This is a genomic window from Streptomyces sp. NPDC088766 (assembly GCF_044750845.1).
Taxonomy (GTDB): Bacteria; Actinomycetota; Actinomycetes; order Streptomycetales; family Streptomycetaceae; genus Streptomyces.
The window spans coordinates 1-115343 of sequence record NZ_JBIVKQ010000006.1; the positions used below are offsets into that span (position 1 = coordinate 1).

A 115343-nucleotide genomic window follows, 5' to 3' on the forward strand; every position below is an offset into this window, starting at 1 on the left:
GCCACCCGCTACGACAAGACCGCCGAGTCCTACCAAGCAGCCGTCACCCTCGCATCGCTCCTGATGTGGGCGTGACATTTGAAGACACCGCCTAGTGAGCTTCCAGGAAGCGAACGTCGATGCGTAGATCATGCTGCCGACGAGCTGACGGATGTGGCCGGATGGGTCGCGGGGGTCGGTACCGAACGGGTCTCGATGCAGGTGTGGTGTAAAGAGGAGTTTCTTGTCGCTGGTGGCGACGACCTGGGACCGCTCTACCAACCCGGCACTGACAGCGAAGTCGATCCACCGTTGTTCGGTGCTCTTGACGTGCTCCTCCGGAATACCGGGCGAGGCCATGACCTCCTCAATCAGCGCACCGACCTCTCGCTGCACGCGCGCGTCCTCAGTGCGCAGCGCGGCCGTCACCATGTCGGCGTCACCGACCCAGATGTTCGGATTGAAGACCACCGCGCGGCCGTCCTCACTCTGCACCTCGCGCACAAGGTTGACGGTGATCAAGCAGCTCAACGCCCGCTCGGCAGACTCATCCCTGTGCCCAGACCCTGCCTGCAGAGCCGCATAGCGCTCCAGCGGCTGGATTGAGGTCGCCCGCATGATCTCCAGCGCGGCACGCTGCGTCGGCGTGGCAAGGAGCACGCCCAGCAGCCGATCCGTCGCACCCAACAGCTCGTCATTCGGCGGAATGAAGGCCGCCACGCTGACCAGCCCCCCGTCGGGTCGTCGGTCGCACTGAACCCAGCCCAGCTGTTCCATCGTAGGCAGCACATACCGGTCAAGATCCAACGGTCCGATCTTGGCTTCGATGCCGATGGCCCGTACTCACTCGACCGAGGAAACTTGAGCGTTACGCAACCGCCAGGCCATCTCGTAGACCTGCCCGGCGAACCGCAACGTCTCCAGTTCAGCGTGTACGGGCGACACCGAGTAAGCAGTCAGGTGCCGAGAAAAACCCAGGATGAGCTGAGCGTCGCTGATCAAGAATCCCCCTGGACATGATCCGTGAAGGCTAGACCGACGAGCGTACCGGAGCAGGTCATCCTCACTGACCGGATCGCCCTCCTGAACGAGTGGGCGTACCCGTCTGCGCCGCTCCCCTGCCCAGCGGGCCGGGTCGCCGGGGCGCGGGTCGTACAGTGCCCGGCCCCCGGGTCCGAACTGCCCGAGCTCCGTGAGGAGGGACGATCTCCTCCGGCCTCCAGCCGGTGATGTCGAGCAGCAGTCCGTCCAGCGGCCCGCCGACCAGTTCGACGTAGATCCGTCCCGGCTTCGGGCCAGGATGGTCGTGGTCGGTGCCATAGATCCGGCCGCGCAGCAGCTGCTCATCGTCGCTGTCCATGTCGTCCAGCCTCGCAGCCGCCACCGACAACGAGGGCTTGCCCAGGGGCGGCTGGGCACGCCCTCGCGCTGCCGGGAGGTCTGGCCCGGGTCAGCTGCGCCAGCGTCCGAGCCAGCCGCCGGCCTTCGAGGCCTGCGCCTCCTCTTCCTCCTGGCGCTCCTGCTCCTGGCGCTCGCGTTCGGCCTGTTCCGCCTGCCGCTCCGCTTGGAGAGCACGGGTCTTGCAGTCGTCGCACAGGTGCGGGTGACTGTCCCCGCGGCCCCAGTCGACCGCGACGCTGGCCTTCCACCGGTCGTCGGTGAACTTCTGTCCGCAGTCCTTAATGGCTGAGTCAAGAGGCTCCGCCGGCCGTCGGCGCTGTCAGAGATCGGTGCTGGCGGCCTCTTCGAGCAGGTCTATGGCGTGGTTGTGGAAGCGGCGTTCGGCGTCGCGGCACGGGGCGTTGAAGAAGGCTCGTTGAGCTTCGGCAAGATCGCAGTTCAGCAGGCCCATGGTCACGAACACGGCTTCCACCCCGTGACACCCGTTGTCCTTGAGGAACTGCTGGAGTGCGTCCGTGTCGCCGGTTGCCTCCCAGACGGGCCGGGCGGTTTCCCGCATGGCAGCGATGCTCGCCAAGCGTTCTGCGTCGAAGCCCACTGGACCCGCCTTTCTGCTGTGGCCCGCAGGCTATCGCCAGGTCGGCGGGGCGCACTGCCCTGTTTAAGCAGCCCGGGTGACGGGGTGGGTGGAAGGTGATGGGGCTGTTGTCGCGCAGGAGGGCCCACAGGACGTCGACACGTCGGTGAGGAGGACATGTGGCTGTCCGACCCGAAAGCGTTCCAGGACGGAGCACCCCCACGTCGGCGGGGAGAACGGGCGAGTACTCCGGGCTGGTCTCCGAGCTGGCGTCCTCCCCGCCGACGCGGGGGTGCTTCGTCCCGCCTGGTGACGGCGTTCGACACGGCCCGGTCCTCCCTGCCGACGCGGGGATGCTTCGTGCCTGTGTATGACGCCGACCTGACAAGTCTGCTGGAGGCGTGCCGAGAGCTCCGCCGATGGGCTGTGCTGATGGCCGCCGGAGTCCCGGGCAGCGTCGTCACGACCATGCTGTTCCGGCCTCTCTGGCCGTTCCCTGACCTGAGCCCGTGGGTACGAGCGGCCGTACGTGCGGGGATCCGGCGGATCAGCGCCTCCCTCCCCGGGATACGCTCGCGCCCTTGCCTGATCAACTTCTCGTTCCAGGCTTCCTGTTCCGACCTTCTTCCGGGGGAAATCATGGGGATATCCGTACGCCGGTCCGTGTCGCGGAGAGTGGCGAGTGCAGCCCTCGGGTGCGTGCTGCTCGGCGGAGGAGCCGGGGCCTGTGGGACGGGTGGCGAGAGTAGTTCCGGCAAGTCCGCGCAGACGTCGGCGCCGGTCCTGACGCCCGCCGAGGCCGTGGCGAAGGCCGCGGAGGACTCCGCCGACATCACGTCCCTCCGTTACCGGATCACCGGATCCGTGCCGGATCGGGGCCGGTTGACCGTCGACGCGGCCATGAGCACGGCGCCGCTGTCCATGACCATGGAACTGACCATGTCGGACCAGCGCGCGAAGGGCCCGCTGAGCATCCGGTTCGCTGGTAAGGCGATGTACGTCGGCGGTGGCGCGCTCGACATCCGGAAGTTGGGGAGATCGGCGGAGCTGGACCCCGACAAGTTGAACGGCAAGAGCTGGCTCCGGATCGAGCCGGCGGCCTGGGGGCTCATCTCCGTGGACAACCGGTCCTACGGCATACTGCCCCACCAGGTCGAGGGCAGCCCGATCGTCCAGTCCACGCTGCTGACCGGCGCCAAGAACGTGAAGAAGATCGGGGCCGAGACGATTCTCGGCGCCCGCACCACGCACTACCGCGGAACCGTCACCTTCGACGGCTTGCGGGCCGCACAGGATGCTGCCACCGACAAGGCCAGCCGGGAACGCCAGACCAGCAGCCTCGACCAGTTCATCGCGCTGGAGCTCGACAAGAACCTCATCATGGATCTGTGGATCGACGACGACGGGCGCACCAGGCAGTTCCGCATGCGGGGCGCCACCTACAAGATGCCCGTCAACGCCGGCGAAGAACCGACCGTCGGCGATCCCGTCGACATGACCGTCGCCTTCCTCCAGATCAATGAGCCGGTCACCGTCACAACCCCGTCCGCCGAGGACACCACGGACCTGGGTGCCCTGCTGGACGCACAGACCGGCTGAGCTTGTCCTGCCTTCCAGGCGTGGGTCATGGGTGGCTGTTTTCCGGGGACTCGGCCCGCGCCGTTTTCGAGCCGCCGTACGACGGGCCTGGTCTCGGGTACGGGCATGGTGGTCCCGGTCGTCGTACAAGTGGCAACCCTGGCACCGCCTCACGCCGATAGGCTTCCGGGCCGGGTAACCCCTTGGTGGCACTGCTGACCGTCAGTGCCGAGACGATCAGTCGCGTTGAGCCTCGCGGCGCGGCGTACTCAGGCGGCGCGGGACCAGGTGTTGAGCCGTTTCCAGGGGCCGGTGTAGGCGGCGCCGCATCCGGTGCAACGGGCGAGGTAGAGAGCGGATGCGGGGGTGTGGGCGGGCGCGGGCACGACCGGGTGGGCGGTGCCCTCGATGACGGTGGTCAGGGCGGGCCAGGCGGGCAGACAGGCGCAGGCCGACGGAGGGGGTCCGGGATGGTCGGTCATGAGGGCTTAGGCGGGGCCGGGGGGCGGGCGCGGCGGCTGTCGGGTGCGCGGCCGATCCGGTGGGCGACGGCGTCGATCTCGCTGCTGGTGTAGGCGGTGCGGATGCCGGAGGGAGTCATGCCGCCAGCCCGGGCGAGGGGTTCGAGCTTGTAGGGGCGGTCGCCGTGGAACTCCCGTCCGTAGGCGAGGAGGTGGCGGATCTCGCGGTCGGCGGCCTCGCGGGCGGCGCGGGCATTGCCGAGAGCGATCAGCAGAGGGTCCTCGCGCAGGTCGTCGCGCTGCGCTTCCAGAGCGAACGCGTAGTCAGCGCGGGCCTGTTCGGCCTCCTCGCGGGCGTCGGGGTAGCAGTCCTCGGGCGTGACGTCACCGGGCTGCGGTACAGGGATACGGATGGCTGCAAGGTCACCGATCAAATCCATGATTACGATCATCGCAAAAAATTACGTCGGACACAATACCTTCCGGGGGTAGGGCGTTGAGCGTGCGGGAGGTCGTGCGGGCCGGGTCCGGTGTCCGGTAAGGCCCGCACACACACCGCGCGTCTGGCTACCGTGTCCAGCACCTGCCCGCTGCGTCGGCTGCTGCGGAGCGGTGTCACGGATGGCGGCCGGTGCCCGTCGGGGTAAGGCCTCCGGGGGGAGTGGAACGTGAACAGACAAGACCGCGCGGACGCGGTGGACCGGGAGATGGCCGTATCTCTGCTGCCCGATGCCGCCGTGCAGGCACTGGGCCGGTGGTGGAGCGAGAACGCGTCGGCTCATGCGGACGGGACGCCCGGCGCGCACACGGTGCGCTACGCCCCCAGCCGGTGGGTGCAGATCACCCCGTGGCCTTCGGCGCTGGCCCTCACCTCCTGCGGCGGTGACGCCGGGGTCAGCCGGGCGGAGGTGGCCTCGGCCGTTGCCGACGCCCTGCGGCGCGAGGCCTTCCGGGAGGCCCTGGTCGCGACCTACGTGTGGGGCAAGGGCAAGCGCGGCACGCCCGGCGGCAGCGGTCCGGCCGCCCTGCGCAAGATCCTGGCCGCCGAGGGGTTGGACGCGGCGCTGGGGAGCGCCGTCAGCGCGCTGCGTGAGCACGGTTCACGACAGGCCTACGCGGTACTCCACCGGCGCGTTCCTGGGCTGGGGCCTTCCTTCTTCACCAAGTTCCTGTACTTCGTCGGCAAGACGGTTTCATCGGCAACCGGCCCCCAGCCGCTCGTCCTCGACCGTGTCCTGGCCAAACGCCTGCGGCAGATGGCCACTGCAGTGGGCCGGGCCAGCGGGTACGACCTGGACGGCTGCGTCGCCACCTGGGTCTGGGCGGACGGGAACTGGTCGCCCCACCGCTACGAGGTCTACCTCTCCTTCATGCACGCCGCCGCCTGGCCGCTGGCGACAGCTGGCCGTCATGCGCATCACCCGACCTGCTCGAATACGCCCTGTTCACCACCACATGGCAGGCCTCCGGCTGACGGCACAGCCCGGGAAAAGAGGTGTGCGCTCCTTTTCCCGGGCGGCGTCTGGGTGGGGACCGCGCGGTGGCGCCTTCATCGGTCCAGTCGGTGTCGAACGAGGCGGCGACCGGGTGCTGGTGCTGTCAGGACGCCGGGGCGGAGGCAGCAGGCTGCCGGTCGGTCTCGGCCGCCATCGCCGCAATGATGGCCTCCAGACGCTGAACCGACCGGGGAAGGAGCCTGGGGCCGCGCTGCCAGCTCCGGGAGCCGAAGACCGCCCACACCGGGTCGGTGAGCTCGATCAGCAGCTCGGCCTTCCGGTCGTCGCCGCGCTCGGAGATCGCCACCGCGCGGGCATGTGTCACGTACGTTCCGATCATCTCGCGCAGGACCGCCGCGGGCCAGGTCGGCGCGTAGGTCTCGATGTTGTCGACCATCCATTCGGTCGCCTCGTCGAGCTGCTTCATCCACCGGGCCCGCTCCGCACGGACGCGGGCACGCATCTCCTGCGTCCACCCCGGGTCATCGGCGGCCGGCTCCTGCACCGCCCGCAGCCGGGCCCCCGCCGAGACGATCCTGAGCATCGACGCCAGAAACTTGTCCCGGGCCTGGTGGAGCTCCCCGATCCTGAGCTTGCGGGCCTCCAGCCGCGGCACCACGAGCCACCCGGTCCCCACCGTCGTGACCAGCGCGGTCACCAGCGCGACCCCTACCGTCTCCCACATCCCCGGCTCCACCGCCATGCCCCCACCTCTCCTCGCCCCGGGCACCCGGGGGTGATGCATGCTCCCACCCCGCCATCCCTCTGGGGACGGCAATCCCCTCGTCCGGCTTGGTGTGGACGACCCAGGGTGGGTCTCCGGCAAAGCCCGTCAAGGGCGCCCTATGGCCTGCTCGAGGACGGCCGGGACGGCGTCCTCGGCTGTCCAGCCTTCTTCGAAGAGCGCGGCGACCAGATGTGCGTGTGCTTCGGGAAGCCGGCCGAAGCAGTGCCTGCTGCGGCTTTGGTGAACCAGGCGCCGATCTTGACGGTGTCGCCGTCGATGCGAATCGCCTCCCAGGCTGCAGGAAGACGGCCTTCGCGGTGCAGGAACAGCTCAGCAGCTGCACGGTCTGCTCGAAGGCGCACCTGGTAGGGCGGGCGGGTTGCTGGCGGGGGGTGTGAGGTGGAGTGCGGTCATCAGATGCTGCTGGCCCGGGTCGAGGGTGTGCCAGGTGGCCAGTTGGCGGGCGAGGTGGGGTTGTCCGGTTTCGGAGGAGGTATCAGGGCCGGGTGCGGCAGAGGGGGCGGTGGTGGGCGGCCCGCGCCGGGCGGGCGCGCACGGTCGTGCCGTACCTGCGGTGAGGGGCGATGCCGGGTCGTGGCACAGTCCTCGCATGTCCAACGACGTCGCCTATCCCGTCTTTTGCACTCCCGACCCCGCACTGGCCGTGAGCACCGCGCGTCGTCTGGTGGAGTTCGGCCGCACCGAGTTCTGCAAGGTCTCCGTGTACGCCGAGCTCCCTTCCGTCGCCGCGGTGCGGCGGGTGGCGAAGGCCCTGCCCCAGGCGTGGTTCAGGGGCCGGGAGAAGCCCGAAGAGTTCGACGTGGCGCGGTCGGACGCCCGGCCGGCGCTGATTTTCGGTGTCCAGGGATTCGCTCTGCCGGCTGACTCTGCCGTGTACGAAGGGCGGCTGCCGGTGGCGTGCGAGCTGGATGACCTGCCGGTCGGCAGCATCGAGGACGCCTTCGTCACGCTGATCGGCCCGAACGCCGGCGAGCTCAACTGGGACAGTCTGTCCTGGCCGGACGCTCCGGAGCTGGACTTCTTCGGCGAGTCCAAGCACGCGGAGGTGACGCTCCTGCTGAACACCCGCACCCGCGAGCTCGACGAGCCTGTCGCCGACCACACCGTCCTCGTCCACGTCCGCAGCATCAGCGTCGACGGCCATCAGCTGCGGGAGCCGTACGCGCACTGGCTCGCCCAGCAGGTCGGGCTCACCGTCACAGGTCCTGGGCAGCGGTGATGAAGCCGGCCGAGCGGTCCCGAGGGCCGGGCACGCGAGCGTGAGGGAGTCCGGCCCCGCCAGGTCCGGGCTCACCGGTCGGCCATCTGTCCTGGCTGCGGTCCGCCTCGGCGAGCGTGGCCGCGTCTTCGGCGCCTGCTCGCGCAGGCTGACACGCGGGCAGGGGAGCGGCTCGTAGGGCTGCACCGTCGTGCTGTCGGGGCCGATCAGCAGCGGGTGCACTGAGCGGGCCGCGCCGCTCGGGGCACGGGCTGGTTCGGTGAATACGGCCGGGTTGCGCTCGGGTACGGCACGGGCCGCCTGGTCGAGCAGGTCGAGGGGCACGGGAGTCTCCGGGTGTTTGGCAGGGATCTTCTTCTTTCGGCGGCCGGAACACCGCGGGGGGTGGTGCCGGGTTTTGACGGCGCCGTGGCGCCTACTCGCTGTCGGAGTCCAGGGGCTGGTGCGCGTCGTGCTCCAGCTGCTTCCTCAGGTGCAGCTGGCGGTGGCGGTAGACCTCGTTCCTCGTGATCACGGCGGTCATGTGCAGCGCGAGGGAGCGCACGTGGAGCCGGAGCAAGCCCGTGAAGCGCCGTAGGCGGGGTGTCAGGTACAACAGGCTGAGCACGCTGATCGTGCCGAACAGTCCCGCCGGCGGCGGGAAGTGCAGCAGTGCGCTCTGCATGCAGAGCCACACCAGGAACGTGCCGATGTGCAGGCCGCCGCGGCTGAAGGCCTTGGCCCTGGCGGAGGCTGCCGCCTTGCGCGCGTGCGCGGCGGCGGTACGGGCGCGGCCCGCGCCGGGCGGGCCGTTTCGGCCGGGGCCTCGGCCGCTTCCCGAGGGGATTCCGCTGGGCCCCTGTCCCCCGCCGGGGCCGGGATCACCGGGTTGGGGGTCGCCGGGGTGGTCGGGGTCATCGGGGCGGGGCGGCTTGTCCTTGGGCTCCGGTGTCTTGCCGGCCTCGCGCGCGGCGTCGGCGTACAGGTCGTACCAGTCGTCGCGGGCGGGGAAGGGCCGGACGTCATTGGCCTGCTGGTACAGGCGCATGGCGTCGGTGAGCGGCTCCAGAACGGCCCAGGAGGGCCGGATCTCACCGCTGACGATCCGGGAGACGGTGGCGTGGTTGCAGTGCGCCTCAGCGCCGAGCTGGGTGAAGGTGATGGGGCGCGGGGGGAGGTACTCCTGGATCGTCAGCGCGAGCTGGGCGCGGGCCGGTCCCGCCTTGTCGGAGATCTTCAGCGCGCGCGGGCGGCCGGGGCCGGGCGTCGCGTACTGCGGGGCCGCGGTCACAGCGCCTCCAGGGCCGTGTAGATGCCCAGCCCGATCAGCACGGCCAGGAGCTGGAGGGTGAAGAAAACGACCGGACTGTTCAGGTCGAGCGCTTTGATGCGCGGGATCACGAGGGCCGGGATACGGCGCATCGTCTGCATGATCTTGAGGAGCCGCTCGACGAGGAACGCGGAGAGCAGTCCGCAGAAGAGGTGCCAGTACAGCTCGGCACCCGTCGGCACCGCTTCGAACAGTTGATTCATCGTGACTCTCCGCAGTCGCACTTCCATACGCTGATGCCGATCGTTTGCACGAGCGCGTGCATTCCGATAGGGGAAGTGACAGACTGCTGGTGCGGGCGGGGGGTTGCCTGCGCATGGCCGTCCCGTCTTCCCAAACGTTGGCCTTACGCAGGTCCCCCGCCGACCTACCTTCATGGGTGGTTCAGCGTTCTGACCGGACCGTATCAACACCGGCAGGCGAAACACTCATCGAGAAGCCGTTCACCGCAATGGCGCACAAATGCCCGGCCCCGAGACCGGGCATTCCCTTTGCCTATAAGGCACTTGAACTGCCGGTTTACCAGTAACTCAGGTAATAGGAATAGTTGGATGCGCGGAAGTTTTGCTGAGCGGGTCTCCGGCGTGGTCGTGGGCGTCCGATTCATGATCAGTTGAGATGAAGAGAGGGAGAGCGGGCGGTTCCTGCCCACGTCCGTTGCGCCCCGGAGCCCTTGCCTCTCCCCCGCACCGTCGGGTGGAGCGAGCCGGCTGCGTCAGGAGATGATCCCGTGCGTGGCGGAAGAGGCAGGCAGGGATGCGGACGACGCTGGTGCGTGGGCGGAGCGGCTGGGGTGGGCGTTCGGGCTCATAGCGCAGGATCCGGCTGTGCGGGGTGCAGCGCTCAGACATCTGGCGCAGGCTCAGCGGAAGGTCACGGACGCGCTCGCCCGGTCCGATGAGATGTGGCTGCTGACGCGGCCCCTGGGAGCGGACGGGCAGTACCGGGAGCCGGCCTTTGCGCAGGCGCGCCGCAGGCATCGGCAAGCCCAGCGGTGTTCGCTGCCTGACGGACTGTGGGGTGGGCCTGTGGGCGGGGATCTGGCGGGGTGGCCGGGGCTTCCTTATGTGCTGCTGTTCCTGGAGTGGGAGGCGAGGTATCCGCGGGAGTGGACGCAGCACGCGAAGGCGTGGGGTACGAAGCAGAGCCTGATCCGCAAGGTGGCCCGCGTCGGTCAGGAGGAGGCGGTCAAGGTGAAGCTCACCGAGCTGGTCGAGATCGTCGTCCGCCGGGCGTATCGCTGCAAGGACCGCGAGTACGTGCGGGTGGCCCGGGCTGTCGACAGCGCTGACCTGCGCGGCAGGCTCGGTCGGGCAGCCGGTTCGGACCGTGCGTGGGCCCGGTGCCATGCCGGGTACGTGCTCTGGCTCCTCGACCGCCCCGACCTGCCGAACACCCGTCGCGTCTGGCAGACCTGGCTGGCAGGCGAGGCCGCGGCGTTGCGGTGACCCGGGGAACGATGCGGGGAAGGTTCCCGTGGTCATGGAGTTTTCTACGCCCCTCACCCGCCGGGAAGACGGTGCCCGCCGACGCATCGTCCCTGTTTCCGCCTGCCCTTGACCGGCTCCGCGAGCAGCCGACGCCGGGCCCGGGCAGGTGCCCGGCCTGTCGGAGCGGCCGGCTCAGGTACCGGATCCGCGCGGCGTGCGCCATGCCCTGGCCGTCGTGCGCACGCTGCCCGCGTGCGCGACGGCGACCCGGCGCAGCCTCGGCGCCGGCGCTCTGCGGCTGAGCGGCGTCAGGACATCGCCGCCGCCCTCCGTTGGCCGGCTGACCACAGTCGCCCATACGGTGACGGGGACGAGAGAAGATGCACCATGGATGCCCGCATACCCCGCCTGCGCCGCAAGCTGGCCGCGGTCCCGTTCCAGCCACTGCGCAGCCACTCCTTCGGAGAAGAGCAACACACGTTCCGCCTCGGCCCCAGGCTGGCCGAGGCACGTGTCACTGCGTTCGAGGCCGAGCACGGCATCGTCCTGCCCGACGCCTATCGGCAGTTCCTCACCCACATCGGTGGCTCAGGCGCGGCGCCGTTCTACGGCCTCCTGCCGCTGGAGCGGTGTTCGCTATTGGTCATGAATCCGCGCGGGGAACCAGGGGTGCCCCGCGGCTTCGACGATGCAGGACCGGGGGCACACGAATGCGACCTCTTTCTCCACGTCATCGAAATGGGCTGCACCGACGTCTGCGTCATCGCGGTGACCGGTCCCCTCACCGGCCGCGTCCTCACCGGGAACAGCGACGGGTTCTGGGGCCCCAACGTCTCCTCCGCCACCGACTTCCTCGACTGGTACGAACGCTGGCTCGACCACATGAGCGCCGGACGCGACAACCGGGCCCTGGAACTCACCTCACCTCGGCTTCGCGCCCACCCCAACCGCCATCGCATGGCTCCGAAAATCTGACTCTCCGTAACAGCGACACGGAACGAGAGCCAGAACCCCTGGAAGTGAACAAAGCCAGCCAGCCGATGACGGCGGCCGCAGTACAGACAATGCGCACATCGGGAGCGCGAGCATGTGCGTCGGCGCGCCCGGCCGTGGAGGTGGCCGGGCGCGCCGGTGTTTCATGGGTACGTGCGGGTGGGGCGGTCAGCCGTCACCGGCGTCGTGGTGGGGGTGGTCAGTGGCGGCCGCCGCGGTAGCCCCAGGACTCGCGGTCGATGAGGCGGTCGCGGTCGTTGCGCAGGGTGGCGGTGTCGCGGTCGTTGTTCCACACGTAGTGGCGGCGGTCCTGGTAGAGGTCGGTGCGGGTGTCGCGGCCGAGGCCGGTGTGGATGCGGACGGTGGCGCGGCCGGCCAGGCGGTAGTGGTCGAAGGTGTAGGTGTGGCCGGAGGCGTCGGCGAGGGTCCAGCCGTCGAGGTTGACGCTGTGGCGGGTGGTGTTGGTCAGTTCCACCCACTCCCGGTTGAGCGAGCGGTTGGAGCGGTCGTCACGTCCCGGGGAGTCGTACTGGACGGCGGAGATCTCCACCTTCGCGTGGGCGCTGCGGTCGTGGTCGGCGGCCGAGGCCGGCAGCGCGGCCGCCCCGATCACGGCGCTGGCCGCGAGCACGGTCGCGAGCATGCGGCGGGAGGTGGCGGATGAGGTGGCAGTCATGGGATCCCCCTGCAGGTGCGGGCACCCTCCCGGCGGCGGCGGGCTTCCTGGCCGCCGCCCCCGGGACTCGGTGCGGTGTGCGGGGCGGCCGGTGCGGCCGCTGACCACACTCTGTCCACCCTGTGCAGAAGGTGGAAGTGAAATGCGGACTGCGTTACCTCTTGCCCATATTTCCGTGACTGTCGGCTGCAACGTTCATTTACGTGCCGAATGCACGACGTTGACGCCCCACAGGACGGCCCGCCGTTGCGGGAGCGGGATCATGCCGCCGGATCGCCACAGCACGCCACCCCACCCGGCTTGGGACCGTCACCCGAAAGTGAGTAACAGGCGCGCCGGATTCACGCACCCGGACACCTCGCATCGCCGCCACACCGCCTTCGCCAGCAGCGCCGCCGCTGCCGCTGCTGGCGGCGGCAGTGTCAGTTCTTCGAGGGGATGCGGGCGGCGATCTCCCGCGCGAATCGTTCCGCCCGCGGCGAGAGCGGCCCGTCGGTCTGAGCGATGGTCAGCAGCAGGTCGAGCAGATCGTGCGCCTCGGCCAGAGTCAGGAGCGCCAGCCGCTCGACGGCGTGGTCCACGGGGGCGAAGTCGATCTCGTCCAGGTCGAGGTGTGCGTAGTCATCCATGCCGGGCCAACGCCACCGGCCGTACGCCGGTCACGCGCCGCCCGCCAACAGCCCTGACGAGGAAGAGGACCTCTCGGATCGCACGCCTTCACGATTCATGCACGCCGCACACACGTGGTGATCGCATTCGATATGCTCCGAGCGCTCCATTCGCACCACTGAGGGGGGAATCCTCATGCGCATGCGTCACGCGCTGGCCGCCGTCGCCGCGGCGGTATCGCTCGCCGCCGTCACCGCCGGACCGGCCCAGGCCGCCGAGTACTCGTCCGCGCTCAAGGTCAAGGGCGTCCAGTACGACGCCCCCGGCTCCGACTCGAATCGCTGCACGGGCGGGAACACCAGGGACGAGTACCTGACGATCAAGAACTACTCGAGGTCCTCGAAGGTCAACCTCAAGGGCTACGTCGTCAAGGACGCCGCTGGCAACAAGTTCACCTTCCCCGCCAACCACACCCTCGAGCCCGGCGACTACGTCAAGCTCCGCGGCGGCCGCGGCACCGACTCCGACGCCGGCAACGTCGTCTACCGCCAGAACTGCAACTTCATCTGGAACAACGACAAGGACACCATCTACCTGATCAAGCCCACCGGCGCGCGCGCCGACGCCCACTCCTACACCAAGCGCGCCAACGACGCCGACGGCAACGGCTACATCAACTACCACGGCTGACCGCCAGCCTCCCGGCGCACGCCTGTGCCCTCTTCCCTGACCGCCGGGGAGGGGGGTTCACGTTTTCGTCCGGGCCCCTGGGCTTGGCGTTTGGCCGTGCAGGCCATCCAGCCTGGGGAGGCCGAGCGCCGAGTTCAGGCGGCCGGTGTGGTCGCGGACCGCAGGAAGACGGGCGCGGCCAGAGCAGCAGGCACGACGCTGCTCAGCAGAACCAGCGGCCACGCCGCCAGGCCCACGAAGAGCGCGGCGGGGATGCTGGCGCACACGGAGGCCACGGCGACCGCGACGGCGCGCGTGGTCCCTGAGGACGGATCGGTGCTCATCGCCTTGGCCCAGAGCAGCACGACCACGGTGATCCCCAGCTCGACGGCTGCTGCGGGAACGGCGCCCTGGAGTGCGCCCGCCCACCGGGCCCCGCTCTGCGGACTCCCTCCCGCCTGGGCCTCGGCCACGGTCAAGAAGAGGTAGGAGAAAACCGCCAAGGGCGCGACCGCCGACACCACGACGCATCCGAGCCGGACCAGGAGCCGAAAACTCTTCACACGCCGCCTTCGCCTCTGTCCGGATCTACCGGAATGGTATCGAGCGGCCGGTCCGCCCTGCCGTATGCCGCGGGACACCTGCGTATGCCGGCACGGCTCTTCCAGACCCGCAGGCCGGCCCAGATCCTCTCTCCTCCCCACCGGGCCCGGCCGCCCCTCGCCCACACGGCGGCCGGTGTCAGCGCGGTGCTGGTGGGGCCGCACGATCTGCTGCTCGGCCCCACCGACGAGGAACTCTCGAGCTGCCTGGCGGCACGGTGGAGCCGGGCGAGTCGCTCCAGGAAACAGTTATGCGGGAATTGGCCGAGGAGAACGGTATCCAAGGCCGCCGACAGCGACCTGAACAAGCCGCCCCACTGTATCGCTGACGGCGGCGCGAAGAGACGATGAGCGACTCGGGTGAACGCGGTCACCCTCGTGGATGATTCGCAGGCCGAACCCGGCCCACACTCCCCATGCAGGCCGCTATCCACGCTCCGTGGTCACGATCCTCACGCGCGCTCTCGCCGTCTCCGTCCTCGCCCTGACGTCACTCACCACCAGCCCCGCGCACGCCGCGGCCGCCGAGCCCTTCGTCCTGCCGCTCACCGACGCCGTCACCGCCCCCACCGTCGGCGCCCGCTGCGCCCTGAGCGGCGGCAGCTGGTTCTCCTACTACGACACCACCATCACCGACGCCTCCGGTCTCGACATCGACCACATGGTGCCCCTCGCCGAGGCCTGGGACTCCGGCGCCTCCGCCTGGACCGCCGCCCGGCGCGAGGCCTACGCCAACGACCTCGGCCAGCAGAGCAGTCTCGTCGCCGTCACCGCCCGCTCCAACCGTTCCAAGCCCGACCAGGACCCCGCCCAGTGGCTGCCCCCGGCCCCGGACGCGGTGTGCCGGTACGTGGCCGAATGAACCGCGACGAAACTGCGCTGGAACCTCACCACCGACCAGAGCGAACGCGACCGTCTCACCGACCTCGCCGCCGACTGCGACGACACCACCGTCACCTACACCCCCGCCGAGTAGGGCGCCGGCTCACCTGGGGCACTCGGCGGTTGGGGATGTGGGGCCGGCTTGTGGATGCCTGCCGTCGCACCGCGAGAACCGCCTTGCCGGGCATCGCTGTCGCTCTCCTGGCCGGGCCGCCACCCCGCCTCTCGCCGGTGGCGTACCCGGCTCGTCCAGGGCGGTGGACGGCATCAGGCCCGGCAGGCCGGGGACGACGCGAAGAGCCGGTGATGTCCGGGCTGGCTTTGTTCACGAGAATGGGCTCTGGCTCAACTTCTGTGACGTGCCCCCGTGAGCCGGATTGTCATGAACGTTCGGGGATATGCGAGAAGGGAACCAGTCGAAGGGGACGGGAGGACCTCATGCAAGGTGGCATGACGCCTCTGAGGAATCGCTACCTCGCTGCGTGCTTCATCGTCGCCATGTACCTGCTGGTTGGCGCCCTGTTGGCCGGCTTGCTCGCTGCAGCGCTCTCGCCCAGCGGCGTGTGGGCAGGAGCGGCAGCTCTCATAGGCGGGGCCCTTGGGGCCGGCTTCGGTGTGTGGCGTCTCCGACGGACGCCCGAGGATGAGCGCGCCGACGACCACATCTACTAGGCACAGGGTCGTCGTTGAACGTGCGCCCGCGTCACACAAGTCGTGCCAGAACCCGATCCCGTATACAAAGCCACCTCCACTTCGAGCTGTAGGCGCCCACGGACGCCGGACCGGAGCGGACCACGTGTGACTGAGCGTTTCACTTGGCGGGTGAAGGACTTGAGCTGGCGGCTATGGGGGAGACGGCGGGGCAGGAGGCTGCGGAACGGCGCCCGCGAGGATTGCCCGGCGGGTGCTGAGAGCGGTGGCCAGAAGGCTTTCGTCCAGTCTCATCTCGGCGTCGCGGGTGGAGTCGTTGACGGGGATGCGGGTACGCCTGTCGATCAGCGCCGTCACGGCCGGCAGCGCAGGGCGCGCGTGGCTGCCCATCCGGGCGAGACCCGTGAGGTAGTACTCGCCGACCGCGTAGTCGGCCAGATGCGGTGTCATGAGGGCGAGCAGCCGGGACAGTGCGGAAGGACCGGCGTGCCGCAGCCACAGCGGGGCGCACTCCGCCTGTGAACGGCCAGGGCGACGGAAGGTCAGGTTGTACAGCTGGGCCGCCTGCCGCAAGGTCAGCGGGCCGGTGTCCAGCAAGGCCTCGAAGATCTCGGGGGCGTGAGCGAGGCGGGCGATGCCCACAGGCTTGGCGGCAAGGAGCGCGGCGGCGGATGCACTGTCGTACACCGTCGCGGTGGACGGGATCCGGCGGGTCCTCGGGGACGGCGTGAAGGGGACTTCGGCGAGGAGAAGTCCATGCGTCCGTATCGCCGCCTCGGAGATCGAGGCTGTCGTGAGGGCCGCACCAAGAGCCGGGGTGACCCTCTGGCCGCGGTGCTGGACGAGCAGCGGCAGAAGCCTGACCGGGGCCACCCGCCAGTCGTGGCACGCCTCGCGGGCCAGGTCGGCGCCGATGTCCCGGGCGCCGGGGTCGGCGAGGAGGCGGGCCACGAGGGTGTACGTGTCGTGCTCGCGCCTCAGTCCGTACAGGGCCCGGCCCCAGATGTGCCCGATGTCCTCCAGGTGGTGCGCGGCATCCCGGACGTCGTCGAAGAGTGCGGCGTCCAGGGACCTCCATCGCGTGGGTGGCGCTGCCCGCAGCGTCTCCAGGTGGGCGAGGAAGCGGACCGACGCGAGGTCATCATCCGTCAGGTGGGCGGCTGCCGGGCCAAGCGCCCTGGCCAGGATGGTGCGCACGACAGGATCGGCGAGTTCGCCGAGGGCTGCGAGAACCAGGCCGGGCTGCCCGCGGTAGCCGAAGAGGCACGCGGCTCGGCGCCGCACTTCCTCGTCGGGGTCACCGAGCCGGGCCACTGCAGCGTTGACGGCCTCTGGCCAGGGCCGTTCGCGGGCCAGGCTATGGAGGAGGTCCAAGGCCTCCCGGCGCACGAAGGGGGTGTCGGCGTGGACGAGCCGGAGCAGCCGAGTGGCGACGGGGCCGGTGCGGTCGGCGCGTATCGCCTCGAAGAGCGCGATACGGGAAGGGTGGGCGGGCGTCGTGGCGGTGCCGTCGGCCACGGCCTCGTCCGGCCACGTCATCGGGCGGGGCGGAGGCCGCCCTTGCGTGCTGGAGCTTCGATCATGCGGCCGATCATCCCACACGACACAACATTGGGTGACTTTGTGCACGAGATCGGACAGCAGATGTCGACCACTTTGGGAGGCACGAGAGTCTGGTGCTGTTCGATTGCCGGACGGCTAGAAGAGGCCGGCCGAGGTGCTCTGCGTGAGGTTCTCGAGGATCGTGCGCAGCCACGGGCTGCGCACGGCTGGTAGTCGGACCAAGGTGTGTTGGAACGTTCCCCGGTCGGCCCGGAACAGGTGGTTGGGGAGCAGCGGAAGCGGGTCGTCGCGGAGGACGTCTTGGGCTATGCGGCCCGACGCGGGAACCGGCAAGTTCGGTTCGGGAGAGGCCAGCCACAGCCACACCCCCAGCGGCAGGGGCACCAGATATGCCGGTGTGGTCGGGCCGGCAGGGATCCAGGTCCGGCCCGTCTGGGGATGGACGGGGGCGAGGATGATGTCGACGCCCACGTCCGGGGAGGGCTGTCCCGGTCCGGCCAGGACGGCGCGCCGCTTCAGGGGGCCTGTCGGCAGCAAGGCGTCGAGCGCGCGTTGAAACACGTCCGCGGTAAGGCCATCCGGGACCTTCACCGGCTGCCCCTCGGAAGCGATCAGCAGGTGGGCGAGCGCGTGGCCGGCTGCCGCCTCCCACCGCGGACTCCAGGACCAGTAGTGGTTCGGCCCCAGCCGTCCTCCCCACGTGGCGATCGGCTCGAACGGGGGCGTTTTCTCCCCCTTGTCTGCCAGCTCCGCCCAGGACAGGAGCGCGGCGTGGATACCGTCGACGGGGACGCGGTGCACGACGTCCGAGCCGAGTCGCACCATCTGCCAGAGCGAGCAGTCGTCGACCCTGGTCGCCACGGGGAGGCCGCATGCCTCGCAGGCCATGTTGGGCCCGTCTGCCCCGTCGAGGCCACAGCAGGCACCACCACGCTTCTCAGGAATCAGCCGGGTTCCACGGACATCACCGGGCGCAATGACACTTGCCCCGGGCGTGCTGTCGGACAAGGCGTGGACTGGCGCGTAGATGCCGCGCGCCTCAGCCTCGCCCGGACCAATCTCGTCCCACAGCCGCCACGGCCCTCCCCAGGGATCCGGGTCCACGGCAAACGTCCCCGGCTCCATGAGCACCGGAAGCTGGGCTCCGTTCCCGTACTGCTGGCGGGCGTGGACCGGCAGTGAGACCTGGGACAGCGGGATGGTCAGCTCAGCGCCGCATCCCGCACACACGAAAACGAACAAACTTCCTCCGGCTGGGAAACAGACGCATCCTCGCAGCTCACCGGCGGACGGCCAACATGTTTCCTCATCTGCTGCGGGAACGGCACCTGCCACCGTCGCGGAGTATCAACGCAACGCGAGCAGATGTCAGCCGCCGCCTCGGACCACGGCAAGCGACTCACTCAGTGTTCGAATTCCCGGTGCGCTGAGGTGCCTCCCGAAGTGGTGAACACCTGCTGCCCATTCTCGTGAACAAAGCCAATTGGGCAGGGCGTTGCCACGTCCCGGGAGAACCGCGGCGCGGGCGGCGAGTGAGGGGAGGTCGAGCGGATCCGGCGGTGTGCGCTGCACTCGATCACCGAGGGCCTCATAGCGCGCGTGCACGACCCGCTCGGCCTCGTGCAGACCCACCCCCAGCGGACGCGGCGCCTCCCAGACGGATCTGACCGCCGGCAGTCGGCGATCGCGCAGCACGTCGGCATCGGCCTCTCGGCGGTCCGTTCCTCCAGTTAGGTCCACCAGCCGCTCACTGGGCCACCGGCCGGGATTTCAGGGCACACCTCATAGGCCCGAACCTATGGCAGGGCATGGCGTACGACCCAGATGCTTTGGTGCTGTTGTCGCATCTCGAGCTCTGGCGCAACTTCTGTGGATCCGTGGCAGCGGTTGCCAGCGACCGGATAAAGATTCGTCCGCGGAGAATGGTGTCTCTACGCTCAGTCAGAGCGGGAGTGCGCGCATTTCCGCAGGTTGCGGTGCCGTGGCAGAGCGGTCCATTGCGATCGCCGTGGGCGAGGTCCCTCCCACGGCGACTGACGGAGACGGGACGGACCTGCTCCCATCTGTCTCGCGGGTTCAAATCCCGTCGGCACCGCAGCCGCCCAGGACGTAATACGGCGCACGGACCTGCCGCCTCGCGCCAGGTCCACAGAAGGTGTGCCAGAGCTGAGACGCGTGAGCGGAGCAACGGGGTGGCTGGGTAGGTCGTCGGTGCGGATCGTCTAGACGCCATCTCCGTGGGTGGCTGATGCTGTGGATAGTTGCTGGCGGGCGTGGTGTACGGGCGGTTGAATGTCGTGGTGAGCGACTACTGGACACCCGCGCATCAAGCGGTTGAGCAGGAGGATGCCGAGGCCCTGGCCCGGTTGTTGGCCGCTGGGTCCGATCCCGATGAGGTCTTCGGCGACATGACGCTGCTGACGCACGCGATCGACGCTGAGGGTGATGGCTGCCTGAGCGGGCGGCCATTGACTGTGCAGACCATGGCAGTGTTGCTGGCGTTCGGGGCTGATCCGGAGCTCGCGGATCCAGACGGCCGCACCCCCATGGACATCGCCGATCACTACGGCCACGACCTGGCCGTGAAACTGCTGCAGGGTCACATCAGCAGACGAGCCACCGATAGCAGATGCGGGCGCAGGCGGTGCTCGTAAAGGCGAGGAAGTGATCGGCGTTCGGGGCCGGAAGTGCAGCAGGTCGGTGCTATCGGCAGAGCGTGCCCGGGTTAGAGGCCGTTGCGCAGCAGTGGGTAGAGGGAGTCGGGTGCTTCCAGGACGCCCCAGTTAGAGGGCTCGCGTGGCCGTAGGTTCGGGGGCAGGACGATTCCCAGATATGTGCTGCAGCCGGGTTCGGGCCAGGTCGGGTCGATCACGTGGCCGTCCGCGTCCGTGCACCAGGCGTGGGCCGTTGGCACGGGGCTGTCGGCCGCGACGGCGAATCCCTCCGTGTAGGCCAGGTGCGGGTGCTCCCGTTCGGTCGCCGCCGCGTTGGCGAAGCACTGCCGCTCCGGCAGCGGCCGGACCTGTGCCGGAAGGGCGGCGGGGGTGAACCAGCGGCCGTGCGCGGCCACGAGCTCGTATGCCGACCTGTGCTTCCACCCTGCAACACCGTCGTGGTCCAGGAGGCTCTGCAACGCGATGTGCGCCTCCAGCCAGTCCAGGAGCACGCGTTCGGAGGGAGATGCCGGACGGCCCGGAGCAAGGGCACCGACGAGGTCATGAACTGCGGTTGTGTTGGCTGGGGTGCCCTCGTCGTCTGCAGAATGCGGCATGGCCTCCCCTTCCCACTGGCCTGAACATTCTCCCAGGGTTCTCGGTCCGCTTTCCTGCCGGCGCCAGGGTGCGCACGTCCAACAACGGGGACAGCCGAAGGTGGCGGACGGCGGGCACCGCCGCACCGCCGCGGTCACCTCTGGCCGCGAGCCGGGCACGGTGGGTCGTCTGTGTCGGCAAGGGCGTTCAGCGGGAGGAAGTCCTCGTCGTCGGCCGGTGCCGGGTGCGGGTACAGGGCGGGGTCGACGCCGTTGGCGACGGCCATCTCCGCGTAACTGCCGTACATCGCCATGCCGTCGGGAAGGTCGGGCATGGGCAAGGTGCCGGAGCGCAGCAGCTCCAGGACGTCCGGGTTGCCGTCGGCTCCGGCCAGGAGCCAGCCCGCACACAGCAGGGGGCGGGGGTGCTGGAGTGGCAGCCGAACCGGCCTGCTTCTCCGCCGGTGCGGTTGCCAGGGGCGGAGTGGACGAAGGCCTGTGCGGGGAACTGGCCGGGAGGTGCGTCGCGGCGCCAGGGGCAGGGTTCCTCGCCTGTGCAGGGGCGGCGGGGCGCGGCCGGCGGCCCGTCGTAGGCCACACCGGTCACGGCCCAGGTGTCGTCCGCGGGCCGTTGGGCCACCACCTGTGCCCCGGCGCCGCGCGGGGTGGGCTCCGGGTGCGGTGGGGCCGGTGGTTCGGGGACGGGGGTGCGTCCGGCGGCCAGGTCGGTGTTGAGCTGCTGGAGGACCTCCTCGAGCGTGCAGCCGCGCAGAGCCGCCAGCTCGGTCAGGCATGCGTGTACGCGCCGGTCGTGTGCGCTGTCGGTGTCGTAGCCGGGCAGCGAAGCGGCAGGCGGCACCGTGGGAGTAGCCGATGGAGCGGCCGCCCCGGCCGGGAGGGGGTCGCTGTCGGGCAGGGGCGGCTGTCCGGCGGCTTGCCGGCGCTGCACGGCCGCATCGTGCGCGCGGGCCGCGGCCGCGGCCAGGTCGGCTTCCTCGGCCAAGACGCGGGCGCAGGATGTGCAGGGGGTGCCGGACAGTGGCCGCTCGAAGTCGTCCGCGTGCACGGGCAGCGCGCGGCAGGCCATCTGCCAGCGTCCCGGTGGTGTCTGGCGGGTGTGGTGGTCGACGCGGCCGCCGTGCACGCGTACGCGCAGTGGCCAGGCCTGTCCTGCGGTCGCGGATGTCATGGGTTCTTCCCGGGGCGGACGTGGAGCAGGCGGTCCTCGGTGACGGTTCCGGTCAGGGGGTGCACGGCGAGGCGGTAGCCGTCGTGGCAGGTGATGGGAGGCTGCAGGTGGAGGCGGACGTCCTGGCCGGGCCGGGCGAGGGTGTAGCCGCGGTGGCGCCACCAGCGCAGCACCGGGAAATCCTGGGCGGCGACCTTGGCGAGCAGGACGCGGACGTGGTCGTCAGCGGCCAGGGCGTGCGCGGCCTCCAGCAGGGCGCTGCCCACGCCCGTGCGGCGGGCGGGGGCGGCAACGGCGACGAGTTCGATCTCGCACAGGCCTGCGGCCAGCCGGGCCTGGGCGGCAGATCCGAGGTCTCGGTGGGCGGTGATGAGGCGCACGGGTGGCAGCAGGTAGAGCAGTCCTACGGGCACCGGGCTGTCGGGCAGTCCGGAGACCAGTACCCGGCCGGTGCCGTGGGGGACGCGGATGCGGCCGCCGTCCGCGCAGGCGGCGGCCGCGAACTGTGAAGCGTCGTATTCCTCTTCCCCGGCGGCCAGCGCCATCGGGGCCAGCTCAGCGATCATGTCCCGGTCCGCTGCGCGGGGGGGCACGCACCCAGGGCCGGCCGACGACACCGCTGGCGTGGGCGGTGGGTGTGCCGTCCGCGCGAGCGGCGGTTGCGGTGGGCGTGCCCACAGCGGGGCCGGTGCGGGCGCTCACGCCGTCTGCCGCACGGCGTCACGGCAGGCGGTGCACCACCGCTGGCCGCTCTCGGCGAGGTCGGCAGGCACTTCGTGATTCCCGCCGGGCACGCTGATGCCGGGCTCCCCGCACGCGATCTCGTGCAGGTCGCAGTCACCGTCGCACGATGCGGGATCCACCGGCACATGCCACACAATCTCGACCTCGCCCAGGGCACGGGAACGTACGCGCTCCGCCACAGCCAGCATGCTCGCCTCTTCTTCCGGATATACCGGGCTGCAGCCCGGCTTCGGCACCGTCCGCAGCACGGTAGCCGTCTTTGCGGCAGGCGATGATCTGGTTTCCGGCGCGGACACCCCGGGCCGATGTGCTCATCCGGGGCGGAGGCGGCTTGGGGTCAAGGCCCGGTGCCGGACGAGCCGTACCGGCACCTCGGGCTGTTGGGAAAGCAGGATCACGCTGAAGCAGGCGCGGGTTCTTCCAGGACGGCCACGACCATCACGGGGAGGTCGGTGTCCTGCTGTACGACACCGACGGTCAGGGTCCGTCCGTCAAGGATCCACTTGCGGGCCGCGATGAACTCGTCTTTGTCCTCATCCGTCAGGTCGGTCTGGGCGAGGTGGCCGGCGAGCAGGGAGTTTTCGATCTCGGGGAGGAAAGCGGCAAGTTCCTGCTCGCCCTGTTCGTAGACGGCGTCCAGGTCGTCGAAGTAGCCGGACTCGTCGACGTCGCGGATCCAGACGGCGAATGAGGCGCGGACGGCTCCGCTGCGGAACTTCTGGGTCCATCCCCGGATGCCGTCTTTGCGCCAGGACGTCTCCACGCCGTCGCGGGGCTTGCCGCCGGGCGTCCAGTCCTGAGCTGCGAACTTTTCCGCCGCGCCCTCGATGGTCAGCGGGACCAGGTCGCGGAGTTCTTGAAGCATTGCGGTCACTGCAGCCATGAACTCATTCCACTCATGCCGTTGCCGGGCACGTGATAGGCCTTGAGCTGTCCGCTGGCGTAGGCCTCGGGGAAGGCCTTGGACAGCACCTCGTTCACGTGCGCGGCGCCCCATTCGTTGGACACCATATAGCGGACTCCCTTGCCCTTGAGGTCTTCGTTGAGGGCGAGCAGCTTCTCGGTCTGGGTGGTGAGCCGGTTCTCGTCGTAGAAGTCAGAATCGGGGTTGTACGGGGATTTTTCCCATTCGCCGTATTTGTCGCCACCGGTCCACTTGGCTTCGGTGACCCAGCCGTCTCGTGGGCCGCCGTCGATGTGGACTTCCCGGCCGTCCGGCAGGATCCACTGTTGCTCGTAGCTCTGGTCGGTGACGAGTTGCTGGTATCGAAACGAGGGACGTTGGAGTTGCTTCTCGGTCAGCCAGCCCAGTCCTTTGAACCGCGAGTAGGGCGACAGGCCGAGCGGATCACAGATCGTGAACGGGTTGTGTACGTAGGTGACCGGGTTCGGTGCAGGTCCCAGACCGAGGGGGTCTGGTGAGGTGTAGCGGCCGGTTTCGGGGTCGTAGTGGCGGAAGAGGTTGTAGTGGAGGCCGGTCTCGGGGTCGTAGTACTGGCCGGGGAAGCGCAGGGGGGTGTAGGCGGTACTGGAGCGGGTCCAGGCGGTGGTCCCCCACAGGGTGCTCCTGGCGCGCCAGGCGATGTGACCTGATTCGTCGATGAGTTCGGTGGGCGTGCCGATGAGGTCGGTGGCGATGGCGAAGAATCGCCGGTCGATCTCTTCCTGGCGGTCGTCCGGGGTGAGGAGGCGTTCTGTCTGGGACAGCGGAGCCAGGCCGCGGTGGTCCCAGGTGAAGGCGACCACGTGCGGCAGGTCCGGCGTGTGGACCGTCTGTTCGCACAAGGTGGTGCCGTCCCAGGTGAAACGGATCTCCTCGGCAACGGTCTCGCCGTCGGCCGCCAGACGCTGTTTCGCGGTGCGGCGGCCGAGCGGGTCGTAGCGGTACCTCCACCGGGTCCCGTCGGGGGTGGTGACGGAGGTGAGGCGGTTCTCCGTGTCCCAGGTGTAGCGCCAGGTGTCCGGCTTGCGGGAGAGGCGGGTCTTCTGGCGCAGGACGACCCGGCCGAGGGCGTCGTACTCGAAGCGGACGGTACCGGCGCGGGTGAGGGCGGTGCCGGTGTAGGTGCGCGCTCCGGTGGCCTCGTGGCCGGGGTGGGAGGCGGGCCAGGACGCGGAGGTCTGGTTGCCGGCGGTGTCGTAGGCGTAGTGCTCGGTCCAGTCCTGGGCGTGGACGGCGGTGACCCGGCCGGCTGTGTCGAGGTCGAAGGTGCGCGAGCCTGACAGGTCGTCGGTCAGGGAGGCGAGGTGGCCGTCGGTGCGGTAGGAGTAGCGGCGGTGGTTGAGGGAGCGGTCGTTGACCGTCAGGTGTTGGGCGGAGAGTCGTCCGGCCTCGTCCCAGGCGGAGGCCAGGGTGAGTGCGCCGCCGAAGACGCGCTCGAGTTCGCGGCCGGCCGCGTCATGGGTGAAGGCGACCTCGCGGCCGTCGACGCTCATCCGGGTGGGGCGGCCGACGGTGTCGTAGCCGTATTCGGTGACTGCGCCGGTGGGGGTGGTACGGCGGACTCGACGGCTCAGGACGTCGTAGGCGTAGTTCATGGCGCGGCCGTCGACGAGTTCGGTTTTGATCCTGCCCCGCCGGTCGTAGAGGTAGGCGACCTCGCTGTCCGGTCCGACTGCCTGCAGCAGGCGTCCGGCCCGGTCGTAGGTATAGGTGGTGACCTTGCCCGCGGCGTCCTTGCGCACTGTCTGGCCGAGTTGGTTGTAGGCGTAGGAGGTGACATGGCCGAGTGCGTCGGTCCGGCCGGTGAGCTGTCCGGCGGCGTCGTAGCTGTAGGTAAGGGTGCGGCCGTCGAAGTCGGTCTCGGAGATGAGCCGGCCGGCCTGGTCGTACTCGTATGACCAGGTAAGCCCCTGGGGGGCGGTGACCTGGGTGAGCCGTAGGTGGGTGTCGTGCTCGAATGTGTAGCCGGTGCCGTCGGGCCGGGTGCGGGCGGCCGGCAGGTCGAAGTGGGTGTACTCGAAGCGGGAGACGCCGCCGGCCGGGTCGGTGTGGGTGAGGCAGTTGCCTTCGCCGTCGTAGGTCCACGACTGGGTGGAACCGTCCGGGGCGGTCCGGCGGACGAGATTGCCGTCCGCGTCCCATTGGAGGCAGGTGATGCCGCCCACCGGGTCGGTGATGCGGACCGTGCGGCCCAGAGCGTCGCGTTCCATCCGGGTGGTGCCGCCGGCCGGGTCGGTCACTTCCACCGGCAGGCCGGCGGCGTCACAGCGCACGGTGGTGGTGGCGCCGAGGGCGTCGGTGACAGTGGTGAGCCTGCCCCGGTCGTCGTAGGTGTAGCGGGTGGTGGAGCCTGCCGGATCGGTGACGGCAGTGCGGTTTCCGCGTTCGTCGAACTCCTGGAGCCAGCGAGTGCCGTCCGGGCCGTGGAACTGTGTGGGCAGTCCGAGCGAGCCCCGCACGGCACGCAGTTCGCTGCCGTCGGGCCGGGTGAGCGTGACGAGCTGGCCCTCCTCGTCGTAGGAGTACTCGGTGGTCCGCCCCAGCGGGTCCGTCCGGGTCAGCAGGTTGCCGCGGGCGTCGTGGCGGAACCGGGTCGTGTGGCCGAGCGGGTCCGTGGTGGCGATCACCCGGGAGTGCCGGTCGACGAGGTGGCGGGTCGCGTGGCCGTCGGCCGTGGTGAGGGTGGTGGTGCGGTGGCCCGTCTCGGGGTCGGGTTCGGTGTAGGCCAGGGTGATCTGGACGTGGCCGGCCTCGCCGCCCTCGGCCACGACGCGGTCGTGGTCGTCGTAGAGGTAGTCGTAGCGGCTGCCGCCTGAGTCGACCCAGGCGATGACGCGGTGGCGGTCGTCGTAGAGGAAGGTGGTCGTCGCGCCCGACGGCTTGGTGACGGCGGTGAGGTCGCCGTCCTGGTAGCCGTACGACATCAGGGGCAGGTCCGCGCCGTCCTCGCCCGCGCCGGCCAGGGACAGGGCGGTGACCAGGCCGTCGGCGGTGGTCAGCCGCACCCGGTGGCCCGCCGAGTGGACCAGGGCCAGCGGCAGGCCGTCCTCGCCCCGTTCGATGGCCCACCAGTTGCCGTGAAGATCCTCGGTCCGCTCCAGCCAGGCGGTGCCATCGCCTCCCGGTTCGGTGCCGGGCGCGGCCGTGAAGCGGCGGACCAGGCCGCTGTCGGGGTCACTGAGCGTGTAGTCGCCGTCCGCGTCGCGGGCCAGCAGGGTGCGGAAGGTGCCCGACTCCGGTGTGGTGGGCGCGCCGGGCGCCGGATGGGGGTAGGTGATCAGGAGTCCGTCGGCGGTGACGTGCAGGACGCCGACGGCGTCGACCTGGAGGCGCTCGTCGACGGTGGACGTCCAGGCGGGTCCCAGGAAGCGGCCGGCCGTGCAGCCGGACTCGGTGCGGCGGGTGAACACCAGCGGCAGGATGCCGGGCAGCGCGAAATCGATCTGCGGCAGGAACATCCGGCCCGAGGCGAGGTCGACGGGATCGGTACCGGCAACGGTACGAGTGGCGTCGGGACGGTTGTGGGTGCCGTCAGGGGCGCCGTCGACCAGCCGGCGCAGCCGTGCGGCGTCGGCGGCGTCCTCGGCGACGCGGATGCCCTTCACCGCGGCGCCGCCGCCACCGGTGGCCGCGGTCAGCGCCAGGTCCGGGATGAGCCGGCCGAAGCCCTCGGCCGGGTCCTTCATGAAGTCCCCGATCATCTGCTTGCCGGTGCCGACGGGATCGTTGGCGGCGACCACCAGACCCGCGGCCAGACTGTTCAGGGACGTGGCGTACTCGGCCGGGTGCGTGATGTTGTACGGGTCCAACGGGTTCACGCTGCGCACGAAGTTGAGCAGCCCGGCCGTGCCCTTGATGATGCCGCCGCCGACGTGGTCGCCCATGATCTGCAGTTCCTGCAGCCCGTCGCCCAGCTGCTCGGCGTACGACGGCTTCTTCGGGGCCATGTCGCGGGCGGCGCGCACCGCCGCACGGGCGGTCTCCGCCGCCGAGTTCCGCTGCGCGCGGGCCTCGGCGAGGATGTCCTGGGCCTCCTTCATCAGCTTCTTGCCGGGGTCGTCGAACGTCGCCGCGGGCTTGGGCGGCAGCGAGGCCGGGTCGCGCTTGTCCGCCGGCTGGGCGTTGAGGCGGTCGACGGCACTGTTGTAGTCGTCGACCTTCTTGCGGTGGGCGTCGGCGGCGTCCTCGGAGGCCTTGACGCCCTCCTTCCACATGTCGATCGCCGTCTGCGCCTGATTCTGAGCCCACACCACGGTGTTGGCGAACGCCTCCAGCGCGGCGGCCGCCTTCTCGACCGCGTCGGCGGCGCCGTACCACTTGGGCGGCTGGGTGCTCACCGCGGTCCGCAGCGCCTCGGCCGTCTCACCCTTGAGCCGGGAGGAATCCAGGCCCCTCAATCCCTCACCGGCTTCGTCGAAGGCCTTCTGGAAGGCGTACAGCTTCTCGGCGGTGGAGCGCAACGTGTCAGGGCTGCCGTAGACCAGCTTGGTCTTGTCCTCGGTCTGCCCGAGGTCCATCTCGTCGACCTCGGCGCCCAGCCGGTTGGCCACCGAACGGGACTGCTCGCGCACCCAGTCCGCGCCGGACTCCCAGCCGACGTCGTCCAGCCGGTCGGCGGTCCAGTTGCCCGCGTCCTCGACCCGGTTGCCCACCCACTCGACGCCGTCCTCGACCACGTCCTCGACCGAGTCGGGCGTGATGTCGCTGATGAAGTCGCCGATACCCATGGTCAGTTCCCCCCGACCTCACCCTGCTGCTGTTCCTGCCGGGCGCGTTCCTCCGGCGACGGGCCGAAGGTGTCGTCCAGCGCCCGGTTCCACTGGCCGTCGGAGAACACGATCTCATCAACAAGACAGGCACCCAGCAGCATTACGTATTCCACACAAGCTGCTCCAGGGCCCGTGCCGCAGAGCGAACCGGGTCAGCGCCCTCTCGTCGGTGAACCCTCAGATCCACCGCACCCCGCCCGAACGCACCGGTCACAGGCTTTCGGCCGGCGACCGGCGACCGGCACCAAGAGCACCAGCCGTTGCATGTCCTCGTCCAGGGCACGTCCGCACCCGCCCACCCCACCGTCCCACCGTCCCACCGTCCCACCGTCCCACCGTCCCACCGCGCAGGATCCCTGCCACTTCGGCCGGGCACATGCCTGAATCGCCGCCGTAACACCCTCATCTTCAGCGCCCTGCGCGGCGCCGCTTACAGCTCGGGCGCCGGCGCCATCGGCCTCCTCTTGTGGTAGCTGCGCCATACGATCTGAGATCTGAGCCACCACCAGTAGCGGCTGCGGCCAGGGCCCGCTCCCCGGCCGAAGGGAAGCGGCCGTGGCCGCATCAGCGGGAGAAAGGGCGCTCCAGGAAACGAAGTGGTGCTCGGGTGAACGCGGTCACCCTCGCGGATGATCCGCGGGCCGAACCCGCCCCACGCCTCCTGTGCCGCCCGCTATCCACGTTCTGTGACCAAGACCCTCGCGCGCGTTTTCGCCGCCTCCTGTCTCGCCCTGGCGCCGCTCGCCGCGGGCCCCGCACCCGCGGTGGCCGCCGAGCCCGTCGTGCTGCCGCTCACCGACGCCGTCGTCGCCCTCCCTCTCGCCGGTGAATCCCGCGACGGCTACACCCGTGACGCCTTCCGCCACTGGAACGCCGGCGCCGACCCGACCGACGGCTGCACCACCCGCGGCGAGGTCCTCCTCGCCGAAGCCGTCACCGCACCCGCCGTCGGCGCCCGCTGCACCCTGACCGGCGGCAGCTGGCTCTCCTACTACGACAAGGTCACCGTCACCGACACCTCCAGTCTCGACATCGACCACATGGTGCCCCTCGCCGAGGCCTGGGACTCCGGCGCCTCCGCCTGGAGCGCCGCCCGGCGCGAGGCCTACGCCAACGACCTCGGCCAGCAGAGCAGCCTCGTCGCCGTCACCGCCCGCTCCAACCGCAGCAAAAGCGACCAGGACCCCGCCGAATGGCTGCCCCCGGCCCCGGACGCGGTGTGCCGGTACGTGGCCGAATGGACCGCAACGAAACTGCGCTGGAGCCTCACCACCGACCAGAGCGAACGCGACCGGCTCACCGAACTCGCCGACGGCTGCGGCGACACCACCGTCACGTACGCACCCGAGAGGGACGCAGGGAGCTGAGGGCTCTGGTGGGCGTTCTCGTGGAGCTGTGCGGAGCCGCAGCAGGGGAAGACCCGTGCCGTCGAGACCCTGTCATGCAGGGTCTCGACGGCCCCGAGAGGCTGCTGAGCTTATTTACCAGCCGGCGCCGATCTGCTGGCGGGTGCTGAAGGCGGTGGCACTACGGGGATAGAGCCACAGGATGCGGGTGGTGTCGTCGCGGACGATGACGTCGGGGTTGCCGTCGCTGTTGAGGTCGCCGATGCCGGCGAAGGTGTACGGGTTCCAGCCGGTTCCGATCTGACTGCGGGCGCCGAAGCCGTTACTGCCGTTGCCGGGGTAGAGCCACAGGATGCCGGTGGCGTCGTCGCGGACGATGACATCGGGGTTGCCGTCGCTGTTGAGGTCGCCGATGCCGGCGAAGGTGTAGGGGTTCCAGCCGGTTCCGATCTGTACTGGGGTTCCGAAGCTGGCACCGGTGCCGGTGCCGGGGAACAGGTTGAGGGTGCCGTCGGAGTGGCGGCCGATCAGGTCGGTTTTACCGTCGCGGTTGAAGTCGGCGACTCCGGCGAAGGCGTAGCCGTTCCAGCCGCTGGGGAAGTTGGCGACCGGGGTGAGCAGGTCGTGTCCGATGTCGCCGGGGAACAGGCGAAGGGTGCCGCCGGGGGCCATGGCGACGGTGTCGGCGTAGCCGTCGCGGTTGAAGTCGCCGATGCCGGCGAAGGTGTGGGTGGACAGGCCTGAGCCGATGTACAGGGCGGCGCTGGACCAGCCGCCGTTGCCGTTGCCGGGGTAGAGCCACAGGCTGCCGGTGGCGTCTGCGGCGACTAGGTCGACGTTGCCGTCGCCGGTGGCGTCGGTGACGTCGGCGAAGCTGTACGGGGCTTTGGGGAGGGTGATGTTGGCCATGGTGCCGACCTGGACGGCGGTGAGTGCGGCTCCGTTCCAGATCTGTACGTCGGCGAGGTTGCCGCGGAAGTAGGCGCTGCGTACGTCGTTGATCAGGTCGTTGCCGAGGGTGAATTTTCCGGTGAAGCCGGAGACGGCGGTGTGGGAGCCGCGGGCGATGGGCCGGTCGTCCGCGTACAGGGTCATGGCTTTGCTGGTCGGGTCGTAGGTGATGGTGAGGTGGGTCCACTGGCCGATGATGGCGCTGCCGCCGGCGATGCAGTCGTAGCCGCGGGTGGTGTCCGAGGTGGCCAGGCAGAAGGACCATTCCCGGTTGGACTGGGGGTAGAGCAGGAAGCCGGAGTTGTGCACGCCGTCCTGGGAGGCGATGACGCCGCCGACGGCGGAGGGCTTGGCCCAGACCGACAGGGTGAATGCGCTGGACGTCGAGAGTGCCGCGCTCGAGGTCATGGTGCTGGTGGTGGTGCCGTCCAGGGCGAGGTTGGAGGAGAAGGAGATGTTGTCGTCGGTGTCCCAGGTGGCGCCGGTGCCGCTGCCGGTGAGGTTCAGTCCGGCGGAGGTGTCGGTGGCGCTGGTTGCGTTGCCCTCGGTGCCGTCGTTGAGGGGCCAGGCGTGGCCGGGGGCGATCAGGGTCTGTGCCGTCTGCGTGGTCAGGGTCCCGGTTGCCGGGTTGAGGATCCGCGCGGTGCTGGCGCCGCTGGTGGATACGGTGCGTATGTCCGGGGTGCCGTCGGCGTTGAGGTCGGCGGCTTGCAGGATCGGCAGCGTTGCGGAGCTGTAGCCGCTGCTGGCTACCTGGAGCGGGGTGACGATGGTGCCGTAGGCGAGGTCCTGGAGCTGTTGGGGGGTGTAGTAGTACAGCGCGCCGGTGCTGGTGTTGCGGGCGAACAGGGCGGGCAGTCCGTCGGTGAGGCTGGAGGTGAGGGTCCAGCCGGTCCAGTCGCCGGTGCCGGTGGGGTTGGTGCCGGTCAGCCATACCGCGTTGTCGACGCCGACGAAGGTGCCGGGGAAGCTGACGCCGGGCTCGTCCCACAGCTGGCCGCCCACGATCATGAGGAGGTCGGGGTAGCCGGTGGCGGGCTCGCCGTTGAGGGTGTGGTAGAGGTTGCCGCCGCTGGCGATGCTGGTGGCTTTGCTGCCGGTGCCGTTGGTGAAGGCGGTGGAGTTGACGTTGACCTGGTCGCCGCTGTTGGGCAGGAGGGTCGAGCCGTCGCCACTGCCGTAGAGCACGGTGCCGCGGCCGGTGGTGGGGTTGTAGTCCAGGATGTCGTTGAATCCGGCGCCGGACTGGAAGTGCCCGGTGATGGCCTGGGTGCCTGTCCAGTCTGCTGGGGAGCCGGCCGAGTTGACTCCGGTGCCCTGTGCGCCCAGGTCGGTGGCGCTGGTGGTGAGCTGTCCGTCGGCGGTGCCGTGGGCCAGCCAGAGCCCTGCGGACAGGCCTGCTTGGGCGCCCACGGCGGTCAGGTCGGGAATGTCGTCGCCGGTCAGGTCGCCGTCGTCGGCGGTGGTCGCGGGGGTGGCGGTGAGGATGCAGTTTGCGGTGTCGCCGATGTTGCCGCCGGCCGAGACGGCGGTGACGGTCAGCACGTTCGTGCCGCGGGTGGGGGTGACACTGATGGATGTGCTGGACCCGGTGCTGGTCAGGGAGATGGGGGTGGCGCCGTTGAGCTGGTAGAGGTAGCTGGCGGTGCTCCCGCTGGAGGCATTCGGGGCGAGGGTGAAGCCGGCTGAGGTGCCGACCTGGTAGGTGACTGGGCTGGCGTCGTCGCCGCAGTCGGCTCCTGAGGTATCGGCGATGCCCGGGGCGCCGGGTCGGCTGGGATCGAACAGGAACTTGCAGGTGGCCGAGGCAGCAGAGGAATAGGTGCCGTCGGAGGAGGTCACGTTCCATGACACGCCGAGGACGGAGCCGCCGGCCGCGGCTTCCAGCACCGATTTCTTCACCGTGTAGGCGGCGTTCTTGCCGGATGCGGCGGAAACGGTGGCCTTGGCGATCTGTGCGCCGCCGGACGTCTTGGTGATGTTGAAGGTGTTGGACAGGGTGCCACCGTCGGGGTCGGAGACTTTCGCATAGAACGTGACGTCACCGTCACCGGTGGTCTTGATGGTGGTGGTGCAGGTGGTGGCGGGTGAAGTGACCAGTGTCGAGGGCTTGTTGGGCCGGTGATCGTACGTGGTGGACATGGAGATGGTGGCGTGGTCGAACTTCTTCCACCCGTACTTGTCGTACTCGTCGCCGGCCTGCAGGCCCAGCGTGATGTTGCTCAAGTTCCCTTCGTTGGCGATGGTTTGCATGTGTGAGGTGACGTCGAAGCCGAGCGACTTGGCAGGGCAGGAGGGGGAATAGCCGTAGGCGACGGTCTTGGTACCCCACTGCGATTTCTGACTGGGCCGGTTGTTCCAGGTGGTTGCGGAGTCGATGGAGTCGGTCTGCCACAGTTCCACCGCCGTCGCGGTGCACGAGGGGGCGTAGGTCTCGGTGGCGTAGTAGTGCGAGTCGATGATGGTGGCGCCGAAGATCCGGCTGTCCACCGCGAGTTTCGTGTATGTGCGCGACCGGTGGTACGGGGTTTCCCAGCCCTGGTAGCCGACGTGCAGGCCGGTGGCGCTGCTGTCCTTCCAGTAGCTGGTGCTGGGGTAGGCGGAGTTCACCCAGGTCCAGCTGGTCAGGGTGCCGCCGGCGGCGCTGTATGTCGGGTCGATGTACACCGGGTACACGGTGGAGGGTGCGGACAACAGGTCGGCGTCCGGGGTCAGGCGGATGTCGCCCGAAACGTAGGTGGCGGCGACCGGTGCGATGTGGGCGCCTGGGCCTGGCTCGTCGGTGTCCGAGGTCGCTGCCTCGCTGGTGTCAGCGGCTGTTTCGGTGGTGTCGGCGACTGAAGTTTTGCCCGCGGACAGTGCACTCGGGGTGGCTGTTTCTGTGGTGGCGGAGTCCCACATCAGTGGGGCCGGGGCGGAGAAGACGGTGTGGTCTGCGGTGTCCTTGGCGGTGATGTTGCCCGCTGTGTCGGTGGCCAGCGTGACGTTTTTCGTCTCGGTGGGGAAGGCCAGTGTGTCCAGGGCCGGGTTGGCGGCTGCGTCGGCGTTCTTGACGACGAGGACCTCGGAGAAGCCGCCCTGGTTGTCGGCGGTGACCTTCAGGTCCACCCCGTCGAGGACGTTGGGGTAGGTGGCGCTGGATCCGTCCAGGGTCGGGCTGGGCAGTGTGCCGATCGAGGCTGGCACTGCCAAGGACAGGGACCGGCCCCGGTCCTTCATCACTGCCAGCGGACCGTCCCCGCCTCCGGAAAGGGTCAGGCCGGCGGTGGTGAGGGTCGGGGTGACGGTGCCGTCGGAGCGTCGGATGAGTGTGGCGTCCAGCTCCTTCCAGGAGCCGGATGCGTACTTGCGTACCGGTGCGACCGCCTGGGTCAGGGTGAACGTGCCGTCCGGATTGGCCACTTCCGACACTGTCGGTGTCGTCGCCGCATCTACAGGCACTGTCTTGCCGGTGGCTTGTGCCTGGGAGGAGGCCCGGGCTTCGTCCAGCGGCAGTTGCGGTGATGAAGTGTCGGGGAGGGGATCTGCGTGGGCGGCCGTCACCGCTCCGGAGAGGGACAGCGCACTGAGCGCGGCAGCCAGCGCTGTGCTCAGCATCCTGCTGCGCAGGGTCGGTCTCACCGTCGGGTACCCCCAGGTCTGGTCTGACAAGAACCGATCATGTGGATCGGCGGTCCAGTGGACAGGTTTTTCGCGTTCTGTGGCAGACCTGATTGATGCGTGGATGACCGAACATGTCCGAGTCGAGAGTGAAACTTTGTGAAGTTTTGGCTTCTAGTTGTGGAGAGTTGTCGGAATTGATCACTGTCCCGCAGCTCGCATGTTCTGCGATAGTCGCCCGCGCAGCTGCGACTTGATCAAGCCGCAGGCACCGTCATGCCTGCATACAGGGCAAGTTGGGGGAATCGATCATGTCCAGGACCGGGTGGCTGAGCCAGAACATGCGCCGGATCGGCGCTCGGCGAAGGACCGTCGGCGTCGTGGTGGCTCTGGCCCTGGCCGTGCCCACTGCCGTGCCCGCTGCCGCGCAGTCCCAGGATCTTGCCGGGCCGCCGGCGGTGCAGCAGACCCCGTCCGTGAAGGGGGTCAAGACCCTCGCCCCGCGCAAGCTGACGGTCAAGGACCAGACGAAGCGGGCCTTCCGCCCAGCCGAGGCTCACTGGCCCGCCGCGGCGTCCGGTACCGCCAAGCTGACAGCACCTCAGACTGGTGCGAAGCAGGGTGCCAAGGCCTCCGCCGCCGGTACCCCCGTGTGGGCCCGTGCGCTGGATCCTGCCAAGGGTTCCTACCAGGGGCCGAGCAGCGTCTCGGTGCGCGTGCTGCCGCAACAAGACGCCCGTGAACTCGGTGTGGCCGGTGTCGTTCTTACGGTCCAGCCCGCGGTCGGCGGCTCGGGGAAGGTCGAACTGGGCCTGGATTACGGTGCCTTCGCCCAGGCGTACGGCGGCAACTATGCCGACCGCCTGCACCTGGTCAAGCTCCCGGCCTGCGCATTGACCACTCCGCAAAAGGCCGCCTGCCGCACCCAGACCCCCCTCGCCACCGACCAGGACCCTGCAACCGAGGAACTGGCGACCACCCTGGCCCTCAAGGGTTCCCTGCCGCAGGCCTCCCCGTCCCGCGCCTCAGCATCCGGCCAGGCCAAGGTCACACCGGCATCGGCCGCCAGCCCGGCCGCGGCCGATGCAGCCGGCAGTACCGAGACGATGGTGCTGGCAGCTACCGCCGCCACCTCGACAGCAACAGGTGCGGCCGGCAGCTACGACGCTACCGCGCTGGCGCCGTCCGGCTCATGGACGGGCGGCAGCTCGTCGGGGGCGTTCACCTACAGCTACCCCATCGCCCCTGCCCCGTCGTCGGGTTCGCTCAAGCCGTCGGTGGGCCTGGCCTACGATTCGGGCTCGGTGGACGGACAGACTTCCTCCACCCAGGCCCAGGCCTCCTGGGTGGGTGACGGCTGGGCTACGCCGGATTCCTACATCGAGCAGAACTTCACCTCCTGCTCGGAGAATCCGGGAGGCAGCGCCTCGCCGGTGTCCAGCGGGGACCGCTGCTATGACGGACCCATCCTGACCATGTCCCTGAACGGCTCGTCCACCTCTTTGGTGAAGGACGACACCAACGGGACGTGGAAGCTGGCTGCCGACAACGGTGCGACCGTCAAGCACATCACCAACTCGAACAACGGCTCAGGCACCTACAACACCGACTACTGGCTTGTCACCGAACGAGACGGCACCCAGTACTACTTCGGCCGCAACCAGCTGCCCGGCTGGGCTTCCGGCAAGGCGACCACCAAGTCGGTGGACAGCGTCCCGGTGTACTCCGCGCACTCCGGCGACCCCTGCTACGACTCCTCCGGGTTCAGCGCCTCGGTGTGCACCATGGCGTACAAGTGGCACCTGGACTACGTCGTGGATGCGCACGCCGACGCCATGGCGTACTACTACGCCCAGAACACCAACTACTACGGCGAGGAAAACGGCGCCCGCAACGTCTCCTACGTCCGTGATTCCTACCTGGCCCGCATCGACTACGGCTTCCGCGACGGCGGCGCCTACGGCATCGTGCCCGACCAGGTCGTCTTCACCACCGCTCCTCGCTGCACCCTTGCCTCGTGCGACACGCTGTCGGCGAGCAACGCCGCCAGCCAGTACCCGGATGTGCCCTACGACCTGGTGTGCGCATCGGGGGCGACCTGCGCCGCGCACTCACCGTCGTTCTTCTCCACCGTCCGTCTGGCCTCGATCAAGGTGCAGCAGTACAGCGTGACGGCCGCCAAGTACCAGGCGATCGACACCTACACCCTGCACCAGAGCGAGCCGGCCACCGGGGACGGCACCTCCCCCACTCTGTGGCTGGCCTCGATCACCCATGAGGGTGATGTCACCACGGCCGGCGGCTCCACTTCCCCGATCGCGCTGCCGGACGTCAAGTTCGCCGGCGTGGGTCTGAAGAACCGGGTCGACACCGCCAATTTCCCCGGTCTGTACCGCTACCGCATCTCCGGCATCACCAGCGAGATGGGCGGACTGACCTCCATCAGCTACGACCTGCCGGATGCCTGCACCGCCACCTATGTGGCGTCGGCGGATCCCAAAACGAACACGAAGTCCTGCTACCCGGTGTCCTGGACGCCCAAGGACTACCTCAACCCGATCACCGACTGGTTCGAGAAGTATGCGGTCACCCAGGTCCTGGAGACCGACAGCACCGGCGGCGCGGTGGCCAAGCAGACGAACTACACCTACAACGGTGGCGCCGCCTGGCATCACGACGACAACGAGCTCGTCAAGGCCAAATACCGCTCCTGGGGCCAGTTCCGTGGCTACGCCAGCGTGGAGACCCGCACCGGTGACGGTGCCAACGACCCCCAGACCAAGACGGTCACCTCCTACTACCGCGGCATGGACGACGACTGGCTGTCCTCCTCCAACCGCCGCTCGGTGAACGTGACCGACTCCCAGGGCGGGGTGCACCCCGACAGCGACCAGCTGGCAGGCAACGCACTGGAGACCACCAGCTACACCGGTGTCGGCGGCAGCGTGGACCACTCCACCGTCACCTCGTACTGGATCTCCGCCGCCACGGCCAGCCGTGCCCGCCCGGGCCTGCCGGCCCTGACCGCTCATGCCACCAACGTCGCCGAAACCTGGAACCGCCAGGCCGTCACCAGCGGCAGCACCACGAGCTGGCGCGTCACGCAGACCGACAACACCTACGACGCCTCCCCCACGAACGACAACTTCGGGCTGCTGACCTACACCTACACCCACACGGTGCCCGCCAACGCCGCGTACGACCAGTGCACCGCGATCACCTACGCCAAGGCCAACAGCGCCACCAACCTGGTCGGGCTTGCGGCTTCCAAGGAGACCGACTCGGTCGCCTGCGCCGGCTTCAGCCAGAACACCCCGGCCACGGTTCCGAAGGCCTTCAACACCCTCACCGCGCCCACCAGCGTCTCCCGCCCGGACCAGGTGATCTCCGCGACGAGGACGTACTACGACGACACCAGCTTCGCCACCGCCTTCCCGCAGACGGCCGCGCCCACCAAGGGCGAGATCACCATGACCCGGCACGCCTCGGGCTACAGCGGCGGTGCGTTCACCTGGCAGACCCAGACCCGCGCCACCTACGACTCCTACGGCCGTCCCAAGGACGGCTATGACGCAGGCGGCAACAAGACCACGACCGGTTACACCGTGGACAGTGTCGGCCTGACCACCGGCACGACGGTCACCAATGCCAAGAACCAGACCACCAGCACCGTCACGGACCCCACCCGCGGTCTCACCCTGGTTTCCACCGACGCCAACGGGATAGCCGCCACCGTCCACTATGACGCGCTCGGGCGCACCACGGATGTGTGGCAGCACAGCCGGCCCACCACTGCCCCTGCCGACATCAAGTACACCTACACGGTTTCCCAGACCGGCCAGTCCGGCATCACCACCCAGAACCTGAACGACTCCCTGGGCTACGTCACCTCCTACACCCTCGTCGACTCGCTCGGCCGGTCACGGCAGAGCCAGGCACCGACCCCACAGGGCGGACGTCTGATCACCGAGTCGTTCTACGACTCACACGGCTGGGTGTGGAAGAAGAACAACGCCTACTGGGACGCCAACACCCTCCCTGCCCTGACGCCGGCCTCGGTGCAGGACTCCCAGATCCCCAGCCAGGACCGCTACACCCTGGACGGTCTGGGCCGCACAGTCGTCGCCGACTCCCAGCAGTACTCGGTGCTCAAGCAGAAGACCACCACCGTCTACAGCGGAGATGCCACCACCGTCATCCCGCCGACCGGCGGCACGGTCCAGACCACCCGCACCGACGCCTTGGGCCGCACCAGCGAGGTCGACTCCTACAGTGTCCGGCCGACGCTGACCATTCCCCTCAACACCTTCACCGGCCTGTTCTCCGTCAGCGGCGGCACCTTCAACGCGATCACCTACGGCTACGACGGGCACGGCAAGCAGAACACCGTCACCACCAAGGGCAGCACCTGGACCACCGTCTACGACCTGCTCGGCCGTGCAACGTCCAAGACCGACCCGGACGCCGGCACCACCAGCATGGTCTACGACACGGCCGGAAACCTCACGCAGACCACCGACGCCCGCGGCAAGAGCGTCTCCTACACGTATGACGTTCTGAACCGGCAGACCGGCAAGTACGCCTCCACAGTCGCCGCTCAGGCTCCGGGTGCGAGCGGTAACCAGATGGCCGCCTGGACCTACGACAACGACAACGCCGTCTCCGGCGTCACCAATCCGATCGGCCAGACCACCACCACGACCTCTTACAACGCCGGCAGCGCCTACACCACCCAGCAACTGGCCTTCAACGCCTTCGGTAAATCACTCGGCCAGTCCGTCACCATCCCGGCCGTGCACGGCGCGCTCGGCGGCAAGACCTACACCTTCCGCCATACCTACAGCGCCGACACCGGCCTGCTCTATACGGACAACTACCCCCTCGGCGGGGGCCTGCCCAACGAGATCGTCAGCCACGGCTACGCCACCGCCCTGGACCTGCCCAGCGGGCTGGGCACCCCCTCCTACGGCTACGAAAAGGGCACCACCTACAGCGCCTACGGCCAGGTACTGCAGGAAACCCTGGGCATGGGAACAAACCTGGCCTACCTGACCAACACCTACGATCCGCACACCGGAGCACTCACCGACCAGCTGGTGACCCGCTCCATCGCACCGGCAAAGGTCGACGAGCAGAACTACACCCGCGACCTCGCAGGCAACACCGTCAAGCAGGTATCCACCCGTCTGGGCGCCACAGCCGCCTCCGAGACCCAGTGCTACCAGTACGACGAGCTTGTCCGGCTTACCCAGGCGTGGACCGCCACCGACGACTGCAACGCCGCCCCCACCTCAAGCTCCCACGCGCAGGTCGGCGACCTGCTCGCCGGCGGCACCGCCTACTGGACCAGCTGGGACTTCGACGCCCTCGGGCAGCGCCAGCAGCAGGTCGAGCACTCCACCAGCGGCGGCAGCGACACCACCACCAGCTACGCCTACGACTACAACGGCAACGACACCGTCCAGCCCCACGCCCTGGCCTCCACTCAGGCCAGCGGCGCAAGCACCGCAGCCACCAGCTACACCTACGACAAGAGCGGCAACACCACCGGCCGCACCACCCTCGCCTCCGGCAACCAGACCTTGAACTGGAACAACGCCGGACAGCTCACCCAGGTCAGCGGCGGCAAGAGCGGCACCACCAGCTACATCTACGACGCCGACGGCAACGTCCTGCTCCAGACCGACCCCACCAGCACCACCCTCTACCTGCCCGGCGAACAGCTCACCCTCACCGGCACCACCACCACCGGCGTCCGCTACCTGCCCCTGCCCGGCGGCGGCACCGCAGTACGAACCGGCACCGCCGCCAACTACAAATTCAGCATCAGCGACCCCCACGGCACCAGCAACCTCTACCTCGACTCCACCGCCCAGACCCCCACATGGCGCCAGTTCACCCCCTACGGCGGCCCCCGCGGCGCCACAGCCAGCTGGATCGACAACCGCGGCTTCCTCAACGCCCCCGACAACGCCAACACCGGTCTCACCCAACTCGGCGCCCGCCAATACGACCCCACCCTCGGCCGCTTCGTCAGCCTCGACCCCCTCTTCGAAGCCACCGACGACCAACAACTCGCCGGCTACACCTACGCCGCCGGTAACCCCATCACCAAGAGCGATCCCAGCGGCCTGTGCGCGGGCCCCGACTGCCCCACCCGCAACTGCCCGTCCTGCATCAACTCCACGCCAGGTAACAAGGCCAGTGTTGACGCGGCAATGCGCGACCGCGCCGGCTCGGGCAGCACCCCCACCAACACCGTTGCCACCAAAAGCGGAACCGCGAACAGTGGAAGCGGAAGCGGAAAACGCATCATCCACTTGAGCAGCACCAAACACCACGCAAGTGGACTAGGCGGCTTCTTCTCCGGGCTCGGCGACCAGCTCACCGAAATGGGCACCGGCCTTGTCGACCAAACTCTCGGCAATCTCGGAACAGTCGGTGACTGTCTTCTTGGGGAAGGCTGGCAAAGCTGCGCTAACCTGACCGTACCGGGCGTCATCGCCACACAAGGTATCCCCGCCATCGAAGGCATGTGGGACACCGGCGTCAGCATCTACACCGAGTACAAGCAAGGCGACAGCGCCCACGCCACCGGCCGCATCGGCGCCTTCGTACTGGTGGAACTAGTCACGCGTAACGTTGGCGCTGCGCGTGCGTGCAAAAGTTTCACACCCACTACGCCTGTGTTGCTGGCCAACGGCAAATCGAAGCCCATCGGGAAAATCAAGCCTGGTGACAAGGTCGAAGCAGCAGACCCCAAGACCGGTAAGCACAAGGGGCTGCGTGCTGTCTCCGCGGTATGGATCAACCACGACTACGATCTCGTCGACCTCCGCATCCGCCAAGCAGACGGCACACTGAGCACCATCCACACCACGGCCAAGCACAAGATCTGGGACGACACCCTCCACAAGTGGGTACCCACTGGAAAACTCGCCGCTGGCCACGCCCTCAACACCGCTACGAACCAACACGTTCGCGTCATATCCGTGAGCGCTCGCCCGGGCGACCGGGATATGTACAACCTGACAGTCAACGACCTGCACACGTATTATGTGCTGGCGGGAGCCACACCGGTTCTTGTTCATAACTGCAACAGAGCCGGTTTGGATTTCACTGACGCCGAGAGACAGAAGGTCTACGACGCTAACGCCGCAAAGAATGACGGCGAGTATAAGTGTGACTATTGCGGACAGACGGTGGAACGGCGCGCATCGCGAGATGCCAATGGGAACGCCATCAAGGGAAGGCCCGACGACGCCCAGATCGACCACGTAGTGCCGAAGGTCGATGGCGGACACGGTGGCGACCATAACGGTGCTGTTGCCTGCCGTCGATGCAATAGGGATAAATCCACGAAAACCATGGACGAGTGGGACGATGAACTCAGAGACTTCCTCTCCCCCTAGCGGCGGCGAGTCGGCGATGACAGATAAGTCGGAGAGGCTGTACAAGGTAGCCTTCGATCTCCCTGACGAGACCGCCGATTGGGCTCGCGCCTCTTCGGAGCGACTCTGGACCGGGAAGACCTCCGTACAGATGGAGGTCCAGGTTCGGAACACTCCCTTCTACGTGAAGGGAATCTCCTTCGGAGACATTGTGCGAGTCAGAGCTGATCACGAGCGCAGAGAGTTCGTGTTCGAGGAGTTCGTGTCGGAGGCCGGGAATTCGACGGTCCGCGTCATCATCAAAGATGACGACGCAAGGGACATGATTGACACCATGCTCCGCAGCTTTGATTGCTCCTGGGAGATCGACACGACGGGGTACTTGTGGGCAATCAACGTGCCGCCGCACGTTGATTATGCGTCCATGAAAGCCGCTCTCCTTCGTGTTGCCGATGAAGGCAAAATCGGCATCGAAGAGGGCGCTCTTGCAAGGGCCCATCGCGATGGACTCGGATTGCCAGAGTCTGACCATTAATTGGATTCGCGAGAAGCCTCGCCGAATTTCGTTCCGGCGAGGCTTCTGGGGCAGGAGCCGTTGCATGATCACGTTTCGTCTGGAGTGCCGTGCTGGCCCGTCCTTGGAGGGCACATCCCGGTTCAGGGCGGGGGCGGACGCAGTGCGGGCACGGTCTCAATGATCATGTGAGTGTCGAAGTCCCATGAACACCTGGCGAGTCCGTGCCTGAATATCGCCTCTGGCTGTGGCGTTTCGTCGATGTCCCTGCAGTGAGGTGCCGCGTGCCAGTGAAGATCTGGGTCAGATGGTTCGCCGGTGCTGCCTTGTGTGCGTGCTAGACGGTGTCCCGTAAATGCTCTGAGACATGCTGGTTGACCTGCTTGTTTGCCTGTCATCCGGTGAGGGTGAGGTCGTGCAGGCGGGCGATGCCGAGCATGGCATGGTAGACGCCGTCGCTTCTGAGGCGGCAGTCGCGGAGGATCTTCCAGCTCTTCATGCGGGCGAAGGTGTGCTCGACGCGGGCGCGGACCTTGCGGTGGGAGGCGTTGTGCTCCTCCTTCCAGGCCGGCAGGTTCTCGTCCTCGTGCCGGCGGTAGTGCGGGATGGTCAGGCCGGTGCCGCGGTAGCCGCCGTCGGCGATCACCGTGGGAGTGGTGCCGACGGTGGCCTTCGCGCCGGAGTCCTGCCAGGCCCGGCAGTCGTTGCGGTTGCCGGGCAGCGGTTTGCCGACGGCGACGACGAGGCGGGTGTCGGCGTCGATGACGACCTGGTGGTTGGTGGAGTAGCGGTAGTTCTTGCTGGAGGCGGCCACGGTTCGGTCGCGGGTGGGGACCAGCGTGCCGTCCACGATGAGCACGGTGTCCTTGCGGAACCGCCGCCGGGGCTGGAGGGCGAGAGCCGGGCCGAGGTGGTCGACGATCCGGTCGGCCGCCGACTTCGAGACGCCGAACAGCGGGGCGAGTTGGCGCAGGGTGAGGTTGGTGCGCCAGTACGCGGCCACCAGCAGCACCCGGTCCTCGAGCGGCAGCGAGCACGGCCGGCCCTTGCGGACCGGATCGGCCCCCTCGCGCCGTAGCGCGGTGATCAGCTTGTTGAACTGCCGCGGGCTCAGCCCGGTGAACGGGCCTGTCCACGAGGGCTCCGACGCCGTGATCACACCAGCCACGGCAAGATCATCTCACCTCTGACCAGCAGTTACGGGACAGCCTCTAGTTGTCCTCTACCGCGGCGGGTGGGCCGACATCGACTACATAATTGATGCTGACGACGCTGGTGTAATCCCTGCTCCAATGGTGGTTTCCGCTCAGGCGTTCGCCTCCCTACTCGATGTCTGCATCACACGTGTCTTCGGCATCAGCTACGACGTCGAGTAGAGACCAGATCTCAAATGCGGTCTCAAGTGTGCTTGTTTTCCGTCAGAGTGGAGTGCCGTCGGGGTGGTGGTGGATCTAGGAGAGGCCTCCCAGGTCGAGACGGTAGCGGGTGCGGGTGACGGCTACGTAGGCCAGGCGGGCTTCGGCGCCATCGATGGGGTCGGGCGATGAGGTAGCTGTCGTCTGGCCTCTGATGTTGCGGTCCTTCGGGCGGGCGAAGTCGTCTGCGATGAGTACGCGGGGCCATTCGCGGCCTTTGGCTTTGTGGGCGGTGGAGACGATTACCTGGGCGTGCGGTTCGGGGGTGAGCCGTGCGACTGCGGTAAGGATGGTTTGGGTGCCATGGGTATCGACAAGGTTGACCAGGGGCTGCAGGTCGCGTCCGGCGGGGTCATGGGAGGCGTAGTCCTGCAGGGCGCCCCAGTGGGGGAAGAGGGTCAGTTCCGGATGGTGGGTACGGCGGCCTTCTTTGAGGTCGCGGGCGGCGAGGGCGAGGCTGTGCAGGCTGTCTCCTCCGCCGGCCAGGGCGACGCGGAGTCCGGCTGCCATGAGGGTCATGACCTTGGCCATGGCGCCGACATTGGTTCGGCACAGAACTGCGTCCGGCAGGGTGACGGAGCCGATTTCGGTGGGCACGGCGGAGGTGCCGGTGAGGCGGATCGGTGCTTCGGCGAGGGCGAGCCAGCGGTTGGCTTCGGCGGCGAGGCGGGGGCCGAAGCGGAAGGACTGTGACAGGGCGAGCTGGGTGCCGTCGAAGGCGGTCATGATGTCTTTGGCGCCGCGCCAGTGGTAGATGGCCTGGGCGGAGTCGCCGACCATGACGAGCTGGGCGTGGTCGCGCTGGGCGAGGAAGATCTGTTCGACGACGGGGTTGGTGTCCTGGGCTTCGTCCAGGAGCAGGAAGTCGGCGTGGATTTTCGGCCGGGTGAGGGCCCAGATCTTCAGGTAGTGGTCGTGGTCAAAGCGGACTGTGCCGTCTTCGGGGTGTTGCAGGTCGGCCCAGGCTTTGCGGGCGAACGGGACGATGTGGGCGGCGAGTTCAGCATGGAGGTCGGTGTCTTCCAGGCCGCGCAGATGAGGTACGTGGTGGGGGGTGATGGCTTCGTCGGCGGTGTGGCAGAAGCGGGTGACGGTGCGCAGGGTGGCGTTGGAGAGGGCTCTTTGTGTGACTTCGCGGTCTGCGATGCGGATGGCTTGGGTGATGCCGAGGGTTTGTCCGGTCTGCCAGGCCGGGCGGCGGGGTGCGTTGAGGCGGCGGGTGTAGCGGTGGCCGACGGCGGCGTAGGCGAGGGCGTGGGCGGTCTTGCACAGCACGTTCTTGGGGAAGCGGGCGGTTGCGTCCTGGGCGATGGCGCGGTTGTAGGCGAGGTAGCGGCCGCGGCGGGTGGTGGTGCGGGCGAGGAGGGTGAGGGTGGTGGTTTTGCCGGTGCCGGCGCCGGCTTGCAGGGCCAGGTGGTCGCCTGTGTGGAAGGCGTCGGCGGCGGCGGTCTGTTCGTCGGTGGGGTTCATCATGGTGCTGCTCCGGTGTCGCGGGTGAGGGCGTGCCCGACGGCAGCCAGGAGGTGTGCGAGGGTGGTGCTGGTGAGCAGTTCCTGTACTGCTCGGTTGAGGCGGGCGCTCTCGTCGGTGGCGTGCCGGGCCAGGGCGTGGTGGACCGACTGGGTCAGAAAGCGTTCGGGAGAGTGTCCGGCGTGCTGTGCGGCCTGCTGGATGAGGGTGTGAGTGGCGGGTGGGAAGGCGATGTTGATGAGGATGTTTCCGTCCGGGTCCGCGTAGTGGGTGGTGATCACGTCGATGGGCAGGCGTCCGTTCAGGCGTCGGCGCAGTCGGTGTGCGGCGCGGTGGGGGGTCTTGGCGGGCCAGAGGGCCATGAGGCGGGTGGCGTCGTGGTTGGCGGCCAGGGGCACGGTGCGGGCGGCGTGGTGGAGTTCGGCCTGGGTGAGGGGTCGTGTCAGGAGGATCTCGAGGGCGTGGTGCGGCATTCTCACGCCTTGTCGTGGCGGCGGGTCGGTGGGTGCGGGAGGCGGGTGTGGATGTGTGCTGCGTGCAGGAGGGGGTCGAAGACCTGCCATCCGGTCAGGGCGAGGTCGGCGGCGCCCGGGGTGGCGGCGTGGGCTGGGCAGCGCTGGGTGCGCCAGCGCAGCTGTTCGGCGTAGGGGAGGTGGCCGAGGTCGTAGACGGCCATGAGCTGTGCGGGCAGGGTGAGCTGGCCGCGTTGGGGGCCGGTGGGCAGCAGTGTCCACTGGCCGGCGGGGAAGCGGGGGTCGAGGACGGTGTGGGGGCAGCGGTGGCGTTGGCGGGTCTGGGCCACGCATCGGATGTCCTGGATGGGGCTCTCGGCGAGGTAGCGGTTGAGCAGGAGTTGCACGGCCGGACGGATGTGGTGAGGGGTGGGTGCGGCAGGTCGGGGTGGGGTGGGTGGTGCCGGTGTGAATGCGCCGGTGTCGATGAGGCGGCGGGTGCGCAGGGCGAGTTGGCGGCGCAGGTCTTCCAGGTACGGTCCGGCCTGTGGAGGTGAGGCGGGGTGGGGGCAGATGGCTTGGTGAGGGATGCGGCACCATGCGCTGCCGTCACCGTGGGGGTGCGCGGTTCCTCCGCTCAGGTGCCAGCGGCAGGGGGCGGGGATGTGGCGGGCGGCCAGTTCGGCCGGGTGCAGGGCGATGGGCTGCTGGTCGGCGCGCTGGTAGATGTCGATTCGGTTTCCGCACCGGCGGCAGTAGCCGTTCTGGCCTGCGCGCAGCAGGCGGCTGGGGCTGATGGCTGCTACGCGTAGCGGCCGGCGGGGGCGGGCGGTGCGGTAGTTGCTGTCTTTGTGGTGGGCGGGGTCGGGGCGCATGCGGGGACCGTGCCAGGCGACACGCCGCGGTGGCGGAGACGGCGCCCGACATGTCCTGCGGATGGCCCAATAGCGGCGAACTCATGCCCGAGTGGGCGCGTGAGGGTTCGATGCCTGCTCGTCGGTTCGGGTGATTCGCTAAGGGTCGGACCGTGGGCTGCGAGCGGGGGTCAGGAAGCGTTCGGGCCAGGTGGGGTGTGGTTGTCGCAGAGTGTGCCGAGGAGTTGCTCGATGGGCACGTTGAAGGTGTGGGCGAGGGCGTGCCAGGTGGTGAGGCTGCCGGTGGTGCGGCCGTGTTCCAGGTCAATGAGGGTGCGGCGGGCCAGGCCGCTGCGTTCGGCGAGTTGGTCGAAGGTCCAGCCGCGTTCGCCCCGCAGGCGCGCGAGTTCGACATGCAGCGCGGTGAGGTCGGGGTCGGGCGGCAAGATCGTCACTCCACCATCCGACGGTGCAGGAGCCTGCCCTGTCAGTGCAGACTTCTGCACTATTTGTGGTGGGGAGAGTGACGTTCGCGGTGCACGGGTCTGCACTACGGTGCAGGCGTCCTGGCACCTGCCGCCGGGGCATCCGCCATGGCGGTACGTTCGATGGGAGGACACCAGGCCGATGAGGCTGGCCGGCGTACAGAGCGCGATGCGGCGTATGTGGACTGTGGAACTGCATCCGCTGGCGGGCGGACCGCGTCTGGTCTGCACCCACTGCGCGGCGAGCACGGCTCCGCTCGAAGCTGCATCCGCCCGGTCCGCCGTTCTTGAGCATCTGGCCTGCCACGCACGCACCGACGTGCTGCCCGAGCATCTGCGGACATGCCAGTGCCGGGAGCGGGGCTGCAGCTGGCATCCGCGGCACCGCGGCTGCGGCGGGCCGGTCCTGCTCGCTCTCACCCGTGACGGCAGGGGCCGGGCCTGGCGCCTGGCCGACACGTGTGCCGCCTGCGCCGCCGCCACCAGCCACACCGCCATCGTGCCGGCCACCTGGCTCAGCCCCCGCCGGCATGGCCAGACGGCCACCTCGCCGACTCCCCAAGGTAAAGAGACGGCCGCTGAACCGGACGAGCAGATCCGTGTGCGGCACATGCTCACCTACCTGGCCTCAGCACTCCCCCGGTTCACCTCCCCCGCCGCCCGGCTCCTGGCCCTGCAGTGCGCGCTGCGCAGCGACTCCCGCGGCCGCGTCCGGCTTCCGGCGGGGCTGCTGCGCAGCATGCGCCTGCTCAGGAGCCGGGAGGTGTGGCAGGAACTAGTGCAGGACCGGTGGCTGGAGATGCCGGTGCTGCGGTCGGCGCCGGTGACGGTGGTACTGCTCGACGATGGGGTACTGGGGCAGGCGCCCAGCCGCGGTGCGCGCCGTCGCGCCGCTCACTGGGCGCTTCACGGCACACCGCTTGTGCCGCCGGCCGCAGCTCCGCCGGCACTGCGGCTGACCGCGCTCGTGCTGGCGGTGCACTCCTGCGGATCTGCCGGGCACGGCACCGACATGGACGTCCTTGCCCGCCTGTGCGGGCACTCACCGCACCAGATAGTCGACCTGATGGACCGGCTGGTGGCCGTCCGCACGCTGGCCGCGTGGAGTCACAACCGGGAGACCGACGAGGTGTCCTGGCGCCTGCCTGTTCGGCGCACGCACCCTCGTTCCCCTGGTCACGAAACCCGACACCGGCCCCTTTCCGGGTAAAGCCGACTCCAAGTTCTTCGGGAACATTCCACTCCGGCTGTCCGTACTATCTCTACGGCAGGGCTGTACGCAGTGCGCACCACTGTCGTCCTGCCCCGCCGGGGAGGGCACGCATACGTGAGATGCCCTTCGCCGCCAGCTTCGAGCAGGGAAAGGCCGTGCACCTCATGCCTGAGAATGCTTCCGCCACCGAACTGACCTCTCAGTACACCGCTCAAGTCACCGCCGATCTCGAACGCAACACCAAGGAGCAGGACCGTGTCGGTGGGGAAATCGCCGCGCTGAACGAGCAGTTGGCCGCCCTCCAGCGTGACCATGCGGTGCTGGTCAGCATCCAGCAGGCCATCGGCGCCGTGGCACCGGCGCCCTCTGAGGCGGCGCAGCCGTCCGACAGCCCGGCGGTGCCGGCTCCCCGCAAGAAGGCCGCGGCCAAGTCCGGGGCTGGCAAGCGGACACGGTCGAAGAAGCCGGCGTCCAAGGTTTCTGCCGCGGCGCAGAAGGCGGCTCCTGCCAGCGCGGACAAGGCCGAATCCTCGAAGTCGGCGCAGCCCAGCGTGGTCGACCTGGTCCGCGGTCATCTCGCCGGACAGAGCGAACCGCGCTCGGCGGCTGAGATCACCGCAGCTCTCGGCCAGGCCCATGCGGGGCGTACCTTCAAGACGACCGTGGTGCGCAGCACGCTTGAAGGTCTGGTCGCCAAGAACCAGGCACAGCGCGCCAGGCAGGGCACGTCCGTCTTCTACACCGCTGCCGACGTGGCCGACGTGGCGCAGGCGGCCGAGCCGGCACAGACGAAGGATCAGCAACCCGCATCCGTCGCCTGAGACGCCGCCAGAGCGTGTGTCGGAAGTGGTCCAGGTTGGCTGATGTGACTGGGCGGGGGCGGAGTTATCGATATGTCGGACCGGTCGAGCTGAAGGCTGCGGTCCGGCCTGGTGACGGCGGGCGTCGGATCGGCTCGGCAGCTGACTTCGGTGGCTGGATCGCGGAGCAATCGGCGGCGGAGCTGGCCGAACCGTTCACCTTCGTGGTCGGTACGGACGGTGTGCTTCGGCTGGCGCCGCGGCGAAGCGAGCACGTGGCCTGTGCCGGCGGAGACACGGTTCTGGGTGCCGGCGAGATCAGTTTCGTGCGTGAGGCAGACCGGTGGACCGTGAACGAGGTCAGCAACCAGTCCACCGGATACTGTCCGGACGTCAGCTCCTGGGCGGAGGTTGCCCGCGCTCTGGACGCTGTGGAGCTCCGGCGGCCTTCCGGCTTCACCCACGAGGTGGTGTTCCGGCGGTGCACCGACTGCCAGGAGCACAACATCGTGCGCGAGGACGACTTCGTCTGCGTCTTCTGCGGCAGCGATCTGCCCGCGGCATGGAACGTGGATCCCACCGCGTGACGGCCGGGGGTTACAGCCACTCGTTGATGGCAGCGATCAGGGCGGTCGCCTCAAAGCGGACGGCGAGGTTGTCGTAGCGCGTGGCGACAGCGCGGTGCCTGTTGAGTCGGTTGATCCGGCATGCGATCGCATGGCGCTCGCGGTAGTCGACCGGGTCGAAGCGCGGAGGTCGGTCGCCGTGAGAGCCGAGCTTTCGGCGGTTGCGTGCCTGGTCGGCCTTGTCCGGGACGGTGCAGCAGATCCCACAGCGGCGCAGGTAGGCACGGTTCCTTCGGGAGGCGTACGCCTTGTCGGCCCGCAACGGTCGGGGGGACGTGTGGCCGGTCCGGCCCGATGCGGAGCATGCGAACCTTTGCTGGCACGGGTTCGCATTGCGGCGAGTCCCCGTGCTGTCCTGTCGTTACCACGATCGACATGGGCTTCTGTCCCTTGCTCGGCGGCCAGGTGCAGCTTGGTGGTGAACCCGCCGCGCGAGCGGACCAGCTCGTGATCACGCGGCTCGGTGAATACGCCGCTCGGCAGTTCCTTCTGCGGACTCTCCTTCTTACGGGCCCCGGCCGCATGCTGGTGGGCGCGGCAGACCGTGGAGTCGACACTCAGGTCCCGAACGATTGCGCCGTTCACATTGCCCGGGGACTGGAGGGGGTCAGGATGCGGTGCCAGGCGCCGTTCCGCTGCCATTGGCAGAACAGGCCGTAGACCCGGCTCCAGGGTCTGTACTCGATGGGAATGTCCCGCCATGGAACACCGGTCCGGACTCGAAACCGTATGCCATCGATCAGCTGTCGCCGAGGCCAGACGGGCGGTCGTCCCGCCTTCATCCCCTTCGGCAACCACGGCTCCAGTGCTGCCCACTACTCGTCCGCGAGATCTCCCCGACTCATGAACCGTGATCATCCACAGCCCAAGATCGGCTTTCGATACATGGCCTACGTCGCTGCCCCGGTAAGTGGCTCGGCCGGACGGGAGCGGGAGCGTTGTCCCTGGCCGGTACGTCTGCACGCGAATGTGCCCGGGCGGGCCTTGGTGTGCTGTGCCGGGTTGGTCAGCGTGGGCGCCAGGTGCGGATTTCGAGGTGGAGGATGTGGGCACCGGGGTGGATGCGCCCGGTCTCCGTCAGCCACTGGTGTACGGCCGCGGTGACGTCGCCACCGGCGGCGTTGACGCGGCGGGCGAAGTCGGCGGCGTCCAACCCGCCGGTCTGTGCGGAGCCGTAGGAGCGTTCTTCGGTGTGGTCGGCGCGCTGGATGACGTCGCGGCGGATACCGGGTGAGTCGGTGCGGCTGCCGGAGGGGTGGAGGTAGGCGGTTTTCGCCAGCCGGACGGTGAAGGCGAGGCGCAGGTTGCGGCGGGCGGCCTCGGCGATGAGGGGGCGCAGGCGGGCGGAGCCGGAGGCGATGGCCTGGGCGCCGACGCGGCCGGTGCCGGAGCCGGTGGGGGTGATGAGGACGGCTTTGGTGCGGACGCGGGCGCGGGTGCCGGAGGCGGTGGTGCGGCGGGTGGTGTGGCGGGCGGCGATGGCGGCGAGTTCGGGCAGGTCGGTGATGCCGCCGGTCTCGATGGCGGTGAGGACCTGGCGCAGGGCGGGGACGAAGGCTGCGCCTTTGTTCTTTGTGTAGAACTGTGAGACGAGGGAAGGGTCGCGGTTGATGATGCGGGCGATGTCGCGTTTGGTGTAGCCGGCTTGTTGGAGCCGGTCGGCCAGGTGTGCGGCCTCGTTCAACTGACCGGGTTGTGCTGTGGGGTGGTGGCGTCGTGTGGGCGGCATCAGTTTTCCCCGTGGGCGGTGAGGTGGGCGCGTCCGGCGTCGCGCAGGGTGAGGAGTTCCTCCTCGTTGGTCGGTGCGGTGAGGGGGCCGGGGAGGTGGCCGCGCAGGAGGTAGTCGCCGGGCTGGCTGTGGTAGGGCCAGGTCTGGGGCTGGGTGAGGTAGAGGGCGTCGGTGCGGAAGGCGACGACGCTGCCGGGTGGGGTGTGCAGGGCGCCGGCGTAGGTGTCGTCGTCGCGGTGGCGCTGGCTGAGGAGGGCGGCGCGGGCGCCGGACCAGATCGCGGCGGCCCATTCGGGGTGGGCGTTGGGGTCGCGGGTGAAGCCGGTGGGCTTCTGCCAGGTGATCAGTGCTTCGTCGAAGGCGATGATTTCGGCGTCGGGGGGCACGTCGCGTTCCATGGTGCGGGGGGTGGTGCCGGTGACCATGCGGGGGCGCTGGGCGAAGGAGCCGATGCCGTAGAGGAGGATGGAGCGCACGGCGCGGGAGGCGAGGTGGGCGGCCCTGGCCTGTTGGGCGTCGCCGTGGAAATGGGCTTGGGCGGAGAGGTTGGCCCAGGTCTCTTTGAGTTTCTTGGCCCAGTCCTCGAGGGGTTTGCCGTCCTCCCACAGGATGCCGTCGAGGATCTCGATCTTCCACGGCGCCAGGGGGTTGGTCAGGGCGGTATGGAGTTCGGGGCCGCCGGCCCAGGTGGTGAAGGTGGCGCCGGGCTGGGCGGGGTAGTGCCAGGTGCGGTCGCCGGGGGCGGGGGCGGGGAGCAGTCCGACGTGTTCCCAGCCCTGTGGGACGGTCACGCGAACGTGCCAGTGCCCGCACCCGTACAGGGCGCGCATCTGTTCCTTCTCCGACCAGGCGGCGAAGGTCGCGGCGGTGATGCGGCGGGGGGGGCCGACCGGGGATTTCCAGGTGTGTTTGGCGTAGGCGAAGGTGCGGTCGTATTCGACGAGTTGGGGCAGCTGGTCGGGGATGCGGGGTGGGGTGATGAGTTCGTTGCGGCCCTGGCCTGCGGTGGCGTGGAGGAGGCCGCGCAGTTCCTCGGACAGGACGGGGTAGCCGTCGGCGTGCTGTCCGCGGGTGGGGATGGTGCGGGTCCACAGGTCGCGGCCGGTCTGGGAGGGGGAGCCCATGAGGACGGCGTCGTTCCAGTGGCGGCGTAGGGCCTGCCAGAGCAGGACGAAGGCGTCGCGGATGACGGCGGGGTCGTCGCCGTCGGTGTCGAACCACTCCCCCGCCGAGCGGATCTCGACGTGTTGGTCGCTGCTTGCGCGCTGGTAGCGGCCGACGGGGTTGCGGGCGTGGACGAAGTGCCCGGCCATGCGGTCACGGCCGCGGCCGGTGTCGGTACGCCAGTCCGGGATGGGGGCGTTGAGCCAGGCGGCGACGGCGTCGCGGAGGTAGGGGTAGCGGTCGGCGTCGCGGTGCCAGGGGTCGCCGGCGGTGATGTAGATCCGTTCCACGCCTTCGGGGAGGGCGTGGAAGACGGCGGTGAGGATGTCGGCTGCGGTGGCGGCGCCGAGGTCGAGGCGGTGGGTCTGGTTGCGGTGGACCAGGACGCCGGTGGCGGCGTCGAGGAAGACGGTGGAGCGGGCCTGCTGGGTGAAGTTGGGCCGGGTGGAGGCCAGGCCGGTGGTGTGGGAGAACCAGGCATCGCCACTCGTGTCCGTGGGGATGGCGGGCAGTTCTCGAGGAGCCTCAGTTGCCGTGGGCGGCTCGGCGGCGGCAGTTTGGGTCGGAAGCGGTGTGAGAGCCGAGCGCGGGGCGGTGGTGGTGATCGCGGGGGCGGCGGCTGCCGGCTGCGGCGAGGGCGGTGCGGGTTCGGCAGCGGCCCGGGCCGCGGGCGGTTCGGCGGCCGGCGGGGGCGGGGCGTCGCTCCCGGGGAGGTTGTCGGGCGCCAGGGCCGGGACGAGGGCGACGACGTCGGCTACGCCCAGTCCGGCCGCAGGGGCGATCCGCTCTGCCTTCGCCTTCTCGTAGGAGGACAGCTGGACGATCTTCTTGTTGCGGTCGGCTTCCAGTTTCGCCAGTTCTGCCCGGGCCTTCTTGATCGCATCCCGCACGGTGCGCAGCTCGGCGAGCGCTGTGTTGTAGCTCTGTGCGTCCATCGGGGGTTTCCTTGTCCGGGCCGGTGTCAGCCAGCAGTGCGGGTGTTCACGTAGGCGATGGCTCCGCCTGAGTGGGAGGCGAGCCTGGTGCCCAGCAGTAGCTCGGCGAGCCGGCGGTCGGCGTCGAGGCTGGACGTGATCGATGTGTGCGGGGCGACCAGGTCGGTGACATAGCCGGCGAGGCGGGCGTCGGGGAAGGCGTGACGGCCTTCGGTGTTTTTCTCCCAGCGCTCCAGGCCGGTGAGGACGGCCACCACGTAGCCGGACAGGGTCACGGGCAGCACTCCCCCGGTTGCCATGCTGGCCGGGTCGCACCGCCACCAGCCGCGCAATGCCTTGAGGAGGGTGTCGGGGGTGAGGGTGGCGGCGAAGCCGATCCAGTCGCGGTCAGGTTCATCCGCAAGCTGGGCCGTGTCCACGCGCAGCACGGCGATCTCTTGGGCGTCGAGCTGGTGCAGGGGTGCAGGGCGGCGTGTGCTGAGGGCCTGTACAGCACTGAAGGGGATCATGACGCGCACTCCGCGTCGGGAGAGGCCGGGGAGCAGCTCGGCATGGACGAGGCGTCGGAAGGTCGTGATGGCGCAGCCGAGTTCTTCGGCTGCCTGTCCGGTCGTCACGAGCACGCCTACCCCTCCCCCTTCTATCGAACTCTGTTATCTGATTGGGGACTCACTGTAAGTCTTCGGGTGAGGCAGCGTCAAAGTGCGCATGCCTCCCTGTCGCAGCGCGCGGATTCAAGGAGAGTGCGACTGGGGAACCGACAGTGCCGACGGGACCGGGATGAGCGCTGGGCACCCTGGCCTGCCCTCCACGAACCGGCGACGCCGCATGCGACGGCGACGGGGCGCGGGCAAGGTCAGCAGCGGCACGACCCCGGCCGCCAGGCCGTACGGGCCTCGAGGTGCCCTCGCTCCAGAGCGGGCGAGGCGGATGCAGCCAGCAAGCGGCCGCATCCGCGCGGGTATGGCCGGTTGAAGCCGGCGACGCACAGGCGCTCTTGATCCGGGCGTGCCAAGCCTCGCCCTGCGGCTCGCGGTCAACTCGAGGCCCCTTCCCGGCGCAAGCGGTGCGGCACTGCACGGCAGCCCGTCCGGCCCGCCGGACCGGGTAGGCGAGTCGCGAGGCAGTCAAATGACGAATGCGCCCACAGGCGCTCCGGCGCACGCGCCATCTGATTTTTCACGCGCCGACTTACGATGCATCAGGAAACTTCAAAAGCAGAAGTTTTCAAATCTGATCACGCACGTTCGCTAATTGACGTTAACGTGGCAAGGCCGAAGCTTGCCTTTGACCTCGAGGGTTGTTTCGCACGTGGATGCGGCCAGGTTTTCGGTTAACGTCTCACTCTATTGGCCGTGCGATCCGCAAGCGCGCTAGTCTCACGCAGGGTAGGGACCCCGGCCCAAGGATGGCACCAACAGACCAGGGTCCCTGCGCATTTTGAACAGCCTTCAATCCTGTGAGGAAAAGATGACTGACCCCAATGTCGTCCAGGGCACCGTGATGTCCGGGACGCCTCTGGACGGTAGCAATTCCGGCCGGTATTACGCACGCCTGCGTGCCTTCGCTGTCACGGTCAGCCTGAGCCCTGTCGTGGTGCTGACGTTGTCCTTCGTCCTGCCGTCCGTCAGCCAGTGGTCTGCTGCCGCATGCGTGGCGTTCGCCGCCGTTGCGGCAGGAGCAGCGCGCACTTCGCGGATCGAGTACCTCTGGGCCCGCCTGGACTGAACCGTCTCTTCGGGTGGCCGGCGGCCTGCAGTAGTTGCCGCCGGCCACCCGGAGCCTCGTGTTCAGGAACATCGGGGGGCAGCGGTCCGCCCGGCGTGGGATACAAGGAAGGAATACGAGCGTGACGGTTGATCCATCCCAGCTGGAGCAGTGTCCGGTGTGCAGGGGCCCGATGGTGCAAAACACTGGAACCGGACGGCGCCGCCTTTATTGCAACGTCAGCTGCCGTCGGCGAGCCCAGCGTGAGCGGAAGGCACGCAAAAAGCCGATCGCCGCCGTTCAGGGGCCTCTGGGTGCTGAGGTGGCGACCGAGGTGCGCCGACTCGCGCAGCAGTTGCTGGACAGCGAGATCCGCCAGGAGGAACTGGGGACGCTTTTGGAGAGAGCGGAAGTGATCCGCCGGGAGCTGGATATCTATACCGCGGCTGCGGTGCAGGATGCCCGCCACCGGGGTGAGAAATGGGATGCGATAGCTAGGGCCGCACATGTCGCTTCGGAGACGGCGCGGGCGCGGTGGGGGCCTGAGCGGGTCGCCCGGATGATGGAACTTCATGCGAACGACAAACGGGCTGCGCCTGCCCGATGGCGCGGCTTTCCACCTGCTCGGCTCGCCGATACGTCGGAGGGTACAGCCGGCGATCCGAGCCCTCACGTGGTGTCCCCGGCCGATCATCTGGCGTCGGCGCTGACGCAGCTGCAGGCGTCAAGCGGCCTGACGATCCGAGAAGTTGCTGACGAGACCATGCTTTCGCCGTCGTTCATCTCCCGTGTCCTGTCGGGTGACCGGCTGCCTACCTGGGATCTCACCTGCTCCCTGGCGCGGTTGTTCAACGCTGAAGCAGCTGAGCTACGTGTGCTGTTCGAGGCGGCGCACGGAATGACGGCGCACGGGCGTCAGCCGGTCGGGGTCGCCATCGCTCAGTTGCACGCCGCGGTGCGGGGCCTGCACAAGGCGGCCAAGTCGCCTTCTGCGGAACGGATCGAGCAGCTCAGTTCCAAAGCGGTGACCGCGCTGGAGGCTCGGCGTGTCCTGGCCGGCATCGACGTTCCGGAGTGGGAAGTGCTGGCCGCTCTCGTGTCGACGCTCGGGGGACGGCCCTACGATTTCAAGCCGTTGTGGGAGGCCGTGCATTACACCTTCTTGATGTGTGACGACCCCCGTCTCCCGGAAGGCACGGCGCACATCGCCGTGCCGGAAGAGTGACCGTGAACGGCCCCCGCCCTGTCGCCCGCATGGAACAGACGTCGGCCGCCGTCGCGCGGCGGCACGCTCCTGTTGGCCCGCAGGAGCATCGCGCTCAGCGCACCGCGCTGACGGCCTACACCGCTTTCCGTGAACGTCACTATGCCCCCTATCTGCAGTACGCCTCGTTGCGGATCGGGCGGCGCCAGGCGGCCGAGAGGGTGGTCACTGCGGCATTCACCGAGCTGGCGGTGTCCTGGACCGCGGTCTTGGGCAGTGCTGGTCCCGCGGCCGTCGCCTGGCGGATCCTGCACGACCACGTCGACCGTGCGACCGGATGCGGCCCAGCCATAGTCGCGAGAGGGCAGGACATGCAGATGCTGCACAGCGACGCGTGTTTTCTGCACGAGCAGATGCACCTGAGCCGTGACCGCATCGCCGAGGTCCTCGGGATACGGCCATCGGATCTTCCCCGGCTGCCGTCCCTCTCCTCTGAGGAGTGAGTTTTCCGGCCGTTGCACCTCATGGCGGCACGCCTTGTCCCTACACTCCATCGCATCGCAGTGCACGCCGGCGGGGCGTGCGGGGGCGGGAGGGAAGACGCGCGTGAGCTTGCCGTACGGGGTAGATGTCACGGTTCCCAGTGTGGCCCGCATGTACGACAGTCTCCTGGGGGGCCAGGACAACTACCCCGCGGACCGCGCGGCCTGCGAGCAGCTGCTCACCCGGGTGCCCAGCATGCGAGAACTTGCCCTGAACAACCGGGAGTTTTTGCGCCGCGTGGTCCATGTCCTCGCCGCCGACTACGGTATCCGCCAGTTCATCGACCACGGTTCCGGGCTGCCCACGCAGGACAACGTCCACGAGATAGCCCAGCGGGTGGACCCCTCCAGCAGGGTGGTCTACATCGACAGCGACCCCATCGTCCGTGCCATCGGCGGCGTCTTGCTGGCGAGCAATGACAACACCGCTGTGCTCCAGGCGGACATGCGTGATACCGACACCATCTTCTCCAGTGAAGCGGTGGGCCGGCTCATTGATCCCAGTGAGCCGGTGGCGGCGCTGTTCGTGTCGGTCCTGCACTGCATCCCGGATCGTGACCGGCCGGCGGAGCTGGTCGCCCGGGTAGCGGGCCGGCTGCCGGCCGGGAGCATGATGGTGGTCTGCCAGCTGGTCAGCGATTCCGCTCCGGTCCGTGACTTCGTCAGCCGTTTCATGGACGAGCAGACGCAGGGCCACTGGGGACGGGTGCGGGAGAGGAAGGACGTCGCCGGCTTCTGCGCGCCCCTGGATTTGGTCCAACCGGGCTTGGTGGAGGTCTCCTTGTGGCGGCCCCGTCCCGACGACGTACCCGCTCAGCTCAGCTGGGAGTGGGAGGAGTACGGCGGGGTCGGTTTCGTCAGGCGCTGACCGCGCACTGCCGGTCGGCGGCGCAGCTGGTGCGGTCACCGCCAGGTGCGCAGTGCCTGTTCGAGGAGTGCCGGTGTCTGGCTGGCCGGGTTGGCCACGCCGCACAGGTTGTTCAGGATGGCCTGGTAGCGCTCAGAGTCGGAGGGCTTGTCCCGGTAGATGGCTCCTTCGTACTGCTCGAGGTAGACCATGTCGGGCAGGTACTCGGGGGTGAAGAACCGCAGGTGCACGACCGGGTGCCCGATGGCGCCGGCGGCGCCCACGGTCAGCGGGGCGATCTGAAGGTGCAGCCGGTAGGGCATCTCCTCCAGCAGCGCGAGCAGATGCTTGATCTGCCGGTACATCACCCCCGGTGTGCCGACCGGGCGGCGAAAGACTTCCGAGTCCACCACGGCCAGCAGGACCGGCGGCGACTCCGCGCGGCGCAGCATCTCGATGCGCTGCATCCGCAGGGCCACGCGTTCGGCGATCTCTCTGGCCGGCTTGGTCGGGTGGACCGCCCGAATCACGGTCTCGGCGTACTCCTCGGTCTGCAGCCAGCCCGGCACCAACTGAGGCTCGTAGGAGATGATCCGGCGGGCGGCCGGTTCCATGGCCAGCAGCGGACGCAGGAGCGGCGGCGCCGCGTTGGCGTAGGGCTGCCACACCTCTGGTTTGGCGGCTTCCTGGACCAGACGGGCGACCCTGTCCCGTTCATGGGGATCCCTCATCTGGTAGACGTCCAGGAGCTGCTCGACATCAGCGAGCTTGAAGGCCGCCCGGCCGGTCTCCATGCGGCTGATCGTCGCCTCGGAGGTGTGGATGCACCGGGCAGCCTGCCGCGGTGCCACTCCTGCGTGGTCGCGGCAGCGTCGCAGGTATCCCGCGAGCGCCTTGCGGTGCGCCAACGGGCCCCACTCCGGCCGGTGCGGGAATCCAAGGATTGACGGCGCCTGACGGTCGGCTGCCATACGGGCACTCCAATTGAGCTGCTGAGAGGCAGGAGTGTCACACCCATACCCCCACCGTGTCAGGCCGTGGCCGCATCCTCACTTTCAGTCACGACAAGGTGAAGTCGAAGTCGCCGTCCTTGACTCCCCCGAGGAAGGCCGCGATCTCCTCACGCGTGTACACGAGGACGGGACCGTCGGGGAACCGGGAGTTGCGCATCGCCACGTGCCCGCCGGAAAGGCACGCGACCTCGACGCAGTTGCCGTTCCCCCCGCTGCGGCGGCTCTTGCGCCAGCACGCTCCTTCGATCGCGCCTGCACTGACACCGTTTTCCGCCCGCTGCACAGCTCACCACCGCATCTCTCCGAGTCGGCCGGCACCGAGGCTCCCCTTGCCTCCGTCGGCAGCCAGGTCGACCACTAGTACGAATAATCGCGTCCTGCAATTGCACGGTCGCGCTTGCAGGAACGAGGAGCGGGCCGGAATAGTGACGGGCACGACAGCACGTCGTGCATGAAGAGCGCGGCACCAGGTTCCGGGGGACGGACGATGACGCCACGGGTCGAGGGCACATCCCAGCCACATTCCACGTCTACCGCGCCCGACGAACGAAGACACCAGGCGCTGTTCCTCGGCGAGCCGCCCGCATCCACACCGAACCTCGCCGTCCGCTCCGGCCTGGGCAGCACTCCCTTTACCGCCCGCCGCATTCCTGTCGCCTCTGAGCACTGCTGCTATATCGCGCGTCAGTTCACTCGCCAGACGGTTCGCCGCTGGAATCTGCACAGCATCCGCGACGATGCCGTCCAGATCGCTTCCGAACTCGTCGCCAACGCCGTGCGTCACGCCCGCCCCGACGGAGCCGCGGCGGACGATCCGCAGGCCGGGGTCTGGCTGGCTTTTACTCTGCGTCCTCGCACCCTTCTGTGCGTCGTACGCGACCCCAGCCAGCTCAGCCCCAGGCTCACCGCTCCCCCGCTGATGGCCGAAGGTCACCGCGGGCTTCCCATCGTGAACGCCCTCAGCAATACCTGGGGTTGGACCACAGAGGCCCAAGATCGGGGGAAATCCGTCTGGGCGCGCATGGAACTGCGAGCTGCATAACAGCGGCTACCGCAGTGAGCTCTTCAGAGTGACCGCTGATCGGGTGGCGCGATACGTCTCCGTAGCGCACGAGGATCCGTGCCGTTGAGGGAAGTGTTCGCAGCCTCAACTCATCTGGGCAAAAGCCTCGTTGTCTCCCTATATCGTGTTGCAGAAGGCCGCGGACTTGCAGGTCAGGGCCCGATCACGGCTAACGAGCTCGTGCACGGTAAGCGGTGAGGCGTTGAGCTCCTGATCGTTGATCATGGTCGTGTGGTGGGGAACGCGTCTCGTGCAGCGATCATCAGCGACCGGAGGATCACGGGCCCGTCGGCCGACGTGATCGCTGAACTCGTGGCTGAGCTCGGCCCGTTGTGGCATGAACGGCACCAGGCCAGGCTTGCGTCCAGGCCGCGGAAGCAGGCGATCGGTGCCGGCGCGAAGCACCGGCTGGTCTTCGTCGACCGGCTCATGGCCGCCCTCGTGCACCTCCGACACGGGGTCACCCACGACGTGCTGGCCTGCTGGTTCGGGGTGGACCGCTCCACCATCACCCGCGCCGTCGGTGAGGTGCGGCCCCTGCTGGCCGAGCGCGGCTGCACCGTCAGTCCCGGAGTGCGGTTGCGGACCTTGGCCGAGGTCGTTAGAACTCTTGCACTGGCTGCACCGCTACAACACCGTCCGACGCCACTTCCACCTCGGACATCGCAGCCCGATCACCCACGAGCGAGCACTCCGAACAACATCAACTACGTCGTCCGAAGCCGCATAACCCGTGTTCAGGATCAGAGGTCAAGGCTTCTCGTGTGCACAGCGGCAGCCGTGCGAGCCCCGTGAGTGGTGAGCGGGTGGATGATGCCGTATTCGAAAGGCCAAGGCCCTGGTGGCTGCTTGACGCCGGCAGGACAGGTGCTGCAGCGTCGCATGGGTCTGATACGCCCTGGCTTGGCGTGCCGAACGTGTCTCAAACCTAAAGCGAGTTCATGCAGGACATGATTCTTTCGGTCATTTGTTCCCATGACTGGCTCGGGATGCAACGCGTGTAGCTCGCGATCGCCGGCCACGCGCCTTTGCTGCCGACTGCTGCCGGGGGGCCTTTCTCGTATTGGTGTTCACAACGTCATTTGTGCAGTTCAACGGGATCTCTTGTCTAGTTGGGGGCGTGCCTGGGACAACTTCCATATAGAGGAGGCGGGGCACTGTAGAGGGTGGGTCTGACAATGCGTCCGCGGCTGATGCGGCGGGAATGGCGCGAAGATTCGGCTACCGCTCGGTACCGAGCAGACATGTCATGCGCTGCAGGAAGGGTGCGCCAAGATTCGTCCATGAGTCTCACCTCGTCCCTCAAGGACCCGATGTCGACGATGTCGCGGTTCCTCGCTGAGCACCTGCCAGACGCCGATGGCCCGTTGTCCGACTACCGCAGGCGTCTGGCCCGCTATCCGGCACCGCTGGGCCCTGCTGCTGGGGCGGGGCGGCGACCGGAGTACCGCATGCTGGGACACACGATCGACCACCGGTTGCGGATTAGCCTTGGAGCGCCCACCGGTCAGCCGATCAAAGAAGGCGTCGTACGGGCGGTCATTGACGACGACGGCTGGCCGGACCCTGACGTCATCAGCACGGTGCAGGCAGCGGGGGCGGCACTGCTGAAAGAACTGGACCAGTACAAAAGCAGCGACGGCCAGCCGTTGGCGCTCGACTTCGAGACGGAAGAGCGTCTGGTGCGGCTGTGCCACGTCGCCTCGAGCTTTGAAGCGATCTTTCGCCATGCCGGATGGGTCCGCGGCAACAGCCTGGGCTCTAGCCGGCCCGGAGCAACGCTGAACGAAATCGTCGATGCCGTGCCAGCCTACGTCGTCGACGATATTCGCCAGCAGATGGCGTTGGCCGCACGTCCCGGGCCCTTCGACAGCCTACGGCAGCTGCCCGCCGCACAGCGCGTCTGCGGGCCTGTCTTCGACGGCAGCCTCCATGTGGGAGGAGCCGACGCTGACTTCATCCTCCGCGGCCAGTTGATCGACTGCAAAGCCACCATCCGCCCCGAGCAGATGGGCCGCGCTGAGCTCTACCAGCTGGCCGGCTATCTTCTGCTGGACTACAGCGACAGCTATTCCATCGAATCCGTGGGGCTGTATCTGTCCCGCCAGGGTGCTCTCATCGACTGGAGCGTGGCGGACTTCCTTGGCTTCATGAGCGCACGGCTCGAGCTGCCCGACCTGCGCGCCGCCTGCCAGTACGCACTGACTGATGGCACGGCTGGCACTCCCCCACCGCCGGAGGGCCAACGCCGCCTCCTCCCCCGCCCGCGCAACGCGCCCCCGGTCCAGGACACGCTCTTTGGCGAGCTGTCCTGATCCACGGCGCCTACGCCAGTGGACGCTCCGGCAGCCGGTAAGCGCAAAAGGGCGCCGGACGGAATGGCTCTTGCCTGCCTCCCCTGAACGCTCACGCCAACGACCACTACACAACAGGATCTGCTGATCCGACCCCTCAGATACTCACGTGGGAGTCCTACCCGCGTTCCAGGCGACGGTAGCGCTCCTGTCGCGGTGACGGTGCTGAAGCCGATCTGCTTCCTCTTCTTGTAGCTACGCGTGCCTTCTTGTGTGCGCGCAGCGTGTGAACCACGGATCGCCGTTGTGGACCCCGACCTGTTCCTCCACGGCGCGTGTCCAGACGCCTGTCTTGCCTTTCAAGTGGTGTCTTCCCTCCTGATCTCCTTGCATATATGAGAGTTTTCCATGATCCATCCCTCTTCCGCAGTACACCCGCAGACTGATCCCCCGGCACCACTGAGCGCTGACCGTCGCTTCGCTGATCCGGCGTACATGACGGCACGGTTCGTGGACCCTTCTGGAATCGAGCATGAGGTGCCCTGGCTGGAAGCTGCCGGGGAGCGTGCGCTGGAGGAATGTCTGCCAGTACAGCAGTTCCCGGTGTTCAAGGGCCGCCGTGTAGCGCCGGGTTGGTGGTGGTCGTCGACTGACCGACGTCTGGTGCACTATGGGTTCAAGGCCATGCGCACGCAGGTCATGATGCTGGATCACAACCCGAGGGTGGTGGCCCTGGCCTGTCGGCCGGTGGAGCTGTTGTGGCATGGGCGGGACGGAAAGATCATCTCGCACGCACCGCACCTGATGGCGCGTCTGGCGAACGGCAGTGGGCTTCTGGTTGATTGTGCAGGCCCATCGGGGGCGGGGCGGCGGTTGGCCCGGCGAGCTGTGCATGTCGAGGCCGCGGCCACTGCAGCAGGCTGGCACTACCAGTTGGTCGGGCCACCGCCGTCTGTGGTGGAGGCCAATGTGCGCTGGCTGGCCGGCTACCGGCATCCGCGTTGTGCGGGGAGCCGGTTGCCGGAGGTGGCCGCATGCTTCCGCAGCCCGCTGCCTCTCGTGGAGGGCGTGCGGCTGCTGGGGGATCCGATCGCGGTGTGGCCGGCGGTGTTCCACGCTCTGTGGGCCGGCGTGCTGAGTGCGCCGATGGAGCGCGCGCTGCACGAACGGACCGTCGCGGTGACATGCGCGGAGGACGGGCGGTGAGCCGGCCGATGCTCGACGTCGGTGGTGCGGTACTGCACCTGGGCCGGGAGTGGACGGTGGCCGGGATCGAGGGAGCCATGGCGTCCGGAGCGCGGATCTGGCTGGCCGACAAGGACGGGGGCGGCTCCTTGGCGGTCTTCGCTCTGGCCGAGTTACTCAAAGACCCTGGCTTCGAACCAGTGGCCGGCCCACGCCTGCGGGTGCCGCAAATCGGCTTGCTGTCGACGGTGCCCGAGGATCAGCAACGGCGTGCGCTCATTCTTGAGCGGCACGTCCGCGAGGTGGAGACCGGATGCCCGGCGCCAGGCGGCAAGGGTCCAGTGAAGCCTCAGTACGATCCCGCATCCACGACGCTGGCTCAGCGTGAGCAGGCGAAGGCCGACGAACTAGCAGCGCAGGGCTGGCCGCGCGTGAGCCGGGCGACGGTGCGCAGATGGCGGGCTCGCTACCACGCGGATGGGGTGTGGGGGCTGGTCGTCAAGCGGCGCGGCGCGACACAACTGGACCGGGCCGATCCCCGGGTAGTCGAGGCGCTGCGTGCGCTGTTGCCAGAGGAGGCATTGCGTTCCCGCTCGCGGGGGTGGAAGAAACGGATGCGGCGGGAGACGCAGTGGTGGCTGGATGCGCAGCATGGCGAGCGAACGGTCGAGGTGCCCGCCAAGTCCACGTTCAACAAGCTCCTCGACGCCGTGGAAGCCTCCCTCGGGCTGCAGGGGACGGTGGCGCAACGGCGTGCCCGCGCCGCGCGTCCGGCGCCGCCGTTCAAGCCGACGCTGGCGCTACGGCCCGGGGAGATCGTGATGCTAGACAGCTCGCCGCTGGATGTGCTGGTGGTCCTGGACGATGGGGTGGTGGGGCGACTGGAGCTGACCACTGCCGTGGATGTGGCCATGCGTGGACTGTGGGGGGTGCTGCGACCGGCTGGGAGCAAGCTGACGGATGTGGCGGTGCTGCTGGCGCAGATGATGACGCCGACGGTGATGCGCCCGGGTTGGGACGCGGCGCTATCGATGGCCGCATCGGTGGTGCCGCACGCGCGGCTGATCGCCGTGGATGAGCGGCTGAAGGATGCGGCGGCGCGGCCGGTGATCGTGCCCGAGACGATCGTGGTCGACCAGGGCAAGGTGTTCATCTCCCCCGCAACACGGGCCGCATGCGAGAGCCTAGGGATCTCGCTGCAGCCGGTGCCTCCGGCAAATGGACCGGCCAAGGGCCATGTGGAGAGGGGCTTCGGCTCGATCAGCACTGATTTCTGTCAGTGGCTGCCTGGTTTTACCGGTTCGCACGTGGGTGAGCGCGGCTCACGCGTCGAGCAGGAGCGGCTGTGGACCGTGTCCGAGCTCCAGGCGCTGTGGGACGAGTTCCTCGTGCACTGGCACCACCGCCCGCACGAAGGCCTGCGCCATCCGCTGATGCCGAAGAAGGCACTCACGCCCAACCAGATGTGGGCCGCACTGCTTCCGGTGGCGGGCTACGTGCCGGTGCCGCTGTCGACGGATGACTTCGTAGAATTGCTGCCAGTGCGCTGGCAACCGATCACGGACGCCGGAATCCGGTTCGACTACCGCACTTACGACGATGTCTGCCTCAACGGCCACCGGGGACACGCCTCTGGGGTGCGGTCGCGTAACGGGCTGTGGGAGGTACACCACAACCCCTATGACCCCGTGCGGATCTGGGTCCGGCTGCCGGAGGGGTTTCGTGAGGTGCCATGGATCCATGTCACCTCGGTCGGCCTGCCATTTACCCACCACGTCTGGGAACACCTCTGCAAGGTGACTGAACGTACCGGTTCGCGCGAGGAGCAGGAGGCCGCACTGGCCTTGGCCCTGGATGGCTTCCTCAAACGGGCCGCTCGCAAGGAGAAGCTGTCCGCCGCGGAGCGGAGGGTGGTAGCGAAGTCCCGTGCCTCGGGTGCGGTGCCGGTGCCTGCAAGTGAGCTCAATGTGCTGGACATGCCCGCCCCGTCGTTCGGGCTGGCCGGCGTGTACGCCGTACCCGACCTTGACGACGACACCGTGCCCGACGCATACGACGGCGGGGACGAGAGCGAAGACATTTTCGGCTCCCCTGACGAGGAGTTGGAGGCCGGCCGGTCCAGTGGCGGCTGGCACGTCCTGGGTGACACGGAAACGGAGGAGGATCCGTGGCTGCCGTAACCGCCACCGCAAACGAAGGCTTCTTCGACGATGAGGTTGCTCCCGGTGCGGTCACCAACTGCCTCCTCTGGCAAGCCGAAGTATCCCGCCCGCGCGTCCCCGCACCCCCGGTAGGCGATCCATCCTGGAACCGCAAGCGGCTGCTGGACTACCACTCCGAGTTCGTCATCCTCAAGACCCCGTTCATGGAACAGGCGCTGACCCAGCTCAGGCTAACGCTGCTGGTGAACAACCGGCAGCGGGGCACCGCCCGGCGTGGCCTGATCGTGTCCGGGCCTCCCGGAGCGGGAAAGTCGACCACCCTCGCGGAACTGGGCCGGTCCTTCGAACTGAGCGAACGACGCCGCCTCGGGGGCCGGGAAGGCTACATGCCCGTGGCGTTCGCTTCCATCCCGCCCACCTGCACGCCCAAGAGCCTGGTACAGGTCCTGGCCCGGTTCGCCGGTATCCCCGTCCACGAGCGGATGACCGAGAACGCCATCACCAACGCCGTGTGCCACGTGCTGTGCGAGCGGCGCACCCGGTTGGTTTTCCTCGACGACGTCCATCTCCTCAACACCCGCACCCGGCCTGGGGCTGACACCTCCGACCAGGTCAAAACCCTTGCGGAACGGGTACCCGCAACGTTCGTGCTGGCCGGTGTCGATGTGGAGCACTCACCGCTGCTAGCTGGCCCGCGCGGTGCTCAGCTCGCCGCCCGCTGCAAGATCCTGCGCACTCCCCCGCTGCTCAACGGCACCCCCGCGCAGAAGGCGGCGTGGCGGGAGCTTCTGCAGGCAATGGACGGGGCGCTGCGGCTGGCCCGGCACCGGCCCGGAACGCTGGTCCGTCATGCCGACTACATCCATCTGCTCACCGGCGGTGTGATGTCCAGTCTCTCCCTTCTGGTGCGGGAGGTCGCGATCCGCTCCATCGTGGACGAAAGCTACGCGGTCACGAAGAAGTTGTTGTCGCAGGTGGTGCTCGATGTCCAGGCCACGAACGCTGCACGTGTCACGCGCAGGCAGCGCCGGGGCGGGCTAGGCACTTAACGCGGTGCTGCGGCTTCGGTGCCGCACCACCGTGGGCTGCTCGTGTTCAAGAACCCCGACTGCGGCCCCGGCTTCGGGGCTCTCATTCCTGTTTGCCGTAAAGGACCATGCCCGTGCAATCCCTCTATCCAGCGCCTGTGCCTGCTCGCCTTACACCTGTCGCGCAGGAGCTGACCGGTTCCTGGATTCGCAGGATGACCGCCGAATTCGGCCTGTCGGCACAGGACTTGCTGCGGGCAGTCCTGGGCGGTCCGCACGGTGTTCACGTGACGGGCACACCGAAAACCGGACTGGAACTGTTCCTCAACGTACCCGCACAGGCAGCTCTGGCCCAGTTCACCGGCACGCCCCTGTCCCGGCTCACCCCTCTGCTACCCAGCCTTGCCGTTTGCCACAGCCGTCTGGAAGATGCCCCGCTCCGGCGGGCCGCCTGGTACACGCCGGGCACGGCGTGGGTGGCGGCCTGCCCACCATGTACTGGACGGGCATGGCTGGCGGGGTCCGGCGTGCTGGTGTACCCGGGAGCTGCCGGGCATATCTGCCGTCGCCACCGGCGCTGGCTTCTCGCGCGCGCCGGGAAACCAGCGGGCATAGCACTGCAGAGCCTGCCTGAAGTCCTTGCGGCTCACCGGCGTCATGTCGCTCTCGTACGGAGGCATCCGCGCGGCGGGGACGTAGTGGCCTTCGCCGCGTCGGTGGTGTGGTCGTGGCAGGTGCAGCGGTGGAAATCGGAGACCATCTGGCAGGACCGGGTGCGCCGACTCGTCGCGGTCACGGGGTGCCCGCCGGCGGCCATCGTGCCTCATGCGCTGCTGGCCTATCCGGAAACGATTGCCGTCGCCCGGCTGCTCGGGGACAGCCGCTGGCAGCGTCACCTGCGCGGGAGCTTCGCCACCGGGGGCGCTGCCGCCGCCGAGAGGCTGTTCCTCCAGGAGGTTGGCTTCCGCATCGGCAGACCGTGGCTCGCGGACTGGCTGGGTGCCTATAGCCGTGCCCGTGGCCGCGAGGCCGCACGAGTGGATCCGCTTCGGCAGTGGCTACTCACCGTGGCAGACGGCATCAGCGATGACCGCTTATGGATGGTGGAGCAGGCTGTGGCACGGCCCGCCGAGTACAACGACCGCGCCGCTCTCCTCAGTGACGGTCGTACTCGCGCCCTGTCGAAGCAGGCCAGAGCAGCTTTCTTGACCAGCGGGTGGGAACCCCTTCCCCCGCGACGACCAGGGAGAGCACCGTACCTGTGACGTCCCCTGGATCACTGCGGATCCCCCCGCGCTACCAGTTCGCCGCGTGTCGCGCAGTATCGCCGGCCGTGAACCACCGCAGGCAGCTCTTCCCCCTGCGCTCCCCGGCCCTTTCCTCAACATGTGCAAGGAGAGACACCTCATGCCGCTGATCAGCCCCGAATACGCGGGCCAGTTACTGAAGGAACTGACGCAAGGCTGCCCCGTTCCTGCAGCCCCTGCAGAAATGGCCCGCTACGCTTTCCAGACCAGTGACCACGTGCTCATCGGAGATGTCGCCGTCCGCGGCTATAAGCACAAGAACCGGTGGCGGCTGGACGAACGGGACATCCGCAAAGCCGGCGAACAGCTGGCCTCGCTCGCGATCGATCATGACGATCTGGTCGACGCCCGTCCCCTACCCACCGACCGCGGACGCACGTGGCGTTTGCAGATCATGAACTGGTTCGACCAAGCCGCCTACGAGGACCAAACCGCCAACGGCTGCCACTGCGAAGGCCAACAACCATGCGACCGCACCCGGCCGAACCAACACGGACTGGGGTGCGGGGCAACCTGGGAACAAGTCGAAGCACGCTACGGCCAGCAGAGCATCGCCTCCACCCGTCCGCTGCCGCTACTGACGTGGTCCGGAGCAAGCTGGATGGTCCCGCGTGCCTACGCCGCACTTCTCGACCGGGCGGAGCAAATCGCCGCCCAGTTCGCCGAAAAGGCGGCCCGCTGCAGCCGGTGCGGCGCCCAAGGAGACATCTGGGAATGGCGCTCCTCCAGCACCGCTGGCTACACCACCCTGTGTCCTTCATGCACCAGCGCCGCTGCCCGCCGGTACAAAGGCCATCTGCGGGGAAGGCAGTACAAGTCACTTCCGAAGAAGTCACAACTGGATGCATTTCTGTGCGTCTTGTGTCCCAGCCCGCGGCAGGCCATGTACTGGGATCACTGCCACGAGCACGGATTCGTCCGCGGTCCGGTGTGCGCCAGCTGCAACACGTACGAAGGTGGCGGCTACCGGTTCATCAACCGCCCGGGCGCGCCACGACACCTCTTGCAGTGCGACGGCTGCCGTCGTGAACGGACGGTGCCGCCGCGGCACCAACCCGATGTCGTGCGCCGCACATTCGTGTTCGACCCTCACGACTCATGTACGCAGCCGCCTGACCATGCGTGGGGTGCGGTAGAGGGAGACGGGGCGATCCGCTTCCGTCTCCAGTGCTGGCACCACACGTCCCCCTACCGGTGGGAGCAGGTGGTGCCTGCTCCCCAAGTTGGCCTTCTGGTCAGTGAGTTCGTGGAAAAGGCTCTGGCATCCGAGAGCGATACTCCTGACCAGGAATCTACCTGACGTCTGTCACTGCCGGTCTTCTGCTCCTCTGATTCTTACGCTTCCCCGGCCGGGCGGCTGTCCCGCGCCGGGGGTCTCCGAGCAGAGCCGATGCCGCTTTACATACCGGCCACGCACAGTGCCGTCTTAACCGGCCAGTCTCCCAGCTCGCCGGGTTACGACAGCGCGCGCCGCAGTGGCGCTGGCAGGCCGTAGCAGCCAGAAAGCAAGAGCGAATTGGGCGAAAATCGATGCTGTGGAGGCGGTTCTGCGGGTGACACCCCTCCCAGGGGAAACGATGTGGTCTTTTCTGCACCGGGTGGCGTCCGCTTACCGGCTGCAGGTGACCGACCTGACGGCGTGGTGGCAGTGGGCAAGTCCCATGCATCAAAGGAGTGGGGTGCGTCCCGACGGTGAGGTGCTCCTCGACACAGTGGCGCAGGGGCAGTTGGCCGGCTGGTGCCGTGTGCCAGCCGGCGATCTCACGCGGGCGTTGCCGTCCTGGACGGCAGGTCCGCTGGAGCTGGCTGGCCGTGGCGGAGACGGGCGGGGGTGGGCGAGGTGGCGGTCGAGGGCTTCGCCGTGGGGACCGGTGGTGTTCGGCTGCAGGCTGTGCGCGGCTCGGCGTGGCAGCGGTGGGGCGCCGGTCTGGGCGTACCGGCCACGTTGGCGACGGCTGTGTGCGCGGCATGGCCGGTGGCTGCTGGAGGTGGGCGAAGGACATCTGGTGGAGTTCGTTGACGCCGGGGATCTGGCGATGGAGTTGATCCGGGCGCAGCGTCAGTGGGTCCGGGTGGAGCAGATAGGACAGGCGGCTGACGCGACGCCCCGTGAGATGTTCGGGCTGGCTCGTGCGGTGGTGTGCGGGTGGTGGGATCGGAAGGAGTTCTGGGAGCGGGAGGCGATATGGGGGCCGCGTCTGGAGCGTCTGACGGCCGCTACGCGCCGGTGGTGTCCGGATACGGCGGGCTGGGGCGTTGAGCAGTGGCGTCTGCTGGTACGGGACGTGGTGATGTTCCCGGAGATTGTCGCGGTAGCGGAAACCCTGGTGGACCCGCGGATGCAGCAGTTGGCCGCTGAGAACGGTTCGGGTGCTCTGGTGCGCGGCCGGGGTAGCGGTGAACGGTTTGCTGCCGCCTTGGGTAAGCAGCTGGGACGGGAATGGCTGGTTGAGCTGGAAGCGGACGACCATGGCGGTCCGTTGGCGTCCTGGGCTCGCGCGGTGGTCCGTGAGCAGGGCAGCCCAGCGGGGGCGCCGGTGCGGCAGGGGCGATTTGGGCGGTGGTGGGTGCACAACGCGCACCGACCGGTGGAAGTAGGAATAGGTCTGCGACGGCTGGCAGACCCTCTGAGCGCAGGTCCCGGCGCACGTGGAGGTTCGGGTGCGGCAGGAGCTGGCGAACCGGCGGCGCGGAGAAACTCGCGGGCAGAGGTGAGGGTGCCGCGGCGGGCCGGGCAAGGCCGAGGCTTGGAGCAGCGGCATGCACAGTTGTTTGCCGAAGGCCTCGAGCAGGCTCGTCTTCATGTGGAGCGGTTCGGGCATCTGGCCGTCGCGCACACTGATGGGCGGGTGCAGGAGGGGTTTGATCTGGGACGGTGGCTGGCCAACCGCCGTGCGCATGCGGCGTCGCTGACCATGGAACAAACGGAGCAGCTTCGGTGCCTGGATGCCTGGTGGAACCCTCCCTGGCCCCTCGACTGGCAGCGCGCCTGGCATCGGGCGCGCATCCACGTACACGAGCAGGGGCCGGTACACGGCGGCGACAACCTGATGGGGCTGCCGTGCTGGCTTCAGCGGTGGCTGCGCCACCAGATCACCCACTACGAACAACTGCACGACGGCCAGCAGATGCTCCTGGCCGAGCTTGGTCTGACTACGAGCGAGGTAGAACGGTTCCACGCCTGGCCCGGACGGCGGCGTCCGACCGCCGACGGCCTGACTGTCGCCCGTGCCTACGCCGCCCGCCACGGCCACCTCGCCGTGTCCCAACCCCTCATCGTGGACGGCTTCGCTCTGGGCACCTGGCTCAACAGACAGCGTCAACGCCAGCGCAGCCTCGGCCGGCCCACCCGGCTGGGCCACCATCTGACGGCCCTCGACGCATGGTGGAACCCGCCCTGGCCGGTGGCCTGGCAGCGCATGTGGTGGGCCTGCGCACCGAATGATCAGCACGCCGCCGCCTGGCTGCGCGAGCAGAGCGCGCGACGACCGCTGCTGCAGCCACGGCAGCAGTCTCTAGTCGATGAACTGGTGTCGCTCCGAGATAGCGTCATAGCTGGCGCGGACCCTGCGGGTGCCCGGTTCCCGCCGAGCAAACCGACCAGCCCAGCAAACCTTTGTTGATTTCACCCCCGGTGATCAGGATGCGATTGCCGCCTATGCGTCCGCCCCGCGAGTGTCCCCGGAGGGATACATCCGCCGGACGGCAGCCGAGCGGGTCCTGTCAGCGGCGTTTCGCACGGTCGGTATCGATCCGCGCGAAGTCTTCGGGCCTTTCGTTCATGAGCAGTCCACCGCGATCCACCAGTGGTGCTACAACGAGGTGAAGATCGTTTCCGGCGGGATCGTCCTCCCCGTCATGCCATCGCGCGACCGCCCGTCCCGCACCCGCCACCAGGTCAGCGAGTTGGAGGGAGGGGTGATCCACCGAGCGGCCGCGGACCAGACGCTGGAGGTGTTGTTCCTCGATGAGGCCGTGGACGACGCCCACGGCCGTGGCTCCGCGTTCCAGGACGGCGAGTTTGTCGTCGGTCAGCAGCCGTTGATCGTCGGCGAGGACCTGGAGCTTCCCGCCGTAGCGTATCGACGCGTGGAGAATGACCGTGGGCACTGCGGTGACGAGGGCGTCTGTGGTGTCGTCGAGCAGGCCGTGTTCTCCGGTAGGTGTGGCTTGAGCCGGACGCTCACGGGCGAACGCCTCGGCTTCCGAGCGGGCCTTGCGCAGCATGTCCAGGACCTGTGCTGCCTTCTTCGCCTGGGGGGCCTTGCGGCGGCGCGCGTAGGCGTAGGACTCCTGAAGAACGGTGCAGAGGTCGTCGACTGTGACGTGGCCACCCGTGCGGTTCTTCTTGGAGAAGAATCCCACGGCGGTGGCGATGAGCCGGTCGAAGCCGTCACGGCCTAGTGCTCGCGGCCCTTCGGTGGCCAGGTCCAGAGCGAACTGCCGGCCCACGCCGTTGCTGACGATGTCATGGCCCAGGGAGTTGAACCGCTCCTCGAGCAGTAGATTGACGAGTATGGCCGCGACAAAGTAGGGCTTGTCGATCACGTACACCGAAGCGCGGTCGTGCAGGGGGCCGCCGGGTGACAGCAGTTCGCCCAGGAGACGGCGACGGTCGGCTCTCTCACTGAACATCTTCTGGAACTTGACCTCTGGCGCGGACTTCTGGATCCGTGCCTCCTCACGCAGCAAGTCCACGATCGCGGCGGCTTCGGTGTCGTCGATGGCCACCGAGCCCAGGACCATGTAGCGGCCACCGCGGTGGAGTTGATCGCCGTCATAACCGGACTCGTCGAGGGCGATCCAGCGGCCGCTGCCAGTGCGGTCGTCGGTGGGCTCCTGGCGGTTCCGGCGGCTGAAGTGCGCTCCGGACAGTCCTGTGCCGACGTTCGGGGTGTGGTCACGTTCGATCATGCCGACATGCTCCGTGCACGGGTTCCCGTGGACAAGCAGGCCGTCGCGGCCTTCCGACTTGACCGGCCACCGGCGCCGCCGCGGGACAGGCGGTGCGGTTTCATCATCAGCCGGGAGTTGGTGGCCAGGCTGTCGGGAGGGCGTGTTCTTCGCCGCTTCCGGTCCAGCGGCCTGTGATGAGCCAGAGTTCGTAGTGCAGGAGCCAGGCCGAGGTCCACGGCAGGATGGTCTGGGAGAGGAACATGTGATCGTTCCACTCCCTTGGCAGGTACAGGCACAGGTCACCGTTGGCGTAGACGTGCGGAAGGTGTGTGGCGTCTGGGTGCAGTGCCAGTGGCGGGTCGGTGACGCGCACGCGGGGGTTGCTGCGGTGGCGGTAGGTGATCTTGACCGTGTAGCGCCTGCTGACCGGGGTGGGTTGCAGGACGAAGATGCACACGAGTTCACCGCCTCGCAGTGTCGCTTCGGCTGTGGGGATGGCCGCTTGGACGGCGGCCATCTGCCGGGCGAGGTTAATCGCGCGGGTCGGTGTGCTGGCCATGGAAGGTCTGGGGGCGCCGACGGGGGCCGACGCTAGTGGTAGAGAGCAGTCCCGTGGTGCTCATCCGCTGCTGGGTCGCTGTGTTCTTCATGCGGTTCGCGTAGCGGGTGAAGGAGTGCTGGAGGGGGCCGGGGTCGAAGGATTTGGTGAGGTGGGAGTACAAGGTGTCCAGGCCCTCGGAGTGCATCAGAGACAGATTGTCCATGGTCTCTGTGAGCTCGCCGAACCACGTCCTGAAGGCCTGGCGCCGCTCAGGGTATTCGTTCCACTTGTCGGTGAAGTTCTCACCTTTGTGGGCGGGGTTGGCGACCCACCATTGGCCGTTGCGCCGTTCGATGAGGTCGGGGATGGAGGCGAGGACATTGCGCAGGGCGGTGAACAGGTCGTCCTCCCCGCGGTAGGCGCGGCCGGCGAGGGTGGTGAGGAGGATGGACGGCGGACGGTTGTCGGTGTCGTCACCGAAGTAGGTCATGCAGTGCCACTTCAAGACCTGCACGAGGCGCTGAAGAGTGCTGCGGATGTGCCAGACGGGCACGTCCGCGATGCTGGCGCGCTTCTCGAGAAGGGCGTGTGAGAGTTCGGAGCGGGTGCTGAACCAGTCCGCGTAGCCGATCGGGTTGCCGTGCTGCCACTTGTGCAGGTTCTTGTCCGTCAGGAGGATGCCGTGGGGCTGGTGATCGTCGTCCGGGATGGCGGGCAGGACGTCGAGGTGGAAGCCGGTGTATCCCAGGGTCCAGCACCGGCGGCGGGGTTCCAGGCTGGCGGGGCCATCGCTGTGGCCCTGCCGCTGTTTCCAGGACCGGTACGCGATGAGCTGGTCGCCCACTCGCTTCTTGAGATCGTCCTGAGTGGTGCTGGTCTTGTACAGGGGGATGCGGCAGACGAGATCGATGTCGTACTCGCCGGTGGGTGTCTGGGGGCGGACGACGGTCCCCAGGAGGAAGGAGCCCTGTGAGTAGATCATGTAGTCCGGGCTCTCGTGCAGGCCGAGCCAGGTGCCGACGTCCTTGTAACGGCGAACGGCGGTGTCGTAGAGGTCCGGGGAGACGTCAAGGGTTTCCACGGCGCCGTCGAGCAGCATGGACAGCATGTCTTCGAGGGAGTCCGTGGCGGCCTCCCCTACTGGATGGAGCGTGTTCACGTCATTCCTGGCGGGTGGGGTGGCAGGGGGTGTAGGCGGGGGCGCGGTGATCGCAGAAGGTGCGGTGGACGGCCGGGGAGACGTCGCGGCTGACGTGGCCTGCCAGTCCGGAGAGGGTCTGGGTGTCGACGTTGTCGAGCGCGACGGCTCCGGTGGGGACGGTCGGGTTGAGGCGCAGGACGTTGTCCTTGCCTATGAAGTGGCGCACCTGTTTGGCGGCGCTTTCGCTCTGGGCTCGCATGAGGATTTCGACGGCGTCGCCGGCCCAGGGCACCAGGCCGCCGCGGTCGAGACGGCGGTGGCGGCTGCGGACGTCGGTGGTGGTGCCGAGGCTGAAGATCTTGATGGCTTCGAGGGGGACGGACAAGGGTCCGACGGCCTCGGTGAGCGCGACCATGGTGGGGTTGTTGGCCCAGACGCCGCCGTCGACGAGGCGGGCACCGTCTAGGGGCATGCCGGGCAGGTAGGTGGGGGCGGCGGAGGTGGCGAGGGCGACGTTGACGGCCTTTTCCCGCCAGTCCCGTTTGAGGGTGAGCAGGTGCGGGGTCCGGAAGAGGTAGACGTCGTCGGCGGCGATGTTGTAGGAGGTGATCACCAGGCGTTTGGTGCTCTCTCCGAAGGTCCGTTCACCGAAGACGTCGGTGAGCGCCGCCCGCAGGGGCTCGGTGCTGTACTTTGCGCGCAGGAGGTGGCGCAGGCCGCGCAGTCTGGAGCGGTCGCGGAAGATCCGCGGGCCGTGCTCGGTGTAGAAGGTGAGGATCTCGCGGGGTGTGAGGCCCAGGCCGAGGCCGAGCGCGATGATACCGCCGGTCGAGGTGCCGGCGATCAGGTCGAAGTGGTCGGCGATGCGGATGTCGAGGTCTTCCTCGAGGCGGGCGAGGACCGCGGCGGAGAACATGCCGCGGAAGCCGCCGCCGTCCAGGGCCAAGATCTGGAAACGCTCGGTCAGTTGAACCGCCCCCGTTGTGCTGTTCGTTGTAGGGCTGGCCCGGCTGGGCCAGATCTTCGCCGTCGAGACTACGTCCTCTGGTGATCAGAACGTCAGTTCATCAATGGCTGCGCCATCGTGGACAGTTGAAGGCCGCGTAGAGCCCTTTGGTGACGCTGTCGGAGCACGGTTCGTGCCGGGGTATCGACGCTCTCTTCGAGAGCATCCCTTGCCGGCGCCATCAGGAGATCTCCAAGGCCGTCGTGTACTGGCCGTCGGTACGGTCGTAGATGACCAAGGTGGGGTGGACGTTGGCATCGTGTACGCGGCCGAGTGTCACTGCGGCCGAAACGGGCACTGCGGCCAGCACATGCAGTCGTCGCATGCCCTTGTGGCTGGCCTCCAGCTCAGACAGGAGTTGCCGAAGGACGGATGTGAACTCCTCGAGCGTGGAAGCCGAATTGATCACATCGACGGATGGTGTGATGCCCTGGGGGCGGATCGTCCAGCGCGGAAGGCCGGCAAGTTGTTCGGGGAGCTCTGCTGCGTGAATCGATCCGGAGATGTTCAAGAGCAGCACTGCCTCCCGCGCATCGGGGTGAGAAGTGTGGGGCGCATCGGTGACGAAGCGCCTCGGCGCATCGCCGGGGTCGGGCCAGCACCATGATTCGGTGCTGCGGTGCCGCTGGTAGATGGAGACGGTGAAGGTGTCGTCCAGACGGGAGCCGAAGTAGACGAGCAGGGGCAGGCGGGCGAAGGCGAAGACGCTCACGTGGTGCACTGAATCTTCGCGCAGTGCCTCTGCCAGCTTGTGCTCGAGGATCCGGTCGATCTGCTGCTTGCATTGTTCCCAGTAGGTGGGGCCGGCCGTCTTTTCATGGGGGAAACGGCGCAGGTCCACCTCGAAGCCGTCGCCGTGGAGGCTGAGGGGGAACTCGGGGAATCGTTCTTCGGAGCGAATGACCGCATCCGCGGCAGTCGGTTTGGTGAGTTCGACTTCCTGGCCGCGGACTTGTCCGATGAGGCGGATCACCACGGTGCCTGCGTCGGGCCTGAGGGCGGTCACTCGTCGGATCCATTCCTCTCGGTCGCGTTTGATGCGTCGCAGCCGTTCGACCGTCATGACATCGAGCGATCCCTTGCGGTCGATTTCGTTGTGCTCACCGCGGCACAGCAGCATGAGATTGTCGGCGAGGTCGCGTTCGTCCTTCGGCAGGGGGTCCATGCCCCGCGGTGACTTGGCAGTGGCCTCCTGTCCGACGATGTGGGCGAGCTCTCCCAGGGTGAAGTCCTGATAGGTCAGTCTTCCCTCGAGAAGGTAGGTCCCGCACAGTTCGCACCGTCCGCCGGCGCGGACCCACACCTTGAGTCGCTCGACTTCGGGGATGGACTTGCGTGCCACGGGGGCGGCTCCTTTGGTTCCCTGGCGCAGGCATCGGTTGGTCGCGTGCTGTCGTTGGAGCTTGTGGCTCGGTCGGGTGCGTGGCGCCGCACTCCAGCGGTTTAGGAGGTATGGGGGACGTAGTGATGATGGGGTCCGCTGTGGGCGTGCGGAAGGGCGATCAGGTGGGTTCCTGACGTCGACGCCGCCATCTGCATGCCGAGGAACGTGGTGAGCGTGGCGGCGACGGCGGCGAGGTCGGCTGAGGATCCGTGGAAGGTGGGGACGGAGCAGCCACGGGTTGGTACGAGTTCGTCGCCGTGTTCTGCTTCTTGCCACAGAGGGTGGTACAGCTCCAGTCTGTGGTCGCCGAGTACGGAGAGGCCGGCCTGGGAGTCCAGGGTGTGGGGTCCTTGGAGGGTGTCCGGGGCGCAGGCGGTGAGGACACCCAGGGTCCCGGTGCGGGTGTCTGTGGCGATCTGGGCGAGGGTGGCCTTGCGGTCGGGTGTGCGCGCGAGGACCTCCAGGGCTTGCCCGATGGCCAGGCTGATGGTGGCATCGATGACGAGGTCGGCCTGGTGCATGACCTGTTCAGCGTTCTCGGGGAGGGCGCCTGGGGCGATGTCGACGGTCAGTTTGTCGTCGATGTTGCGCAGGCGGTCGGCGAGTGCGGCGGCCTTGGTCTCGCCGATGTCGGTCTCGAGGAAGTTCTGGCGGACGAGCAGTCCGCCGGTGACGACGCCGGGGTCGCACAGCGTGATGTGTGCGGCTCCGGCCCGTGCGATGAACTCCGCTGTCCAGGATCCGATGCCCCCGCAGCCCCAGATGTGGACGTGTTTGTCCTGGTAGTTGTTGACGGGGCGGCTCGTGTCGCGGCGGGTGCTGACAGCTTGGCGTTCGTCGGACACGCGGCACCATTCGATCGGGACGGTCGGGTTGACCGCGCTGGGCGTGATCTTGTTCAGAGAACCGGGATGGCGCCGTGCGAGGTCGCGTAGTTCATCGGCGGCGATTGCCGGGATCCGGCCCGCGATCAGGTGGGGTGGCCCTCCGGCAGGGTGGGGCACGGCCAGGAGGAAGTACTGCGGTGTGCCGTAGGCGTTTCTGACCACGCTGGTCACCAGGGAGGTCAGCACGGCGGGTGCGAACGGAGCGGCGGCGCTGCCGGGCGATGCATCGATCTGCTGCAGGAGTTGTACGAGTGTGGTGCCGGCTCCCATCGGCAGAGGTGTTGGGGCGGTGATGACCGGTAGGCGTGCCGCGGGAGGCTCTCGGGGGATGAAGGTGAGGTCCAGGCGCTGAACAGTCCTGGGGATCAGGTATCCGGCCTGTACGTTCTTTGGTGGCACGGGTTCGCGCACGACGATGGTGGGAGCTGCCGCGGACTGGTGCAGGACGCCGCCCACCGCGTGAAACAGGGCGGTCGAGGCGTCGAACCGGTTGCCCGCGGCATCGCTGAGCCAGCCCCACAGGCGGTCGAGGCTGGAGCGGATACCGTTGGTCGGGTTCCACTCCCGGGCGGGGTCCAGGTACAGGCATAGCCGGTGGCCCTGCAGGACGTGGGGGTGTCCGAGGAACCGCGTATGGGTGACGTCCACCTGCGGGGGCAGCAGCGGATGGGGCGGGATGCGCAGGACGAACTGCTCGCGCAGCTGGAGCGGGAGCCCGCCCTCCACCCAGACGGTTCCCTTCGTGTCGATCTCGATCGTGACCGCCACAGCGCCGTCATCCGTACGCTCCGCCGCTCCTACGACGCGCAGCATGTCCGGCTGCTCGGCGGCGATCGTGCGGAGATCTGCGAGCGCCTTCTTCTGCCACGAAGTGGGGGCGCCAGGCCGCCCGGAGTTGCGCCTGCTCATCCAGCGCGCCCCGACCGTCCCGTCGTCGTCACGGCGGCCACGGACGTGGCCGCGGCGGGGAACTTCGCGCTGCTCTGCTGCGTCTCGGGCTCCTTGAAGCCGCTGCCGAACAGGTCCTGCCACAGCTCGATGCTGGTCTCCTTGTCCGGCTCGTGGTACGCGTCCTCGATCTCTGCGGCGTGCACGCGGATCCGCTCGCGGAAGTAGGTGTAGGTGGCCTGGGTCCACCGGTGGTCGAAGGTGACCCCCGACCCGGAGGGGTCGGCGATCGACGGCTTGGTGGGGTTGGCCTGCAGGTAGGTGTTCAGGTCCTGGACGAGGTGGAGCAGGGTCGTGGGCACGTTGGCGTAGTAGCCGGGGTCCAGCAGCTTCTTCGTCTCGCTGACCTGGTTTCCGAGCAGGGTCGTCAGGATGATCGACCGGGTCCCAGTGAAGGAGTTCTTGTGGTCACGGAGGTACTTCATCAGCCGGATGACCTTGCGCAGGTTCCCACCGGTGATGCCATCCTGCTGGCGCATCCAGGTCGTGAAGCCCTCGGGGTCCGTCGCCTCCCAGCAGTTGTCGTCCCGGTTGACGATGACACTGCGGCCGTCGCTGAGCTGCACGTAGGGAACGATGTCCACGTGCATCGAGTTCTTGTAGACGAGACGCACGCAACGGCACTTGCGCGAGTGCGGCATCTCGCCGTAGCGACTGTGCCGGTGCAGCGCGGCGTAGACCTTGTCGATGTAGGTCTTGGGGCTGTCGTGCCAGTCCGGGTTCTCCTCCATCAGGAGGAGGAAGTCGGCGTCGAACTCGTTGTCACCGACCGGGTCGATGATGGTCCTCTGCGCCCACGACCCCTGAGGGATCTTGTCGAGGACGAGATGCCCGATCTCCTCGTCCTCTTTCAAGGCCCGGTAAACGTTGCCCACTCGCTCGTCGAGCAGCTCGAGCTTGAACCGGCTCAGGTTGACCGTGTCCGTGAGGAACGTGTTGAAACAGGCGGTGAGCTGCACTGGCACCATCCGTACATCGTCTTCATTGAAGTTCGTGAAACCGTAGCACAGGGGTACGACAGACGGTCGCAGCACGGCCGACCGGATGGCATGCTGGTGTGCCGTGTTACTTGAGCTGCCTGGCCGCCACCCCTTGCTGCGCGGCACCCTGCGCCTGCAGGAAACCGCCCGGCCCGGATTGACCGTCGATGCCCGCCACCTGGAGTTCGCCAGTCCGCTGGATCTCGCCGCCGTGGCCGCGCTCACCCACACTCACGCGGCCAGCGGCACGCAGATCGCCCTGCTCCTGCCCGAACGCCGTGGCGTGGCCTCATATCTGCAGCGCATGGACCTGTTGAAGCACTTGCCAGACGGATCTCACATCGTGGGCTCCCTCTCCGAGGGCGAGCGCAACGATCACTCGGCGAGCCTGCTGGAGGTCACCCGCCTTACGGGAGCGGCGGTCCGTGACGTGAACCAACGGATCGGGTTCGTCGCAACCAGCCACCTGGGAAAGCGCTTCGGAAGACAGGCGTTCACTGGGCTGGGTGAGCTCATCGACAACGCGGTGAGCCACGGAAGCAGCGAGTTGGGCGCCTTCATTACCGCGCAGGCCTACAGCGGCAGGACCACCGGTCGCAGGCGACTGGAGGTCTCGGTCTGCGACACCGGAGTCGGAGTACTCAATCACCTGCGCCGCAACCAGCAGCACTCGGACGTAACCGACAGCATCCACGCGCTGGGACGTGCGCTGAGTCCCCGCGTCAGCGGAACAGGCGAGGACCGCGGCTACGGTCTTCCTGATGTTCTGGACGGGGTCAGAGAGACCGCGATCACGAGCCTGATCCTGCGCAGCGGCGACGGCGCCGTGACGGCCAGCCACTACCGGGAGCACGCCTTTACCTCCTATCGGCGCACCCCCGAGCGGGTGGCAGGCACCTGGGCCTGGCTGAGAGTCTCGTTCCCCGGTTAACCGCACTGTGCTTCAATGCGTTCAATGAAGGCGAATAAGCAAATGCTCACCTTCCCCGTCAGCAAACCGGGTACATTCCTGTCCACCCGCGGCACGGGGGCACACAAGCGCGGCGAGCTGGAGAGCGCGCTCAGATCAATCGGCCCGGCGCCGATACTGGAAATCGACTTCACCGGCACCGAAGCCATGACCCACAGCTTCGTGGACGAGTTCCTCGGCAAGCTCTACGTGTCCCTGGCCGCTGGCGACGTGCAGGCAGCCGCAGTCCGGCTGGTCGGGCTGAACGAGGAGACCCGCGAGTCCGTCGCCGTCTGCCTCGAGCGTCGCAAGCAGTTCGCCGTCCAGGGCGAGGACCACACATTGCTGGGCGACACCACTGTCATGCCGGACACCTACGCCCAGGCCCGCCGCCTCGGCACCTTCCGTGCCCAGGAGCTGGCCGAAACACTCGGTATTTCCGTCACCAACGCCAACAACCGGCTTAAACGCCTTGTCCAAGCGGGAGCCTTGAGCCGCAACCGCGCACCTGGCCCTGAGCGGGGCGGCAAGGAGTTCATGTATACCCTGCCGTAGGAGCTCACCCGGCACTTTGGCACCTTCGGCAGGCATCTGAGCAAATCGCCGCCGCTCTGACGCTGCTCTCGGCAGCCGAGTGCAGCAGCGAGCAGCAGCACCTCCTCGCCGGCGCCCATTCCTACGTCAAGGCGCTCACCAAAGGCACCTTCACCGTGTACTGCAGCCCGTAGCACGGGTCCCGCCAGGTGCAGGCATCGGTCCGGTCACTGGTGTTTCCTCCAGTCGGTGACCGGCGCCGGCCGGCAGTCCGCATGACACGTTGTCACTATGCTGCCGTGCCAGGGAACCGACCCACAGGGGGGATGTCGGAGATGCAGGATCCGGGCCGTCTTCCGGCGCCCGACGACACGGGTTCAGCAACCGGGGAGCGCTTCGCCTATCAGGCACAGGCCGCCCTCCGCGCGGTGATGGAGATGCTGGCGGGTGGCGGAGTGCTCCATGTGACCTGTGAGCATTTCGAGGATGTCCTGGTCGCCCGAACCGACGGCACGGCACAGGGCGGAGCCCTGCTGTGGGACTTCCAGCAGATCAAGTCCCGTGAGGAGCAGAAGAATTGGACCCTGTCCGGCGTGCTCAGGAGCAAGGCGCTGGCAAGCCTTCTGCGCACTCATCGGGTCTTGAGAGAGCACCCGGACCTCACATACGTCCTGACGGCCGGCGTGGAGGGTGTGCTGAGCTCCGACACCGATGTGCGAGCCGTCGCGCAGGGGCGGGGAGGTGACAGCGCGCAGCGGCTGGACAGGATCGCCAGGCACCTTGGTGCGGACGCTGCCGAGACTGCGGGGTTCCTGCGGCTGGTTCGCATCGAGGAGCTGCCGGACCGATACGAGCTGGAGCGCCGCAACCGCGATGCGCTCTTCGATGTGGCCCCGCATCTGCGGGTCGGAGAAGCAGAGGCTCTGCACGCGGATCTCCTCAATCGGGTCAGGCTCGCGATGGACGGCCGCCTGGGACCGCGTTGGCAGGCGCTGGTGACTCGGCTCGATGTCCCGGAGAGGGTTCTGCGCAAGCGCCTGACGCCGCACAAACTGAGCGACGTCGCACTGCGCCTGGACCGCCCGGACCTGGCCGACTACGTGCGCGCGAGCCAGCGTGCAGCACAAGTACATCCCTATCCCGAGGCCGAGTCGCCGGGCATGCCGTCGCTGAGTTCCGTCTACGTGCCTCAGCGCCTGCGACGGATCACACCTGAGAGCGGGCAGCCGAGCGGCAGTCCGGCGGATCAGTCTCCCGGCGATGTTGCAGACGCCGCAGCGCTCTTGGGGCGCGCACCCGTGTGTCTGGTGCTTGCCGGCCCGGGCGGCGGGAAGTCCAGCCTCCTGCGCGCTGTGCAAGCCGAATCGGCCGAGAGCTGGCCGGCCCCCGGCCAGGGGCTGCTCGGGGTGACGGTGCCGGCCACGGCGCTGCTCGGCTCTCCCCTGCCGAGCGCTCTGGCGGCAGCGGCAACCAGACAGCTGGCCACTTTCGCACTGCAGCGGACGCTGTCCGACGAGCTCTTTCTCGACAGGCCTGCCCCGGGCGCCTTCTGGCTCGTGCTGGTCGACGGACTCGATGAGATCACCGACCGGGAAGACAGGCAGAACCTCCTGCGCACCCTGACGAACTTCGCCGCCGAGCCCGACCCCCTGTACCGGTTCGTCGTGGCCAGCCGGCCGCTCCCTGAGAAGGAAGTGCGCGTCCTGGGCCCTGGTGTGCCCCGCTACCAGGTGATGCCCTTCTCCCGCAGCGAACTGTCCGAGGCGGCCCAGCGCATCCTGGACGGCTTGGGCGTACCCGAATCCCACAAGGCGGCACGCCGGCTCGTCCGTGTGCTGGACGACGCCTACCTCACCGATTTCGCCCTCACTCCGCTCATGGCCACGATGTTGTGCCAGCTGTATGCCGCAGATCCCGGGCAGTCACTGCCGGACACCCGCGGGGCTCTGTATGCGAAGTTCACCGACCTGCTGCACCGCCGTATGAGCGGCCGGGACCAGTCGGGCGTCCGCAACCAGGCCGAGGCCGCCCTTGCCCGGTTCGGCCCCACGGCCATGTCACGGGCCCATGACCTGCTCGACCAGCTGCCGGAGACGATCGACAGCCTGGCGTTCGGCCATCACAGCGGCAGCGAAGCGTCCTGGGCCGGCGCGCTGGCCGCCCTGGACGGCGCCCGCCGCCCCCGCGCCGTTCCGGAAGACGACTGGAACCAATTCCTGTCCTCGATCCTTGGGCGCACCGGGCTGCTCACCATCACCGGAGACGGTTTCGCCTTCCCCCATCAGACCCTCCAGGAGTACTGCGCTGCACGCCACCTCGCACGCGCCCCCTCTTCCCATGCCCGTGAGCTCGACCGGCTGCTCGGCCCCTGGAAGGAAGATGGAGAAACAAACCCGTGGGGTGCGCCGATAGACACCGCCTCCTACATCGGGTTCCTCATCGACCCCGGAACCGCCCCGCCAACCGATCCACTCCCCTGCCTCAAGGACCTGGCGGTGCCTGACAACATCCGCGGGTGCCTGCTGATCGCCACCCTGCTGTCTCTGGGCACCCTGCTCGCCGACCAGTGGAAACCACTGGTCCAGGCGGCCGCGCAGGCGATGGCAACAGCGTGCGCGGATCCCGATGGCGAGGCCACCCCACGTGTCTGGGCGGCGAGTGTGCTGGCGGAACTGGACCTGCAGCGGGGCACAACCGCGTTGGAGACGCTGGCGGACGATCAAGGTCTTGACGATGAGTTCAACGAGGACCCCCACAACCCGGACTTCAGCGACCGCCTCCTCGCTGCCAGACGGCTGCTGGAACTGGACCAGCCGCGAGGGGAAGAGGCCTGCTACCGGCTCGTCCACGATCCCTACCTGGACGGCTCCGTCCGGGTACGCGCCGCTGAAGTACTCCTGTCTTCCGGCGACGAGCGCGCCTGCCGCGCCCTGGAACACCTCGCCGAAGCAGCGGACCTCCCTTTCGACGACCGCCTCGACGCGGCAAGGCGACTCGCAGCACTGGAATCTGAAGCGGCCGTTCACTCGCTGCACACACTGATCGAGGACTACCGGGGTGACCCGGACTGGATCGACTGGTGCATTGCCGCCGCCCAGACACTGGACGATCTGGGAGATCCGCGCGGCAGGCAGATCACCGACGAGCTCTCAGCCGGCTGCTGAGCGCGCAGCAGCTCCGCATCCCTGGTCAAGATCACGATGGCCGATGGGCGGAGGAAGAGGCGCCCTGGATTCCAGCTCTCCCCGCCTGACGCTGCGACGTCGGCTGCCGCAGCAGCCAGGCCGATGGGCCAGAGACGAGAGCGTGCCCGGGAGGGGCGACGAGTGCGATGACCAGTCACGACCCCCATGAACAACCCACCATTCACCAGCAGTTGAAGGCGCCTAAGCAAGATCACCCGACCACCACTCCAACCAGCTGCCTCGTCCACTACTACTGACGGCTCTCGCGCACTGAGCAATCAACGCTCATGAAGAGCAGGCCAGCCAGACCACTCACGAACCCGCAGGTGACGGACACAAAGCCACCGACCGGGCCAACACTGACTATTGGTCAACCCCGGGCGCGCTCCGCTCCCCGAACTGAGCAATCCGCAGGTCGACGCTCAAGGAGCTGCTCACCAAAAGAGGACCGGGACAGGTCGGCGGCGGGGACGTCGGTGACGGGAGTCGGATCGGCCTGCCATGCCTCAAGCGGCGTCCGGCCGGACAGCGCCTTGGGACGGTGCTCGGTGTTCCACCAGTGGGTCCAGGCCAGCACCTCCGCGGTGAAGTCCTGAAACGACATGGCATCGGACGTCTCCGGCTTGCCCACGCCTTTGTGTCGCCGGCCGGAGCGGGGCTTGGTGAGGGTGTAGCCGGGCAGGGCCGCGAACAGCATCCGGTCAACGGCTCGGTTGAGGTTTTCCACCGTGCCCTTGAGATGGGGGCTGTAAGCGGGAAGGTCCTTCACCGTCACACCCATCGTGCCGAACGCGGCGGTGACGGTGGTCGACAGGAAGTCCTTGCCCCGGTCCACCCGCACCTGCTCCGGTGTCCCTCCCGCGGGACCGTAGGGCTCCTCACGCAGCACAGCGGCGCGCAGCGCGACCAGCACGGAGGCGCGGGAAGGAACGCCAGGGGTGACCGCGGTGCCGGTGATGACTTTGGTGGCGGTGTCGATGAACCAGGTCACCCACGGGCGCACCAGGTCACCGTCGGCATCGACCAGCAGCGGTGCCTGGACATGATCGGCCTCCCATACGTAATTGCGCCAGGAGGCCGCCCGTTTACCGAAGACGTCATGCGCGCGGGCCGCGTCCGGCCCCGTCGCAAGACCGGCCCGCTCCCCCACGGTGAGATCACGACGCACCGCGCGCAGGAACGTCGACAACGACGGCACCGGGTCCAGCAACGGCACCGCAGCCGGCGGGGCGCCCGCAGGAGAAGCCGCCGATTCAGACGCCGCCGTCGGCTGACCGTCACGGCCGCCGGTCTCGGCCCGGGCCACCAACTGACGGTGGACCGCGGAAGCGTTGCCGTGCCAGTACGCCAACAGCACCCGGATCTCCCTGGTGACCTCGAACCGGTCACCACTGCGTTCCCCAGGGCGCAGCGCGGCCCGGGGCGACCGGGAGGCCTCAGCCAGCCACCGCCACACCGTCCGCTCCGACACCCCCAGACACTCCCCAGCCAGACGCACATGCTCCCGCGACAGCCGCCGCTCGGCGCGCAGCGCCAGCAGACGACGCACCGCCGGCGCCCGCAACGCCGTCAGCGACTCCTCCCCCAAAACACCGGCCGGATCCTCCGGCGGCACCATCGGCTGCCCGTCCACGCCATGCCCCTTCGTTCTCATCCGCTTTCCGTAAAGCCCGTCTTCGCTCACCCCGTCGGAACAGGTGAAGGACCCCTACACGAGCCCTCCGAGCAGCGCGGACCGTCACGGGTAGGGGCCAAGACGCGCGCAGGCCTGCTCGATCAGCTCCCGGCCCACACGCCGTGCGGGGCCGCGCTCACGGGCCGCGTAGACATGCGACGTGATCTTCGCCCACGTGCGGAAATTGCCGCGCGCCATCTGCTCATCCGCCCACGCAAGATCCTCCGGGTCCGCCTGCGCCCACACGGGATGGAACAGGGTCAGCGTCTGCGGGACTTGAGACGGCTCAAGCCGGCCGACCTGGTGCCAGGTCAGCACGCGCGAGCGCAGCGCCGAAGCACGGGCGAGAGCCCGCTCGCTTCCCGCCCCGCACAGCACCAGCGCCGCCGCACAGCCCGGCGCGTCCCACAACTGCCGCAGATAATCCAGCAATGGCGGCGTCAGCCGCTGGGCATCATCGACAAACAGCACACCCGGCTCCGCCAGTGCCCGCGTCAGAGCCTGGCTGGCCGGCCCGGCCCGGTGCGGCAGCGCTCCCGACGGCAGCCCGAGCGCTTCACACAGCGAGGCCCGCAGCTGCGGTAGACCAGGTGCTACGCCGGCCACCGCCCGCCACACCGGCACCCGGCCGGGCAGAAGATGCAACGCCTGCTCGACGGCGACCGTCTTCCCCAGGCCCGTATCCCCGTACACACAGCACATCCCGCGGGCCGCGACCGTATGCCCCACAGCCTCCGCCACAGCGGCCACCTGCCGTGTGGACACCAGCCGGGCCCCCGGCACGTACAACCGCACACCACCGCCCCGCAACCCCGCGTCCGCGGCGCCCTCCGGCACCGGCACATCGGCGGGCGGCACATCGGCGGGCGGCCCGTCGACAACAAGCGGACCCCCCGCCCCGTCCACGAGCCCCAGATCCGCCAGCGCCCGGTCATACCGGCTCGGCTCCAGCCCCACCATGGCCCCAGCCGGACGGGCCACTTCAAGAACCCGGCCCGCCCCCAGGTCCCGCTTGATCACGCGGTGCAGCGTCGGCAGCGAGGGCACACACTGCGCACCCCACCCCTCCAACGCCCCCTCTTCCTGGGCCCGGAGCATCCTGCGCCGCAACTCCGCGACGTTCCCGCCCGCCTGAGCCAGGACCTCCCACAAGGCGTCGCTCAGCGAAAACCCGTCCTGCCGCGGCCGCGCCTCGACATGGCCCCGGCGCCCATCGGCCAGCCACCGCCACACCGTCCGCTCCGACACACCCGCCAGCTCCGCCGCGATCCGCACATGCAGCGCAGTCAGCGTCCCCTCCCCATCCACCGCAAGAAGCCGACGCACCACCACACCCCGCGCCAACGGCACACCCCCCATCGGCGCAGCCCCAGCCGACCCCGCCCGGAACTCACCCGCCGAAACCCCCTGAACCGTCATACGGCCCAGCCCACCCGACCCCGCCAGCCCTTCACACAGGAACAGCGAAAGCCATGACAGCCAGCAACCAACCTGCTAGCCACACCACAACAGCCACTTGGTCACCCCATGACAGCGACCACAACCCCGCCCCACACCCGCTACCAGGACACCCACATCACAAGCCCGCTGACACCCACCCACTGCCACCCCACCACCCACTCACAGCGGTGTAGAGGCAGTTGCCCTTGATGCGCTCCAGTTCGGCGCGCACGGTGTCAATCTGCCGGAACGGCTGGGTCATGATCATCCGATCTTCGGAAGGGCTATGTCGGGTTCGGTGGCCAGGAATGTGCAGGTCCATCGAAGGTGCGCGTAGGCGTCCTTGACCTTGCTGAGGTAGTCGCTCGTCAGATGTCCGGACTCATAGAGGCCTACAAGCAGCGCCCTCCGCACAGCAGGTATCTGCTCGCGCTCGAAGCGGTTGCGAAGGATACAGGACTCGGCGAGGGAGGCATGCTGCCCGGCGTAGCGGGCGGCGACCTCGCGGGAGTAGTCCTGACGGCTGCGGTCTTCCAGGACCATCCACGCGGCCTCTTTCGTCTTCGCAGGGCTGTCCTGGGTGCTCAGGAAGTAGCGCAGGATGCGCTGTTCGGTGAAAGGGAACGACGCACTCACACCCTGATCGATGAACCGTGCCAGATGGCTGGTGATCTCGCGCTCCCGCGAACGGCCGGTGATGGCGAGATAGCGGAAGACCTCGGTGACGGCGTGTGGGGTGCGCTCCAGGCTTTCCAGACACCAACTGACTGCGTAGTCATCACCGAGCTCGTTAGCCGACTCGTTGGACGAAGAGTCATCGGGGGTTCTCTGTCGAGAGCCCGACGTTCGGGCACGATGGGACGCTGGACTTCAGGAGGGGGACACCATGAGCCAGAGGGTTCGGGCTGAACGGGGAGTGGTACTTGCGATCTACCTGGAGTGGTTGACGGGCCAAGCCAGCCCCGACGACATGCGGAAGTGGTTGGACCGAGCGCAGGCCACCCGCGCGGTCTCGTCGGCGGAAAGCACCCTCCTTTTGCAGGAACTCCACGGCCACCTGAGGTCCCCAGACCTTGCCCCAGAGTGGCGTGCGCTCGGTGGGCATGCCGTCTTCAATGCAGGCGATCGGATTCACATACACACTGGGAACGCCGAGATCATGACCGCTCTGGCAGCCTTCTCCGGAGTGACAGTGACGGCAGCGGTCCTACCGTTCCTGCAATCCATCGCCGCTCAGGCCGGGCAGCAAGCGTTCGAAGTCGCCCGGGCAACCACTCGCCGCATGATCGGCCGGAAAGGTGCACCTCAAATCCATAGCGGCATGACGCAGATATTCGTAGAGGAAACAGCAGCAGGCCTTCGCTTCAGCGTGCCGTCGAGTCTGCCCGACGCGGCGCTCATCGCCCTGGCTGCGACCGATCTCGAAGCCCTGGCCATGCCAGCCGAGAAGGGCCGTACCGTAACGATCTACTGGGATGAAGAGTCCGAGCAGTGGCGCCGTCACGTCGCTGACCGTTGAGAACCCTTCGGTCAGCCGATGGAGGCGAACCAACTGCCGGCGGCGCCGAGATCGGATGACGTACGTGAACGGGTTGCCCGCCCCTACAGACCAGGCAACCCGCCCTGCTGGGGTACCGCGTCGACTCCTCCCTCCGAACTGAGCTAACGAGCTCGTGCACGGTAAGCGGTGAGATGTCGAGTTCTCGATCGTCGATCATGGTCGTGTGGTGGGGAACGCGTCTCGTGCAGCGATCATCAGCAACCGGAGGATCACCGGCCTGTCGGCTGGCGTGATCGCTGAACTCGTTGCTGAGGTAGGACCGTTGTGGCACGAGCGACACCAGGCCAAGCTCGCGTCCAGGCCGCGGAAGCGGGCTGTGGGCGCGGGCGCGAAACACCGGCTGGTGTTCGTCGACCGGCTCCTGGCGACGCTCGTGCATCTGCACCATGCCGTCACTCATGACGTGCTGGCCTGCTGGTTCGGTGTGGACCGCTCCACCGTCACCCGTGCCGTCGGCGAGGTGCGGCCACTGCTCGCCGAGCGAGGGTGCACCATCAGCCCCGGAGTGCGGCTGCGGACCCTGGCCGAGGTCGTCGACCACCTGGGAACCAGCGGGAAGACCGGCATCATCGACGGAACCGAGATCCGCGTCAGGCGTCCCGCTGCCGGACGCAAGGACCGGGACAAGTTCATCTCCGGCAAGAGCAAGCAGAACGGCGTCAAGACCATGGTCGTCACGGACGGCGACGGCCGCGTCCTCTTCTGCAGCCCGGCTCAGCACGGCAGCTGCGCAGACATCACCCACGCCCGCCAATTAGGGCTGGTCAGGCTCCTGGACGGCGGACCCGCGCTGGAGATCCTCGCGGATGCCGGCTACCAGGGTCTGGGCGCCCAGACAGGCGGCCGGGTGGTGACACCACCACACCGCAAGTTCAAGAAGAACGCCCCGGACTGGTACGAGGAGATGCACGAACGCCAGCGTAAGGCACACTCCTCACGCCGTATCCGTGTCGAGCACGGCATCGCCCACCTGAAGAACTGGCGGGCCTTGTCCCGTCACCTCGGCCGCCGCGAACACATCAGCGACACCATCCAAGCGATCGCCGGCCTGCTGTCCCACCAGCAGACCGTGGACCTGAACCCGACACGGCAGACGTGAACTCGGACCACGCTGAAGTTCGCGACGTCCCACCGCTCACCGTGCACGAGCTCGTAAGTGTTCGTTGCCCAGATCGCGGTCACGATGGGCGTTGACCGGCTGGTCAGCCGTCGGCTCGTTCCTTCTCGATCGCATTCATCCTGCGGACCATGTCGATCTGCGCGCGGATCATCGTGTCGAACAGGGCCTCCGGGTCGCCGTCGGGTCCGGCGTTCGCAGCCAGCAGCGAGGCGACTTGGCTGGCCAGGACGGTGACCACGTCGGCCGTCCCCACCGGGCCGCGGACCTCGATCAGTTTGCGCACGGCGTCGTCGATGCGGTCCGTGGCCTCCTCCGGCCTGGAGGAACAACCCGAGCCGGTCGGCGAGGAACATGCGGACGACTGCCACAGCGTCGGCCAGGGCGGTGTCCACGTTGTAGTCGGCGCGGGCCTTCTCCGGCTCCTTGAGCACGGCCGGGATCGTGTACGTCCGCTGCTCGGGGATGAGGCCCTCCTTGCGCCACTTCGCGTACGGGATGGGGCCGACGGCATCACGGCGTGCACGGTGTTCGTTGGTCGGGCGGCCGCCTGCGGTGCGGCAGGGCCGCCCTGTGGCTGCCTTGCAGGTAGGGCATTCGACACGGCGCATCCACGAGCGCACGAGATCCATCTCGGCATCGGGGCGGAGGTGGCGTCGCCACTCGCCGCCTCACGGGATGCTCTGCGATCCGTTCTCCACGCCCATTGCGCCCTGGGTCCGCTGGTGTGTGCCGTCGTCGGTGCCGTGGTGATGACCGTACCTGCGGTGGCGCCCCTCAGCGGTCGATCGGGAGGATGCCGTCCAGGCCGCTCTCGGAGAGGATCTGTTGGACCGTGTCGTCCAGGGTGCTGGCCGCGTCGATGACGGTCTCGAGGCCGCCTGGGAGCAGGTCCTTCTCTCGGTACCAGTCGCGTAGGTGGCCCTCGTTGACGTGCGCGAGGTACTCGGCGTCTGGTTTCGTCGCGTGCCGGAGCACTGTCTCCTCGAAGGGCACGTGGAGGTAGTAGCACCGTGTGACGCCCTGGTGGGCGCGCACCAGGTCCTGGAGCATCGTGCCGTAGCGGTCGGCGTACAGGATGCCTTCGACGACGACGTGGAAGCCGTGGTCCAGGGCGTGGCGGGCGGTGAGGTCGATCAGGCCGATGTTGGCGCCGCCGGGCCGGTCGCGTTCGCGCAGCACGATGCGGCGCAGGTTGTCCTGGGCGACGACGGCGAGGTTGCGGCCGAACTTCTCGCGCAGGCGGGCCGTGACGGAGGACTTGCCCGAGGCGCTGTTGCCGCGGAGCACGATCAGGCGCGTGTCGCTGGTCCCCACGGTGCCGTGCGCGGCCTCAGTCACCCGCGGCTCACCTGGATGCGGTTCTCGTGGAAGTGCTCCCAGTCCATGACCAGGCGGAAGCGGCGGTGGGCTTCCAGGCGTTCCGCGTCGGCCGGCTCCTCGCCGCGCCGGACACGGGCGTCGCCGGATTTCACGAGTTCCGCGAGAGCGAGCCGGACGTCGTCGACGTCCTGGTCCGTGGCTGCCGCCAGCCGGTCCAGGGAGGTGAGGGTCTCTGCCGGTTCACCCAGATCGTTGACCAGGTGGTCGATGAGGGTGTCGAGGAGCGGGCCGGTGCGCATCGTCCAGCGGATCCCGTCGAGGCGCTCGGTGAGTTCGGGGTCCAGGGGCAGCAGGTCGCCGGGCAGTGGCAGCACGGCGGGCATGGACCATCGGGTGCCGTCGGGTGTTTCCTCGCGGCGGGCCAGGCCCCACGTCAGGTAAAGCTCGGACAGGTCCCGCACGGTGGCGGGCACCGGGAAGCCGGCTGTCGTCAGCATGGCGCTGAACTGCTCCCAGCGGGCCGCCTCGCATGCCTCGCGGCCCTCCGGCGCCGCCTGGTGGTCCCCTTCCTCATCGGGCCAGGAGAAGGTGAGGGGACCGTCGAGGTCGCCGCCGATCATGTCCCAGCGGCCGTCGAAGAGCTCCTGCACCAGGTCGTCCAGGGAGCCGGTGAAACCGGGCTGGCACGCCGTCCCGATCAGCATGGTCAGCGGGAAGCCCTGCCGGGGCAGGACGTGCTCCCAGCCCGACGCCCACCAGTCGTTGTGCATCGCCATGTCCCGGCGCGGCCCGGGCACAGACGCCTTCTCAGTCATCCACAGCTCTTCCTCGAAAACACCTCGATGCTCGCAGCGTACGCAGCGAGACGCGGCAGGTTCTCACAAACGCGCCACCCACGCCTGGTGGGTGGGAGCGACGCGCAGCTGCTCGCGGAGGCGGCCCACCAGCACTCCGACGCGGGTGCGGCCCTCCAGGACCTGCAGTCCGCTGTCCGCTGTCCGCTGTCCGCCGGGGCCAGGAGACGCCGGTCGATGAGGAGCGGCGGGCGCAGGCATGTCCCGTGCTCTTCCCAGTGCCGACCGACTTCCGGGGGCCGCACCTTGACCCGGTGGGCGGCCTCGGTGGCGTAGCCGTTGCCCCAGCTGTCTTCCCGGAGGGTGTAGCTGATGGTGCCCATGGCCGGGGTGGGACGGCGCAGGGAGATCGGGCCGATCAGGTCGCTCTCGTGGAGGATGCCCCAGCTCCACTGCGTGCGGGGGGTCTCGGCGGCTCGGGCGAGAGCGGTGCGGATCTTGTCGTGGGCCTGGTTGAGGGTGAGGGGCCTGCCGGTGGTGTGTCGGATGGAGGTTCCGCTGTGGATGCGGGTGAGGGCGGGGGCGTCGTCGAGGGGCAGGGCGCGCAGGGGCACCATGCGGTGGTCAGCTCCTTCGCGGTGGGGCGGCCGGGATCTGGTGGCCAGCCGCGGTGACTTGCTCTTCTCCCGCGTAGAACTTGCCGAACATCACCCCGACCGGGCCGTAGAGGTTCTTCAGCACCCAGTGCGGCCGGGCCGGCAGGTCACGGTGCCGGGTACCGGGTACGTCGCCCGACAGGACGATGTTCTCGCACCGCAGGAGGCCGTGCGGCCGGTTCAGCAAGGGGCGCAGCCATTCCGCGGCGAGGAACAGTCACGTCACAGCGCGCAGCACGAGGAACCTCATGGGGCGCCGGATCAGGCGGATGAGGTTTTCGGCACGGCAGAGCGGTGCGGCGCCGCTTCGGCCTGCTCATCGAGGTCCCCGGGGCGGACCGGGCCCGCACGCTCGGACGGACGCTCGGCCGGACGCTCGGGCGGCTGCCGCAGAACGCGCTCCGGGGCCCCGCCGACGGCCGGCCCGTCCGGCCCTGGCCGTCGCCGGCGTGCTGCTCGACGGTGAGGGCGTTCACCGGCCACCGTGAGCCGTGCCGTCAGCCGTCCGTGCGGCGCCCGAGCGGCAGCAGGTACTGGAGCGGCTGGTCCATGTCGTCCAGGCCCAGCAGTTCGTGTGCCAGGTCGTCGTGGAAGCCGCCGAGCGGCGTGCCCACGACCCCCAGGGCGGCGGCGGTCAGCAGGAGCGTCTGCGCCAGGTGCCCCGTCTCCAGCAGTCCGAGGCGCAGCGCCCGCAGGCCGTAGCGCCGGCGCAGCAGGCCCAGCTCCACGTACAGCCCGGCGACGACCGGCGCGCCGTCGACACCGATCCGGTCCGGGTCCTCCTCGGGACGGGAGAAATAGGTCGACAGCGCCTCGACCTCGGCTTTCTCGGGTGCCGGGCCCACCCGGCGCAGCGTCCGGTGCTCCGGCACGCAGTCGTACGTCGCCGCGGGGAGCCCCGCCACGTCGAGGACGAGCAGCCGCACCCGTGCGGTGTGGAGGGCGCCCGCGCTCGGGTAGGGGCGATGGGTGTAGATCCGGTCCGAGCCGTCCGGGAGCAGCCTCCGGGTCCGGCTGCTCTCCGCCAGCGCGTTCCACAGCAACGCGCCGAGCGTGCCGGCGTCCAGCGGCCCGCCGATCTCGCCGCGCGCGGACGACCGTCCCGCCAGTGCCGCGGACAACGAGACATCGGGCAGCGGGTCCGCCGGCAGCGGCGTACCGGGGCCGTCGGGACGGGCCGTCGCGTCGGGGGGAGCCTGGCGCAGGGCGGAGTCCTCGTTGCGGCCGATCCGGATCTGACTCCTCTCCAGGTACTGCCGGTCGGGCGCGCGATGCCCCTGCGGGAAGTACGACACCGGCTCGTCCGTGTCCAGCAGTGTGCGGGCGGCGAGCCGGCACACCGCGCGTTCCTCGTCCGGGGAGACGCCGAGCCGGTTGAGGAGCATGTGCAGCTGCGACGCCCACACCCACCGCAGCACCGCGTCCGTGTCGGCGGGCGCGAACTCCGTTCGGGCTCGCAGCATCCCGTCCGCCGCGCGGACCCGGTCCGCCCACTCCACCAGCCAGGGTTCCCCGGCCCCGCCCTCCGCCAGTCCTTGCCACAGGGACGCCGCCCGGCGGCCCAGCGCGGAACGCTGGGCCGCGTAAACGGAGTTGACCCGTATGTGCACGGCCGCGGCCGGCAGCAGGGGCACCTCGGTGACCCAGCGCCAACCCGCCGCGTGGCCCCGCAGCCACTTCGCCGCCGCGACCCGGTCCATGCCCAGGGCGTACGCCGTGGCGTGTGCCAGGTCGGCCGCGAGGACGAGCCGGCCCGACCCGCCGGCCGGCTGCCGCCGGAGCGCGCGCAGCGCCGCCACGGCCACCCGGGAGGAGACCGTGAAGACGTCCTCGGCCGTGGACAGCGCCCGCGGGCCGCCGTAGCGGCGTGTTTCGGGGACGTACTCCACCACACGGACCTCACCGTGGTGCGAGGGCCACGGGCCGCCCACGGACGGCACCGCCTCTGCGGCCCGGGCCAGCGTGGACGGCAGCTCCGCGGCGGCCGAGGGGCTCAGCCCCGCGACCCGGATCCGCAGGTGCGGTCCTCCTTCCCCGTACCGGACGAAGAACCACTTGGCTGCCTGCCCCGAAGCGACCAGTCCGTCCAGCAGCCCGGCCGCCTCCTCGGTGAGGAAGGCGTCGATGTCCTCCGTGTGCGAGTGCAGGAAGAGGTGGTAGCTGTGCCAGGTGCCGGTCGTCGTCATGGAGGACCTCGTTCGTTCGGGGGGCGGGGTCGGGAAGGAGCGAGGTCAGGGGAAGGGGTGGGGGTGGATCGCAAGGTCGTCCGGGCGCAGCGGCCGGTCCGTGCGGCCCAGCCGGTACGGTGTCCGGAGCAGGCGCGGCAGGCCCCTGACGCGGTGGTTGACGTGACCGAACGTCATGGGCAGCGAGCCCGGCACGACGACCTTGGCGCAGTGCAGGCCGAACCGCTCCCTCAGCCCCGGCTCCGACTGGTCGACGGCGATGACCTCCAGTCCCTCGTCGGTCAGCCGGCGCACGGTCGCGTCGAGCAGGACGCTCAGGTCCGCCACCGGCTCCGGCGCGCCGGGCCAGGTCTCGGCGACGGAGCGGGTCGGAGTGTCGGCGAAGAGGAACGCCAGCCGCGGGGCCGCCTCGGCCAGGGAGTTCACCCCCACGTGGTCGTCCAGGGTGACCACGAGTTCCGGGTCGTCGAGCATCGGGAGCAGCCGCGCCGGGTCCCGCAGGCCGTTCCCGGGACCGGAACGGTGCGCGGACTCCAGGACGTTGGTCACCACCTCCGCCACCGCCGAACGGATCGCGACGCGCGGGTCGTGGTGGGCGCCGGCGGCCAGCAGCATCCTCGGAGCCCCGGGACGGGAGCCCTCGTACCGGCAGACCGCGACGACCGCCGGGACGCCGAAGTCGTTCGTGGCGTCCAGGAGCACGAGGCGGTAGCCGGCCAGCTCAGCGCGGTCGGCCAGCAGGGCCGTCTCCGGGTCCTCGGGCGGCGGCTGCACTCGGGCGAGCGGGGTGGAGGCGTACCAGGCCATCAGGAACGCGTCCCGCTCCGCGACTTCGAACAGCCCGTAGAGCACCGCTTCCTCCAGGCTGTTGCCCAGCCCGCAGCCGTTGGAGGACTCGTACACCACGCGCGGCCGGTCGCCCGGCACGTCCCAGTAAGCCACGTGCTCGGGCACGGACACGGCGCGGCGCCGGGTGAGGGACCAGCCGTGGACCCAGTCCAGTTCCAGGTCGGGGCTGTACGGGACGGTCCGCGAGGCGGGATGGCCCTGGTAGGCGGGGTCGGGCAGCCCCAGGCGCACGGGATCCACGGCCCGGTCCGGCCCGAGTGCGCCGAAGGACGCCCGCAGTCGGGTCCGCCGGCCGGTCGGCCGCATGCCCGCGAACCGCTCGATGCTCTCGAAGAGCGCCACCCGCTCGCTGGTGCGGAAGTCGCCGGCCCGCCCGTATCCGCCGTCGTCCACCACCCGTCCGTCCGTGACGAACGCCGTCGTCAGGCAGAAGGCGGAGTCCTCGCTGCGGAACAGCCGGCGCACCGGGCCGAACCGCTCGTCGTGCAGTGCCGCGCGCAGCCGCGCGGCCTCGGTGCGGGGGTTGGCGCCACGGAGCACCGCGGGGTCGGGCAGCGGACGGGGGCCCGACGGGACCGGTAGGACATCGGCGGCCGAGTCGTCCGGCAGCGGCCGGCAGACCGCGCAGCCGCCGACCGGACGGACCCGGTGGGTGGACCAGGTGGCGCGGCCGTGGTGGACGAGGTGCACCGTGGCGGTGGCGTCCGCGTCCGGCCGTGGCGTCGGCGACTCGCCGTCGGACGCCTCCAGCAGCTCAAGGGCGAGTGTGCCGGTCGCCCCGCCCAGCGCTGCCGAGGCAGCACCCGCCAGGGCCAGGGCCGGACTGTGCCACGGCACTCGTCCGCCCGTCGTGGCCAGCCGCTGGTACTCGGCGCAGGACAGACAGGCGGCGGCGCCCGGACGCAGGACCGGCCCCACGACGGCCAGGGCTCCGTCGAACCGCACCGGGACGAGGCGCACGGGGTGGGCCAGCGCGTGGCGGCTGAGCCGTTCGGCGAGTTCCAGCGTCCACCGGGTCAGCAGGACGACTGCCGGCCCCGCTGTCGCGGCGAACGCGGCCCCGGCGTCGAGCACCGGTACGGGCAGCGGTCCGAGGACCGGATGTCCGGCGTGGCTCACCGGTCCTCCTCGCGGCCGTACAGCACCGAGAAGCCGAACGCGCGCAGTCGCGCGGCGAGCGCAGGGGCGGTGTCGGCGGACTCCCGGACGCGCAGCCCGGTCAGCCGGCGCAGCACGGCCTGCAGTGCGGTCTCCCGGAGTGCGAGGTCAGCCAGCCAGCCGTTGGTCCAGCCCCTGTCCTCCCAAGGGGCCGGCCGGGTGTTCGCGGTGGCCAGTGCCGCCACCGCGCCGTTCGCCCGGCAGAGGTGCCCGGGGGCGAGCTTCGGGGAGGCCGAGTGGGCCGCGGCGGCGGCCGACAGGGCGGCGAACGCCGCCGCGTCGCCCGGCGTCGCCTCCACCGCGTCGCCGAGGACGGGCCCGTGGGCGGCCGGATCCGTTCCGCCGTGCACGACGGCCAGGTACGCCTCCTCGTCGGCGAGACGGCGCACCTCGAGTCGGGCGGGCGTGCCGAGACGTCCGGTGAGGGCCGTCCACCAGTGGCCGGCCTGCGGATGCTCCCGCCAGTGCGCCTCGGGCAGTGCCGTGCTCGGGGCCGGAAAGGTTTTCGCCGCGGTCTCGCGCAGGGCGCGGCCAAGGGCGTGCGCCCGATCCGCGCCCACCCACGCGCGGACGGCGCCGGGCCCCGCCAGCCGGAGTTCCGCGGCCCGGCAGAACGCCTCCAGACGGGCCAGATCCAGGCGCGCCGCGCCGGCCAGCACGGTGTTGTCCGGCAGTTCGCACGAGGCGAGCGGCACCGGCGACTGGCGCAGGGCTCCCGGCGCCGGGCCCGGCAGGACCCCGACGCGTTCGTCGGTGAGGGCCGTCACCCGTCCCAGCGCCTCGGCGAGCGTCCGGGCCGGCTCCAGGCGGGCGCGGCGGTCGGCGTCGATCAGGCCGGGCCCCAGCCAGCTGCGGTAGTCGGCCTGCAGGGGCCGGGCGTCGGCCACGAGGATCGCGGGCAGCCCGGGCACCAGTCGCGGGTCGTCCCCCTCGCTCGCCGGGTCCGGCAGCCCGCCGGCCGCGCACAGCAGCCGCTGCGCCGCCGAACCGCCGAGCAGCGCGACGAACGCGGCCGGACCGGCTCCGGCGGGCTCCGAGGGCCGGAGCGCGGCGAGCGCGGCCGCGTCCGAGGAGACCTGCTCCGGGCTGCCGGGGGCCGTGACGTACCCCCGACCGCCCCGGGCCCCGACGGCCACGGCCCGCCGGCCGCCTCCGGTTTCGCGCAGCAGGACCACGTCCTCGGGCAGCGCGGGTTCGACGGCGTGCGTCCAGGCCACCCCGGCGTCCGACAGCGCGCGCGAGACGGCCTTCGCCAGCGGGTCGCCCGGGACGCCGGACGCGACCTCCACACGGGCCGCCTCCAGTGCGGTGGCGGTGTCGGCGGGTCGCCCCGCCGTCGCCGCGATCCAGTCGGGGGCGTGTCCGGCCGGTGCCGACACCACCAGGTCGTGGGCCCGCAGACGCTCGACGAGGGTGTCCAGCGCCTCGCGCACCCGGGTGCCGGGCGCGGCCCTGCGGTCCAGTTCCGTCACATCGCCGGTGCGCAGGGGTTCCTCCAGCAGACGCCACAGGGCGGGCAGCGCCGTGCTGCCCTCGAGGGTGACGCTGCCGCGCCGTCCGCGCAGGTGCAGGCCGGCCCGCAGCGGGGTGACGGCCACGTCGGGGCGCAGCCGGGGAAGAGCCGGCTCCGCCGCGTCGTCGGCGGTGTCGCCGGCGGCCCGGGCGTTCGCCGGAAGGGTTCCGGGCGCCGAGGGAGTGGTCATGCTCCGCGCTCCCTGGCGTCAACGGCCGCCGCCATCTCGGCGCGCCAGTCGCACCCGGTCAGGCGGGGCACCGTGCGGATGACGAGATGGGCGGCGAGGTAGCGTTCCAGGGGCGTGACGTCGCAGATCGCGAGGAGCCGGTACAGGGCGTTGGTGCAGGCCCGGTGGACCAGGTAGTCGGGGCGGCTCCACATCGTCCCCTCGGGGTCCGAGCGTTGCAGCAGCCGGTGGAACTCGCTGTAGCGGGTACGCAGGTCCCGGCTCCACCGTTGCGTCGTCTCCGCGTCGCCGGTCGCCGCCGCGCGCTCCCGGTACCGGAGCGGATCGCCGTGCAGGTCGGCTCCCGCGTCGTGGCGGTCCTGCGCCAGCCGCCAGGCGGCGGCCGACCAGTGGGCCCAGTCGCGCTCCCACCCGCGTGCCGCGTTCCCGGTGATCCGGCCGACCAGCGAGGTCACCGCGTCGCCCGCGCTCTCCCAGGACCGTTCGAAGCCCTCCCGCAGCCGGCCGTGGGGATCGTCATGGACGAGGAAATCCTCCAGGTGGGACACGTACGACCAGTGGCCGCCGGCAAGCCCACCGGGGTGGGCGGCGGCGTGCGCGGCGAGCGCCGTGACGGCGAGCTGCACGCGCGCCCGCGCGCCGTCGCCGTGCTCGCCGAGGAACCCGGCGCCCGCCCGGAGCGCCTCCAGCCCGCGGTCCAGCAGGTCGTCGCGGAGCACCGCGCCGTCGTGCCCGAGCAGGTGCCGCAGGGAAGCGAGGTCGACCGGTTCGAGGCGCACCGTGTTGTCCGGCACGATCGGGTCGTAGGGCGGCGCGACCAGTTCGGCGCGCCCGTTGCGGGCGGCGTGCTCCAGCAGTTCGGCGTCGGTGAGGTCGCGCCGCGAGGGGTGGGCGCCGACCCAGTCGCGCAGCGCCCGTGCCGTGTGCTCGGCGGCCGGCCCGAGCCGTGCCGGGGCTCCCCGAAGACGCAGCCGCACGTGCGGGCCGTGCAGCCAGTGCCGTTCGACGTGGGCGGTCAGGCCCCGGTCCCGGCACTCCGCCGTGAGCGGCAGCACCGCCTCCCTCAGCAGCCGTGCCTTGACCGACTGGTGGTAGTACGCCACCACGTCGAGCACCTCGTCGGCGTCGTCGTGCGCCGGGAGCGGGGTGGACGTCATCGCCGTCTCCCCGCCCGGTACGTCTCCGTGACGAGCTCCACCGCACGGGTCGGCACGGCGGATCCGCCCGGCGCGGGCAGCGCCTCCTCGAGGACGGCGCCGTCAAGGTGGCGGGAGAGCCATTTGGCCAGGCAGCGCAGGTGGAGCGGGTTGCCCAGATCGACGAACTGGGGCTTGGGGCGGCGCAGGTGGGTCAGGAAGTCCTCGGTCACCCGGCCGGTGGGGGTGGTGGGCGCGGGGTGCAGGAAGACCTGGTCGGGCAGGCCGAGCAGGGCGCGCCAGCGTGCCACGGGCTCCCCCGGGATCGCGGGGGCCGCCGTCAGCTCGGCGTGCAGGGCTCCCACCACGCCGGCCGGCAGGCTCCACCGGCGGCGGTGCAGGACGACGTGCCGGTGGCGCAGCCGGGGGGCGAGGGCCACCTCGCCCCCCGGTGCGTCCACAAAGTGCCGGGGCGGCAGCGACCGGAAGTCCACCACGCCGTGCGGGTGGTCGGACAGCAGCGCCGCGATGCGCCGCGGCAGCATGAGCGGGGCGAGGAAGCCGGGGTAGAGCACGTCGAGCGTTTCACCGGTGGCCGTGACCCGGAACCGCACCTGGTCGCCGGCCTCGTCGTGGAAGAGTTCCACGTCCGCCTCGGCCAGTGAGGTCCAGCGGCGGTCGGGTCCGATGTCGTCCGGGACGAGCAGCGGGTGCAGGTTGGCGTTGAACCCTCCGACCGGTCGCATCTGGGCGGCGCGCGCGCCCGGTCCGAGGCCGCGGCGCAACTGCGCGGCCACGTCCTGGGTCGCGTCGGGGTCGAGCGCGTCGAGGAACCTGCTGGTGAACCGGCCCCAGCCGCCGTACACGCGGTTCACGCAGAGCATCCCGCCGTCCGGGTCCCGCTGGAGGAAGTACGCGTAGCTCAGGGGGCGCTCGACGGCCCAGCGCGGCAGCCGCTCGCCCAGTCCCTTGACGGCGTCGGCCGGCAGCAGGACCTCCGTGCCGTCCGGTGATCCGGCCGCGGCGGTGCGCACGGCGTCGGTCAGTTCGGCGCGCAGGGCCATGAGCGCCCCGACGCCGGTGGGGAACCCGGCCGGATCGTCGCGGCCCGGGGCGGTGACGCGGGCGGCCCGTTCCCAGGCCTCCTCCACCTCGGCGCCGAACTCCCAGGGGTGCGGGCAGGTTCCGCCTGCGCCGTAGCGCTTCACGAACCGGTCGCGGGCGTCCCGCCGCATCACGTGCGCGAGGTCGAACAGCTCGGCCAGCGCCGTGACCTCGCCCAGGGCCTCGTGATCGGCCCCGTCGAGGAATCCGTCGAGCGGCACCGGCCGTGGGGCCACGACGTCCTCGGAGAGGACGTTCAGCGGCGCCGCGCCCGTCGGGACGGGCCGTCCGGCGTCGGCGAGCAGCCGGGTCCAGCCGTCGGCGAGCCCGGCGAGGAGGGCCGGGCGCCGCGGCGCGGGTGCGGAGGCGAACGCCGAGGTCTCATGGGCCAGTCCCGCCAGCCGGTCCGCGAGGTGGCCGGTCGCCTCAAGGCCCTGCTCTTTGATGCCGGGGAGCGTGCGGAGCCAGGCGGCCAGCCGGCCCGCCGGGTCCGGGTCCTGCGGCGGGACCGGATCGGTCGGCACCAGCAGACCCGCCTGCCGGAGGCGTTCGAGGAAGGCCAGCGCCGCAGCGCGGTTCGTGTCGGGTGCCCCGGGCAGGGCGGAGACGAGCAGCTCCGCCATTTCATGGAGCGGCGCGGGGGTTCCGGCGTACGGGGCCAGGAGCCGCAGGGAGCCGTTGAAGGCCACCTCCGCCGCGTCCTCGTCGGTGACGAGGTAGCGGCCACCGGCGAAGGCGACCCGGTCGCGGGCGTACGTCGCGCGTCCGTCAAAGACGCGCGCGGTGCTGGTGACGCGGTGCGGAAGCCCGGCGCCGTGGCGCGGGTCGGCCAGCAGGGCCTCGGCGAGGGCGGTCGTCAGGGTGCGGTTGACCTTCACCGACGCGTGCAGAGGGCCGTCCAGGAGGGGCTGTTCGCCCCACGACCGCACGCGCGGGCGGCCGGCGCGCGGTGGGGTCGGCCGGCCCCAGCCGACGGCCGTGAACCACGAGAAGGGACTGGTCTTGGTGCCGGCCCGCAAGGCGTGGCGCAGCACCGTGGGCTCCTCCTTGCGGGCTTTGCGGTCGTCGGCCCGGCGGCCGGCGCGTTCGACGGCGCGCAGCAGGTCGCCGCTGGTGAGCGCGACGGCCCGGGCGAGTGCGGGCTCCCGGCACAGGGCGGCGAGGGCCGCCCGTTCGGCCGCGAGTGCCGGTTCGGCGGCGCTGCCCAGCTGGGTCACCAGGGCTCGGCGACGGTCGCGCAGCGCCAGCCAGGACGCGAGCCGGGGTACTCGCCGCGGGAGGTCGTCCAGGCGGTCCAGCACGGCGGGTCGCGGCTCGCGCCCGTTGTGCAGTGCGCGGCGCAGCGGCAGGACGACGTCACGGTGGTACTGCTCGCCGTGGCCGGACCGGCTGGCGTACAGGTCGTCGCAGAGCGGCTCGCGAAGCTCGCGCAGCGCGGCTTCGAGTGAGGTGAGGCGGGCGAGGGCGGCACGGAACGCCGCCGTGGCAGGAGACTGCGCGGGGCAGGTCAGCACGGTGGCGCGGACCAAGGCGTACGGTGCCGAGTCGACGAGGTAACCGCCGTGCCCGGGTGGTGTGTCGGTGCTCGCGGTGTGCGGCATGGGCTGTCCTGTCCCTTCGTGCCCGTGGTTCCCGTGGTGCGGCACCGCCGCGGGCCGGCCACCGGGAGTGGGCGGCCCGCGACGCACGCCGGCCGGTCAGGTGCTCCCGTGGTGTGTCACGGGTGACGCGGCCGACGACTCGGTGTGACCGGGGCCTGCAGCGGTACGGGCAGCTGCGGCTGCGCGCATGAGGACGAGCTGCAGGAGCAGGAACTGGCGCCGTTGGAGGCGCCGCCCTCGGGAAGCGCGACGGTGTCGCGCATCGAGGTCACGGTGAGGTCCCCGAGGTCGAGGCCCGCGAGGTCGAGGCCGGGGTGAGCTGGTGTCGGACATCGGCTTCTCCCTTCTGACGTTGCGGGCCGGTGTGCCGTGGGTGCGGGTCAGCCGGCGTCGACGACGCCGGTCTGCAGCTGGGGCTCGGGCTGGGCGCAGGACGACGAGCCCTGGCAGGAACAGGATCCCCAGGACGCCCCGCCCTCGGGCAGCGCGACGGTGTCGCGCAGGGCCGTGACGGTGAGGTCGCTGAGGTCCAGGTCGAGGTCCTGGAGGTCCAGGGCGGTGCGCGCGAGGTCGGACATGGGATCTCCTCCGGGCGAGAAAGCGAAACCGAAAGTGCGTGGAATGGGCCGTGCGAAACGGTGCCTTGCGGCCCGTCGGTTAAGGCATTGCACGACGGAAAGGCAGCGCAAGCGCCGCCTTGACCCGTCTTCATCGATCGCTTTTTGCGGTCCGACTATAGAACTTACGTCGGCCCGGAGATGAGCTTTCCGTCGTCTCCGGCGCAGATCTGGCCGAGATGCACTGATGGCGCGGACCTGTCGGTGCGGAATTCGTTGTCGGGCGGACCTGCCGGATACGTGAAGAGGAGAGGAACACGAAGGGGAAGGAAATCCTCCGGAAAAGGCGGACGGGCAGGCCTCTTTCCCCGCGGTTCTCCTGGTGGACGAACACACCACGCTCGAGCATCAGCTCCTCGCCCTCCCGGAACGACAGCGGCGACCGGAAGGAGAGCCATGCACCGTGGGAGATCACCTCGACCGGGTACCGGCACCCCCTGTGCGACGCCGACGCACTGCCCACGGACGATCCCCCCTCTCACCCCGAGAGAACCGAGGATCATCCCACTCGGTCGATCAACGTGACAGTGCCCCCGGGACGCGTACGGGCCGGGCAGCCGGGCGGGCTCGGCCGGCAGCGGCTGCCCGGCGGTGTCCCGGTCCTGCCCGCGCCGCAGGCCAGGGCCTCAGGCAGCGAACGGGTCGCTGTGGCCGGGCAACTGCTGCCCCGGGCGCAGGAACCGCCGGCCGCCCCATTCGTCACGCACCGCGAGGAACCCGGCGTCCGTCAGCCGCCGTGCGATCTTCCCCCTCGCGGACGCGCGCGCCGGGCCGCGGGTCCCGGTACATCCGGACCTGCACGAGCGAGTTCTTGAACCCGGTCCTGTACGCCGTGCCGTACGTGCAGCCGTACTGCTCCGCCACGTGCGCCAGCGCGGCCGCCTTCAGCGTGGCGCCCTGACGGGCGATCTGCCGGAGCATCCCCGCTGTGTGACGTTCTCCGGACATCCTGTTCCCCACCCCCTCTGGGACCCCGCGCCTGGGCCGACCGGCGCACAGCCTAATAATCCAGCAGCGTTTCGCTGTCCGGCCTGGTCAAAAGGACCGTGGGAGTGCAGTTCCCCGCCGGCGCGGGGGTGTTTCGAAGCCGAAGCGGCGTACCAGCACGGCTCTGCGCCGTGGCGGCCGCGGCCGCTCGGGCCCGGTGTGGCCGCGTAGGTGAAAACGAAGAACGAATGTCGGTCATCGCTGGCAGCGCTTCTGGCCTGATGTGCCGGGAGATGTCGGTCAGAACCAGGAACGGCTGGAGGTTCAGACACCGATTCGACGCATCCGCCCGGGGAGGTCTCGGGGCGCGCAGGGGTTGTTGAGCGTGCGGTCACGCACGCGTTCGTCCGCGGGACCGATGACTGCGCTCGGCTCGCGTCGTGCCGTGGGCCTGAGAGCATGGAGTGTGATCTCCGGCAGGGTGTGGACGTGGTGGTCGCCATGGCGGAGGTCCGTGTCATCGCGCTCGTAGAACGGCTCGAGGTCTCCGCGCGGCCGGCGGACAGACGTGTTCCGGCGACGGAACGCGTGTGCGGCTTCACCCGCGGGGCAGCCGCGGCCAGCCGGCGCCTGGGCTCAGCGGCATTCCCTCCGACCTCGCCCAGCAGCGTCCACACCTCGTCCGACACCGCACACCCCTGCCGGACCGGCGCCCCCACCTGCCCGGTCGTCCTGGCCTGCTCCAGCCGGCGCCCCACCGTACGCTCGGAAACGCCCACCGTCTCAGCGACCGCACGCACATGCCGGGTCGACAACTCCCCCGCCTGCTGCCGCTCCAGCAGACGGCGCACCACCACCGACACGAAACGGCAGGGCTGCCATGTCGGTGACAGCTCGTCACAGCACTGGCGAGCAGGGGTTCACCGGGCAGGCGAACCGCTCGTGACCATGGACTCATGCGGGCGAGAGCATCTCCTGAAGGATGCGCTGCAGCTCGGTGCGGTCCCGCGGAGTGATCCTCGCCAGCCTGCGGTCGTACTCCGCCGCGAGGGCTGCAAGTGCACGATCCCGTGCCTCTGTGCCCTCAGCGGTTAGTACGAGCCGGTGACGCCGCAGGTCCGCGTCGTCGATCTCGCGCCGGATGAACCCCTTGGCGACGAGGTTGCGGACGTAGACCGTCACGCTCGCTCTGGGGAGCAGCAGTGCCGTCGCGATCTCGGCCGGGTACGGCGATGCCTCCACCTCGGCCAGGACGAAAAACTCCTTCGTCTCCAACCCGAGCTCGGCCAGCTCCCCCGTGCAGGCGTCCATCACAACGCCCAGCAGCCGCTGGTTCAGCGTCCACAGCTGCGCCCCGTCGACTGACATGCGGCCCTCCATCCATGTGGTACAGGTTCGTATTAGTTCCACATCGTATAATATATTTCCTTGTACTGGACTCCCATGGAACGACAATCTCACGAAGGAAGCCAGGCATGCTCAAGCACCTCACGATCCCGCGCGGTCCCGTCAACCTCGCCGCGGACCTCCACCTGCCCGACAACGCCGACAGCAGCGCACCGCTGCGCGCCGTGGTGCTCTCCACCCCGGGCAGCAGCGTGAAGGAGCAGATCGGCGCCAATTACGCCTCCCGTCTCGCCGCCCGCGGCATCGCGGCGCTCGTCCTCGACCCCGCCCATCAGGGTCAGAGCGAGGGCGAGCCCCGCGACCTCGAAGACCCTTACCGCCGAGGCGAGGACATCTCCTACGCCATCGACGTGCTCACCACCACCCCAAGCATCGACCCGCAGCGCATCGGCGTCCTCGGCATCTGCGCCGGTGGCGGCTACGCCGTGCACACCGCTCGCACGGACCACCGCATCAAAGCGGTCGGCACGGTCGTCCCCGTCAACATCGGCGCCGCGTTCCGCAGCTTCTCCCCCGACGGTCCGGCCGCAGCACTCGACGCCCTCGCGGACGCACGGACCGAAGAGGCCCGCTCCGGCGAGACGACCCGCGTGAACTGGCTGCCCGACACCCTCGAGGACGCCACAACAGCAGGCCTGACCGACATCGACACCACTCAGGCCGTCACCTACTACCGCACCGAGCGCGGCCGTAACGAACACTCCACGAACCGGCGCCTCCTGCGCAGCGACTCCCTCCTGCTGGGCTACGACGCGTTCCACCTGGCCGATCGGCTCATGACCCAGCCACTCCAGGTCATCCTCGCCGGACGCATCGGCAACACCGGCTCCTACGACACCGGCATGCAGCTGTGGAAGCTGGCCCCCTACCCCGTCGACCTCATGGTGATCGACGGCGCCGGCCACTACGAGATGTACGACGAACCCGAATACGTCGACGCTGCCGTCGAACGGCTCACCAGCTTCTATGCGAACAACCTGTAAGGCATCCGAACCGGCGAACCCATGCGGTCACAGCACCTCGCGTCCCGCACGTCGTGTTCAACTCGGTCTTCGGAGCGGACCGGGAGTCGGGTGTGCCGCACCACGACTCGAAGCACCGGATCGAGGAGCACCTGAGGAAGTCCGGCCTGAGGGCCACGATGGTTCGCGCGACCGCCTTCATGGAGAACTTCGTGAGCGTGATGGCACCGAGCCTGGAGCATGGGGAGATCGTGCTGAGGCTGCCGCTGCCGGAGGACGTCGCCCTGAAGATGATCTCGGTCAGGGACATCGGCCGGGTCGCCTCCGCGCTCCTGCTCGACATCGCGGAGGCGCCCGGCGGAGTCGTCGAGCTCGTCGGCGACGAGCTGACGGGCCCCCAGATCGCCGCGGCGTTCGGCGCGCGCGCCGGGCTCCCGGCACGGTACGAGGCCCTCCCGTTGAGCGTGCTTCCCAACGACCTCGACAAGGCGATGTTCCGCCAGTTCGCGAAGGCGGAGGAAAACCCTTCGGACCTCGCGGTGGTGCGCTCGATCGAGCCGGCCGCCCTGGACCTGGTCGAGTGGATCCGAGCCACCGGCTGGACCGCGCCCACAAACGTGGCTGGTTCCTGAGCCTCCGGCCGCGATGAAAACGCCCCGCGATCGTGCCCACGGTCTCGGCGCTCCGGGCACGGCAACGCATCCGCCAACGGTTGAAGTAGTCACGAAGGGGCCTTGGCCCTGGTTCCTGGACACGGGTTATGCGGCTTGGGTCAGTCCAACGCGCGTATCGCCGTCGAGGTGGGAGTGCGGGTGGACACCGTGCGCACGTGATGGCGCCCGTTCGCCGGCCCGGCCCTGCCGGGATGGGCCGACCGCAAGCGACCGGGGCGGCCCTGCGCTTTCGCCGCGTCACAGGTGGCGCAGGTCAAGGCGCCGGCCTGCCGGCTTCCCGCCGAGGCCGGAGCGCCGCCGTCGCGCTGGTCTGCCCGGGGGCCCGCGAGGCCGTCGAACGCGGCATCGCACTGCGTCCGGGCGCTCCGTCGCTGGGGAACCGGCGGGGCAGGGACGCAGGCGCTGCCTGTGCTGCCTGTGCGTCGGTGGCTTGCCTGGCGGCTGCTCTGTCAGAAGGCGGAGTTGGCGAACCAGTGCGCCAGCAGATCTTTGTCCCCGTCGTGGGTGAAGGGCGTCGTGTCGTGGCGCAGGCGGCCGTACAGGAGCAGCAACAGGTCGGCCGCGGTGCCCTGGACGGTCGCGTCGGCGGTGTCGGTCGCAGCGGGGCTCGTGTCGAGGCCGAAGCCGTCGGGCCGCAGACGTACGAACCAGTTGTCGTCACCGTCGGTCGCCCGGAAGCGGATGGTCTTGCCGGGACCACGCAGGTTGGCGACGTCGGGTGCGAAGAAGGCGGCGCAGGGCAGGTTGACGAGGAACTCGTCGATCCCGTCGACCGCCAGCGGGCGGTCGATCGCGGGCCGGCGGCCGAGTGCCAGGTCGGCGTCGACCCGGTGCAGCAGGGTCTCGAAGAGCATCCGGCGCGCCCAGAAACGGGCGTGCTGGTCGACGCCCCACGCCCACATGGGCAGGTTCGGGTCAGTGGCCGCGAAGGCCTGCGCGGCCACGGTCGCGCTCTCGGCCAGCCAGTCGGCGTACTCCTCCTGCCGGTCCGGGAGTTGCAGGTCCACCTTCCGCGTGCGCGGGGGTTCCTGGACGCGCGCGTGCAGAAGGCTCGAGAACCAGCGCTGGACGCTGCCGGTGTGCTTGACCAGGTCGGCGAGTATCCACTCGGGGCAGCTCGGCACGGGAGTGGTCAGGTCGGCGCCCTTGAGCGCCGCGACGAATCGGGCGGTCTCGGTGGCGATCGCGGCGCGGTGGTCGACCGCTGTGGACCGGGGGGCGGGGTGGTCCGAGGGGGTCATCGCGGGGCCTTTCTCTGGGGCGGCTTCGGGTGCTGGCTTTGGGCTGCGGCTGCGGCTGCGGCTTCGGGCGGCGGTGTGCCGGGCGTGTACGGGCCGTCTCGCCCGGTCAGGGCTTGAGCTCCGCCCCGATCACGCCGGCTCGGCCGCGGATTTCGCCTCCGCGAGCTCGGCCGTCTCGGCTGCGACGGGCATGCGCATCACCGGAGTACGAGGCGCGGACGCCGTCCTGAGTCCGATCAGGGCGACAGCGGCGACCAGGACGAAGGCGGCTCCGGCGATGGCGAAGCTCAGCGTGAACTGGCTCTCCTGAGGGAGGGCGGGCATGCCGGCCGGCAGTGGGACGGTCTTCGACGCCAGGAGCGATGTGACCACCGCGCTCGCGACAGCGCTGCCGACGGAGCGGGAGATGGAGTTGATGCCGTTGGCGATACCGGTCTGGTGAGCCGGAACGCCGGCGACGATGAGCGCGGGCATGGCGGCGTAGCCGAAGCTGATCGCCAGACCGATGAGCATGCCCGCGCCGATCACGGAGGCGGTGGTGTCGTGCGCGGCGGTCAGCCATGTGAAACCGAGCACGCCGAAGCAGGCCCCGGCGGCCAGCGTGACGCGCGCGCCGAGCCTGCCCACCAGCACACCGCCGAACTGGGCGCCGACGAGAGAAACGAGCGTGGTCGGCAGCAGATACACCACGGACGCGGCCAGGACGGACGCGCCGAAGCCGTAGCCGGCGAGGTCTTCGGGCATCTGCACCAGGTAGGAGACGCCGATGAAATGAGTGAACATCGCGAAGCCGAGCAGCAGGCCCGCCAGGTTGGTGAACAGAACGGGCCGGTGGACGAACATCCTCATGTCCACCATCGGGTCCTTGACCCGGCTTTCGGTGAGGACCCACACACCTGCCATGACGAGCGCACCGGCGAAGGCACCGAGCACACGGCCGGACGTCCAGCCCCACTCGTGCCCCTGCGAGATCGGCAGAAGCACCAGCACCAGCAGCATCCCCAGGGTCAGCGCGCCGAGCCAGTCCGTGCGTCCACCCGTCTTCGTCCGGGAAGCGGGCACCGTGACCAGCACGCCGGCCAGCGCCACCACCGCCAGCGCAGCAGCCAGCCAGAACACCCGGTGGTAGTCGGGGTCGGAGCCCTGGGTGAGGAGCCCCGCACCCACCAGCGCAAGTCCACTGCCGAACGCGAGCGTGCCGCTGACCAGCGCCATCGCTCCGTGCAGCTTGTGTGGCGGGATCTCCTCACGCAGCACGGAGAGGGCGAGCGGGAAGATCGCGGTCGCCGCACCCTGCATCACCCGCCCGATGATCAGCCATGTCAGAGAGGTGGTGGTGGCGGCGAGCACCGACCCGGCGATCATCACGATCAGCACACCGACGAGTGTGGGCTTCTTGCCGTGCTGGTCGCCGAAACGACCCAGCAGCGGGGTGAACACGGCCGCTGACAGCAGGGTGGCCGTGGTCACCCAGCTGACGTTCGCCGTAGTGGCCTTCAGGTCGCTCTGGATGATGCCCAGGATCGGGACGACCAGGGTCTGCATCATCGAGACGACCATGGCGGCAAGGCCGAGCACCAGGACGATCCCGGTATGGCCGGAGGGCCTCGTCGACGGTGCGTGCGTTGCGTGGGACACGGAAGCTCTGACCTAACTGTTTGAGAACCTCGATGCTTGACAACTTCAAGCAACGGGCCAGACCGTATCCGGCATTATTTGAGATGGTCAAGCTTCCTGGCTTAGGGTGACCCACATGACAGGAACCCGCGGTGCCGACACGGCGCAGCTCATGGAGCTGCTGTCGGTGTCGCTGGCCGCCTACTACGGCGACTTCACGGTGGCCGCGGCGAGCGAGAACCTCACGGCCAGCCAAGGCAAGACGCTCAACGTCCTGCGCCGCGGGCCCGCCGCGATGCGCGTCCTGGCTTCCATCCTGACCTGCGACGCCTCCAACATGACCGGGATCGTCGACCGGCTGGAGAAGCGCGGCCTGGTGCGCCGTGAACCCAGCCTCACCGACCGTCGCGTCAAGAACGTCGTCCTCACCGACGAAGGCGAACGCGTCATCGACGTGATCCGCGGCAAGATGCACACCACGCGCGCCGGCCTGGACAACCTCAGCGCCGAGGAGCGGGACACCCTCTACACCCTCCTGGAGCGCGCTTTCACCTCGCCTCCCACCCACGTCTGACCGCGCGCCGAGCCGGCCGAAGCCGCGACACACCCGCCCGGACGGTCAACGCCGTCGCAGCTTCACGGCACTGCCGCGCCCGGGCCGTCCGGGCGCTCCTGTACACGGGGTGGACGGGACCCTCCACCGCTGGGCTGACGCATCCGTCCGCCGCTGGGCCAAGTGGGGGCGGCTGACACATGGCTCGAGGTGTACCGGAACTCATACCGTCGGCTGCCGGTCGATGCGGTGAGAGGGAGGTCTCGGTGGCGTGACTGCGTCCTCTGTGCGCGGGAGTGCTTCGAGCCGCCTCGGTGACGCGTCGTGTCGAACGAGATCGACGGGTGACGATGTCTCCTCGCCCCAGGGGGTGGGAGATGCCTGACTACAGGATCAATGTCAATACCGGAAACATCAACGACGCCGGCGCCCGGCCGGGCGCCACGAGCGAGGAGTCGGCCGAGCTGAAGCGGCTGAAGAAGGAGAACGCCGAGCTGAAGCGGGCCAACGACATCCTCAAGGCCGCGGCGTCTTTCTTCGCGGCCGAGCTCGACCGGCCACACACGCGCTCGTAGCCTTCATCGACGAGCACAAGGACCGCTCCGGCGGTGTCGAGCCGATCTGCCGCGTGCTGACGGAGCACGGCTGAAAGATCGCCCCTGCCATCTACTACGCCCACCACAAACGACAGGTCAGGCCGTCCGCCAGGACCGTGCGGGACGTCGAACCGTAGGAGCAGATCAGCGAGGTCTTCGAGGCCGACTACCGTGTCTACGGCGCGGGGAAGATCTGGCGGGAGCTGAACCGGCAGGGCCACGCGGTGGCCCGCTGCACCGTCGAACGCCTGATGCGCGAGCTCGGCGTCACCGGCGCCGTCCGCGGCCGGCGTGTGATCACCACGCTGTCCGGCGGTCAGGCCGGCCGGGCACCGGACCTCGTCGACCGCGACTTCGTCGCCGGTGCCCCGAACCGGTGCTGGGTCGCGGACTTCACCCACGTGAAGACCTGGGCAGGTGTCGTCCACGTCGCCTTCGTCGTGGACACCTTCTCCCGCCGGGTCGTCGGCTGGTCGGCCGCCACCGTGAAGGAAACGGTCTTCGTGCTGGACGCCCTGGAGATGGCGCTGTGGCAACGTGACCGCGGCCAACACCCGGTCCAGCCGGGAGAACTGATACATCATTCGGATGCCGGGTCGCGAGTCCCGCAAGGTCGACCAGGGACCGGGTGGTTGGTGTGGGACGGGTTCGACGAGGCGGCGCCCGCAAAAAACTGGACCACCGCGCGTGCTGTCCGACCGCACCATGGAGCGTTCATTTTGCGTACTCAGCGCGTACGGACGGCATCCGGGCAGTCGGTGCTTGTTCCCCTCCCACTTCCCACTCCCACCCGCCTGCTGATCTCACCTGTCCCGCGGCTCTCGGTTACCGGAGTGGACGGCCGCGCAGCATACCGCGGGGCTCTCGGCTCAGGACCGCTGATCGTCCTGGATCATCAGCCGCCGCGCGGTGTTTCCTTCTCGACGAGGGTGCGGAAGGTGCGCGGGGGCCGGCCGGTGAGGCGCTGGACGGTGTCGGTGACGCGGTCCTCCGCCCCTTGGGCGATGGCGCGGTCCAGGTCGGCCAGCATGGCGGCGAACTCCGCCGGCATCTGCGCCGCGAGGCGATCGCGCATCTGCTCGCAGGACAGGCGGCGGTGGGTCACGGGCCGACCGGTGACCTCGGTGATGATCGCGGCGATGTCGTCGTAGCCGAGTGCCTCGGGGCCGGTGAGGACGAGGTCGGTGTTGGGGGCCTGTTCGTCGGTCAGGGCGCGGACGGCGACGGCCGCGATGTCCTCGGCGTCGACGAAGGCGACCCGGCCGCTCCCGGTGGCGGTCCGGATGACGCCCTCGTCGCGGATGCTGTCGGCATGGGTGTGGGAGCCGATGAAGTTCTGCATGAACCACGAGGGGCGCAGAACCGCCCACTGCTCGAACAGATCGGGCAGGGCCCGGTGCACCGTCCCCACCGCCGGGCCGCCCTCGGGGACGGCCGAGGAACTGAGCAGCACCGCGCGGCGCACACCGGCGGCGCGGGCCCGACGCAGGAACGGCAGCATCACCGCCGCGGGGTCGGGGTCGCCCACGGGCGGTACGAGGTAGACGCGGTCGATGCCGTCGAGGGCGGCTGCGTGGGTGGCGGGGTCGTACCAGTCGAAGGCGACCGGTTCGGCGTCGGCGACCGGGGTGGCGCGGCGGCCGGCGGCTTTGACGTGGTGACCGGCTGCCGTCAGCTGTGCGGCGGTGCGGCTGCCCGTGGTGCCGGTCGCGCCGATGACCAACACGGTGCCGACGGCGGTCATCGGTTGCTCCCGACGAAAGCGGCGCCCGGTTCCTGGACGGCGAGGGGGTTCCAGTAGTCGCGGTAGGAGGCGATGCGCCCGTCCCGTACGGTCACGACGGCGATGTAGGTCATGTCAAAAGGAGCGCCGCTCGCCGCCAGGCGGCCGACGCCGCGCATCTCGACCACGATGGTCTGCGCGTCGGTGGTCTGATGGATCCGCAGGTCGGGGAAGTCGTGCAGATCGATGTGGTCGGGATAGTGGCGCATGTACGCGGCGACGGCCTCCCTGCCCTGGAGACGCCGGGGCCAGCCGTCGGGGGCGAAGGGGAACTCCATGACGCCGTCCTCGGCCCACAGGTCGACCCACGCGGGAATGTCCTTGTCGAGCAGCAGTCGCAGGCTGTGGCGGAACAACTCCGCCGGGGAAGCGGGTGCGGACATGGGTGCCCTCCAGATCGTAATATGTGGACCTCGGGTCCGCTTTCAAGATACGGACTACGGGTCCGCTTTGCAACTGGAGGAGCAGCATGCCGGAGCGCAACCGCAAGGACGCCATCCGCAACCGGGAGGCCGTACTCGCGGCGGCCGACGCCCTCTTCGCCCGCCGCGAGAGTCCTGAGGACGTCACCATGGCCGACGTCGCGGCAGCGGCCGGCGTCGGCAAGGGCACGCTCTTCCGGGCCTTCGGCGACCGTGCCGGGCTGCTCCGCGCGCTGTACGAGGCACGGCTCGAACCGATCAGGGAGGCGGTCGAGTCCGGCCCGCCGCCCTTGGGCCCCGCGACCCCGCCGCAGGATCGCGTATGCGCCCTGCTCGACGCCGTCCTGTGCTTCAAACTCGACAACCGGCGCCTCGCGCTGGCCTTGGAGGAGGGCGGCGGCGGAAGCCCGTACCGGGCGGAGCACTACGAGCGGTGGCACCGTCTGCTGCAAGCCGTGCTGGAGCGGATCCCCGGACTGACCGACAGCGACTTCACCGCCCACGCCCTGCTCGCCGCCACACGGGCCGACCTCGTCGAGCACCTGGCCGAAGAGGAGGGCGTGCCGAGGGAGAGGCTGCGCGCACAGCTGGCGAACTACGCCACCAGATCACTGGCCTCCGGCCCGCCGCAGAGGTGATCCGTGACCACCGGACCGAGGGACGGGGTGCGCTCCAGGCGTGGCGCAGTCCGTTCGCACAGGCCTGGCCGAACTCGGCGCACCGGCGGCGGACCGTCTCACGGGAGACGAGCACACCGCGCTGCGGCATCAGCTCCTCCACCTCGCGGAAGCTGAGCGGGAAGCGAGAACACAGCCGCACGCAGTGCGAGATCACCTCGGCCGGGTACCGGCGCCCCTTGTACGACGGCGGCACGTTGTCCGCGGACGCCCCCTCCCGGCATGACCGACCAGAAGACCATCCCCCCGGCCGACCAACGTGACAGTGACCGCAGATGGCGTACGCCCTTGCGCACCGGCAAGGTCCAGGCGAAGCCCGCACCCGCCGCCATCGCGGAGCGCAGGAAGTCCGAGCGGATCTCGGCGGGGACGTGCAGCGGCTGGACCTGCAGCGAGAAACCGGAACGGTGGGCGGAGCTCTCCCCGTTCACGAGGACACCGAGCGTGCCGATGGCGGCGAGGACGAGCATGACGTGCCGGGGATGAGCAGGATGTTCGGTGATCGCTGCAGCAGCCAGGCCAGCGCGACGGACATCTGTGTCCCGGTGTGGTCGAGGCCATGCTGATGATCTTTCCGTGTTCATGTGGCCCCGCCGAACCGCGACCCCACCCGCAAAAGCGTGCGGCACACAATTTTGCGGGCGAATTTGCATGGTTCGCGCCTGCCCGGCCGGGTTGGATCGAGGACTGAGGAAGAAGACTCCGGAGCCATCCGGCAGCCGTACTCCGCCGCCCCTCGATCCCGCCGAAAGCCGAGAGGCCCGGCGGGCGGGCCGCCGGCCACTTCCTCCTTGTCCGTCCCGCCAGAGCGCCCTGCCCCGATGCAGCGGCAGGCGCTCGCGCGGGGTCCTCGCCACGCGCCCCGCACTCACGCGGAAGAGCTTTCAGGAGAACTGCCCGATGCGCCTGCATCCGACGTCCGTCATACGCCGAACCGGAAAGCGACTCGTGGTGCTGCTGCTGGCCATGGCCGCGGCCTGCAGCCTGGTGAACGGCGTGGCCGCATCCCGGGCTGACGCCAACACCACCCAGCGGTGGACCGACATCGACTGGTACATGGACGACTACGACTCCGCAGCGCGCCCCAGCCAGGCCTCCGCCAACCAGTCGGCGGCCTACCAGCGCGTGGTGGACCGGATGCGCGAAATCGCCGGCCAGCCAATGGCAGGCCTCTCGAACGCCCAATTCTCGGACACGACGGTCCGTGGGCGTGACACCACCACCAACCGCGTCATCCGGGTGCTGCTCTGGTCCAACCGCGTCACCCCCCGCAACCCCCACGGCCAGACACGGGCCGACGTCGCGCTGTACTACTCCGTCGACAACCTGTACTTCATGGGCTTCTCCGCCCACGGGGTCCACTACCGCCTCAACGCCGACTACACCAGGCGCCTGGCCGAGGAGATGCGGGTCCGCTTCAACACGCCCACCGCTCCCCTGTTCAACACCATCAGCTCCGACGGTGGTTACGCATCGCTGGCCGCGACCCCGGCCTGGCGTGGTGACCAGGCCTACACGGCGGCCAACTTCCTGACCCACTGGGACGCCCTGGAAACCGCCACACCGGCCAACAGGAACTCCAACGCGGTACTTCGGGCCATGGCCTTCTTCATCGGCGCCACCTCCGAGTCCGCCCGCTTCGGCTGGATCGAGAACCGTATCGCCAACGTCCTCATCTACAACCGGGACATGACCGAGCCGGGCAACCCGGCGAACATCGGCCGGTTCGGCACCGACCTGGAGAACAACTGGGACACCCTGTCCGCGGCGGCTCACCGAAGCGCACGAGGGCTGAATACCACCACCGTGGACATCGACGGCCGCCAGTACGCGGACTGGGAGGACATCTACGGCGGCGACGAGTCCGCCAACCCCATCATCGCCCCCTTCCTCGCCATCCAGGGCAGCGGCCTCTGACCCCCACGACGCCACCGCGGCCAGGACCCGATCCGTCACGGACCCGGTCCTGGCCGTCGTGACCGCCCCCAACCCCACCGGAATCCCCCGAAGCGGCCTTGATCAGGGCAGGCGCCCGGACGGACGGCCGAACAGTGGTTCGGCCTGCACACTCGATCAGT

92 protein-coding genes, 1 tRNA gene and 10 pseudogenes are annotated in these 115343 nt (G+C 69.1%); 41 read left to right on the top strand and 62 right to left on the bottom strand.

Annotation, left to right across the window (positions count from 1 at the left end):
- The 3 genes and pseudogenes from ACIP5W_RS10495 to ACIP5W_RS10505 all read right to left on the bottom strand — a co-directional run.
- Nucleotides 1-756 (bottom strand): annotated as a pseudogene (locus ACIP5W_RS10495) (hypothetical protein); the annotation flags it as partial.
- A 345-nt stretch (nucleotides 757-1101) separates the two neighbouring features.
- Nucleotides 1102-1339: pseudogene (locus ACIP5W_RS10500) on the bottom strand (hypothetical protein); the annotation flags it as partial.
- A gap of 360 nt (nucleotides 1340-1699) precedes the next feature.
- Nucleotides 1700-1978: a hypothetical protein gene (locus tag ACIP5W_RS10505; protein WP_401469776.1), complete on the bottom strand. Its 279-nt coding sequence runs from the start codon at nucleotides 1976-1978 to the stop codon at nucleotides 1700-1702.
- Between the two features lie 780 nt (nucleotides 1979-2758).
- Between ACIP5W_RS10505 and ACIP5W_RS10510 the strand changes: the two genes are divergently transcribed.
- Nucleotides 2759-3556 (top strand): hypothetical protein, encoded by a 798-nt coding sequence (locus ACIP5W_RS10510; protein WP_401469779.1) that lies wholly within the window; start codon nucleotides 2759-2761, stop codon nucleotides 3554-3556.
- A 248-nt stretch (nucleotides 3557-3804) separates the two neighbouring features.
- On the opposite strand, the gene ACIP5W_RS10515 is transcribed toward ACIP5W_RS10510, so the two are convergent.
- Complete coding sequence (locus tag ACIP5W_RS10515; protein WP_401469782.1) at nucleotides 3805-4017, bottom strand: hypothetical protein; 213 nt, start codon at nucleotides 4015-4017, stop codon at nucleotides 3805-3807.
- Entirely contained in the window at nucleotides 4014-4436 is a 423-nt protein-coding gene (locus ACIP5W_RS10520; protein WP_401469785.1) for a hypothetical protein, read from the bottom strand. Before ACIP5W_RS10520 ends, ACIP5W_RS10515 begins: the two co-directional genes overlap by 4 nt.
- Before the next feature lie 228 nt (nucleotides 4437-4664).
- On the opposite strand from ACIP5W_RS10520, the gene ACIP5W_RS10525 reads away from it, so the two are divergent.
- Nucleotides 4665-5657, top strand: a complete 993-nt coding sequence (locus tag ACIP5W_RS10525; protein WP_401469787.1) for a hypothetical protein — start codon at nucleotides 4665-4667, stop codon at nucleotides 5655-5657.
- On the opposite strand, the gene ACIP5W_RS10530 is transcribed toward ACIP5W_RS10525, so the two are convergent.
- On the bottom strand, nucleotides 5596-6195 hold the full coding sequence (locus tag ACIP5W_RS10530; RefSeq protein WP_401469790.1) for a hypothetical protein: 600 nt from the start codon (nucleotides 6193-6195) through the stop codon (nucleotides 5596-5598). The genes ACIP5W_RS10525 and ACIP5W_RS10530 overlap by 62 nt on opposite strands.
- A gap of 634 nt (nucleotides 6196-6829) precedes the next feature.
- Here ACIP5W_RS10530 and ACIP5W_RS10535 point away from each other — a divergent pair.
- Nucleotides 6830-7459, top strand: a complete 630-nt coding sequence (locus ACIP5W_RS10535) for a hypothetical protein (RefSeq protein WP_401469793.1) — start codon at nucleotides 6830-6832, stop codon at nucleotides 7457-7459.
- A gap of 415 nt (nucleotides 7460-7874) precedes the next feature.
- Here ACIP5W_RS10535 and ACIP5W_RS10540 read toward each other — a convergent pair whose 3' ends face one another.
- A complete protein-coding gene (locus ACIP5W_RS10540; protein WP_401469796.1) occupies nucleotides 7875-8729 on the bottom strand; it encodes a hypothetical protein in 855 nt (284 codons plus the stop codon).
- The gene (locus ACIP5W_RS10545) at nucleotides 8726-8971 is read right to left on the bottom strand and encodes a hypothetical protein (RefSeq protein ID WP_401469799.1); all 246 of its coding nucleotides are present in this window, start codon (nucleotides 8969-8971) and stop codon (nucleotides 8726-8728) included. The genes ACIP5W_RS10540 and ACIP5W_RS10545 overlap by 4 nt, the downstream gene beginning before the upstream one ends.
- 825 nt (nucleotides 8972-9796) lie before the next feature.
- Between ACIP5W_RS10545 and ACIP5W_RS10550 the strand changes: the two genes are divergently transcribed.
- Together ACIP5W_RS10550 and ACIP5W_RS10555 are read left to right on the top strand one after the other, a co-directional pair.
- The gene (locus ACIP5W_RS10550) at nucleotides 9797-10216 is read left to right on the top strand and encodes a hypothetical protein (RefSeq protein ID WP_401469802.1); all 420 of its coding nucleotides are present in this window, start codon (nucleotides 9797-9799) and stop codon (nucleotides 10214-10216) included.
- Nucleotides 10217-10585: 369 nt separating this feature from the next.
- Entirely contained in the window at nucleotides 10586-11173 is a 588-nt protein-coding gene (locus ACIP5W_RS10555; RefSeq protein WP_401469805.1) for an SMI1/KNR4 family protein, read from the top strand.
- A 217-nt stretch (nucleotides 11174-11390) separates the two neighbouring features.
- Here ACIP5W_RS10555 and ACIP5W_RS10560 read toward each other — a convergent pair whose 3' ends face one another.
- Nucleotides 11391-11867, bottom strand: coding sequence for a lamin tail domain-containing protein (locus tag ACIP5W_RS10560; protein WP_401469808.1), 477 nt, complete (start codon nucleotides 11865-11867; stop codon nucleotides 11391-11393).
- Nucleotides 11868-12289: 422 nt separating this feature from the next.
- Nucleotides 12290-12496, bottom strand: a complete 207-nt coding sequence (locus ACIP5W_RS10565; protein ID WP_401469811.1) for a DUF6417 family protein — start codon at nucleotides 12494-12496, stop codon at nucleotides 12290-12292.
- Between the two features lie 175 nt (nucleotides 12497-12671).
- Here ACIP5W_RS10565 and ACIP5W_RS10570 point away from each other — a divergent pair, with 175 nt between their 5' ends.
- Nucleotides 12672-13166 (top strand): lamin tail domain-containing protein, encoded by a 495-nt coding sequence (locus ACIP5W_RS10570; protein ID WP_401469814.1) that lies wholly within the window; start codon nucleotides 12672-12674, stop codon nucleotides 13164-13166.
- A 134-nt stretch (nucleotides 13167-13300) separates the two neighbouring features.
- Here the strand turns inward: ACIP5W_RS10570 and ACIP5W_RS10575 are convergent, their stop codons facing one another.
- Nucleotides 13301-13708 (bottom strand): hypothetical protein, encoded by a 408-nt coding sequence (locus ACIP5W_RS10575; protein ID WP_401469817.1) that lies wholly within the window; start codon nucleotides 13706-13708, stop codon nucleotides 13301-13303.
- A 257-nt stretch (nucleotides 13709-13965) separates the two neighbouring features.
- Here ACIP5W_RS10575 and ACIP5W_RS10580 point away from each other — a divergent pair, with 257 nt between their 5' ends.
- Nucleotides 13966-14076, top strand: a complete 111-nt coding sequence (locus ACIP5W_RS10580) for an NUDIX domain-containing protein (RefSeq protein WP_401469819.1) — start codon at nucleotides 13966-13968, stop codon at nucleotides 14074-14076.
- Between the two features lie 110 nt (nucleotides 14077-14186).
- Nucleotides 14187-14723 (top strand): annotated as a pseudogene (locus ACIP5W_RS10585) (HNH endonuclease family protein).
- A gap of 749 nt (nucleotides 14724-15472) precedes the next feature.
- On the opposite strand, the gene ACIP5W_RS10590 reads toward ACIP5W_RS10585, so the two are convergent.
- Both ACIP5W_RS10590 and ACIP5W_RS10595 read right to left on the bottom strand, forming a co-directional pair.
- The gene (locus ACIP5W_RS10590) at nucleotides 15473-16819 is read right to left on the bottom strand and encodes a hypothetical protein (RefSeq protein WP_401469822.1); all 1347 of its coding nucleotides are present in this window, start codon (nucleotides 16817-16819) and stop codon (nucleotides 15473-15475) included.
- A gap of 159 nt (nucleotides 16820-16978) precedes the next feature.
- A complete protein-coding gene (locus tag ACIP5W_RS10595) occupies nucleotides 16979-18085 on the bottom strand; it encodes a hypothetical protein (protein ID WP_401469825.1) in 1107 nt (368 codons plus the stop codon).
- Nucleotides 18086-18818: 733 nt separating this feature from the next.
- Between ACIP5W_RS10595 and ACIP5W_RS10600 the strand changes: the two genes are divergently transcribed.
- A tRNA-Gly gene (locus tag ACIP5W_RS10600) sits at nucleotides 18819-18938 on the top strand.
- A gap of 205 nt (nucleotides 18939-19143) precedes the next feature.
- Complete coding sequence (locus tag ACIP5W_RS10605) at nucleotides 19144-19497, top strand: ankyrin repeat domain-containing protein (protein WP_401469828.1); 354 nt, start codon at nucleotides 19144-19146, stop codon at nucleotides 19495-19497.
- A gap of 71 nt (nucleotides 19498-19568) precedes the next feature.
- Here ACIP5W_RS10605 and ACIP5W_RS10610 read toward each other — a convergent pair whose 3' ends face one another.
- The 7 genes and pseudogenes from ACIP5W_RS10610 to ACIP5W_RS10640 all read right to left on the bottom strand — a co-directional run bounded on the left by ACIP5W_RS10610 (nucleotide 19569) and on the right by ACIP5W_RS10640 (nucleotide 27851).
- Nucleotides 19569-20114 carry a hypothetical protein gene (locus tag ACIP5W_RS10610; protein WP_401469831.1) on the bottom strand — a complete coding sequence of 182 codons (546 nt, stop codon included), beginning with the start codon at nucleotides 20112-20114 and terminating at the stop codon, nucleotides 19569-19571.
- 134 nt (nucleotides 20115-20248) lie between these two features.
- Nucleotides 20249-21282 (bottom strand): annotated as a pseudogene (locus ACIP5W_RS10615) (DUF6283 family protein).
- Nucleotides 21279-21848: a GNAT family N-acetyltransferase gene (locus ACIP5W_RS10620; RefSeq protein WP_401469834.1), complete on the bottom strand. Its 570-nt coding sequence runs from the start codon at nucleotides 21846-21848 to the stop codon at nucleotides 21279-21281. Before ACIP5W_RS10620 ends, ACIP5W_RS10615 begins: the two are co-directional and overlap by 4 nt.
- A gap of 132 nt (nucleotides 21849-21980) precedes the next feature.
- Nucleotides 21981-22274: a hypothetical protein gene (locus tag ACIP5W_RS10625; protein ID WP_401469837.1), complete on the bottom strand. Its 294-nt coding sequence runs from the start codon at nucleotides 22272-22274 to the stop codon at nucleotides 21981-21983.
- Between the two features lie 146 nt (nucleotides 22275-22420).
- Nucleotides 22421-22909 (bottom strand): hypothetical protein, encoded by a 489-nt coding sequence (locus ACIP5W_RS10630; RefSeq protein WP_401469840.1) that lies wholly within the window; start codon nucleotides 22907-22909, stop codon nucleotides 22421-22423.
- The gene (locus ACIP5W_RS10635; RefSeq protein ID WP_401469842.1) at nucleotides 22897-27696 is read right to left on the bottom strand and encodes a putative T7SS-secreted protein; all 4800 of its coding nucleotides are present in this window, start codon (nucleotides 27694-27696) and stop codon (nucleotides 22897-22899) included. The genes ACIP5W_RS10630 and ACIP5W_RS10635 overlap by 13 nt, the downstream gene beginning before the upstream one ends.
- Before the next feature lie 2 nt (nucleotides 27697-27698).
- Complete coding sequence (locus tag ACIP5W_RS10640; protein ID WP_401469845.1) at nucleotides 27699-27851, bottom strand: hypothetical protein; 153 nt, start codon at nucleotides 27849-27851, stop codon at nucleotides 27699-27701.
- A gap of 573 nt (nucleotides 27852-28424) precedes the next feature.
- Between ACIP5W_RS10640 and ACIP5W_RS10645 the strand changes: the two genes are divergently transcribed.
- On the top strand, nucleotides 28425-29105 hold the full coding sequence (locus ACIP5W_RS10645; RefSeq protein ID WP_401469848.1) for an HNH endonuclease family protein: 681 nt from the start codon (nucleotides 28425-28427) through the stop codon (nucleotides 29103-29105).
- 114 nt (nucleotides 29106-29219) lie between these two features.
- On the opposite strand, the gene ACIP5W_RS10650 is transcribed toward ACIP5W_RS10645, so the two are convergent.
- A complete protein-coding gene (locus tag ACIP5W_RS10650; protein ID WP_401469851.1) occupies nucleotides 29220-33686 on the bottom strand; it encodes an FG-GAP-like repeat-containing protein in 4467 nt (1488 codons plus the stop codon).
- A gap of 1253 nt (nucleotides 33687-34939) precedes the next feature.
- Here ACIP5W_RS10650 and ACIP5W_RS10655 point away from each other — a divergent pair.
- Nucleotides 34940-41047, top strand: a complete 6108-nt coding sequence (locus ACIP5W_RS10655) for an RHS repeat-associated core domain-containing protein (protein ID WP_401469854.1) — start codon at nucleotides 34940-34942, stop codon at nucleotides 41045-41047.
- Nucleotides 41019-41561 (top strand): DUF4265 domain-containing protein, encoded by a 543-nt coding sequence (locus tag ACIP5W_RS10660; RefSeq protein ID WP_401469857.1) that lies wholly within the window; start codon nucleotides 41019-41021, stop codon nucleotides 41559-41561. The genes ACIP5W_RS10655 and ACIP5W_RS10660 overlap by 29 nt, the downstream gene beginning before the upstream one ends.
- A 373-nt stretch (nucleotides 41562-41934) precedes the next feature.
- Here the strand turns inward: ACIP5W_RS10660 and ACIP5W_RS10665 are convergent, their stop codons facing one another.
- The 5 genes from ACIP5W_RS10665 to ACIP5W_RS10685 form a co-directional block, all read right to left on the bottom strand.
- On the bottom strand, nucleotides 41935-42708 hold the full coding sequence (locus ACIP5W_RS10665; protein ID WP_401469860.1) for a transposase: 774 nt from the start codon (nucleotides 42706-42708) through the stop codon (nucleotides 41935-41937).
- A gap of 283 nt (nucleotides 42709-42991) precedes the next feature.
- Complete coding sequence (locus ACIP5W_RS10670) at nucleotides 42992-44425, bottom strand: UvrD-helicase domain-containing protein (protein WP_401470445.1); 1434 nt, start codon at nucleotides 44423-44425, stop codon at nucleotides 42992-42994.
- The gene (locus tag ACIP5W_RS10675; protein WP_401469863.1) at nucleotides 44425-44898 is read right to left on the bottom strand and encodes a hypothetical protein; all 474 of its coding nucleotides are present in this window, start codon (nucleotides 44896-44898) and stop codon (nucleotides 44425-44427) included. Before ACIP5W_RS10675 ends, ACIP5W_RS10670 begins: the two co-directional genes overlap by 1 nt.
- 2 nt (nucleotides 44899-44900) lie before the next feature.
- Nucleotides 44901-45752: a DUF6083 domain-containing protein gene (locus tag ACIP5W_RS10680; protein ID WP_401469866.1), complete on the bottom strand. Its 852-nt coding sequence runs from the start codon at nucleotides 45750-45752 to the stop codon at nucleotides 44901-44903.
- Nucleotides 45753-45922: 170 nt separating this feature from the next.
- Nucleotides 45923-46186, bottom strand: a complete 264-nt coding sequence (locus ACIP5W_RS10685; RefSeq protein WP_401469869.1) for a helix-turn-helix transcriptional regulator — start codon at nucleotides 46184-46186, stop codon at nucleotides 45923-45925.
- 208 nt (nucleotides 46187-46394) lie between these two features.
- Between ACIP5W_RS10685 and ACIP5W_RS10690 the strand changes: the two genes are divergently transcribed.
- From ACIP5W_RS10690 to ACIP5W_RS10700, 3 genes are all read left to right on the top strand, one after another.
- Nucleotides 46395-47426: a hypothetical protein gene (locus ACIP5W_RS10690; protein WP_401469872.1), complete on the top strand. Its 1032-nt coding sequence runs from the start codon at nucleotides 46395-46397 to the stop codon at nucleotides 47424-47426.
- A gap of 122 nt (nucleotides 47427-47548) precedes the next feature.
- Nucleotides 47549-48250, top strand: a complete 702-nt coding sequence (locus ACIP5W_RS10695; protein ID WP_401469875.1) for a hypothetical protein — start codon at nucleotides 47549-47551, stop codon at nucleotides 48248-48250.
- Nucleotides 48251-48294: 44 nt separating this feature from the next.
- Nucleotides 48295-48816 (top strand): hypothetical protein, encoded by a 522-nt coding sequence (locus ACIP5W_RS10700; protein WP_401470448.1) that lies wholly within the window; start codon nucleotides 48295-48297, stop codon nucleotides 48814-48816.
- A 10-nt stretch (nucleotides 48817-48826) separates the two neighbouring features.
- On the opposite strand, the pseudogene ACIP5W_RS10705 reads toward ACIP5W_RS10700, so the two are convergent.
- The 4 genes and pseudogenes from ACIP5W_RS10705 to ACIP5W_RS10720 form a co-directional block, all read right to left on the bottom strand.
- A pseudogene (locus ACIP5W_RS10705) lies at nucleotides 48827-49637 on the bottom strand (IS5 family transposase).
- 224 nt (nucleotides 49638-49861) lie between these two features.
- The gene (locus ACIP5W_RS10710) at nucleotides 49862-50584 is read right to left on the bottom strand and encodes a helix-turn-helix domain containing protein (protein WP_401469878.1); all 723 of its coding nucleotides are present in this window, start codon (nucleotides 50582-50584) and stop codon (nucleotides 49862-49864) included.
- Nucleotides 50584-52683 (bottom strand): hypothetical protein, encoded by a 2100-nt coding sequence (locus ACIP5W_RS10715; protein WP_401469881.1) that lies wholly within the window; start codon nucleotides 52681-52683, stop codon nucleotides 50584-50586. The genes ACIP5W_RS10710 and ACIP5W_RS10715 overlap by 1 nt, the downstream gene beginning before the upstream one ends.
- A gap of 26 nt (nucleotides 52684-52709) precedes the next feature.
- A complete protein-coding gene (locus tag ACIP5W_RS10720) occupies nucleotides 52710-53306 on the bottom strand; it encodes a helix-turn-helix domain-containing protein (RefSeq protein ID WP_401469884.1) in 597 nt (198 codons plus the stop codon).
- An 847-nt stretch (nucleotides 53307-54153) separates the two neighbouring features.
- On the opposite strand from ACIP5W_RS10720, the gene ACIP5W_RS10725 reads away from it, so the two are divergent.
- From ACIP5W_RS10725 to ACIP5W_RS10740, 4 genes are all read left to right on the top strand, one after another.
- Nucleotides 54154-54411 carry a hypothetical protein gene (locus ACIP5W_RS10725; RefSeq protein WP_401469887.1) on the top strand — a complete coding sequence of 86 codons (258 nt, stop codon included), beginning with the start codon at nucleotides 54154-54156 and terminating at the stop codon, nucleotides 54409-54411.
- Between the two features lie 121 nt (nucleotides 54412-54532).
- Nucleotides 54533-55615, top strand: a complete 1083-nt coding sequence (locus tag ACIP5W_RS10730; RefSeq protein WP_401469890.1) for a helix-turn-helix domain-containing protein — start codon at nucleotides 54533-54535, stop codon at nucleotides 55613-55615.
- Nucleotides 55616-55644: 29 nt separating this feature from the next.
- The gene (locus ACIP5W_RS10735) at nucleotides 55645-56097 is read left to right on the top strand and encodes a hypothetical protein (protein WP_401469892.1); all 453 of its coding nucleotides are present in this window, start codon (nucleotides 55645-55647) and stop codon (nucleotides 56095-56097) included.
- A gap of 103 nt (nucleotides 56098-56200) precedes the next feature.
- Complete coding sequence (locus ACIP5W_RS10740) at nucleotides 56201-57004, top strand: SAM-dependent methyltransferase (protein ID WP_401469895.1); 804 nt, start codon at nucleotides 56201-56203, stop codon at nucleotides 57002-57004.
- 35 nt (nucleotides 57005-57039) lie between these two features.
- Here the strand turns inward: ACIP5W_RS10740 and ACIP5W_RS10745 are convergent, their stop codons facing one another.
- A complete protein-coding gene (locus ACIP5W_RS10745) occupies nucleotides 57040-57954 on the bottom strand; it encodes a helix-turn-helix domain-containing protein (protein WP_401469898.1) in 915 nt (304 codons plus the stop codon).
- 88 nt (nucleotides 57955-58042) lie between these two features.
- Nucleotides 58043-58279 carry a DUF397 domain-containing protein gene (locus tag ACIP5W_RS10750; protein WP_401469901.1) on the bottom strand — a complete coding sequence of 79 codons (237 nt, stop codon included), beginning with the start codon at nucleotides 58277-58279 and terminating at the stop codon, nucleotides 58043-58045.
- Nucleotides 58280-58483: 204 nt separating this feature from the next.
- Here ACIP5W_RS10750 and ACIP5W_RS10755 point away from each other — a divergent pair, with 204 nt between their 5' ends.
- Nucleotides 58484-59038 (top strand): ATP-binding protein, encoded by a 555-nt coding sequence (locus ACIP5W_RS10755; RefSeq protein ID WP_401469904.1) that lies wholly within the window; start codon nucleotides 58484-58486, stop codon nucleotides 59036-59038.
- A 138-nt stretch (nucleotides 59039-59176) separates the two neighbouring features.
- On the opposite strand, the gene ACIP5W_RS10760 is transcribed toward ACIP5W_RS10755, so the two are convergent.
- Nucleotides 59177-59515, bottom strand: a complete 339-nt coding sequence (locus ACIP5W_RS10760) for a hypothetical protein (protein ID WP_401470469.1) — start codon at nucleotides 59513-59515, stop codon at nucleotides 59177-59179.
- Here ACIP5W_RS10760 and ACIP5W_RS10765 point away from each other — a divergent pair.
- The 8 genes from ACIP5W_RS10765 to ACIP5W_RS10800 all read left to right on the top strand — a co-directional run bounded on the left by ACIP5W_RS10765 (nucleotide 59489) and on the right by ACIP5W_RS10800 (nucleotide 70658).
- Complete coding sequence (locus ACIP5W_RS10765; protein ID WP_401470451.1) at nucleotides 59489-59854, top strand: transposase family protein; 366 nt, start codon at nucleotides 59489-59491, stop codon at nucleotides 59852-59854. The two genes, ACIP5W_RS10760 and ACIP5W_RS10765, sit on opposite strands and share 27 nt — an antisense overlap.
- Before the next feature lie 488 nt (nucleotides 59855-60342).
- Complete coding sequence (locus ACIP5W_RS10770; protein ID WP_401469907.1) at nucleotides 60343-61374, top strand: hypothetical protein; 1032 nt, start codon at nucleotides 60343-60345, stop codon at nucleotides 61372-61374.
- Between the two features lie 387 nt (nucleotides 61375-61761).
- Nucleotides 61762-62559, top strand: coding sequence for a TnsA-like heteromeric transposase endonuclease subunit (locus tag ACIP5W_RS10775; RefSeq protein WP_401469910.1), 798 nt, complete (start codon nucleotides 61762-61764; stop codon nucleotides 62557-62559).
- Entirely contained in the window at nucleotides 62556-64718 is a 2163-nt protein-coding gene (locus tag ACIP5W_RS10780) for a transposase (protein WP_401469913.1), read from the top strand. The genes ACIP5W_RS10775 and ACIP5W_RS10780 overlap by 4 nt, the downstream gene beginning before the upstream one ends.
- On the top strand, nucleotides 64706-65749 hold the full coding sequence (locus ACIP5W_RS10785) for an AAA family ATPase (protein WP_401469916.1): 1044 nt from the start codon (nucleotides 64706-64708) through the stop codon (nucleotides 65747-65749). Before ACIP5W_RS10780 ends, ACIP5W_RS10785 begins: the two co-directional genes overlap by 13 nt.
- Nucleotides 65750-65856: 107 nt before the next feature.
- On the top strand, nucleotides 65857-66993 hold the full coding sequence (locus tag ACIP5W_RS10790) for a TniQ family protein (protein WP_401469919.1): 1137 nt from the start codon (nucleotides 65857-65859) through the stop codon (nucleotides 66991-66993).
- Between the two features lie 142 nt (nucleotides 66994-67135).
- Nucleotides 67136-68335: an endonuclease domain-containing protein gene (locus ACIP5W_RS10795; protein ID WP_401469922.1), complete on the top strand. Its 1200-nt coding sequence runs from the start codon at nucleotides 67136-67138 to the stop codon at nucleotides 68333-68335.
- Nucleotides 68336-69041: 706 nt separating this feature from the next.
- Nucleotides 69042-70658, top strand: coding sequence for a helicase associated domain-containing protein (locus ACIP5W_RS10800; protein ID WP_401469924.1), 1617 nt, complete (start codon nucleotides 69042-69044; stop codon nucleotides 70656-70658).
- Nucleotides 70659-70758: 100 nt separating this feature from the next.
- On the opposite strand, the gene ACIP5W_RS10805 is transcribed toward ACIP5W_RS10800, so the two are convergent.
- The 7 genes from ACIP5W_RS10805 to ACIP5W_RS10835 form a co-directional block, all read right to left on the bottom strand.
- Complete coding sequence (locus tag ACIP5W_RS10805; RefSeq protein ID WP_401469927.1) at nucleotides 70759-71949, bottom strand: DUF3800 domain-containing protein; 1191 nt, start codon at nucleotides 71947-71949, stop codon at nucleotides 70759-70761.
- A gap of 106 nt (nucleotides 71950-72055) precedes the next feature.
- Entirely contained in the window at nucleotides 72056-72448 is a 393-nt protein-coding gene (locus ACIP5W_RS10810; RefSeq protein ID WP_401469930.1) for a hypothetical protein, read from the bottom strand.
- Between the two features lie 13 nt (nucleotides 72449-72461).
- The gene (locus tag ACIP5W_RS10815) at nucleotides 72462-73631 is read right to left on the bottom strand and encodes a nucleotidyltransferase (protein ID WP_401469933.1); all 1170 of its coding nucleotides are present in this window, start codon (nucleotides 73629-73631) and stop codon (nucleotides 72462-72464) included.
- A gap of 1 nt (nucleotide 73632) precedes the next feature.
- Nucleotides 73633-74559: a CBASS cGAMP-activated phospholipase gene (locus tag ACIP5W_RS10820; protein WP_401469936.1), complete on the bottom strand. Its 927-nt coding sequence runs from the start codon at nucleotides 74557-74559 to the stop codon at nucleotides 73633-73635.
- 241 nt (nucleotides 74560-74800) lie between these two features.
- A complete protein-coding gene (locus ACIP5W_RS10825) occupies nucleotides 74801-75961 on the bottom strand; it encodes an SAVED domain-containing protein (protein WP_401469939.1) in 1161 nt (386 codons plus the stop codon).
- 101 nt (nucleotides 75962-76062) lie between these two features.
- On the bottom strand, nucleotides 76063-77799 hold the full coding sequence (locus tag ACIP5W_RS10830) for a ThiF family adenylyltransferase (protein WP_401469942.1): 1737 nt from the start codon (nucleotides 77797-77799) through the stop codon (nucleotides 76063-76065).
- Nucleotides 77796-78806: a cyclic GMP-AMP synthase DncV-like nucleotidyltransferase gene (locus ACIP5W_RS10835; RefSeq protein WP_401469945.1), complete on the bottom strand. Its 1011-nt coding sequence runs from the start codon at nucleotides 78804-78806 to the stop codon at nucleotides 77796-77798. The genes ACIP5W_RS10830 and ACIP5W_RS10835 overlap by 4 nt, the downstream gene beginning before the upstream one ends.
- A gap of 94 nt (nucleotides 78807-78900) precedes the next feature.
- Between ACIP5W_RS10835 and ACIP5W_RS10840 the strand changes: the two genes are divergently transcribed.
- The 3 genes from ACIP5W_RS10840 (at nucleotide 78901) to ACIP5W_RS10850 (ending at nucleotide 83465) form a co-directional block, all read left to right on the top strand.
- Nucleotides 78901-79749, top strand: coding sequence for a hypothetical protein (locus ACIP5W_RS10840; protein ID WP_401469947.1), 849 nt, complete (start codon nucleotides 78901-78903; stop codon nucleotides 79747-79749).
- Nucleotides 79750-79773: 24 nt separating this feature from the next.
- Nucleotides 79774-80322: an STAS-like domain-containing protein gene (locus ACIP5W_RS10845; RefSeq protein WP_401469950.1), complete on the top strand. Its 549-nt coding sequence runs from the start codon at nucleotides 79774-79776 to the stop codon at nucleotides 80320-80322.
- Between the two features lie 305 nt (nucleotides 80323-80627).
- A complete protein-coding gene (locus ACIP5W_RS10850; RefSeq protein WP_401469952.1) occupies nucleotides 80628-83465 on the top strand; it encodes a dsDNA nuclease domain-containing protein in 2838 nt (945 codons plus the stop codon).
- Nucleotides 83466-83856: 391 nt separating this feature from the next.
- Here the strand turns inward: ACIP5W_RS10850 and ACIP5W_RS10855 are convergent, their stop codons facing one another.
- The 3 genes from ACIP5W_RS10855 to ACIP5W_RS10865 all read right to left on the bottom strand — a co-directional run bounded on the left by ACIP5W_RS10855 (nucleotide 83857) and on the right by ACIP5W_RS10865 (nucleotide 87237).
- The gene (locus ACIP5W_RS10855; protein WP_401469955.1) at nucleotides 83857-85119 is read right to left on the bottom strand and encodes a hypothetical protein; all 1263 of its coding nucleotides are present in this window, start codon (nucleotides 85117-85119) and stop codon (nucleotides 83857-83859) included.
- 105 nt (nucleotides 85120-85224) lie between these two features.
- Nucleotides 85225-86511 (bottom strand): AAA family ATPase, encoded by a 1287-nt coding sequence (locus ACIP5W_RS10860; protein WP_401469958.1) that lies wholly within the window; start codon nucleotides 86509-86511, stop codon nucleotides 85225-85227.
- A 354-nt stretch (nucleotides 86512-86865) separates the two neighbouring features.
- Nucleotides 86866-87237, bottom strand: coding sequence for a hypothetical protein (locus tag ACIP5W_RS10865; RefSeq protein WP_401469961.1), 372 nt, complete (start codon nucleotides 87235-87237; stop codon nucleotides 86866-86868).
- A gap of 250 nt (nucleotides 87238-87487) precedes the next feature.
- Here ACIP5W_RS10865 and ACIP5W_RS10870 point away from each other — a divergent pair, with 250 nt between their 5' ends.
- Together ACIP5W_RS10870 and ACIP5W_RS10875 are read left to right on the top strand one after the other, a co-directional pair.
- Nucleotides 87488-88120 carry a hypothetical protein gene (locus ACIP5W_RS10870; protein WP_401469964.1) on the top strand — a complete coding sequence of 211 codons (633 nt, stop codon included), beginning with the start codon at nucleotides 87488-87490 and terminating at the stop codon, nucleotides 88118-88120.
- A 358-nt stretch (nucleotides 88121-88478) separates the two neighbouring features.
- Nucleotides 88479-89261, top strand: a complete 783-nt coding sequence (locus ACIP5W_RS10875; RefSeq protein WP_401469967.1) for a transposase family protein — start codon at nucleotides 88479-88481, stop codon at nucleotides 89259-89261.
- A 103-nt stretch (nucleotides 89262-89364) separates the two neighbouring features.
- Here the strand turns inward: ACIP5W_RS10875 and ACIP5W_RS10880 are convergent, their stop codons facing one another.
- The 15 genes and pseudogenes from ACIP5W_RS10880 to ACIP5W_RS10950 all read right to left on the bottom strand — a co-directional run bounded on the left by ACIP5W_RS10880 (nucleotide 89365) and on the right by ACIP5W_RS10950 (nucleotide 104701).
- Nucleotides 89365-89565, bottom strand: coding sequence for a hypothetical protein (locus tag ACIP5W_RS10880; protein ID WP_401469970.1), 201 nt, complete (start codon nucleotides 89563-89565; stop codon nucleotides 89365-89367).
- 491 nt (nucleotides 89566-90056) lie between these two features.
- The gene (locus ACIP5W_RS10885; RefSeq protein ID WP_401469973.1) at nucleotides 90057-90620 is read right to left on the bottom strand and encodes an AAA family ATPase; all 564 of its coding nucleotides are present in this window, start codon (nucleotides 90618-90620) and stop codon (nucleotides 90057-90059) included.
- Nucleotides 90617-91417 (bottom strand): DUF6042 family protein, encoded by an 801-nt coding sequence (locus tag ACIP5W_RS10890; RefSeq protein WP_401469976.1) that lies wholly within the window; start codon nucleotides 91415-91417, stop codon nucleotides 90617-90619. Before ACIP5W_RS10890 ends, ACIP5W_RS10885 begins: the two co-directional genes overlap by 4 nt.
- Before the next feature lie 63 nt (nucleotides 91418-91480).
- Nucleotides 91481-92013, bottom strand: a pseudogene (locus ACIP5W_RS10895) (GNAT family N-acetyltransferase).
- 7 nt (nucleotides 92014-92020) lie between these two features.
- Nucleotides 92021-92239 (bottom strand): hypothetical protein, encoded by a 219-nt coding sequence (locus ACIP5W_RS10900; RefSeq protein WP_401469979.1) that lies wholly within the window; start codon nucleotides 92237-92239, stop codon nucleotides 92021-92023.
- Nucleotides 92240-92549: 310 nt separating this feature from the next.
- Complete coding sequence (locus ACIP5W_RS10905; RefSeq protein ID WP_401469982.1) at nucleotides 92550-94238, bottom strand: thiopeptide-type bacteriocin biosynthesis protein; 1689 nt, start codon at nucleotides 94236-94238, stop codon at nucleotides 92550-92552.
- Between the two features lie 45 nt (nucleotides 94239-94283).
- Entirely contained in the window at nucleotides 94284-96206 is a 1923-nt protein-coding gene (locus ACIP5W_RS10910; RefSeq protein ID WP_401469985.1) for a TOMM precursor leader peptide-binding protein, read from the bottom strand.
- Nucleotides 96203-97948, bottom strand: coding sequence for a hypothetical protein (locus ACIP5W_RS10915; RefSeq protein WP_401469988.1), 1746 nt, complete (start codon nucleotides 97946-97948; stop codon nucleotides 96203-96205). Before ACIP5W_RS10915 ends, ACIP5W_RS10910 begins: the two co-directional genes overlap by 4 nt.
- The gene (locus ACIP5W_RS10920; protein WP_401469991.1) at nucleotides 97945-99105 is read right to left on the bottom strand and encodes a lantibiotic dehydratase C-terminal domain-containing protein; all 1161 of its coding nucleotides are present in this window, start codon (nucleotides 99103-99105) and stop codon (nucleotides 97945-97947) included. The genes ACIP5W_RS10915 and ACIP5W_RS10920 overlap by 4 nt, the downstream gene beginning before the upstream one ends.
- Nucleotides 99102-101789 carry a lantibiotic dehydratase gene (locus ACIP5W_RS10925; protein ID WP_401469994.1) on the bottom strand — a complete coding sequence of 896 codons (2688 nt, stop codon included), beginning with the start codon at nucleotides 101787-101789 and terminating at the stop codon, nucleotides 99102-99104. The genes ACIP5W_RS10920 and ACIP5W_RS10925 overlap by 4 nt, the downstream gene beginning before the upstream one ends.
- Before the next feature lie 116 nt (nucleotides 101790-101905).
- Nucleotides 101906-102085, bottom strand: a pseudogene (locus ACIP5W_RS10930) (thiazolylpeptide-type bacteriocin); the annotation flags it as partial.
- Between the two features lie 84 nt (nucleotides 102086-102169).
- Nucleotides 102170-102367: a thiazolylpeptide-type bacteriocin gene (locus tag ACIP5W_RS10935; RefSeq protein ID WP_401469997.1), complete on the bottom strand. Its 198-nt coding sequence runs from the start codon at nucleotides 102365-102367 to the stop codon at nucleotides 102170-102172.
- 355 nt (nucleotides 102368-102722) lie between these two features.
- Nucleotides 102723-102869: pseudogene (locus tag ACIP5W_RS10940) on the bottom strand (IS6 family transposase); the annotation flags it as partial.
- Between the two features lie 236 nt (nucleotides 102870-103105).
- Nucleotides 103106-103327, bottom strand: a complete 222-nt coding sequence (locus ACIP5W_RS10945; RefSeq protein WP_401470000.1) for a hypothetical protein — start codon at nucleotides 103325-103327, stop codon at nucleotides 103106-103108.
- A 960-nt stretch (nucleotides 103328-104287) separates the two neighbouring features.
- Nucleotides 104288-104701 (bottom strand): MarR family winged helix-turn-helix transcriptional regulator, encoded by a 414-nt coding sequence (locus tag ACIP5W_RS10950; RefSeq protein ID WP_401470003.1) that lies wholly within the window; start codon nucleotides 104699-104701, stop codon nucleotides 104288-104290.
- A gap of 14 nt (nucleotides 104702-104715) precedes the next feature.
- On the opposite strand from ACIP5W_RS10950, the gene ACIP5W_RS10955 reads away from it, so the two are divergent.
- Together ACIP5W_RS10955 and ACIP5W_RS10960 are read left to right on the top strand one after the other, a co-directional pair.
- Complete coding sequence (locus ACIP5W_RS10955; RefSeq protein ID WP_401470006.1) at nucleotides 104716-105723, top strand: alpha/beta hydrolase; 1008 nt, start codon at nucleotides 104716-104718, stop codon at nucleotides 105721-105723.
- Nucleotides 105724-105752: 29 nt separating this feature from the next.
- A pseudogene (locus tag ACIP5W_RS10960) lies at nucleotides 105753-106334 on the top strand (NmrA family NAD(P)-binding protein); the annotation flags it as partial.
- Nucleotides 106335-106825: 491 nt separating this feature from the next.
- Here the strand turns inward: ACIP5W_RS10960 and ACIP5W_RS10965 are convergent.
- Together ACIP5W_RS10965 and ACIP5W_RS10970 are read right to left on the bottom strand one after the other, a co-directional pair.
- Nucleotides 106826-107617 (bottom strand): maleylpyruvate isomerase family mycothiol-dependent enzyme, encoded by a 792-nt coding sequence (locus ACIP5W_RS10965; protein WP_401470009.1) that lies wholly within the window; start codon nucleotides 107615-107617, stop codon nucleotides 106826-106828.
- 129 nt (nucleotides 107618-107746) lie between these two features.
- On the bottom strand, nucleotides 107747-109255 hold the full coding sequence (locus tag ACIP5W_RS10970) for an MFS transporter (RefSeq protein WP_401470012.1): 1509 nt from the start codon (nucleotides 109253-109255) through the stop codon (nucleotides 107747-107749).
- A gap of 115 nt (nucleotides 109256-109370) precedes the next feature.
- On the opposite strand from ACIP5W_RS10970, the gene ACIP5W_RS10975 reads away from it, so the two are divergent.
- Together ACIP5W_RS10975 and ACIP5W_RS10980 are read left to right on the top strand one after the other, a co-directional pair.
- Nucleotides 109371-109808, top strand: coding sequence for a MarR family winged helix-turn-helix transcriptional regulator (locus tag ACIP5W_RS10975; RefSeq protein WP_401470015.1), 438 nt, complete (start codon nucleotides 109371-109373; stop codon nucleotides 109806-109808).
- A 718-nt stretch (nucleotides 109809-110526) separates the two neighbouring features.
- Nucleotides 110527-110973: pseudogene (locus tag ACIP5W_RS10980) on the top strand (IS3 family transposase); the annotation flags it as partial.
- Nucleotides 110974-111278: 305 nt separating this feature from the next.
- On the opposite strand, the gene ACIP5W_RS10985 reads toward ACIP5W_RS10980, so the two are convergent.
- Both ACIP5W_RS10985 and ACIP5W_RS10990 read right to left on the bottom strand, forming a co-directional pair.
- Nucleotides 111279-112127: an NAD(P)H-binding protein gene (locus ACIP5W_RS10985; RefSeq protein WP_401470018.1), complete on the bottom strand. Its 849-nt coding sequence runs from the start codon at nucleotides 112125-112127 to the stop codon at nucleotides 111279-111281.
- Complete coding sequence (locus ACIP5W_RS10990; protein ID WP_401470021.1) at nucleotides 112124-112549, bottom strand: nuclear transport factor 2 family protein; 426 nt, start codon at nucleotides 112547-112549, stop codon at nucleotides 112124-112126. Before ACIP5W_RS10990 ends, ACIP5W_RS10985 begins: the two co-directional genes overlap by 4 nt.
- An 86-nt stretch (nucleotides 112550-112635) precedes the next feature.
- On the opposite strand from ACIP5W_RS10990, the gene ACIP5W_RS10995 reads away from it, so the two are divergent.
- The 3 genes from ACIP5W_RS10995 to ACIP5W_RS11005 all read left to right on the top strand — a co-directional run bounded on the left by ACIP5W_RS10995 (nucleotide 112636) and on the right by ACIP5W_RS11005 (nucleotide 115182).
- Entirely contained in the window at nucleotides 112636-113226 is a 591-nt protein-coding gene (locus ACIP5W_RS10995; RefSeq protein WP_401470024.1) for a TetR/AcrR family transcriptional regulator, read from the top strand.
- A gap of 261 nt (nucleotides 113227-113487) precedes the next feature.
- The gene (locus ACIP5W_RS11000) at nucleotides 113488-113751 is read left to right on the top strand and encodes a hypothetical protein (protein WP_401470027.1); all 264 of its coding nucleotides are present in this window, start codon (nucleotides 113488-113490) and stop codon (nucleotides 113749-113751) included.
- A gap of 414 nt (nucleotides 113752-114165) precedes the next feature.
- Nucleotides 114166-115182 (top strand): ribosome-inactivating family protein, encoded by a 1017-nt coding sequence (locus tag ACIP5W_RS11005; protein ID WP_401470030.1) that lies wholly within the window; start codon nucleotides 114166-114168, stop codon nucleotides 115180-115182.
- Nucleotides 115183-115343 lie beyond the last annotated feature (161 nt).

Bases quoted from the DNA above. Each gene is read 5' to 3' on its own strand.
- ACIP5W_RS10515 (WP_401469782.1), bottom strand. From the start codon at position 4,017: ATGACCGACCATCCCGGACCCCCTCCGTCGGCCTGCGCCTGTCTGCCC.
- ACIP5W_RS10520 (WP_401469785.1), bottom strand. From the start codon at position 4,436: ATGGATTTGATCGGTGACCTTGCAGCCATCCGTATCCCTGTACCGCAG.
- ACIP5W_RS10530 (WP_401469790.1), bottom strand. From the start codon at position 6,195: ATGGCGGTGGAGCCGGGGATGTGGGAGACGGTAGGGGTCGCGCTGGTG.
- ACIP5W_RS10535 (WP_401469793.1), top strand. From the start codon at position 6,830: ATGTCCAACGACGTCGCCTATCCCGTCTTTTGCACTCCCGACCCCGCA.
- ACIP5W_RS10545 (WP_401469799.1), bottom strand. From the start codon at position 8,971: ATGAATCAACTGTTCGAAGCGGTGCCGACGGGTGCCGAGCTGTACTGG.
- ACIP5W_RS10555 (WP_401469805.1), top strand. From the start codon at position 10,586: ATGGATGCCCGCATACCCCGCCTGCGCCGCAAGCTGGCCGCGGTCCCG.
- ACIP5W_RS10560 (WP_401469808.1), bottom strand. From the start codon at position 11,867: ATGACTGCCACCTCATCCGCCACCTCCCGCCGCATGCTCGCGACCGTG.
- ACIP5W_RS10565 (WP_401469811.1), bottom strand. From the start codon at position 12,496: ATGGATGACTACGCACACCTCGACCTGGACGAGATCGACTTCGCCCCC.
- ACIP5W_RS10570 (WP_401469814.1), top strand. From the start codon at position 12,672: ATGCGCATGCGTCACGCGCTGGCCGCCGTCGCCGCGGCGGTATCGCTC.
- ACIP5W_RS10590 (WP_401469822.1), bottom strand. From the start codon at position 16,819: ATGACGTGGCCGGACGAGGCCGTGGCCGACGGCACCGCCACGACGCCC.
- ACIP5W_RS10610 (WP_401469831.1), bottom strand. From the start codon at position 20,114: ATGCCGCATTCTGCAGACGACGAGGGCACCCCAGCCAACACAACCGCA.
- ACIP5W_RS10620 (WP_401469834.1), bottom strand. From the start codon at position 21,848: ATGATCGCTGAGCTGGCCCCGATGGCGCTGGCCGCCGGGGAAGAGGAA.
- ACIP5W_RS10630 (WP_401469840.1), bottom strand. From the start codon at position 22,909: ATGGCTGCAGTGACCGCAATGCTTCAAGAACTCCGCGACCTGGTCCCG.
- ACIP5W_RS10635 (WP_401469842.1), bottom strand. From the start codon at position 27,696: ATGGGTATCGGCGACTTCATCAGCGACATCACGCCCGACTCGGTCGAG.
- ACIP5W_RS10660 (WP_401469857.1), top strand. From the start codon at position 41,019: ATGAACTCAGAGACTTCCTCTCCCCCTAGCGGCGGCGAGTCGGCGATG.
- ACIP5W_RS10670 (WP_401470445.1), bottom strand. From the start codon at position 44,425: ATGAACCCCACCGACGAACAGACCGCCGCCGCCGACGCCTTCCACACA.
- ACIP5W_RS10675 (WP_401469863.1), bottom strand. From the start codon at position 44,898: ATGCCGCACCACGCCCTCGAGATCCTCCTGACACGACCCCTCACCCAG.
- ACIP5W_RS10680 (WP_401469866.1), bottom strand. From the start codon at position 45,752: ATGCGCCCCGACCCCGCCCACCACAAAGACAGCAACTACCGCACCGCC.
- ACIP5W_RS10690 (WP_401469872.1), top strand. From the start codon at position 46,395: ATGTGGACTGTGGAACTGCATCCGCTGGCGGGCGGACCGCGTCTGGTC.
- ACIP5W_RS10695 (WP_401469875.1), top strand. From the start codon at position 47,549: ATGCCCTTCGCCGCCAGCTTCGAGCAGGGAAAGGCCGTGCACCTCATG.
- ACIP5W_RS10710 (WP_401469878.1), bottom strand. From the start codon at position 50,584: ATGCCGCCCACACGACGCCACCACCCCACAGCACAACCCGGTCAGTTG.
- ACIP5W_RS10715 (WP_401469881.1), bottom strand. From the start codon at position 52,683: ATGGACGCACAGAGCTACAACACAGCGCTCGCCGAGCTGCGCACCGTG.
- ACIP5W_RS10725 (WP_401469887.1), top strand. From the start codon at position 54,154: ATGACTGACCCCAATGTCGTCCAGGGCACCGTGATGTCCGGGACGCCT.
- ACIP5W_RS10735 (WP_401469892.1), top strand. From the start codon at position 55,645: ATGGAACAGACGTCGGCCGCCGTCGCGCGGCGGCACGCTCCTGTTGGC.
- ACIP5W_RS10745 (WP_401469898.1), bottom strand. From the start codon at position 57,954: ATGGCAGCCGACCGTCAGGCGCCGTCAATCCTTGGATTCCCGCACCGG.
- ACIP5W_RS10755 (WP_401469904.1), top strand. From the start codon at position 58,484: ATGACGCCACGGGTCGAGGGCACATCCCAGCCACATTCCACGTCTACC.
- ACIP5W_RS10765 (WP_401470451.1), top strand. From the start codon at position 59,489: ATGGCCGCCCTCGTGCACCTCCGACACGGGGTCACCCACGACGTGCTG.
- ACIP5W_RS10770 (WP_401469907.1), top strand. From the start codon at position 60,343: ATGAGTCTCACCTCGTCCCTCAAGGACCCGATGTCGACGATGTCGCGG.
- ACIP5W_RS10775 (WP_401469910.1), top strand. From the start codon at position 61,762: ATGATCCATCCCTCTTCCGCAGTACACCCGCAGACTGATCCCCCGGCA.
- ACIP5W_RS10790 (WP_401469919.1), top strand. From the start codon at position 65,857: ATGCCCGTGCAATCCCTCTATCCAGCGCCTGTGCCTGCTCGCCTTACA.
- ACIP5W_RS10795 (WP_401469922.1), top strand. From the start codon at position 67,136: ATGCCGCTGATCAGCCCCGAATACGCGGGCCAGTTACTGAAGGAACTG.
- ACIP5W_RS10805 (WP_401469927.1), bottom strand. From the start codon at position 71,949: ATGATCGAACGTGACCACACCCCGAACGTCGGCACAGGACTGTCCGGA.
- ACIP5W_RS10810 (WP_401469930.1), bottom strand. From the start codon at position 72,448: ATGGCCGCCGTCCAAGCGGCCATCCCCACAGCCGAAGCGACACTGCGA.
- ACIP5W_RS10830 (WP_401469942.1), bottom strand. From the start codon at position 77,799: ATGAGCAGGCGCAACTCCGGGCGGCCTGGCGCCCCCACTTCGTGGCAG.
- ACIP5W_RS10835 (WP_401469945.1), bottom strand. From the start codon at position 78,806: ATGGTGCCAGTGCAGCTCACCGCCTGTTTCAACACGTTCCTCACGGAC.
- ACIP5W_RS10845 (WP_401469950.1), top strand. From the start codon at position 79,774: ATGAAGGCGAATAAGCAAATGCTCACCTTCCCCGTCAGCAAACCGGGT.
- ACIP5W_RS10850 (WP_401469952.1), top strand. From the start codon at position 80,628: ATGTCGGAGATGCAGGATCCGGGCCGTCTTCCGGCGCCCGACGACACG.
- ACIP5W_RS10870 (WP_401469964.1), top strand. From the start codon at position 87,488: ATGAGCCAGAGGGTTCGGGCTGAACGGGGAGTGGTACTTGCGATCTAC.
- ACIP5W_RS10890 (WP_401469976.1), bottom strand. From the start codon at position 91,417: ATGACTGAGAAGGCGTCTGTGCCCGGGCCGCGCCGGGACATGGCGATG.
- ACIP5W_RS10905 (WP_401469982.1), bottom strand. From the start codon at position 94,238: ATGACGACGACCGGCACCTGGCACAGCTACCACCTCTTCCTGCACTCG.
- ACIP5W_RS10915 (WP_401469988.1), bottom strand. From the start codon at position 97,948: ATGACCACTCCCTCGGCGCCCGGAACCCTTCCGGCGAACGCCCGGGCC.
- ACIP5W_RS10920 (WP_401469991.1), bottom strand. From the start codon at position 99,105: ATGACGTCCACCCCGCTCCCGGCGCACGACGACGCCGACGAGGTGCTC.
- ACIP5W_RS10925 (WP_401469994.1), bottom strand. From the start codon at position 101,789: ATGCCGCACACCGCGAGCACCGACACACCACCCGGGCACGGCGGTTAC.
- ACIP5W_RS10935 (WP_401469997.1), bottom strand. From the start codon at position 102,367: ATGTCCGACCTCGCGCGCACCGCCCTGGACCTCCAGGACCTCGACCTG.
- ACIP5W_RS10945 (WP_401470000.1), bottom strand. From the start codon at position 103,327: ATGCTCCGGCAGATCGCCCGTCAGGGCGCCACGCTGAAGGCGGCCGCG.
- ACIP5W_RS10950 (WP_401470003.1), bottom strand. From the start codon at position 104,701: ATGTCAGTCGACGGGGCGCAGCTGTGGACGCTGAACCAGCGGCTGCTG.
- ACIP5W_RS10955 (WP_401470006.1), top strand. From the start codon at position 104,716: ATGTGGTACAGGTTCGTATTAGTTCCACATCGTATAATATATTTCCTT.
- ACIP5W_RS10965 (WP_401470009.1), bottom strand. From the start codon at position 107,617: ATGACCCCCTCGGACCACCCCGCCCCCCGGTCCACAGCGGTCGACCAC.
- ACIP5W_RS10975 (WP_401470015.1), top strand. From the start codon at position 109,371: ATGACAGGAACCCGCGGTGCCGACACGGCGCAGCTCATGGAGCTGCTG.
- ACIP5W_RS10985 (WP_401470018.1), bottom strand. From the start codon at position 112,127: ATGACCGCCGTCGGCACCGTGTTGGTCATCGGCGCGACCGGCACCACG.
- ACIP5W_RS10990 (WP_401470021.1), bottom strand. From the start codon at position 112,549: ATGTCCGCACCCGCTTCCCCGGCGGAGTTGTTCCGCCACAGCCTGCGA.
- ACIP5W_RS10995 (WP_401470024.1), top strand. From the start codon at position 112,636: ATGCCGGAGCGCAACCGCAAGGACGCCATCCGCAACCGGGAGGCCGTA.
- ACIP5W_RS11000 (WP_401470027.1), top strand. From the start codon at position 113,488: ATGACCGACCAGAAGACCATCCCCCCGGCCGACCAACGTGACAGTGAC.
- ACIP5W_RS11005 (WP_401470030.1), top strand. From the start codon at position 114,166: ATGCGCCTGCATCCGACGTCCGTCATACGCCGAACCGGAAAGCGACTC.